The sequence below is a fragment of the Nostoc sp. genome (assembly GCF_036917235.1).
Taxonomy (GTDB): Bacteria; Cyanobacteriota; Cyanobacteriia; order Cyanobacteriales; family Nostocaceae; genus Nostoc.
This window is the reverse complement of record NZ_JBALDU010000041.1, coordinates 1-115343: the sequence shown is the minus strand read 5'-3', so window position 1 is coordinate 115343 and position 115343 is coordinate 1. Positions and strand designations below refer to the sequence as shown.

The 115343-nt window shown below is 41.4% G+C and carries 94 protein-coding genes, 1 tRNA gene, 3 pseudogenes and 1 CRISPR repeat array (1 of these 99 running past the window's edge); of the genes and pseudogenes, 45 read left to right on the top strand and 53 right to left on the bottom strand.

Features of this window, described 5'->3' with window-relative positions:
* The 14 genes and pseudogenes from rfbD to V7K44_RS15030 form a co-directional block, all read right to left on the bottom strand.
* On the bottom strand, positions 1 to 176 hold the 5' end (the start) of the coding sequence (gene rfbD, locus V7K44_RS15095) for a dTDP-4-dehydrorhamnose reductase (protein WP_334932700.1). 727 nt of this gene lie to the left of the window's left edge; only the first 176 of its 903 coding nucleotides appear in the window; the start codon lies at positions 174 to 176; the stop codon falls past the left edge of the window.
* A complete protein-coding gene (gene rfbC, locus V7K44_RS15090; protein WP_334932698.1) occupies positions 176 to 721 on the bottom strand; it encodes a dTDP-4-dehydrorhamnose 3,5-epimerase in 546 nt (181 codons plus the stop codon). The genes rfbD and rfbC overlap by 1 nt, the downstream gene beginning before the upstream one ends.
* Before the next feature lie 119 nt (positions 722 to 840).
* The gene (locus tag V7K44_RS15085) at positions 841 to 1917 is read right to left on the bottom strand and encodes a glucose-1-phosphate thymidylyltransferase (RefSeq protein WP_334932696.1); all 1077 of its coding nucleotides are present in this window, start codon (positions 1915 to 1917) and stop codon (positions 841 to 843) included.
* Positions 1918 to 2008: 91 nt separating this feature from the next.
* Positions 2009 to 3103 carry a glycosyltransferase family 4 protein gene (locus V7K44_RS15080; protein ID WP_334932694.1) on the bottom strand — a complete coding sequence of 365 codons (1095 nt, stop codon included), beginning with the start codon at positions 3101 to 3103 and terminating at the stop codon, positions 2009 to 2011.
* Positions 3103 to 4263, bottom strand: a complete 1161-nt coding sequence (locus tag V7K44_RS15075; RefSeq protein ID WP_334932692.1) for a glycosyltransferase family 4 protein — start codon at positions 4261 to 4263, stop codon at positions 3103 to 3105. Before V7K44_RS15075 ends, V7K44_RS15080 begins: the two co-directional genes overlap by 1 nt.
* A gap of 8 nt (positions 4264 to 4271) precedes the next feature.
* Positions 4272 to 5243 (bottom strand): GDP-mannose 4,6-dehydratase, encoded by a 972-nt coding sequence (locus V7K44_RS15070; RefSeq protein WP_334932690.1) that lies wholly within the window; start codon positions 5241 to 5243, stop codon positions 4272 to 4274.
* 261 nt (positions 5244 to 5504) lie between these two features.
* The gene (locus V7K44_RS15065; protein ID WP_334932688.1) at positions 5505 to 6680 is read right to left on the bottom strand and encodes a glycosyltransferase family 4 protein; all 1176 of its coding nucleotides are present in this window, start codon (positions 6678 to 6680) and stop codon (positions 5505 to 5507) included.
* Positions 6677 to 7600 (bottom strand): glycosyltransferase family 2 protein, encoded by a 924-nt coding sequence (locus tag V7K44_RS15060; RefSeq protein ID WP_334932686.1) that lies wholly within the window; start codon positions 7598 to 7600, stop codon positions 6677 to 6679. The genes V7K44_RS15065 and V7K44_RS15060 overlap by 4 nt, the downstream gene beginning before the upstream one ends.
* Positions 7597 to 9213: a glycosyltransferase family 4 protein gene (locus V7K44_RS15055; RefSeq protein ID WP_334932684.1), complete on the bottom strand. Its 1617-nt coding sequence runs from the start codon at positions 9211 to 9213 to the stop codon at positions 7597 to 7599. The genes V7K44_RS15060 and V7K44_RS15055 overlap by 4 nt, the downstream gene beginning before the upstream one ends.
* Before the next feature lie 29 nt (positions 9214 to 9242).
* A complete protein-coding gene (locus tag V7K44_RS15050) occupies positions 9243 to 10916 on the bottom strand; it encodes a methyltransferase domain-containing protein (protein WP_334932682.1) in 1674 nt (557 codons plus the stop codon).
* Between the two features lie 71 nt (positions 10917 to 10987).
* Entirely contained in the window at positions 10988 to 12823 is a 1836-nt protein-coding gene (locus V7K44_RS15045) for a class I SAM-dependent methyltransferase (RefSeq protein ID WP_334932680.1), read from the bottom strand.
* Positions 12816 to 14129 carry an ABC transporter ATP-binding protein gene (locus V7K44_RS15040; RefSeq protein ID WP_334932678.1) on the bottom strand — a complete coding sequence of 438 codons (1314 nt, stop codon included), beginning with the start codon at positions 14127 to 14129 and terminating at the stop codon, positions 12816 to 12818. Before V7K44_RS15040 ends, V7K44_RS15045 begins: the two co-directional genes overlap by 8 nt.
* A gap of 170 nt (positions 14130 to 14299) precedes the next feature.
* Entirely contained in the window at positions 14300 to 15148 is an 849-nt protein-coding gene (locus tag V7K44_RS15035; protein WP_334932717.1) for an ABC transporter permease, read from the bottom strand.
* A 378-nt stretch (positions 15149 to 15526) separates the two neighbouring features.
* Positions 15527 to 16261, bottom strand: a pseudogene (locus V7K44_RS15030) (Uma2 family endonuclease).
* A gap of 262 nt (positions 16262 to 16523) precedes the next feature.
* Here V7K44_RS15030 and petP point away from each other — a divergent pair.
* The 4 genes from petP to V7K44_RS15010 all read left to right on the top strand — a co-directional run bounded on the left by petP (position 16524) and on the right by V7K44_RS15010 (position 19482).
* The gene (gene petP, locus V7K44_RS15025; RefSeq protein ID WP_099103983.1) at positions 16524 to 16715 is read left to right on the top strand and encodes a cytochrome b6f subunit PetP; all 192 of its coding nucleotides are present in this window, start codon (positions 16524 to 16526) and stop codon (positions 16713 to 16715) included.
* Between the two features lie 119 nt (positions 16716 to 16834).
* Positions 16835 to 17935: a Get3/ArsA fold putative tail anchor-mediating ATPase NosAFP gene (locus tag V7K44_RS15020; RefSeq protein WP_334932676.1), complete on the top strand. Its 1101-nt coding sequence runs from the start codon at positions 16835 to 16837 to the stop codon at positions 17933 to 17935.
* Positions 17936 to 18067: 132 nt separating this feature from the next.
* Positions 18068 to 19114 carry a chlorophyll synthase ChlG gene (gene chlG, locus V7K44_RS15015; protein WP_334932674.1) on the top strand — a complete coding sequence of 349 codons (1047 nt, stop codon included), beginning with the start codon at positions 18068 to 18070 and terminating at the stop codon, positions 19112 to 19114.
* A gap of 80 nt (positions 19115 to 19194) precedes the next feature.
* A complete protein-coding gene (locus V7K44_RS15010) occupies positions 19195 to 19482 on the top strand; it encodes a hypothetical protein (RefSeq protein WP_334932672.1) in 288 nt (95 codons plus the stop codon).
* A 31-nt stretch (positions 19483 to 19513) separates the two neighbouring features.
* Here V7K44_RS15010 and V7K44_RS15005 read toward each other — a convergent pair whose 3' ends face one another.
* The 4 genes from V7K44_RS15005 to V7K44_RS14990 form a co-directional block, all read right to left on the bottom strand.
* Positions 19514 to 20470 carry an MDR/zinc-dependent alcohol dehydrogenase-like family protein gene (locus V7K44_RS15005; RefSeq protein ID WP_334932670.1) on the bottom strand — a complete coding sequence of 319 codons (957 nt, stop codon included), beginning with the start codon at positions 20468 to 20470 and terminating at the stop codon, positions 19514 to 19516.
* Between the two features lie 84 nt (positions 20471 to 20554).
* A complete protein-coding gene (locus V7K44_RS15000) occupies positions 20555 to 21127 on the bottom strand; it encodes a hypothetical protein (RefSeq protein ID WP_334932668.1) in 573 nt (190 codons plus the stop codon).
* A gap of 217 nt (positions 21128 to 21344) precedes the next feature.
* Positions 21345 to 22151, bottom strand: a complete 807-nt coding sequence (locus V7K44_RS14995; protein ID WP_334932666.1) for an inositol monophosphatase family protein — start codon at positions 22149 to 22151, stop codon at positions 21345 to 21347.
* 130 nt (positions 22152 to 22281) lie between these two features.
* Positions 22282 to 23715, bottom strand: a complete 1434-nt coding sequence (locus tag V7K44_RS14990) for a BCD family MFS transporter (RefSeq protein WP_334932664.1) — start codon at positions 23713 to 23715, stop codon at positions 22282 to 22284.
* 228 nt (positions 23716 to 23943) lie between these two features.
* Between V7K44_RS14990 and V7K44_RS14985 the strand changes: the two genes are divergently transcribed.
* From V7K44_RS14985 to V7K44_RS14955, 8 genes are all read left to right on the top strand, one after another.
* On the top strand, positions 23944 to 24789 hold the full coding sequence (locus tag V7K44_RS14985) for an Rpn family recombination-promoting nuclease/putative transposase (protein WP_334932662.1): 846 nt from the start codon (positions 23944 to 23946) through the stop codon (positions 24787 to 24789).
* A gap of 18 nt (positions 24790 to 24807) precedes the next feature.
* Entirely contained in the window at positions 24808 to 25014 is a 207-nt protein-coding gene (locus V7K44_RS14980) for a hypothetical protein (protein ID WP_334932660.1), read from the top strand.
* Positions 25015 to 25604: 590 nt separating this feature from the next.
* On the top strand, positions 25605 to 25727 hold the full coding sequence (locus V7K44_RS33205; protein WP_442940693.1) for a DEAD/DEAH box helicase family protein: 123 nt from the start codon (positions 25605 to 25607) through the stop codon (positions 25725 to 25727).
* A 234-nt stretch (positions 25728 to 25961) separates the two neighbouring features.
* Positions 25962 to 26960 carry a hypothetical protein gene (locus V7K44_RS14975; RefSeq protein WP_334932658.1) on the top strand — a complete coding sequence of 333 codons (999 nt, stop codon included), beginning with the start codon at positions 25962 to 25964 and terminating at the stop codon, positions 26958 to 26960.
* Positions 26961 to 27098: 138 nt separating this feature from the next.
* A complete protein-coding gene (locus tag V7K44_RS14970; protein WP_292715583.1) occupies positions 27099 to 27323 on the top strand; it encodes a hypothetical protein in 225 nt (74 codons plus the stop codon).
* 245 nt (positions 27324 to 27568) lie between these two features.
* On the top strand, positions 27569 to 27784 hold the full coding sequence (locus V7K44_RS14965) for a DUF2811 domain-containing protein (protein ID WP_194003523.1): 216 nt from the start codon (positions 27569 to 27571) through the stop codon (positions 27782 to 27784).
* Positions 27781 to 28188, top strand: a complete 408-nt coding sequence (locus tag V7K44_RS14960; protein WP_334932655.1) for a type II toxin-antitoxin system VapC family toxin — start codon at positions 27781 to 27783, stop codon at positions 28186 to 28188. Before V7K44_RS14965 ends, V7K44_RS14960 begins: the two co-directional genes overlap by 4 nt.
* Positions 28189 to 28313: 125 nt before the next feature.
* Positions 28314 to 29261 carry an aldo/keto reductase gene (locus tag V7K44_RS14955; RefSeq protein WP_334932653.1) on the top strand — a complete coding sequence of 316 codons (948 nt, stop codon included), beginning with the start codon at positions 28314 to 28316 and terminating at the stop codon, positions 29259 to 29261.
* Between the two features lie 10 nt (positions 29262 to 29271).
* Here the strand turns inward: V7K44_RS14955 and V7K44_RS14950 are convergent.
* The 3 genes and pseudogenes from V7K44_RS14950 to rimO all read right to left on the bottom strand — a co-directional run.
* Positions 29272 to 29367: pseudogene (locus V7K44_RS14950) on the bottom strand (Uma2 family endonuclease); the annotation flags it as partial.
* 176 nt (positions 29368 to 29543) lie between these two features.
* Positions 29544 to 31070: a DEAD/DEAH box helicase gene (locus V7K44_RS14945; protein ID WP_334932651.1), complete on the bottom strand. Its 1527-nt coding sequence runs from the start codon at positions 31068 to 31070 to the stop codon at positions 29544 to 29546.
* Between the two features lie 258 nt (positions 31071 to 31328).
* Positions 31329 to 32648 carry a 30S ribosomal protein S12 methylthiotransferase RimO gene (gene rimO, locus V7K44_RS14940; protein ID WP_094352114.1) on the bottom strand — a complete coding sequence of 440 codons (1320 nt, stop codon included), beginning with the start codon at positions 32646 to 32648 and terminating at the stop codon, positions 31329 to 31331.
* 756 nt (positions 32649 to 33404) lie between these two features.
* Here rimO and btpA point away from each other — a divergent pair.
* From btpA to V7K44_RS14920, 4 genes are all read left to right on the top strand, one after another.
* A complete protein-coding gene (btpA, locus tag V7K44_RS14935) occupies positions 33405 to 34253 on the top strand; it encodes a photosystem I biogenesis protein BtpA (protein ID WP_334932715.1) in 849 nt (282 codons plus the stop codon).
* 177 nt (positions 34254 to 34430) lie between these two features.
* Positions 34431 to 35414, top strand: coding sequence for a vitamin K epoxide reductase family protein (locus V7K44_RS14930; RefSeq protein WP_334932649.1), 984 nt, complete (start codon positions 34431 to 34433; stop codon positions 35412 to 35414).
* A 621-nt stretch (positions 35415 to 36035) separates the two neighbouring features.
* Positions 36036 to 38240, top strand: coding sequence for a CHASE2 domain-containing protein (locus V7K44_RS14925; protein WP_334932647.1), 2205 nt, complete (start codon positions 36036 to 36038; stop codon positions 38238 to 38240).
* Positions 38241 to 39013: 773 nt separating this feature from the next.
* Complete coding sequence (locus V7K44_RS14920) at positions 39014 to 39220, top strand: hypothetical protein (protein WP_334932645.1); 207 nt, start codon at positions 39014 to 39016, stop codon at positions 39218 to 39220.
* 136 nt (positions 39221 to 39356) lie between these two features.
* Here the strand turns inward: V7K44_RS14920 and nadB are convergent, their stop codons facing one another.
* From nadB to V7K44_RS14905, 3 genes are all read right to left on the bottom strand, one after another.
* Positions 39357 to 41033, bottom strand: coding sequence for an L-aspartate oxidase (nadB, locus tag V7K44_RS14915; RefSeq protein ID WP_334932643.1), 1677 nt, complete (start codon positions 41031 to 41033; stop codon positions 39357 to 39359).
* 149 nt (positions 41034 to 41182) lie between these two features.
* Positions 41183 to 41611 (bottom strand): photosystem II complex extrinsic protein PsbU, encoded by a 429-nt coding sequence (gene psbU, locus V7K44_RS14910; protein ID WP_194040639.1) that lies wholly within the window; start codon positions 41609 to 41611, stop codon positions 41183 to 41185.
* 568 nt (positions 41612 to 42179) lie between these two features.
* Positions 42180 to 42959, bottom strand: coding sequence for a DUF3120 domain-containing protein (locus V7K44_RS14905; protein WP_334932641.1), 780 nt, complete (start codon positions 42957 to 42959; stop codon positions 42180 to 42182).
* Positions 42960 to 43396: 437 nt separating this feature from the next.
* On the opposite strand from V7K44_RS14905, the gene V7K44_RS14900 reads away from it, so the two are divergent.
* The 7 genes from V7K44_RS14900 to V7K44_RS14870 all read left to right on the top strand — a co-directional run bounded on the left by V7K44_RS14900 (position 43397) and on the right by V7K44_RS14870 (position 54920).
* A complete protein-coding gene (locus V7K44_RS14900) occupies positions 43397 to 44221 on the top strand; it encodes an undecaprenyl-diphosphate phosphatase (RefSeq protein WP_334932639.1) in 825 nt (274 codons plus the stop codon).
* Positions 44222 to 44487: 266 nt separating this feature from the next.
* Entirely contained in the window at positions 44488 to 45813 is a 1326-nt protein-coding gene (locus V7K44_RS14895; protein ID WP_334932637.1) for a TIGR03279 family radical SAM protein, read from the top strand.
* A gap of 1154 nt (positions 45814 to 46967) precedes the next feature.
* Positions 46968 to 49808 carry a glycoside hydrolase family 10 protein gene (locus tag V7K44_RS14890; RefSeq protein ID WP_334932712.1) on the top strand — a complete coding sequence of 947 codons (2841 nt, stop codon included), beginning with the start codon at positions 46968 to 46970 and terminating at the stop codon, positions 49806 to 49808.
* A gap of 466 nt (positions 49809 to 50274) precedes the next feature.
* A complete protein-coding gene (locus V7K44_RS14885) occupies positions 50275 to 51177 on the top strand; it encodes a hypothetical protein (RefSeq protein WP_334932635.1) in 903 nt (300 codons plus the stop codon).
* A 93-nt stretch (positions 51178 to 51270) separates the two neighbouring features.
* The gene (locus tag V7K44_RS14880) at positions 51271 to 52482 is read left to right on the top strand and encodes an EAL domain-containing response regulator (RefSeq protein ID WP_334932633.1); all 1212 of its coding nucleotides are present in this window, start codon (positions 51271 to 51273) and stop codon (positions 52480 to 52482) included.
* A gap of 512 nt (positions 52483 to 52994) precedes the next feature.
* Complete coding sequence (locus V7K44_RS14875; RefSeq protein WP_334932631.1) at positions 52995 to 54338, top strand: PQQ-dependent sugar dehydrogenase; 1344 nt, start codon at positions 52995 to 52997, stop codon at positions 54336 to 54338.
* 174 nt (positions 54339 to 54512) lie between these two features.
* Positions 54513 to 54920: a phosphomannose isomerase type II C-terminal cupin domain gene (locus V7K44_RS14870; protein ID WP_094353024.1), complete on the top strand. Its 408-nt coding sequence runs from the start codon at positions 54513 to 54515 to the stop codon at positions 54918 to 54920.
* Between the two features lie 79 nt (positions 54921 to 54999).
* Here the strand turns inward: V7K44_RS14870 and V7K44_RS14865 are convergent, their stop codons facing one another.
* The 12 genes from V7K44_RS14865 to dndC all read right to left on the bottom strand — a co-directional run bounded on the left by V7K44_RS14865 (position 55000) and on the right by dndC (position 65820).
* Entirely contained in the window at positions 55000 to 55758 is a 759-nt protein-coding gene (locus V7K44_RS14865; protein ID WP_334932629.1) for a HEAT repeat domain-containing protein, read from the bottom strand.
* Positions 55759 to 55932: 174 nt separating this feature from the next.
* The gene (locus V7K44_RS14860; RefSeq protein ID WP_334932627.1) at positions 55933 to 56499 is read right to left on the bottom strand and encodes a GNAT family N-acetyltransferase; all 567 of its coding nucleotides are present in this window, start codon (positions 56497 to 56499) and stop codon (positions 55933 to 55935) included.
* A gap of 20 nt (positions 56500 to 56519) precedes the next feature.
* Positions 56520 to 56708 carry a hypothetical protein gene (locus V7K44_RS14855; RefSeq protein WP_334932625.1) on the bottom strand — a complete coding sequence of 63 codons (189 nt, stop codon included), beginning with the start codon at positions 56706 to 56708 and terminating at the stop codon, positions 56520 to 56522.
* A 161-nt stretch (positions 56709 to 56869) separates the two neighbouring features.
* Positions 56870 to 57292 (bottom strand): hypothetical protein, encoded by a 423-nt coding sequence (locus V7K44_RS14850; protein ID WP_069068991.1) that lies wholly within the window; start codon positions 57290 to 57292, stop codon positions 56870 to 56872.
* A complete protein-coding gene (locus tag V7K44_RS14845; RefSeq protein WP_334932623.1) occupies positions 57277 to 58578 on the bottom strand; it encodes an AmpG family muropeptide MFS transporter in 1302 nt (433 codons plus the stop codon). Before V7K44_RS14845 ends, V7K44_RS14850 begins: the two co-directional genes overlap by 16 nt.
* Before the next feature lie 144 nt (positions 58579 to 58722).
* Positions 58723 to 60180 (bottom strand): DNA phosphorothioation-associated putative methyltransferase, encoded by a 1458-nt coding sequence (locus tag V7K44_RS14840; protein WP_334932621.1) that lies wholly within the window; start codon positions 60178 to 60180, stop codon positions 58723 to 58725.
* Positions 60181 to 60231: 51 nt separating this feature from the next.
* On the bottom strand, positions 60232 to 60618 hold the full coding sequence (dndE, locus tag V7K44_RS14835; RefSeq protein ID WP_334932619.1) for a DNA sulfur modification protein DndE: 387 nt from the start codon (positions 60616 to 60618) through the stop codon (positions 60232 to 60234).
* A gap of 30 nt (positions 60619 to 60648) precedes the next feature.
* Positions 60649 to 60996 carry a type II toxin-antitoxin system PemK/MazF family toxin gene (locus tag V7K44_RS14830; RefSeq protein WP_334932617.1) on the bottom strand — a complete coding sequence of 116 codons (348 nt, stop codon included), beginning with the start codon at positions 60994 to 60996 and terminating at the stop codon, positions 60649 to 60651.
* Positions 60993 to 61244 carry a hypothetical protein gene (locus V7K44_RS14825; protein WP_334932615.1) on the bottom strand — a complete coding sequence of 84 codons (252 nt, stop codon included), beginning with the start codon at positions 61242 to 61244 and terminating at the stop codon, positions 60993 to 60995. Before V7K44_RS14825 ends, V7K44_RS14830 begins: the two co-directional genes overlap by 4 nt.
* A 65-nt stretch (positions 61245 to 61309) precedes the next feature.
* On the bottom strand, positions 61310 to 63298 hold the full coding sequence (gene dndD, locus V7K44_RS14820; RefSeq protein ID WP_334932613.1) for a DNA sulfur modification protein DndD: 1989 nt from the start codon (positions 63296 to 63298) through the stop codon (positions 61310 to 61312).
* A gap of 196 nt (positions 63299 to 63494) precedes the next feature.
* The gene (locus V7K44_RS14815; protein WP_334932611.1) at positions 63495 to 64115 is read right to left on the bottom strand and encodes a Uma2 family endonuclease; all 621 of its coding nucleotides are present in this window, start codon (positions 64113 to 64115) and stop codon (positions 63495 to 63497) included.
* A 79-nt stretch (positions 64116 to 64194) separates the two neighbouring features.
* On the bottom strand, positions 64195 to 65820 hold the full coding sequence (gene dndC, locus V7K44_RS14810; RefSeq protein ID WP_334932609.1) for a DNA phosphorothioation system sulfurtransferase DndC: 1626 nt from the start codon (positions 65818 to 65820) through the stop codon (positions 64195 to 64197).
* Between the two features lie 181 nt (positions 65821 to 66001).
* On the opposite strand from dndC, the gene V7K44_RS14805 reads away from it, so the two are divergent.
* Both V7K44_RS14805 and V7K44_RS14800 read left to right on the top strand, forming a co-directional pair.
* Complete coding sequence (locus tag V7K44_RS14805) at positions 66002 to 67603, top strand: DGQHR domain-containing protein (RefSeq protein ID WP_334932607.1); 1602 nt, start codon at positions 66002 to 66004, stop codon at positions 67601 to 67603.
* 107 nt (positions 67604 to 67710) lie between these two features.
* Complete coding sequence (locus V7K44_RS14800) at positions 67711 to 68901, top strand: DNA sulfur modification protein DndB (RefSeq protein WP_334932605.1); 1191 nt, start codon at positions 67711 to 67713, stop codon at positions 68899 to 68901.
* Positions 68902 to 68929: 28 nt separating this feature from the next.
* Here V7K44_RS14800 and V7K44_RS14795 read toward each other — a convergent pair whose 3' ends face one another.
* The 7 genes from V7K44_RS14795 to argF form a co-directional block, all read right to left on the bottom strand.
* Entirely contained in the window at positions 68930 to 69403 is a 474-nt protein-coding gene (locus V7K44_RS14795; protein ID WP_334932603.1) for a DNA phosphorothioation-associated protein 4, read from the bottom strand.
* A 191-nt stretch (positions 69404 to 69594) separates the two neighbouring features.
* Positions 69595 to 70164, bottom strand: a complete 570-nt coding sequence (locus V7K44_RS14790) for a Uma2 family endonuclease (RefSeq protein ID WP_334932601.1) — start codon at positions 70162 to 70164, stop codon at positions 69595 to 69597.
* A 203-nt stretch (positions 70165 to 70367) separates the two neighbouring features.
* A complete protein-coding gene (locus V7K44_RS14785) occupies positions 70368 to 72440 on the bottom strand; it encodes an AAA family ATPase (RefSeq protein WP_334932599.1) in 2073 nt (690 codons plus the stop codon).
* Positions 72437 to 72610 carry a hypothetical protein gene (locus tag V7K44_RS14780; protein WP_334932597.1) on the bottom strand — a complete coding sequence of 58 codons (174 nt, stop codon included), beginning with the start codon at positions 72608 to 72610 and terminating at the stop codon, positions 72437 to 72439. Before V7K44_RS14780 ends, V7K44_RS14785 begins: the two co-directional genes overlap by 4 nt.
* Positions 72611 to 72919: 309 nt before the next feature.
* The gene (locus tag V7K44_RS14775; RefSeq protein ID WP_334932595.1) at positions 72920 to 74398 is read right to left on the bottom strand and encodes a DNA phosphorothioation system restriction enzyme; all 1479 of its coding nucleotides are present in this window, start codon (positions 74396 to 74398) and stop codon (positions 72920 to 72922) included.
* A gap of 86 nt (positions 74399 to 74484) precedes the next feature.
* Entirely contained in the window at positions 74485 to 75090 is a 606-nt protein-coding gene (lexA, locus tag V7K44_RS14770) for a transcriptional repressor LexA (protein ID WP_334932593.1), read from the bottom strand.
* Between the two features lie 210 nt (positions 75091 to 75300).
* Positions 75301 to 76221 (bottom strand): ornithine carbamoyltransferase, encoded by a 921-nt coding sequence (argF, locus tag V7K44_RS14765; protein ID WP_334932591.1) that lies wholly within the window; start codon positions 76219 to 76221, stop codon positions 75301 to 75303.
* 377 nt (positions 76222 to 76598) lie between these two features.
* On the opposite strand from argF, the gene V7K44_RS14760 reads away from it, so the two are divergent.
* A tRNA-Thr gene (locus V7K44_RS14760) sits at positions 76599 to 76670 on the top strand.
* A gap of 288 nt (positions 76671 to 76958) precedes the next feature.
* A CRISPR array of direct repeats spans positions 76959 to 77420; the repeat unit is 33 nt; unit sequence CTTTCAACCCTCCCATCCCTGGAAGAAGGGTTG.
* A 201-nt stretch (positions 77421 to 77621) separates the two neighbouring features.
* Here the strand turns inward: V7K44_RS14760 and V7K44_RS14755 are convergent.
* The 6 genes from V7K44_RS14755 to priA all read right to left on the bottom strand — a co-directional run bounded on the left by V7K44_RS14755 (position 77622) and on the right by priA (position 85368).
* The gene (locus V7K44_RS14755) at positions 77622 to 78080 is read right to left on the bottom strand and encodes a hypothetical protein (protein WP_334932589.1); all 459 of its coding nucleotides are present in this window, start codon (positions 78078 to 78080) and stop codon (positions 77622 to 77624) included.
* 9 nt (positions 78081 to 78089) lie between these two features.
* Positions 78090 to 78704, bottom strand: a complete 615-nt coding sequence (locus tag V7K44_RS14750) for a hypothetical protein (protein ID WP_334932586.1) — start codon at positions 78702 to 78704, stop codon at positions 78090 to 78092.
* Positions 78694 to 79452 carry a TIGR04255 family protein gene (locus tag V7K44_RS14745; protein WP_334932585.1) on the bottom strand — a complete coding sequence of 253 codons (759 nt, stop codon included), beginning with the start codon at positions 79450 to 79452 and terminating at the stop codon, positions 78694 to 78696. Before V7K44_RS14745 ends, V7K44_RS14750 begins: the two co-directional genes overlap by 11 nt.
* Before the next feature lie 119 nt (positions 79453 to 79571).
* A complete protein-coding gene (locus V7K44_RS14740) occupies positions 79572 to 79994 on the bottom strand; it encodes a hypothetical protein (RefSeq protein WP_334932584.1) in 423 nt (140 codons plus the stop codon).
* A gap of 8 nt (positions 79995 to 80002) precedes the next feature.
* A complete protein-coding gene (locus V7K44_RS14735) occupies positions 80003 to 82201 on the bottom strand; it encodes an Ig-like domain-containing protein (RefSeq protein WP_334932582.1) in 2199 nt (732 codons plus the stop codon).
* Between the two features lie 551 nt (positions 82202 to 82752).
* On the bottom strand, positions 82753 to 85368 hold the full coding sequence (gene priA / locus V7K44_RS14730) for a primosomal protein N' (RefSeq protein WP_334932580.1): 2616 nt from the start codon (positions 85366 to 85368) through the stop codon (positions 82753 to 82755).
* An 804-nt stretch (positions 85369 to 86172) separates the two neighbouring features.
* Between priA and V7K44_RS14725 the strand changes: the two genes are divergently transcribed.
* From V7K44_RS14725 to V7K44_RS14710, 4 genes are all read left to right on the top strand, one after another.
* Positions 86173 to 87345 (top strand): RpoD/SigA family RNA polymerase sigma factor, encoded by a 1173-nt coding sequence (locus tag V7K44_RS14725; RefSeq protein WP_334932578.1) that lies wholly within the window; start codon positions 86173 to 86175, stop codon positions 87343 to 87345.
* 163 nt (positions 87346 to 87508) lie between these two features.
* Positions 87509 to 88003 (top strand): GNAT family N-acetyltransferase, encoded by a 495-nt coding sequence (locus V7K44_RS14720; protein ID WP_334932576.1) that lies wholly within the window; start codon positions 87509 to 87511, stop codon positions 88001 to 88003.
* Between the two features lie 363 nt (positions 88004 to 88366).
* Positions 88367 to 88702: a cytochrome c6 PetJ gene (gene petJ, locus V7K44_RS14715; RefSeq protein ID WP_334932710.1), complete on the top strand. Its 336-nt coding sequence runs from the start codon at positions 88367 to 88369 to the stop codon at positions 88700 to 88702.
* Between the two features lie 176 nt (positions 88703 to 88878).
* Positions 88879 to 89802: a tetratricopeptide repeat protein gene (locus tag V7K44_RS14710; RefSeq protein ID WP_334932574.1), complete on the top strand. Its 924-nt coding sequence runs from the start codon at positions 88879 to 88881 to the stop codon at positions 89800 to 89802.
* Positions 89803 to 89813: 11 nt separating this feature from the next.
* Here V7K44_RS14710 and V7K44_RS14705 read toward each other — a convergent pair whose 3' ends face one another.
* Positions 89814 to 90440: a Uma2 family endonuclease gene (locus V7K44_RS14705; protein ID WP_334932573.1), complete on the bottom strand. Its 627-nt coding sequence runs from the start codon at positions 90438 to 90440 to the stop codon at positions 89814 to 89816.
* Between the two features lie 391 nt (positions 90441 to 90831).
* Between V7K44_RS14705 and V7K44_RS14700 the strand changes: the two genes are divergently transcribed.
* A complete protein-coding gene (locus V7K44_RS14700) occupies positions 90832 to 91905 on the top strand; it encodes a hypothetical protein (protein WP_334932572.1) in 1074 nt (357 codons plus the stop codon).
* A 12-nt stretch (positions 91906 to 91917) separates the two neighbouring features.
* On the top strand, positions 91918 to 92472 hold the full coding sequence (locus V7K44_RS14695) for a hypothetical protein (RefSeq protein ID WP_334932571.1): 555 nt from the start codon (positions 91918 to 91920) through the stop codon (positions 92470 to 92472).
* Between the two features lie 76 nt (positions 92473 to 92548).
* Here V7K44_RS14695 and glgX read toward each other — a convergent pair whose 3' ends face one another.
* On the bottom strand, positions 92549 to 94675 hold the full coding sequence (gene glgX / locus V7K44_RS14690; RefSeq protein WP_334932570.1) for a glycogen debranching protein GlgX: 2127 nt from the start codon (positions 94673 to 94675) through the stop codon (positions 92549 to 92551).
* A 532-nt stretch (positions 94676 to 95207) separates the two neighbouring features.
* Here glgX and V7K44_RS14685 point away from each other — a divergent pair.
* Together V7K44_RS14685 and V7K44_RS14680 are read left to right on the top strand one after the other, a co-directional pair.
* On the top strand, positions 95208 to 97301 hold the full coding sequence (locus V7K44_RS14685) for a TonB-dependent receptor plug domain-containing protein (protein WP_334932569.1): 2094 nt from the start codon (positions 95208 to 95210) through the stop codon (positions 97299 to 97301).
* A 230-nt stretch (positions 97302 to 97531) separates the two neighbouring features.
* Entirely contained in the window at positions 97532 to 97828 is a 297-nt protein-coding gene (locus V7K44_RS14680; RefSeq protein WP_322662302.1) for a hypothetical protein, read from the top strand.
* A gap of 979 nt (positions 97829 to 98807) precedes the next feature.
* On the opposite strand, the gene V7K44_RS14675 is transcribed toward V7K44_RS14680, so the two are convergent.
* Positions 98808 to 99773, bottom strand: coding sequence for an AraC family transcriptional regulator (locus tag V7K44_RS14675; RefSeq protein ID WP_334932567.1), 966 nt, complete (start codon positions 99771 to 99773; stop codon positions 98808 to 98810).
* 303 nt (positions 99774 to 100076) lie between these two features.
* On the opposite strand from V7K44_RS14675, the gene V7K44_RS14670 reads away from it, so the two are divergent.
* From V7K44_RS14670 to V7K44_RS14630, 9 genes and pseudogenes are all read left to right on the top strand, one after another.
* The gene (locus V7K44_RS14670; RefSeq protein WP_334932565.1) at positions 100077 to 100478 is read left to right on the top strand and encodes a (R)-mandelonitrile lyase; all 402 of its coding nucleotides are present in this window, start codon (positions 100077 to 100079) and stop codon (positions 100476 to 100478) included.
* Positions 100453 to 100599 carry a hypothetical protein gene (locus V7K44_RS14665; RefSeq protein WP_334932563.1) on the top strand — a complete coding sequence of 49 codons (147 nt, stop codon included), beginning with the start codon at positions 100453 to 100455 and terminating at the stop codon, positions 100597 to 100599. Before V7K44_RS14670 ends, V7K44_RS14665 begins: the two co-directional genes overlap by 26 nt.
* A gap of 52 nt (positions 100600 to 100651) precedes the next feature.
* Positions 100652 to 101008 carry a cyclophilin-like fold protein gene (locus V7K44_RS14660; protein ID WP_334932561.1) on the top strand — a complete coding sequence of 119 codons (357 nt, stop codon included), beginning with the start codon at positions 100652 to 100654 and terminating at the stop codon, positions 101006 to 101008.
* A gap of 14 nt (positions 101009 to 101022) precedes the next feature.
* Positions 101023 to 101784: an SDR family oxidoreductase gene (locus V7K44_RS14655; protein ID WP_334932559.1), complete on the top strand. Its 762-nt coding sequence runs from the start codon at positions 101023 to 101025 to the stop codon at positions 101782 to 101784.
* A 356-nt stretch (positions 101785 to 102140) separates the two neighbouring features.
* Positions 102141 to 102884, top strand: a complete 744-nt coding sequence (locus V7K44_RS14650; RefSeq protein ID WP_334932557.1) for an SDR family oxidoreductase — start codon at positions 102141 to 102143, stop codon at positions 102882 to 102884.
* A gap of 5 nt (positions 102885 to 102889) precedes the next feature.
* Positions 102890 to 103213 carry an aldo/keto reductase gene (locus V7K44_RS14645; RefSeq protein ID WP_334932555.1) on the top strand — a complete coding sequence of 108 codons (324 nt, stop codon included), beginning with the start codon at positions 102890 to 102892 and terminating at the stop codon, positions 103211 to 103213.
* A gap of 46 nt (positions 103214 to 103259) precedes the next feature.
* Positions 103260 to 104048 carry a carboxymuconolactone decarboxylase family protein gene (locus V7K44_RS14640; protein WP_334932553.1) on the top strand — a complete coding sequence of 263 codons (789 nt, stop codon included), beginning with the start codon at positions 103260 to 103262 and terminating at the stop codon, positions 104046 to 104048.
* Positions 104049 to 104079: 31 nt separating this feature from the next.
* Positions 104080 to 105691, top strand: a pseudogene (locus V7K44_RS14635) (Na+/H+ antiporter).
* A gap of 53 nt (positions 105692 to 105744) precedes the next feature.
* Complete coding sequence (locus V7K44_RS14630) at positions 105745 to 106752, top strand: aldo/keto reductase (protein WP_334932551.1); 1008 nt, start codon at positions 105745 to 105747, stop codon at positions 106750 to 106752.
* Positions 106753 to 107038: 286 nt separating this feature from the next.
* Here V7K44_RS14630 and rsgA read toward each other — a convergent pair whose 3' ends face one another.
* Positions 107039 to 108100, bottom strand: coding sequence for a ribosome small subunit-dependent GTPase A (rsgA, locus tag V7K44_RS14625; protein ID WP_334932549.1), 1062 nt, complete (start codon positions 108098 to 108100; stop codon positions 107039 to 107041).
* 478 nt (positions 108101 to 108578) lie between these two features.
* Between rsgA and V7K44_RS14620 the strand changes: the two genes are divergently transcribed.
* On the top strand, positions 108579 to 110954 hold the full coding sequence (locus tag V7K44_RS14620; protein WP_334932547.1) for a glycoside hydrolase family 31 protein: 2376 nt from the start codon (positions 108579 to 108581) through the stop codon (positions 110952 to 110954).
* 178 nt (positions 110955 to 111132) lie between these two features.
* The gene (locus V7K44_RS14615; RefSeq protein ID WP_334932545.1) at positions 111133 to 115107 is read left to right on the top strand and encodes a PAS domain S-box protein; all 3975 of its coding nucleotides are present in this window, start codon (positions 111133 to 111135) and stop codon (positions 115105 to 115107) included.
* The last annotated feature ends 236 nt before the right edge of the window (positions 115108 to 115343 follow it).

Below are 115343 nucleotides of genomic sequence, written 5' to 3'. Positions count from 1 at the left end.
GCGTTAATGATAATTTGCGGCTGCTTGGATCTGATAACGTTGCGGAGGGTATCGGGTTGGGCAAGGTCTACTGTTGGGCGTGCTACTGAGATAATATCGCCATAAGATGAGAGTATTTGTTGTAGTTCCTTTCCCACTTGACCGTTGCTACCAATCAGCAAAATTGATTTTGTCATTAATCAAATACTTCAGCAGTTCTGAAAGATTTACCAGCTTGGTCTTTAGCTGATAAAATTGGTGGCGCATTTAAGGGCCAATCTATCGCTAAATCTGGATCGTTCCATAAAATTGTGCGATCGCTTTGGGGCGCGTAGTAATCTGTAGTTTTATAGAGAACTTCAGCTATTTCTGAAAGCACGAGGAAGCCGTGAGCAAAGCCTAATGGTATCCACAGTATGCGTTTGTTCTCAGCACTGAGTTCAGAACCCACCCATTTACCAAAGGTAGGAGAGCTTTTTCTAATATCTACAGCTACGTCAAAAATAGTACCGACAACAGCACGGATGAGTTTTCCTTGGGGTTGTTGGATTTGATAGTGCAATCCACGTAGGACGTTTTGTTTAGAGCAAGAATGGTTATCTTGGACGAAGTTCGTAACAATCCCTATCTCTTGAGCAAATCTTTGCTGGTTGTAAGCTTCAAAAAAGAAACCGCGATCGTCTCCAAATATTTGGGGTTCAATTTGCAGAACTTCAGAAATCTTGGTATGTACAATGCTCATTAATATTATTGATAGTATGTGCCGCAGTGTTCTGAATTGTTAGATGAATTTTGCATTCACATTTTACAGGCACTGTGTTCCAACTTGGACGATGGCTTGTCCTATTTTTAACAAGTAAATCAGGTTAGTTCAATTTGACAGTCATCACCAATCATAAATCGCAAGGCTTTAGGGCGACGGGGTGCAAGACTCAATTGTGCCCTTTGTCCAATGACGCTATCAATAATACGCTGATGGATGCCGGCAATTTTAGCGCCTTCTAAAATCACACTGTGTTCTAAATCGGTATCAATAAGTGTGACATTGTTAGCGATACTACTATAAGGGCCAATAAAGCAGTTTTCTAAATGACAATTGCTACCAATGACTACTGGCCCCCGAATTGTACAGTTAATTACTTTAGATTTTGCACCGATTTGCACTCGTCCAATAATCTGACTTTGAGAATCGATTTCGCCCATAACTGATGCTGTCAGATAGGTATCGAGAATCAATCGGTTAGCTTCTAATAAGTCATCTTTTTTACCAGTATCTAGCCACCAACCTTGAAGATTGTGGGCTACAACCTGCTTTTCCTGATTAATGAGGTATTGAATAGCATCAGTAATTTCCAACTCGCCTCTGGTGGAAGGTTGGATATTTGCGATCGCATCAAAGATGACGTGAGAAAAGAAATAAACTCCTACCAATGCCAGATTTGAAGGAGGAACTTTAGGTTTTTCAATTAACTGTAATACTCGTCCTGTTTCATCCACCTGAGCCACACCAAAGGCACTAGGGTTAGCAACTGAACGTAAGAGAATCAGAGCATCTGGCTGTTGTTGGCTAAATTGTTGCAGAAAATAACGTAACTCACCTAGTTGAATCAAGTTATCGCCCAAGTACATGACAAAGGAAGAATCTCCTAAAAAAGGACGGGCGACTTGGACGGCGTGAGCAAGTCCAAGTGGCTGGTCTTGTATGATGTAGGTGATGTTCGCTCCAAAGTTTTCTCCATTTCCGGTTTTCCCTTGGACTTCTGCCCCGGTTTCTGGACTGATAATGATGCCAATATCAGTAATACCAGCCGCGACCATTTCTTCAATGCCATACCATAAAACCGGTTTGTTAGCAACTGGAACAAGTTGTTTTGCCCCGCTGTAGGTGAGGGGACGTAAGCGTGTACCTTTACCGCCAGAAAGAATGAGTGCTTTCATCAGGATTTAGGATTAATTACAAGTCATTAGTCAAGATAATCTGAAAAATTGACAAAATCCCAAATCATTGCATTTAAATTCTGGCGTTAGTTTATAGGTAACGGGATAACACTTCGGCGGTTGCTTTTCCTGTTTTTTCCCAACTGAATTGTTGAGAGTGAGTGATACCTTGTCTAGAAAGGCGCGATCGCAATTCCGAATTAGTTGCAACAGCCTGCATTGCCTCTGTAATTTCTCCAGTGTTGTAGGGATCGATCAGAATCGCCGCATCGCCAGCTACTTCAGGTAATGAGGAGAGATTGGAGGTAATGACGGGAGTACCACAAGCCATTGCTTCGAGGACAGGTAAACCAAAACCCTCCCAGAGACTGGGGAAAACAAGAGCGATCGCTTGATTGATGATTTTTGGTAATTCACTGTAAGGAACATAGTTCAGAAACTTGACTCGATTACTTATTCCTAGTTTTTCTACTTGCCCCTGTAAAATTGAAGTGTAACGAAGATCGGTCGGACCTGCCAGCCACAGTTCATAATCACTACTGTTTGGTAATGCAGCAAAGGCGGTAAGAAGTGTGTTCAGGTTTTTGTAAATGTCTTGACGACCGATGTAGAGAAAGTAATTACAGGTAGGTAGATTGAGAGGAGAAAAATGAGTGCGATCGGGAGCAAGGGGAATAGAGGTAATTTTGCTAGCTGGAATTTGGTAAAAGTCTATAATGTCCTTAGCTGTGGCATTGGAGTTACAGATGATATGTTGTGCTTGATTGAGTACTTGAGGAACATAGTAACGATGGTACGATGTCAACCGTGAAAAACGTTTAGGAAAGCGCAACGGTATCAGATCGTGAGACATTACCACAAAACGACAGTTAGTATAAATTGGTGCTTCTGGCAAAGGTGAAAATAACAGATGGGAGCGCAAATTTTTATAGATTTGCGGCAGTTGAAATTGCGTCCAAATCAGGCGGCGAAAATGTCCTTTCGTTCCTTGGGCAGGAGTAAGATTATCAGGGACTAAATAGCAGTTAAAGTCTGGGTAATTTTTGGCTGTTAATAGAGTGGGTTGAAGAAATTTTAAATAATGAACAAGATGATCGGCATAGTTGCTTATTCCTGTTGGTTTGGATAATAAAATGGATAAGTTAATTATTAATTTATTTGCAGAGATGTTATTTACTATATTCATTAAATAATAGCTCTATAAGCTTTTAAGGTTTCTTTTGCCGTTCTTTCCCAAGAAAATAATTTTGCTCTTTCTCTACCCTTAATAATTAATTCTTGACGTAGTTGAGAATCACCGATGACTTTCAGAATAGCTTCAGCCAGTTGAACAAAATCACTAGGATCAATCAAGATAGCAGCATCTCCTGCAACTTCTGGTATTGATGAAGTATTGGAACTGATCGTAGGAGCACCTAGAGTCATTGCTTCCAATACGGGTAAACCAAACCCTTCGTAGTAAGATGGATAAACGAATACATCAGCTTTTGAGTAAAATAATGCAACTAATTCATTAGATAGGTAATTAAGATGATGAATTTGGTTTGCCCAAGGGGAATTTTCAATAGCCGCGAATATCGGTTCGTAATTCCATCCTTTCTTACCAATCAATATTAATTGATGTTCGATTTTATACTTTTCTTTTAAAAAATTAAAAGCAGTGATTATAGTATTAATATTTTTTCTTGGCTCTATTGTGCTAACAAAAAGTAGATATGGCTTGGAAAAATCATAATTAGCTTGTTTTTCTAGCCCTTGAGCAATTTCCTCAGACAAGTAATTACTATAGTAGCGACTAGCCAAAGGTGTGACATAGACTTTTTTGGGGTCTACTTCCAAATATTCAATAATATCTTTTTTAGAGCTTTCTGAAATAGTTAAAACTAAATCTGTCCACTGTAAACATCGCTTTACCCTTTTTGTATATGTTTTTACGACTGAATCTGTATAGTTAGGATATTTAATAAAAGTCAGATCGTATATATTCATTACGTTTAAACTATTTTGACAGGGATAAACTGAATAATTTGTACCATGTAATATATCCGGAGAACCAAAATATTTTTCAAAGTAAGATAAACTAGGTTTAAAAGCTAAAGCTAATAATAAATCTGAGATTCTTAGAGGTAAAGGCAAGAGATACTGTTGAGAAGAATTTTTAAAGCATTCAGGAAAAATGAAGTCACCCCGAAGCCAATTTTTTAACCCTGGTTGATAGACTACTCCTAACTGAAAATTTTCCTCTTTTTGTAATACATCAAGAGCGCATATTAAATTAGCAATATAAAAGCCAACCCCGCTGGGTTTTGAATCCACTGGGGTGGCATCAACTACAATTTTTAGCATTAGAATATTTAAGCTCCGCTAATGCTCAATTTTTTTAGATCGTAATCAACCATTAACTCAACCAATTGCTCAAAAGAATGCTGAGGCTGCCAACCTAACTCCGTCTTAATTTTATTAATAGAACCAACTAACTGCACAGGTTCATCAGAGCGATAAAAAGCAGGGTCAACTGAGACATAATCTTGCCAGTTTAGACCAACGCTGTTAAAAGCACACTCAACGAGTTCTCTGACAGAGTGAGTTTCACCACTAGCGATGATATAGTCATCAGGTTGTTCTTGCTGCAACATCAACCACATAGCGTAAACAGCATCTTTGGCGTAGCACCAATCACGACGGGCATCTAGGTTGCCTAATTTTAGTTCATTTGCTAAACCTAATTTAATTTGAGCAGCTGCGTGCGTGATTTTGCGAAATACAAATTCTGTCCCACGTCGAGGCGATTCGTGAGTATAAGTAATACCACAGCAATTGTAAAGGTTGTATTTCTGCCGATAGTTGACAGTCATCCAGTGAGCGTATGCTTTGGCAACACCATAAGGGTTGCGCGGACGAAAGGCGGTACGTTCAGCTTGAGGCGATTCATCAGGTTGACCAAAAACTTCACTACTAGATGCTTGATAGAATCTGGCATCTGGTTTGCAGCGACGAATAGATTCTAAGAGACGGGAGACACCTAGGGCTGTGTATTCAGCAGTGAGAGCAGGTTGTGTCCAAGAGAGAGGAACGTAGCTTTGAGAGGCGAGATTATAAATTTCGTCAGGTTGAGCTTCCGTAATCACATCCATTAAAGAGGATTGATCTAAAAGATCGCCAGAAAGGATTTGGATATCGCCAGAAAGGTGATTGATGCGCTCAAGATTACTAGAACTTGAGCGGCGAACTAAGCCGAAGACTTGATAGCCTTTGCTTAGTAGTAGTTCAGCAAGATAAGAGCCATCTTGTCCAGTTAAACCGGTAATGAGAGCTTTTCTAGCCACAGTTATAAGCCTACTGTTAAAAAAAATTAAACGGTTATTCAGTATATGTTATGGCAAACTATTTAGTTAAAATCCAAAACTTTGTTTTACAATTAAGCCGGAAATGCTCTGTTTCTAATATTTTTGTAATTTCAAGCAAGACCACAACAGTTGTCAAGGTTATATTGCTGCCGATAGTTAAAAATCATCTAATAAGAATGAGCTTTTCTAAAAAAATAAATTTAGTTGAAGCGTTTTTATGCTCCAGTTAAATTATTATATTTAGCTCATAAAAAATTGCTTTTGAATCTCCTTTTCAGAAGTTTTTTTAGGAAGTTCTAAAACATCTATATATGCTTGAGTTACTTGCTTTGCTGCTTTCGACCAGGAAAAATTCTTGGCTTGTCTTGGACTATTAAACCTCAACACCTGACGCAATTTGTCATCTTGAAGTTTTGCAAATCCTGCCACGATATCAGCTTCATTTGTAGGATCTACATATAAAACTGCATCTTTGCCCACTTCAGGTAAACTCGTAGTATTAGAAGTTATAACAGCTGCGCCAAGATTCATTGCCTCTAAAACGGGCAATCCAAATCCTTCATAAATTGATGGATAAACAAATGCCCAACAATTTTTATACAGCCAGTTTAGTGTATCATCATCCACATACCCTAGTCTACGAATATGCTTAGTCAAGCCTATATTGACAATGAAACTTTCAAGATCGTCTTCTAACCATCCTTGTCCTCCTGCTAAAACCAAAGGTTTCTGATCGTTATAAATATCGATATATTTTTTGTACGCCAACAAAGTTCGGCGTAAATTTTTTCTTGGTTCTAAAGTACCTACAGAAAGCCAAAAATTATCAGGTTCGAGGTCAGCAACCGATTTTTCGTCATGATCATCCTGAAAACGACTTCCTAAGTAGACTACACGAGTTCTTTCTATCGGAAAGTGGGGAAATATTTCCAGAAATCGTTGTCTAGAATATTCAGAAATAGCAATAATTAAGTCGGCTTGCATTGCTGCATTGAAAACACCATTAAAACAATTCCATCGGTTTTCCTCAGAAGTATATTCTGGATGATCGAGGAAACTCAGATCATATAAAGTATAAACAAACCGAGCAGAAGTAAAACGAGGACATGAAAAGTTGTTCCCGTGAACAATATCTGGATTTCCTAACTTTTCTTCATCAATTGCTGCTGAAGTACTCCAAAAAGCTAGAGATTCATGATGTGATAAATGGTCTAGTAGATGAGTACAATTACTTTTATTAAGGCGGCACGTACTAGTTCCATGCTCTTTATCCCAAAAAGTGTTTCCAAATGCGGAGTAAAGCAAATACTCATTATTTTTGTCGCAGCTTACTAGGTGTTTTATAAGACTATCAGCAAAGTATCCACATCCTGCCTTGGCTTTTCCAGTTTGACTAATATCAAAACCGATCCTCATAATCTTTTCAATAGTAAAACTAAATTTTTAATCAGAAATATATTGGCAGAAATTAACCACCAAATCATCCTGACTGATGCATTAACTGAAATAGATTTTTTCCAATGATAAAATGAGCACAGACTATTAAAAATTACTGCATTCACAAAAATCATGTTTTGAAGAGGTTTTGTTCTGTCTAGCTTCCAAGTCTCTTCTATCTTTACGTGTGCGTAAGCAAAAATCCATTTATCTGGTACATTTCCAAATTTGGAATGCATCATATTATTTATTTCATAATGCACAGCTATCCGTTGACCCAGTGTTTTATTAGTCTTATATAGGCGGGAACCAGAAAGCTTGCGTGGTATATAATGAAATGGTGTATTCTTCGCATAACGAAGCCACAACTCATAGTCCATACAGTACTTGAGAGAATCATTCAAGTTGCCATATTTTTTAACTAGACTACGGCGGAAAAATACGGATGGTTGGCAGAGAAAACAAGTTTCGATTAAACGTTGATAATTCCAATCCTCAGTCGGATAAGCTTCAATAACTCGGTCTTGTTCATCAATGTGATCGGCATCACCATATATAGCTTGTATATTGGGATAAGATTCAAAAATCTCTTTAATTGCCTGAAAAGTTCCTGGATAGTAAATATCATCAGAATTAATCCAAGCAATTATGTCACCTGTGGTCATAGCAATACCTTTATTAACGGCATCTGCTTGTCCTTTATCAGGTTCTGAAACCCACTTTATATACTTATCATAATTTTTTAAGATTTCTACAGTCCCATCTGTACTAGCACCATCACAGATTACATACTCCATTTCTGTATCTGCCAATTCTTGAGATAGCACACTCTGTATAGTTCTTTCTATAAAACAACCCTGACAAAAAGAAGGTGTAATAACGCTAAATTTTAAGTTCACACCACACTCTCTAATGCTAAAATTGAACTAGATGACCCATCAACTAAGTTTACTCGACAATGGCGCACCATTAACCCAAGCCGACGTTGATCCGAGTTCAGATTTAGTTGACTAGGTTGAAAGCTAGGCGATATTTGCACTGTTACCACTTCACCTGTAGGCAAAAGTGGCCAAATAACTTTCTGTGATTCGCCCCGAAGGCAATTGTAAGAAGCTTTTCTCTGTTTAGTGCGTAATTTTATCGTGGCTTTAGAGGTTGGATAAAATTCAGGAGTTTCAAACAAAATCTCTAGAGTTCGCCCTGACAAACCTGGCTCTATGGAAATATGAAACTCAGGTGCTGACCAACCATCATCATAAATGCCAGAAATCATGGTTTGAACTAATGTCTTTTGATTTAAAGCCTCTTTTTCAAATATACTTAAATATTGGTAAGTCATTTCCTTACCATCAAATAGCTCTAATCTTTGAAACCCTTTTTTGACCAGTTGTTCAACTAATAATTGATTACCGCTAATCTTTGCCAAACATGATGCTATCTCATCTGGTTTTCGAGGATCGAAATAGATAACGGCATCTCCTCCAACTTCTGGTAAGCTAGCAGCATTACTAGATAATACTGGCTTACCAAATTTCATTGCCTCTAAAGTTGGAATCCCAAATCCTTCATATAATGAAGGGAAAATTAAACATTGACAACCTTGCCAAACAGATGTTAATGCCTCTTGATTTAAAAATCCTAAAAATAGGATATTTTCGCTCAAACCCATAAGGTCTACTGCTTCTTTTAAGTGATTTTCTTCATATTCTAATGCACCTGTAAAAACTAAATCTAAAAATGAATTTGGAAACTGTTTTTTATATATTCCATAGGCTGTTAACAGGATACGATGGTTTTTATGTGGCCAATAGTTAGCAGGATAAAATGCATATTTTCGTCCTGCTAAACCTATACTGCTGAGATGCTCTATAACAGTGCTTTCATTTAATTCAACTAGGCGTTCATGAATAGAAATCGGTACAACAGCAAGTTTATCGGGGGGCGTTTTAAAATGCTTGATAAATGATTGGCGTGTAAAATCTGAAATGCAAATGATTTTTTGGGACTTATTAAGAAGCTCAACTATAAATTTTGTTCGATGTTGCTGTTCTTGAGCAGTAAAGAAAAATTGATAGTCTAAATGCTGTAAATCATAAGCAATAGCTACTAACGGAACATCTTTGTCAGCATATGTTGGTGCAGAGAAAGGACAAAATAGTAAATTAATCTTATTTTCTTTCAGTAAGGAGCTAGAGCCTATAAAGTTATTGAAATTAAAGTTAATTTTATTAACTATTTTTTTTACAAGTCTAGAGAAAATCCCAAAATTATTGTTTTTTGGTGTATCAATTGAATTAGGAACTAATAGTCGCTCCATCCTGTTAGTCTCGTATTGGGCTAATTCTAAATGATTCCAAGGAGCTGTAAGGAGTAAGAAATAATGATGAGGTGCTAATTCTTGAAATTGGTTTAGTAGGGTCAATACTAAAACTTTAGCGCCTCCATTTTCACCACCAGGTCGTAAAGGAGTTAAATCTATAGCAATTCTTAGAGATGGTTTTAATTCGCTCATATGGTAATTAATACATTCAATTTTTGAGTCTATAATTTGTATCCGACAACTGCATAATCTTGCGCTCCGTAAAAGTAATCATTAAATCGTTCAGCTACCTCAGAACCACTAAGCTTATAAGTTTCTGGGTAAGGGTGAAGATTGATAATTTTTACTTGGTGTAGACCTTGCGTTTCAAGAATAAATTTAATCATTGAGCTTGGCAAAGGATTGTGATGCGTGGGATCGAAATAAAAATTGCAACTACCAACTAATACATTTTGAGGATTAGGTGTTTCAAAAATGGCTAATCCACCAGGCTTAAGTACCCTGACTACTTCACTGAAAAACTTCATTAACTTTGTAAAAGTTAGATGCTCAATAATATGAAAACCAGTTATCATTCCTAAGCTACTATCTGGTAAAGATTGTACATAAACCATTACATCCGCTTCTATCACCTCAAATCCCCTGGAGCGGGATTGTTCTACCATTACTTTGTTGATATCCAGACCTCTGGCTGTATATCCAGATTCCTGTAGCAACTCCAGCCATTCACCACGGCCGCAACCTACATCTAAAATTGGTGATTCATATGTGCCTATCTTTGCTTCCTCAATCAATGGCAAATAAACTTTTAATCTGTCTAATATTTCTTCCCTACTACCTCGAAACTGCTCTTCAAATGCAGCATAAAAGGCATCTAAAAAGTGCATATCTTCATTTACAAAGGTTTCTAACTCTTTTTGAGTAAAAGGTTCTGGTAAACGTTTTCTTGCTTCTTCCAAAAACACTGTTATTAAACGCTTTTGCTGCATTAAGTCATTTTTGAGGTAACTATCGTTTCTGATGTAATGCTCATTGATTTCTTGAATACGAGCATTTGCTGTATTTATACGATTATCTGTTGTAATTAATTGATCGCCCATTCTTTCAATACGAGCATCTACAATATTTTTATGCTCATCTATTTCTTGTACTAAACGATTCAGAGTATCCAAACGTTCTTGAATGCCAGTTAGCCAGTTGGTAATTAAAGTATGAATAGCATTTAAGCTGTCATCTATTCCTTGGATGCTGTTATCCAGAGTAACTAAGCGCTCATCCAACCCTTGAAAGCGATTTTTTACAGTAATCAAGCGCCTATCTAATTGTTGGATGCTGTTATCCAGAGTAACTAAGCGCTCATCCAACTCTGGAAGGCGATTATCTATAGCAATCAGGCGCTCATCCAATTCTGGAAAGCGATTATCCATAGCAATCAGGCGCTCATCTAGCCCTTGGATGCTGTTATTCATAGCAACCAGGCGCTCATCTAGCCCTTGGATGTTGTTATCCACTTGCGTTTTTAAAGTCGCAATGTGTTCCACTAGCTGGTGATTAAGTGCTACAGACTCTTTTAGAGAATTAATTATACTAAAATTGATTTTTCGTTGATCTTTAAAGATAAAGTTCATAATTTTGAGAATAAGTTTTTGCAACTTACCACTTAAATTGAAAGGAAAAAGATTAAGTTTATCTGGCCACTTTGTACGGACGCTTGAACGAGATTCTGCATTTTCAATAAAAGTTTCAATATAATTAATACTTAACTTCAAGTTTGATGTGTCTAGATTAGATTGTGAATCTACTAACTGAGAATGAGCTTGATTTTTGCTAATATGCTCAACATCTTTATGTATTAATTCATCAATATTAGTTTCAGGATAATTGGATTCAATCATTTATTTATTACTTAACCTCAATTATTTCTTGATATGATTTTAATTTCTAGATTAGATATGGTATTTAATGCTTATATAACCTTGATTCCAATGTCCTCCATTAAATAAGTTGGCCCTACATCAAACCAGCGTACACCTTCCTGTACCAATGTAACTCTCAGGATATAGTTACCTTTTTGTACTAACGATCTAAGTTTAATTTTATATGTTTCTTTGGGTACTTTATTGAATAAATGTTTCAACACTATATCCTCAGAGCTATTTAAGTGGGGAAATATCTTTGTCCGTTGTCCCTCAAAAACAATGTAATCGGTAGCTTGTTCATTCATCCAATGATACGAAATGTGAACTGGATAAGAACCATAACTATTAAGAGTAAATGTGCTAGAGTTTTCAATTTCTAATTGAATTTCAAATTCACTATCTGCATTTACTAGTTTTGGATAATCTTTCACAAATATCTTGATTTTTCCAGCAGAGATGGGTGGGATAGAGAACATTTGTAAGCTACTCTTGAGATGTTCCCGATTTATGGGTCGATGAGAAGCAACTACAAATAAACTAGTCGCTGCACCTATTTCTCTTGTAGAAAACTTTTTTACTAAACTTCCACCTGGATTCTGGGTATCACCAAACCATAAACATACATGGTTAAAGTGTTTGCTTAATTGCTTTTTCAAAATCCTTGGCGATTGTTCATTAATATGCATTATTAGCTCATATCTTGAGCGGGGCTGTGGTGGTAGGTAGGCACCAACAGAAGCAGCAATTTTCCTTTTACGTGGATATTCATATTTGTAATACCAAAGATTTGGAAAAGTATGCACAACAAATAATCCGTCTTGTTTAAGACTATGCGCTACTTGCTGATAAAGCGCATCTAGTTCTTCAAAAGCTAAGTGTTCAATCACGTCAGAAGCTAGTGCTAGATCATACTTATCTGGCAGTTGTACATTGCAGATATGATCGCAGATAAATTCTACGTTGGCCGCTAACTCAGCTTCTCCATTAAAACAATTTTTTGCTAGTTCAATGGCATTTGGTGAATAGTCAATAGATGTAACCGCAAAACCTTGACGAGCAAAATAATAACTAAGTTCACCTCGCCCAGAACCAATGTCAAGTACTCGTCCTGATGCTTTCAAACTAGCGATCGCTGCTACAGATTGCAATCTTGGATCTTCTAACTTCTTCCCTTGATTTTGTTTATAAGTATCAAATCCGCTACAGTCTTGAGTATAGTAGTGACTGGTATAACTTTGACGAATGTCTAGACTAGAATTAGTATTGTGGTGGTGTTTTTGAAGCTCACTTAAATAATTATTAGAAACTTTTATTAATAACTCTCCAGCATAACCTGGTATTACACCATACCAATCGAGCAAATCAGCATATCTAAATAAGAAATCACTAACTGCCATAAAGTTCTGCTGCGTCCACATGTATCCATCTACCAACACGTAGTGGGATTGCTTAATAGCAAGTTCCAAATCATGAAAGGAACCGTCTCCATTTTGTTGCCCATCAACATGAATGAGATCGTAGACATTACCAGGCAAGCGTTTCATTAACTGTGTATCAGCAATAATAAATTCAGTATTAAACTGCTTAGTAATTTCTTTTGCCCAATTAATTGCACCTTTGACACCACCAAAATCATTGGTATCTAAGTCAATACCAGTATATTTAGTATTAGGGTATCCGTGTAGGAAAGCTGCGGCAGAATAACCGAAACGTACTCCTATTTCTAGGATATTAGTAGGTTTTAATTCCTGAGCGATCGCAGATTTGACTTTGTAATAATCAATCCACTCATCAAAAAGATGTAACAAGGGATCTTCTGGATTAGTAGTTTTTCTAAAGTCATATTCTGTCTGTTTTGCCTGTTTAATGATAGAGTCAAACATAAGTATATTTATGAATAGAAATAGAAGGAGAAAGATTTACTATACCTGACCACAGTATTGAGTTTTTGTTTCTTAGAACTTTTAATGCGGCGACATTATGAGCATAAACTAATGTTCTCTGGAATAAACTTTCCCCAATTGCACTATCAGCTACACCAAATGTAATTGTATATTCACCCTCCATCAAAGGCACTTTAAACTTAAAGCAAATCTCCAGTAAAGTACCACTTTCTACTCGACCTATTTTTTCTCCCATACATAGAGTATTGGTTTCAAAAATTACCTCACCTGTTCTTTCCCGTATTTTAAAACCAATATGGGGATCTTCAAAATACTGGGAAAATAAAACTCCTACGGAAATCTGTAATAACTGCTCACTAATTACAACTTTTATTTCTTGATCTGTTTCATCTAAAAACCTAACAAATTCTATGCTTACTTCTGGCGCATTAATAACCACTTCCTGTACTGATTCTGAGGTTATATCTAAAAATTCTTTATTTTCCTCGGAAGTAAGATAATTAGAATCTGGAAACATTTGAATTTCTACTGCTTCCGATCGTATATCTTTTTTTTGTAACAGTTTGGCTTCATATAAATCAATTACTTGCCTTGGTTTAGCATCCAACACTAAATTTCCTGCTTCCATAAATAAAGCTCTGTTACAGATTTTATGTATAACAGACGAGTCATGGGAAACAAATAAAAGTGTTGTTCCCATACGCGTTAGATTTCTAATCCGCTCAAAACATTTCTGCTGAAAGTAAATATCTCCAACTGCTAGTGCTTCATCTACAATTAGAATGTCAGGATCAACACTTACTGCAACTGCAAATGCTAATCTCACGAACATACCACTGGAATAAGTTTTAACAGGCTGATCGATAAAATCTCCGATATCAGCAAATTCCACTATCTCATTGTATTTGGCTTGGATTTCTTCACGACTTAACCCTAAAATTTGTCCATTGAAAAATACATTTTGTCTTCCAGTAAATTCAGGATTAAATCCGCTGCCTAGTTCTAGTAAAGCTGAAACTCTGCCGTGAAGCCATACATCTCCTGTAGTTGCTGTCAAGGTTCTAGCAATGATTTGTAGTAATGTACTTTTCCCAGAACCATTTTGACCAATAATTCCTAATTTCTCTCCTTTAGTAATTTCTAAGTTAATATCCCGCAATGCCCAAAATTCTGGAGCGTGGCTCTTACCAGGTAGTAAAGTTTCTTTGAGCCTATCTACCGGACGAGCATAACGCTTGTAGCACTTTGAGACATTCTTCAGTGAAATTACAATCTCCTCACCCATAACACTGCATACTTAAACTAATAATGAATTTCACACGGTACAAATTTATCAATTAAAAATTACTTACTTCATTATAATTTTTGCTTGTTGTTGAATTATATCGCTATATACATATACAGTTTACGTTAGCATTTGCTTGTTTTAAAAGCGGCTAAATAATGAAGCCTTGACTACAACACGTCGGCAAAAGCTGGACGCAAATGCTTGTATACTGTAAAACCACAACAAAATATAATTGTTGCTATAACACAAGCAACTCCCCATTCACCCCAGTGCTTGACTTCTCCAACTAAAACTATGTCACGATAAACCTCTGCGATCGCCGCCATTGGATTTAACCAGAATACCAAACTCCGCCATTCCTCTGGAACTGATGATACTGGATAGACAAGCGGTGTTGCATAAAACCAAATATTTAAAATTACTCCTAAAGTCTGCGGGATATCTCGCAAAAATACAGTTAGTCCGGCTGTTAAATAGCCCAACCCTGCTGTTAGTAATAACTGTGTTAACCAGATCAAGGGTAATAGCGCCAAGCTAGTATGTAAAGTATGAGCATTGACCGCCACGAAAAAAATCAATGCCATTAAACCAAAGGAACTCTCAATGAATGTTGACAAAATTGGCACTAGGGGTAATAAAGTTAAAGGAAATACTACCTTCTTGACTAAATTTGGTTGTCCTAGTACCGAATTAGCGGACTGCGTGAGACCACCCGTAAAAGCAATCCAAGGAAGTAAGCCTGCAAATAGCCACAAACCAAAGGTGAAATCATTTGCTGGTAAACCTTTGAGAGTAGTCAGCTTCACCTTTAGTACGGTAGAAAACACATAAGTATAAATCAGTAACTGTGATAACTGATTTAGCAAAGGCCACAAGTTACCCAAAACAGAACCCTTGTAACGTGCCTCTAAATCCCGGCGTACTAGAGTTCTTAGTAAGTCGAACTTTACCCATAACTGTTCATCTATGGGCAAGATGCGCCTCCATCTCCCTACCTTACGTACGACTCCCCGCATTGTCGGCAACAATTTCTGCTTCCTCGCTTACTACTCACTATCCGCTCACGTAATTGCTCTCACTGAAGCCTATTATATTTATGAAAGTCCCTTTTTCAGGGACTTTCAAATAGAAAAAATTCCAACTACTTCTTGTGAGGTGCGTATTTTACCCGCATTTGGTGTAAACGTGGGTAGGCAGGATGCCCACCTCATAAGATTGGATAATTTATTTGTTGGAAATCTCTTCAGTGCTTTTAGAATCTATCATCACTAGAAAATTGTATCCAAATTATCTTGGCGATCATACAATAAATAGGATCTTCTCAAGTGTATTTTTACTACAAATATAACGTCTGTTTGTCAGGCTCCTTCTTTGTTAAGGATGTGAGTTTTTGGTTAACTCAAGTTATCTGGATCAATTCCTTGCGATCGCAAATACTCTGCCAGTCTATCAGTCTGTTGGCGTTCCTGTTCTGCTTGTTCTCTTTGAGTCGGTACCCAACCTGCAGAATTATACCAACGCAACCACAAACCTATTCTCTGCTGGTAAGTACCTTGCCAAAGACCCAATCCTAGCTCTAACTCTGCCAAAAAGAAGCGGTTCTCTGATAAAGATATTGCCTCGTAGCGAGTACCGCTGAGTTTAAAGGCACGCAAATGGTTTTCATCGCGATCGTAGATAACGTAGTAGGGAACCCGTAAAATCTGTTCATATACTTCCCACTTCGTTGGGGGTCGGTTTACTTCCCGCAGTGTTTTTCCTAAGTCTTCTTGTTCTGTACCTGGTGAAAGTAATTCAACTATTAAAAATGGATCAATTCCTTCTTGCCAAATAACGTAACTTAAGCGTAGGTCTTGCTGCTGGCTAGCACTAGGTAATCCTAAAACCATGTACTAATCAGGACGCTTGTAGCACAAAGGATGGCGGGGATCGTAGTAAAGATTTAAGTCACTAGCAAGCAAAATTTCCTCAGATGGATAAGCAAGAGGCTGACAAGTCTCACTAAGCAAATCTGCCTGAAGTCGGTGAAATTCATCTGGCAAACCTGATTCCCCCACTAATTCACTGGGTAAATCATACATCGTAGGCATTGTTTCTTGTGGCGAACGGGGTGGATCTGTTTGATACATGATTACTACCTTTGTTGCTGAACTCAAGCTATCTGAAACAACTCTCTCCGATGTTTGACGACAAGCAGCTTTGTGTCTAGACAAATTTTCCGCCTGCGATCGCTGTCGTTCTTGTTATAACCATCATTGAACCTCAGAAGTCATTAGTCATTAACTATTCTCCTTCATCTTCCCCAGTTCCCTTATCTTCCACTGAATTTATGAGAGCAGAGTCACGGATTCCGCTACACTGAAACTTGGTTTATCTGAATTGTAATCAGGCATGGAAATCGGACAAAAGGTTAAAGTCTATCGTTTGCGCGATCGCGTTTCTCCCCCAGTTGTAAAAAAACTCGGACAAGTGGGTATTATCCAAGGCTACAAAGTCACCGATGGTGGTGGTATCGGTGTAGTGGTGTTGTTTGACGATAATTATTCCACTTGGTTTTTTGAAGATGAAATCAAAGCTGTGTAGTAGTAAAAAACTCAGATCCAAGTTTTTCTTGGTATCTGAAATTTCAAGATAGGTTGAGAGCCTTTGTTGAGTGCTAAGTTGGAGTTGAAAAGATCGGCGGTGAAAATAGGAATCAACTAATGGCTCTAATATTGACATTTTTGGGCAAAGGCGGCACCGCTCGTACCAAAATTGCGATCGCCGCAGCCAAATTATTGGCAAGTCAAGGCAAGCGCGTACTCTTAGCAGGACAAGCAGAACCAACATTGTCAATCCTGTTGGGTACTACCATTGCTGCCGATCCTCAAGAAATCGCTCCCAAGTTACACGCGGTACAGTTTCAAGCATCTGTACTACTAGAACGCAACTGGGACGAAGTGAAGAAACTTGAGGCGCAATATCTCCGCACACCCATCTTCAAAGAGGTTTTTGGTCAAGAACTGGTAGTATTGCCGGGGATGGACAACGCCCTGGCACTGAATTCTATCCGCGAATATGATGCCAGTGGGAAATATGATGCGATCGTCTACGATGGCACGGGCGACTCTTTAACGCTGCGAATGTTGGGTTTGCCAGAATCTCTGAGTTGGTATGTCCGGCGATTTCGGCAATTATTTGTCAACTCCGATTTGGGGAAGACAATTACTGAATCACCCTTGATTCAACCTCTGATTAGCAGTTTTTTCAATATCAACTGGACAGCAGATAACTTTGCCGCTCCCACTAACCAAGTCAATAATTTCTTAGAAAAGGGGAGAGCCGCTCTAGCCGATCCCAAGCGTCTCGCTGCTTTCTTAGTGACTACAGGAGATCCGATTGAGGTCGCAAATGCTCGTTATTTATGGGGTAGCGCTCAACAAATCGGTTTAACTGTTGGTGGTGTTCTGCTTGTGTCTAACGAGACAAATGTCAACCTGTCAGAGGAATTTATACCCCTAACTGTGAGCGTCGTTCCCAACTCGCCCACGGGTGATTGGCAACCACTGATAGACGCTCTACCAAACTTTGAAGCACAAGCTTTACAGGCTCCCAAACCGATTGAAATAGACATTCACAATCGTCAAGTACGCTTATTCTTGCCAGGATTTGACAAAAAGCAGGTCAAACTTACTCAATATGGGCCAGAAGTCACGGTAGAAGCAGGAGATCAGCGGCGCAATATTCCCTTACCCCCGGCTCTGAGTGGCAGACTTGTTGCTGGAGCAAAGTTTCAGAATAATTATTTGATAATTTCGTTTTAAGTTATGGGAATAGGGCATGGGGAATAGGGAATAGGGAATAGGGAATAGGGAATAGGGAAGAAACTTAATTACCAATGCCCAATGCCCAATGCTCAATACCCAATGCCAATGCCCAATTAATCAGTAAAAATTATGTCAGAATCAACTCCCATTACCCCAGACCCTAACCCAGCTGAGGCATTGGACTCAGTAGTAAATAATCCCAATGAGCAATCGAACGCATCTGCCGATCGCAATGCGAAAACTAGGCAGCTGTTGGGGATGAAAGGTGCATCTGCTGGGGAAACTTCAATCTGGAAAATTCGTTTACAGCTAATGAAGCCGATTACCTGGATTCCCCTAATTTGGGGCGTAGTCTGTGGTGCGGCTTCTTCTGGTAACTATACTTGGACGCTGGAAAATGTCTTGAAGGTAGCAGCCTGTATGTTACTGGCTGGGCCGTTGATGACAGGTTACACCCAAATCCTCAATGATTACTACGATCGCGAAATCGATGCCATCAATGAACCTTATCGCCCGATTCCCTCTGGCGCAATTCCCCTACCCCAGGTAATTATTCAGATTTGGGTATTACTGATTTCTGGCTATGGTTTGGCATTTGCGCTGGATGTGTGGTCTGGTCATGAATTCCCGACAATTACAGCGATCGCGATTATCGGTTCTTTCATCGCTTATATTTATTCTGCGCCTCCCCTGAAACTCAAGCAAAATGGTTGGCTAGGTAGCTACGCTTTGGGTGCAAGCTACATTACCCTACCTTGGTCTACAGGACACGCTTTATTTGGCGAACTGAATTCCACAATTGTGATTTTGACAATGTTCTACAGCTTGGCTGGATTGGGTATTGCCATTGTCAATGACTTCAAGAGTGTAGAAGGCGATCGCCAACTAGGATTAAATTCACTACCTGTAATGTTTGGCATCACCACTGCGGCATGGATTTGTGTGGTGACAATTGATGTTTTTCAGGGATTGATAGCAGCTTATCTTGTCAGCATCCATGAAAATTTGTATGCAACAATACTAATACTCTTAATCATTCCGCAAATCACCTTGCAAGATATGTATTTCTTGCGCGATCCTGTGAAGAATGATGTTAAGTACCAAGCCAGCGCCCAACCTTTTCTTGTATTAGGAATGCTGGTAACAGGTTTAGCACTTGGTCATGCTGGCATTTAAATACTTCTATAGTCGGAAGTTAGGAATTAGGGGTTAGGAGTTAATATACTTTTAACTCCTAATTTGTATCAGCAAATACCGTGTTAGAACTGATATCTTTCCTTATTCATGGGATTCAACCTTTATTAGTCCCAATTTGCTTTATCGTTGCTTGGACTGTAACTATTCTCGCCGTTTTGAGTCTATGGTCAGCGGCGCGAGATAGTGTAACTACAGCCAAGCAAATGCATCAAATCCCCTGTACTGGCTGCCAATTTTTTACTGACAATTACCGTCTTAAATGTACTGTACGCCCATCTATTGCCAATACAGAAGAAGCGATCGATTGTCTTGACTATCAACCGAAGACTAATCCTTATCTGTATTAGGGATTGGGGATTGAGGGAGAATGACCAATGACTAATGACCAATTTCCAGCAATATTTTTAAAACACCCCGACTCTGGGCGTGTTCAAAAGCTGCAAGCCCTTCAATGAGGGGGTAAGTGGCATAAATCAGGGGTTTTACGTCAATTTGTCCTGTAGCTAGTAACTGGAGAGCTGGAGTAAAGGGGCCACAACGGGAGCCGATGAGGGTGATTTCATCCACTACTAAAGAAGAAGCATCTAGGCTGAGGTTTCCAGCGTAAGTACTTTTCAGTACAAGAGTACCACGGGGACGTAGGGCGCGGCGGGCGATCGCAAATCCTTCTGGATTGCCAGTGCATTCTACTGAAATATCGAAATATCCATCTGTAACAGCGTCGGCTAGACTCGTTTTTATTCCCCGTGCTTCTAAGTTAGCCAGTTTATCTCGATGACGCCCCACAGCTACGAGTTCACAGCCAGTTAGAGCTAGTGTCTGAGCTACTAACTGCCCTAGTTTGCCATCTCCAACCACTAGCACCCGATGGTTTGGATGCAATGGCACTTGCTGCTGAATTTCCAAAGCTGCTGCTATCGGTTCAGTAAATGTTGCTACTTCTGTCGGCACATTATCGGGTACTAAATGCAGGTTCTCCACCGGCAAACAAAGATATTCACCAAAGGCTCCGTTGCGGTTGACAATACCCAGAACTGTACGATTTTCGCAGTGAGTTGGTTGTCCACTACGACAAAACCGACAATGCCCACACACAGCGTTGATTTCTCCAACTACGCGTTGGTTAACTAAGTGTTCTGGTCCTTGTTCGACAATGCCGACAAATTCATGCCCCAAAATGCCAGTGTAAGGATAGTAGCCTCTGAGTAGTTCCAGGTCAGTGTTACAGATACCTGCACGCAAGACGCGTACTAAGGCTTCTCCTGGTGGCGGTTCAGGAACGGGAATATCTGTGCGTAATTGCAACTGGTTATTTTCGAGCCAAAGTCCTTTCATTTCTCTTCACATCCTTTACCTAATTATGTTGTCATAATCACTTTGAAAAATGTTTACAACTATTCTGTACCGCCATACTCACCCCTATGTCTCTGTAGAAGGTATTTCTTTAATTTTGCTTACATCAACTTTGCTTAACCAAGTAACTAAGTCGTCTGAGCCAAGTGCAATCTCACTCCCCAAGGTTTTGATATAGAGAAGTCCGTCACTGATAATTAAATCTCTAATTGGGTACCATGAATCTCGTGTTCTAATCAGAAGTTCCAACGGAATCCCTGGTCTTGAACTATGCTTGCAATATTTCCACCAGGCTCGCCATAGAATGACACATTTAGTACAGTTCATCTGATAGCCTTTGGGAACTTCGCAGTATTTATATTGATAGAAACCCCGACTATCTACTTCTCCTTTGAGGATATAACTATATTCTGCTAATGCCTGATTTATCAATTCCCACTGGGTTGATTTTGGAGAAATCGAGAATTCAGATAAGGTGTTAGATAGTTGAACAGTGGCAATTACGCCTTCAGATTTTGCTGTCAGTTGGTTAATTTTATACACTGTTTGCGCTGTCAAAACAGGATTTGACAACAAAATATCTTTTTTCTGAATAGAGTTTTGCACAAACTCTCGAATTAAATCTAGATTAGACAACATAAAATTTTTTATACTAAATTAACCAGTGTGATGAAAGTCACAACACTACTTAAATTAATAACTACACTGGTTTTGCACTTAAATCAGGATTATTACCAGCTTTATTTATACTCAATTCTTTGTTGAACTAGGGTTTTGTTAAGTTTAATATCGGTTATGCTATTGTCCACTAGGCTAGTTGACAAAATCACTGTTTCCAGGTTTAACGAGCTGCAAATTAAATTTTTACGCCTTCGAGAAAAGGTTGAAATACCGGAATTAATTCGGGACGACTAACCACAAGGGTGGGAAAAGAGCGATCGCTATAATCTTCTCCGGGTGACAACGGAAACGGTTCTGATTTAAGCGATGACCATACCCCACCAGCAGCCTGGACAATTACCCAAGCCCCGGCTAAGTCCCAAACTTTTGGTGTCGCCTCAATCCCCCCCAGAGTAGCCCCAGTGGCAACTGTCAAAAAATTATAGCTAGCTACACCCAACATCCGAATTTTGCAAGGAAAGCCGTTTTTGATAGCTGCGGTGCTACGGGAACAGAGGTTAAAAAAGTGATTATTGCTGGGACTATCAACACTAGTATGGATGGGATGGTGGTTGAGAAATGCTCCTGTTGGTGTTGCTAAACCAGATGAACCTGCCCAAAAACCATGAAAAGCTTGATTCAAGGTTGGTGCGTAAACATAACCAAAAATGGGTGTACCTCGATACAGTAAACCCAGAGATATTGTCCAGATGGGAATGCCACGTGTGAAGTTGGTTGTACCATCTAGAGGGTCAATTACCCAGCACCACTCAGTACCGGGAAAAGACTGATCGCTCTCTTCGCTCAAAATACCGTAACCAGAGAAAGTAGAAGCGATTGCATCCCGAATTTCCCGATCTGCCCATTTATCTGCTTGCGTCACCAAACTACCATCAGCTTTTTGGTCAGCCTGTACTTTCCCAAAATCTTGCATTAGCTGCTTGCCCACCCTATTAGTGGTAGTTTGGGCAAAATCAAGAATTGTTGTCCAAAAATCATTCATTAGTCATTTTGTCATTGGTTACTTGTACTGAGCGTTCGCGTAGCGTCTCGTAGAGAAGCCGTTGGCGCAGCCTCTCGTAGAGAAGTATTGGTCATTGGTCATTTGTCCCATGCCCAATGCCCCATACAGTTTAGTCTAAATCGCTTTCTAAAACTGAGGCGATCGCAAGCTTTGTACTTGTTTGAAATTCTGTGATATTCACCCGATTCAGAAACCAAATCGATACCACCATTCCCACCGCTTCTAGAACGAATACCAGCCCATAAGCTAGTTCTAGGCTTGGTAGCAGCTTGCGTCCAATATCCAAAACTGTACCTCCAATTACCACCGCGATTCCTCTAGAAAGGGACTGCGCTAATCCCCATGCCCCAATAAACGTACCTGCGGCTTCTGCTGCGGTGAGATCCAACATCAAGCTAATTGCTGCTGTAGTTAAGAAACCTGTGGCTAAACCGAACAAGACCAAACTTAGTTTGAGAACCGCTGCATTAGCTGTGAATCCTGATATACCTAGCAAGATTGCACAGAATGCTACCAACATACAGCCTAGACGTGCAGTTCTGCGCTTACCCAAACGCGGGACAATATAAAAGCCAGTAACGCCGTACGCAATCAGCAAACCCGTTCCATAAAAAATATTTAATTTGGTACTTTCCGCTAAGGGCATTTTAAACACTTGACCCGCATAAGGTTCCAAAATTGGGTCTTGCATAAACAAACTGATAGTCATCACCAATAAAAAGGTGAAGAATATACCTGTTTGTGGGCTAGCTGTCAATATTTTCCAAGCATTCCCTAGAGTAATGCTATCTTCCCGGTTCACCAGTGTGGAACGGGTTGAGTATTGGGAGTATTTTTTTTCTACGCCAAATGTCGCTGCGATCGCTAAACCAAATACAATTGCTGGGACAATCAAAAACAATCTGTTGATTGCTGGCTGCAAACTTTCTATGGAAACGCCTAGTGTTAATGGCTGTAGTAATATGCTACTAATAATCGCCCCAACAATAATCCCCACCATCAGCATCGACCAAACCACACCGACTACTTTGGAACGGTTATCTTCTTCAGATATATCCACCAATAAAGCAGCAAAGGCAGTACCGCTAGCACAAATTCCTAGACCGTAGACAGCGAAAACAATAGACAGAAGCGCTGTCCAGCCGATTGTTTGGGTTGTCCATACCCAAGTACCCGTACTATTTCCAGCAATATTAAGCTGCCATATCACTTGTATAGCTAAGAAGGCTGCGATCGCAAATATTGCCGCGCCCACCCAAACATAAGCTGTGCGGTGGTATCCCCATAACGGCTTGGCATCGGAAATCTGGCCGAACCAGACACGGGAAGGAGCAACAAATAAAGGCAATGCTAAAACTACTGATACCAGCGTCGCCGGAATTGCTATTTCTTGAATCATGACTCTGTTGAGTACGCCCAGAGTCAAAATGGACATCATGCTCAACCCCATCTGAAATAAACCCAGCCGAAACATGGTCAGCAGGTTTACCCTTGGCATAGATAGGGATTTTGTTTTGGTATCAAATACTTCACCGCTTGCCATAGCTACTTTTTCGTATGCTTTATAGGATTTAATCTCTCTTTAAATAAAGATAAACCCTACTCGCTTAAAATCAGCGAACGAAAAGTTGAAGTTGCGATTTGGCAAGCAATTATACACCTCAATTAGGGTATGCTGCCAAGTTAGGATTAATCTTTGTGGCTTGTCGTAATCTGCGAAGTCTACGACGGGCTACGCCTACGCATAACAAGAGAATTTTAGGATGAAGTAGTGAAACGAGACTCCATTTACTATCAGATTTTTAAGCGCTTTCCTGGGTTACTCTTTGAACTGGTTGATAATCCTCCTCTGCAAGGGCAAAACTATCGATTTGAATCAGTTGAAGTCAAAGAAACCGCTTTTCGCATGGATGGTGTGTTTTTACCTCCAGAGGATGCAACATCTAGGGTAATCTTTTTTGCTGAAGTTCAATTCCAAAAGGATGAAGCCCTCTACCATCGGTTCTTTACTGAATCGCTGATGTACCTGAACCGGAATCGTTCTCATTACGATGACTGGTTCTGTGTGGTAATTTTTTCATCACGCTCTTTGGAACCAAGGGATCAAAAAACTCATCGAATATTTCTCAACAGCGACCAAGTGCAGCGAATCTATTTAGATGAGTTAGGCGCGACTAATCAGCAGCCAATAGGTATCAACTTGATGCAGTTGACTCTAGCATCCGATGAAGTGATGGCAGAGCAAGCAAAGGAATTGATTGAGCGGGTAAAATTAGAGGAAACGGACACACTGCCGCAAAACGAAATACTAGACATCATCACCACAATTGCCGTTTATAAGTTTTCTTCGTTGAGTAGAGAGGAAGTTGAAGCTATGCTAGGACTGACTTTAGAGCAAACAAGGGTTTATCAAGAAGCGAAAGCCGAAGGTCGAGAAGAAGGTAGAGAAGAAGGTCGGGAGGAAGGTCGAGAAGAAGGTCGAGAAGAACAGAAAGCTGAAATGTTGAAACTTACCGTGCCTTTGTTACTAAAAACAGGGATGAGTGTGGAGCAGATTGCTCAACACCTCAATGTTGATATAAAAGCTGTCCAGAACGCTGCACAGTCAAGCACATAGAATGAGGAAGTTGAAGCTATGCTGGGACTGACTTTGGAACAAACGAGGGTTTATCAAGAAGCGAAAGCCGAGGGTCGAGAAGAAGGTCGAGAAGAACGGAAAGCTGAAATGTTGAAACTTACCGTGCCTCTGTTATTAAAAACAGGGATGAGTGTGGAGCAGATTGCTCAACACCTCAATGTTGATATAGAAGATGTTCAGCTTGCCGCACAGCAAAACACGTAGAATGGTCATTTCATGTCTGTTGTCATATTTTTGCAAAATGAGGAGAGCTTGATTAAAATCTTCAATTGCATTTTTATGGTTTTCAGAGCGATCGCACCAAAATGTGACAAATTAAGATGCTCATAATTTCATCAAAGAGTAAATAAATCCTCTGTTTAAGCTGCTAGATTCTTCACTTCATTGAAAAGCAGAAGCTACAGAGGTTAGAGAGCTTTGTTTTGGTATCAAATACTTCACCGCTTACCATAGCTAATTTTTTGTATGGCGGTGATGCGATCGCGCCAAAATGTTACAGATGGATGTAAGATACTCATTACTTCATGAGAACTGGGACTTGCTAGCAGAAGACCCAGTATCTAACCTTTACATAGCCCCTCTATTTCACCCAAAAGCACCAATGATACCTCTTGGGTACTTTAGAGCTTGTCCTGTAAGCATTGGGTTAAATCTTGCTGGGCATTAATAGGAGCTAACTGAGATAGTTACCTACTCTACTTTTACTGCTAATGCTGGTGTCATAGTTTGCGATCGCTATCTAGATTTAACATTCACGTCCAACTTTTTTCAACTTTAATGAGGTTATCAGAGATATGGAAGAAATATTAAACCAATACTGTAAACAAGATAACCTTGGGCTGCTTCTCCTGAGTATGGCAACTGGTTCGGGTAAAACATACATTGTTCTAAAGTTTATACATTATAATTACAATTAATTTGCCAAGCAAAAGAGAAAGATTCTGTTTATTACTAACCTTAAGAAAAACCTACCTATTGACGAACTCAAAAAACGTTTTATCGCCGATGTAAATGAGGAAGATTTTGAAAAGTATGTTCTTTTTATTGATTCTAATGTCGATCCTGTTATCAAAAACTTACTAAAACTTGACCAAGAAATTCCTGATAAATTTAAAAACAAAATATATTTACAACTAAAAAAATATATAGAAATGCTCCAAAATGAGCAATTACCTAGCGATTTTAAAGAAAACATTAAAACAGATATTCGTAAAAATATTGAGCCAGCATTCCGAGACATTATTAAAAGAATATTATCAGAAAATTTTAAAACGAAAAAGGCTCGTCTGTCAGCTATAAAGAATAACCAAGATTACCAATGGATTGGAAAACTTTATCCCGCAGTATTTACAGATGATAAAACTATTTTATTTCTTAGTATAGATAAGTTTGTTGCTCAAAACACAACACTTATTGAACCATCATATTACTTCTCTGAACGGTTTATTAATAAATCACTTATTTTTATTGATGAGTTTGATACTACCAAAGAAACTGTACTCAAAAATATCATTCAATCTGGGTTAAGAAATCGAGTGGATCTTATTGATTTATTCTTAAATATTCATAATCATCTGATGCAAACCGAATGTCCTGAAGTACTTTTACAAGAATCAAAATGGCGAAAGCAGCAATCTTCAGGTAAAAACTGGCTATCTCTACGAGAACAGATTGAATCATTACGAGAGAAAGCTAATTATATATTCAAAAAATATCAATTACAGCATATCTGTAAATCTCACGAGAATTTTTCAACTAAGGAAAGAAACTTTCTTTTTTATGATTATAAATTCCATAATGTGCTGGATCGTAATCAACGTGTAGAGATTATTGGAGATATAAATAGCCGTACAAATTGGATTAATGCTTTTAATATTAAATATAAAAAGATGGGTATTGACATACAGGAATTGCTGAGTACAATTACTGGTTATTTATCATACTTTCAGACAGCAATTAAGTATTTAGCCAATAACTATCGCCGTTTGAAAGAGGAAGATAAAGGCGGACAGGAAACTTTTCCCCTAAAATTAGCTATGACGCATTCTACTTATGTTTTATTAGACCCCAATACACGGAGAAACAGCATTCAAATAAACCCAATAGTAATACTGGCTAGAGTTATGGTATTGTTCTGTAACTTTATTTGACGCAATCAAGCTACATAAAAATATCAATGTTAAATTGTGGTTTTAACTACACTATTGCATTAAATTAGTAAGATAAACTTGCTTTATGTATGTCATCAAACTATTTACCTTCATCCAGTAACCAAAAAGGCATAAGCAATGACTAAAGAACCAGTCAAAGTAATATTATGGGAAGAAAATCAAAAGGATTTTCTCAAAAAATTCTACGATCTCCAATTTACTCCCAGAGTAGGAGAGGAAGTTTACTTAAAAAAGGAAAGATGGAAAGTAACCAGAGTTGAGCATGATGTAGAAATTAGTGAGATTAATGTCTACATGGAATTAATCAAAAAAGCCAAGCAGGATAAATCATCTAATTCATAAATAAAATTAAATACACTTAAGTATCATAAAAGGGAGGTTATTAGCCTCCCTCAATTCTTAAGTTGCTATGCAGCTTGCTATTAAATGGGAGCGCAAAATTAAAAATAAAGGTAATGCTGTTCGTTAAATTTAGCAGCGTAACAGCTTACTGTCGTTACTGAAATATAATTTTGAGAGGTTGGCGATCGCACCCCAGCAAGTACAATGAGGGTACAACTAGTGTTGTACCTTCAAAGGCTGATAAAATGAAACGGACACTTTATATTCCTGATGAGTTGTGGACACAACTTGACCAATACTTAAAAGATCACCCAGAGCAAAACCCATCTAGTGTTGTACAGGCAGCACTGGCGGAAAAGTTACGCCCCAAAAATGGTTCAAGGCTACTATCGCTGGCAGGAATTGTAGAAAATGCTCCTACAGATGCTTCAGTTAATGAAGACTATTTAATACAAGGATGAAGCGTCTCGTTTTGGATGCAGGCCCCCTGATTGCCTTGGTTTCTGTTCGAGATGACTACCATCAGGAATGCAAAGCGGGTTTTAGGAAGTTACCAGAATTGTTTGGTGAGGTTCTAACCCCTCTACCAGTGCTGTTTGAAGTTTACAAGTTTGTGCTGCGAGAACAATCGAGCCGTGCTGCAATGACTGCACTAAGCGTCATTAGTGAGAACACAGTGACTGTACCAGTGAGCATGGAAATGTTTCAGGAGATTTACAGTATGGTTCGCCAGATACCAGACTGGCAAGGAAGTTTAGAGGATGCCTCTGTTGTAGCGGTAGCTCAACTTTATGACGCTAGTGTTTGGACGTTGGATTACAGAGATTTGAGTTGGTTCAAGAGTCTGGAATTGTGGACATCATAATCGTTACACAGGTCAGTTGAAACATTTTCAGCTTGAGCTATGGTGTCCAATGCCCCACACCCAATCTTGGCTATAACGATACACTATAAAAGTAAAGAAATGTAAATAAACTAAATTTTGCAACCGTGGAAAACATCACATTGGGGCAAAATGGCCCATCTGTTACACCCTTGTGCATCGGCACTTGGGCTTGGGGTGATAAACTATTTTGGAATTATGGCGATCGCTACGGTCCAGAACAGTTACAAGAAGCCTTTACCGCAGCCTTAGAAGCTGGTATTACCTTCTTTGATACTGCCGAAGTCTACGGAATGGGACTATCAGAGAAATTTTTGGGACAATTTCTGCAACAGACACAACAACCTGTACAAATCGCCACAAAATTTGGCCCCCTACCGTGGCGATTTACAGCCCAATCCGTCTCTGATGCTTTAACAGCCAGCCTCAAACGCTTGCAATTAGAGCGAATCGCCCTGTATCAAGTGCATTGGCCTTTTGCCTTTCTTCTAAGTCAAGAAACTTTGATGAATGCCCTAGCGGATGAAGTGAAGCGAGGGAGAATTGCCGCAGTCGGTGTGAGTAATTACTCAGCAGAGCAAATGCGAGACGCGCATCAAATATTGGCAGCCCGTGGAGTACCTTTGGCTGTAAACCAAGTGCGCTATTCTTTACTCAGTCGCCAAGTTGAAAGCAAAGGTATTATCACAACTGCGGGTGAGTTGGGTGTGACTATCTTGGCTTATAGTCCTTTAGCTCAGGGATTACTCACAGGCAAGTACAGTATTGATAGTGCTGAAACCCCCACTGGTGCGAGGAAAATAGACTCGCGATTTAAGAAAGAAGGACTGCAAAAAATTGCCCCAGTTATATCTTTGCTACGCAATTTCGGGGAAAAATACGATCGCACTCCTGCCCAAGTTGCTCTCAACTGGTTAATTGCTCAGGGGAATGTTATTCCCATTGCTGGGGTGAAGACAGCCGAACAGGTGCGGCAAAATGCTGGCGCTTTGGGCTGGAAATTGAGCGACGATGAAATTGGAGAGTTAGAACTAGTTAGTCGTCCTTGGCTGTAGTAGTTTTGAACTACTCAAACACAGGAGGCCAAATTTCTGACACTACTAGCTCCCAACCTGGTAATAAGTCTGGTAGTGTCAGTTTGTCGTTGTCCTGCAAAACTATTTAAATTTATCTTCCTACAAACTAGTAGAAAAAATTACCCAAAAAGCCAAAAAGTCAAGAGCCAAAGTCAAAATCTTGACTCCTAACTCTCAACTCTCCAATTTCAGGTTTGGATTTTGGATTGAAGAAAAAACCTCAAATCTAAAATCCAAAATTGATTAACTTCTAACTGTTGACTAAGAAGCTGATTCTCTAGCTGTCGGTGAACCTATCTTTTTACTAGGGGATGCAGAAGACTCCTGTCCGCTTGTCCGCAGTTTTGGCTTGGGAGAAGAATGTCTTTCTTCGTTGCTATCTGATTTCCATGCAGCACGGGGGCGATCGCTAGAAGAAGATTCACGACGCTTACCGAGTCTTGGTTTGGGAGCGGAAGATTCTTCTTGAGGAATTTCCACGTCTGAACTCAACCAAGCGGGACGAGTTTGATCGTAAGCGATTTGCAATGCGGCGGCGGCGATCGCTTGAGCATCGTATTCTTCAATCAATTCGCTGACAATGGGCAAGAATGAAGCCAAACGCTCACCTGTCAAAGCTTCCCGCACCAGTTCTTGCAATTTCAGAATGTGTTTTGCTTCAATCTGGGCGCGTGTGGGAATTGTCAGCACTTGCCAACTTTGGCGATTATGACGTTCAAATGTTTGCTGTTTGCGCCGCTCAAATGGTTGAACTAAAGAGATTGCTGTTCCTTCTTTACCAGCACGACCAGTACGACCAATACGGTGGACGTAGGTTTCTACGCTATCGGGTAAGTCGAAGTTGATTACATGGGAGAGTTGATCGACATCTAACCCTCGTGCGGCAATATCAGTTGCTACCACCCAGCGGACTTGACGGTTACGGAATCTGATTAATAAGCGTTCCCGTGCTTGTTGAGACAAGTCACCGTGGTATTCATCAACACTGTGACCAGCACCTTGTAATTGACTGGTGAGTTCGGCGGCGGTGCGTCTGGTGCGGACGAAGATTAAAGCTGTTTCTGGATCTTCCATTTCCAGAATTGGCTGTAAAGCTTTGGCTTTTGTCCAGTGGCGGGGAATCAGATAAGCTACCTGATTAATCTTGTTAGGAGCGGCTTTTGGCTGCTCAACGGTGACAGTTGCAGGCGATCGCAAGAACTTGTTCACCAACATCCGAATCGATGGTGGCATTGTTGCCGAGAATAAAGCTGTTTGGCGATCTACGGGCGCTTGCGAGAGGATTTTGATTACATCGTCGATAAAGCCCATGCTCAACATTTCATCGGCTTCATCCAACACAAACCACTTCACTTGATCCAGCTTTAAACAGCCGCGATCGAGCAAATCTATTACCCGTCCGGGAGTGCCCACAACCATGTGAACGCCACGTCTGAGTTGTAACATTTGACGGTCAATTGATTGACCTCCATAGATTGCTAACACCCGCAATCCTTCATTACCAATAAATTGGGCGATCGCATCGTGAACTTGCATCGCTAATTCACGAGTTGGTGTTAAAACTATGGCTTGTACGGCTCTTTGATTGATATCTAGCCGTTCTAAAATTGGCAGTGAAAATGCTGCCGTTTTGCCTGTTCCAGTTTGAGATTGACCGACTACATCACGACCGGCTAGCAATTGGGGAATTGCTTGCACTTGAATGTTAGTTGGTTCGGTAAAACCGATTTTTTCTAGTTCTTCGACACGCTCTTGGGAAATTCCTAATTCTTGAAATGAAAGAGTCATTAATTCGTCCTAAATTTTATGTAAGGATTTTGGATTAGTCATTTAGTCATTAGTTATTTAGTCATTAGTCATTAGTCATTAGTTATTGGCTACTAGTGAGCCAAGGGCGATAGCGCAGCCTCAAGCTATGCCAACGAATCCGCGAACTTCAGGTAAACCCTCACGAAAACTGCCATTAATGCAGCGTTGACCTCAGAATAAGGGTGAATCTGGAAGGGTCATTTAACAAAAGACAAAGGACAAAAGACAAATAACAATTTAGTTATTGACTACCTGACCATAGAGGTCGTATGTATCAGCGTGGTGAATCGCTATTGGCACGATGGTTCCTAATTTTGCCTGGCCTTTGACATATACCAGACCATCAACCTCTGGGGAAAATCTACCTGAACGACCTATTAATTCACCACTTTCAGGATTTTCTTGCTCAATCAGGACATCAACGATTTTGCCTACTTCCTGTTGATTTTTCTTTTGGGAAATCGGTTGCTGGATTTCCATAAGTTGGTATCGGCGCTCGTCCATCACCAATTGGGGCAACTGATTTGGCAACTTGTAAGCTGGGGTTCCTTCCTCAGAGGAAAAGGTGAAGACACCAACATGATCGAATTCATGCCTTTGAACAAACTCTAATAAATGCTCAAAATGCTCGTTTGTTTCTCCTGGGAAACCAACAATAAATGTTGTCCGCAATACGGCTGTTGGTAGCGCCGTTTTGATGCGATCTATAATCCCATCATTTACGCGTCCTTGCCAAGGACGATTCATGGAGCGGAGAACATCTGGATGAGAATGCTGCAAGGGCAAATCCAGATAAGGCAAGACGTTGGGTGTTTCTTGAATCGCCGCGATTACATCTGGGGTCAGTCCCGTGGGATAAGCGTAGTGCATTCTGATCCACGGTATATCTACTTTCCCCAAAGCGCGAAGTAATTCGGCTAATTTTGGCTGACCGTAAATATCTAGACCGTAGTTAGTGGTGATTTGGGAAATTAAAATAATTTCCTTTACCCCTTGACTAACTAACTGCTCCGCTTCGGCGACGATAGATTCTATAGTACGCGATCGCTGGTTTCCTCGAAGATGAGGAATTATACAAAATGCACAACGATAATCACAACCTTCGGCAACTCGAAGGTAAGCAACGCCCTCTGTTGTAGTCCGATAGCGCGGTGTAGTCTCATCGGCAATGTAGGTTGGCTCAATACTAACCTGTTTAACCCGCTCGCCAAGTTCAACACGCTCAATTACATTAACAATTTTGTGATAATCGCCTGTACCCACCACCGCTACTGCTTCTGGTAACTCTTCCAAAAGTTGCTCTTGGAAGTGTTGCGCCATACAGCCAGTAATTACGATCTTTTTATTTGCCTCTGCCAGTTCTACTAAAGTTCTGACAGATTCTTGCCGGGCCGCTTCAATAAAACTACAAGTATTAACAATAACGTAATCTGCTAACTCTTCATTTGTATCTACACCGTAGCCTGCTTCTACGAGCAGTCCTAGCATGTGTTCTGTATCAATTCGATTTTTCTCGCAGCCCAGATGAGAAATGGCAATCGTTGGCTTGTCACCCATATTTTGAAAATATCTTCATTTTTTTTCTTGTAGTCAACATTCCGGCGCTAATTTCAATTCTTTCCGACGGCATACCCTTCTAATAACAGTACGATGGCAGATTTTGACTGTCAGCAACTGTCCGTAGAATTATGACCCTATCAATAATAAAAATAGAGGTCATGTTATGATATTTTTATCAATCTGTTCCCCAGGGTAAATTGAAGTGTCTTTGGGTACATTTGACACTTGTAATGTTTTTTAACAATTCGCCTATTGATATTTTACATTACCACAGCGTGTGCGTTGTTAACCTACCCATCGGGAAGCCGCCCAAAGGGCTTGTTGTGAGAAGTCGCTACCCTCAGGGAAATCGACGAAAGGACTACGCCTATAAAGCAGTAATACTACCCTGGCGATTGGCAAGTCCGACGACAATGCGCGGACAAGACGCCTAAACCACGGAAAGCTGCCTTGCGTCTAGTGAGTGGCAAACTCCTCTTGTAGCCAAGTTTTATCTTAACATATCTTATGGGAGGTTTCACGCCAATTTCCATCTGAGGAAAGAGGCAATAAGCCGACTATCATAAAACACATTTGACTAATTAATGGAAAGTCAAGAGTCAAGGGTCAAAAGGAGCCAGTCACGTGCGGGGTTTTCCCCGTTGAAGAGCCACTCCTGTAAAAAGGTTCCCGACCTTAAGAGGAGTGGTGTTGAACTGGCGTTCAATAGTCAAAAAATTCTGGACTCTGGACTCCGCGAGGCGGATTAAAGACGTGGACTTATATCAGATATTTAAAACTCGCTCACCAATTATTGGCGTGGTTCACCTGCTACCACTGCCTACCTCACCCCGTTGGGGAGGTAGCCTAAAAGCGGTGATCGATCGTGCCGAACAAGAAGCCGCAGCCTTGGCAAGTGGAGGGGTTGACGGTCTGATTGTCGAGAATTTTTTCGACGCGCCGTTTACCAAAAGCCAAGTCGATCCAGTGGTTGTGAGTGCCATGACCATTGTGGTGCAGCGCATACAGAATTTGGTGACTTTGCCGATAGGTTTAAATGTATTGCGAAACGATGCCAAAAGTGCAATAGCGATCGCTAGCTGTGTACAAGCGCAATTTATCCGCGTCAACGTCCTCACAGGTGTGATGGCAACCGACCAAGGATTAATTGAGGGAGAAGCCCATCAACTACTCCGCTATCGACGGGAGTTGGGCTGTGATGTTAAAATCCTGGCCGATGTGTTGGTGAAACACGCCCGTCCTTTGAGTTCTCCAAATCTCACAGTCGCCGTGAAAGACACCATTGAAAGGGGTTTAGCAGACGCAGTGATTTTATCTGGTTGGGCTACTGGTAGTCCTCCAAACTTAGAAGATTTGGAACTAGCTTGTGGTGCAGCAAATGGCACACCAGTGTTCATTGGTAGTGGAGCTAATTGGGAAAATATTGATACATTGATGCAAGCAGCAGATGGTGTAATAGTTTCCAGTTCCCTAAAACGTCATGGACGCATTGAACAACCCATTGACCCAATTCGCGTCAGTCAATTTGTGGAAGCCGCCCGTCGCAATTGGAACTCCAAAGGTGAAAGCAAATCAGCAGAACAAGTGAAGTTACATTCTTAAGGGGGCAATGGGAAGTAGGGAATGGGGAGTAGGGGAGCAAGCGAATAATTTCTTATTACCCATTCCCCATTCCCCATTACCCCTTATCCCCAGAGGGGGCCCCACCTTCCCCAATCCCCATTGCCCCTAATCCCCAGAGGGGGCCCCGAGTTCCCCAATCCCCATTCCCCAATATTTATGATTCGCCGCCGTTCTACTCCTTGGATTCATAAATGGTCACGTCCATTGATTGCCGCGATCGCTGGATGTGGTGCCCTGATAACAGGTTATCTCACCATAGAAAAATTAACCGGAGGCAGTGCCGCTTGTGTGGCACAGGCTGGTGCTAAGGGCTGTAATGATGTGCTTTCCAGCCCTTGGGCAACGGTTTTTGGTCAGCCATTAGCTTTGTTTGGGTTTTTGGCATACATCAGTATGGTGATATTTGCTTTGGCTCCCTTGGTATTCAACTCAGGAGAAAATAATAGCCGCAAACAATTGGAAAATTGGACGTGGTGGCTGCTGCTGGCAGGTGCGATCGCTATGTCTGTCTTTAGCGGCTACTTAATGTATGTGCTAACATCTCAAATCAAAGCTGTCTGTCCTTACTGTATCGGTTCAGCTTTGTTCTCTGTGAGTCTTTTGATACTAACGATTATCGGTCGTACTTGGGAGGATATTGGACAAATCTTGTTTACCGCCCTAATTGTCGGGATGGTAACGCTGATTGGTACTTTAGGCGTTTATGCTGGCGTGAATCAATCAAATATTACACCTGAAACTCCTGGACAACCTACAAAAATTACCTTTACTCCCAAGGAAAACCCCAACCCAGCGTTCGGTTGGGAAGTGACCACTACTTCTGGTGAAGCAGAAATAGCCTTAGCACGCCATCTGGCGAAAGTGGGTGCGAAGGAATATAGTGCTTATTGGTGTCCTCACTGCCATGAACAAAAGCTGCTTTTTGGTAAAGAAGCTGAGGAAATAATCAATAATGGTATTAAGGTAGAGTGTGCCCCCGATGGACTCAAAGCTCAACCAGAACTCTGTAAAGCTGCAAAAATTGAAGGTTTCCCCACTTGGATCGTTAATGGTAAAAGCTATAGCGGAGTCCAAAACTTAGAGGAACTAGCAAAAGTTTCTGGTTACACAGGGCCTCAGAACTTCAAGTATTTCAAGTAAACTGACCTTCAGTAGTTCACACCCCATAGTCAACTGGATAAATACAGTAAAATCTGTTTCCAGTTGGCTTTTTTGTTTTTGCTAACAGATGATAGGCCTTATCGAATGCCCAATATCAATTTTCCTGCGGCTTTATCTGCAAACACTTAAGCTAAAGGAAATTAGCTAGGTACATTTGCTTTAAAACAATATATATTTTAATTTCTTTTTATAACACTTGAGAGCCACCTTGGGATGTAATCATGTCAGGTTCAAACCCAGAGGTGTGTGTGTCTGTTGGAAGTTAACGAAATTCTCAGTAAAATACCTAATCGATCGCAAATGTGTGAGTTTCGTTGAGTAAGCTCTACCAGACAAGGCTTTGAGAGTTAAAGTTACTGAACTTACTTTCAAGAATATTTATTAATGTGTGCTGAGAGCTACAAAACTTACAGTTGCCTTTTAGTCAGATAATTGGCCTCAATATATGGTAATACATCACAAATACCACGATGTCTTAAAGAACCTTGCTGAGTTTAAAAAATTTTTAGAAACTTTATTTAGCTCCTACTTGAGCTATGTTAGTCCGATAGTTAATAGCTATGGGAAATAGAGAATATTTCTGCCTACTAGGTAATGGGAATGAATCAGCAGCTAGGCAAGCTTTTTGTGAAGTTAACCTATGGACTGAAACAATCGCTTAGTCGAGGACACAGAGAATTGATTACTGCGGCCAGCGTTGCAGTCTGCGTCCTGCTTTTGCACTCCTTTGGATTATTGCAATCTTTGGAGTTGGCGGCTTTGGATCAATTTTTTCGCTTACGTCCAAATGAACCGCCAGAAGACCGGATTACGATTGTAGTGATGGATGAGGCTTATTTAAACGAAGTACGTTCGTGGCCAATTCCAGATGCGAAGATTGCCCAGTTGTTGCAAAAATTAAATGTCCACAAACCCCGTGCGATTGGCTTAGATATCTACAGAAATTTACCAGTAGAGCCTGGTAATCAAGAACTACGTAATGCTTATCAGTCAATGCCCAACTTGATTGGTATTGAACTACTAGCAAATGATAACAACAAAAACTTTAGTGTTTCGCCTCCACTGGGACTGAATCCGGATCGAGTGGGCTTTAATAACGTGCTGTACGATCTTGATGGTAAAGTACGTCGCAGTTTGTTATATTGGCACATTAAAAGTGAAGTACATGAAAGTTTTGCCCTGAAGTTGGCTTTATTGTATTTAAAGTCAAAGGGAATTACTCCCACTAAAGCAAAAAGTAACCCTGAGTATTTGCAATTAGGTAAGGCAGAATTTACTCGTTTTGAGGCTAATGATGGTGCTTATGTGGGAGCTGATGATAGAGGCTACCAAATTTTGAGCAATTTTCCCAAACCTAAATGTCAAAGTTCGTCTGGAGAGTTTTGTAGTTTTCGCCAGGTATCGATGAGAGATGTACTGGCAGATAAAGTCAAAGCAAACTTAATCAAAGATCGGATTATACTTATTGGTTCGACTGCGCCCAGTCTCCCAGATTTTGTATTTATTCCCTACTCCAGCAGTTTAATGGGTACGGCAAAGCCTGTACCTGGTATTCAATTGCAGGCTTATTTTATTAGTGAGTTAATCTCTGCTGCTGTTGATGGAAGACCATTACTTAAAGTTTGGCCTGACTTGGTGGAATACCTGTGGGTTTTTGTCTGGTCTTATCTGGGGGCAGTGACGATATGGCGGATACGACACGCAACTAGGAGTCTCTTTTCTATCCTAGTTTCTTGCTTTGTATTGACCGTGAGTGCATACCTAGCTTTTTTGTACGGTTGGTGGATACCCCTCATTCCCTCACTGGTTTGCTTTGGCACTTCAGCTATTTGGATGACTAGTCATATTGCTCACATGCAGGAAGAGTGGAAACGTTCCAAAGAATTTTTGCATCACGTTATCAACACGATCCCCGATCCAATTTTTGTGAAAAATGAACAACATCAGTGGATTGTTTTAAATGAGGCGTATTGTCGATTTATCGGTTATCCAAATAAGTTTTTAATTGAAAAGTCAGACTATGACTTTTTCCCAAAACATGAGGCTGATGTGTTTCGACAACAGGACGATTTTGTTTTTCGGACTCAGCAACCCCAAGAACATGAAGAAGAATTTACAAATGCCGATGGTCAGACTCATCAAATTGCCACTAAGCGATCGCTCCACAAAGACTCAGCTGGCAATTTCTTTTTAGTTGGTGTCATCCGAGATATTACTGAGCGTAAGCTGATGGAAGAACAGCTGAAGCGTACTGCTGCTGAACTATTCCGCTCTAACAATGAATTAAAACTCAAAGAAGACCACTTACGTTATTTAGCGTATCACGACCCCCTCACTGGTTTATCCAATCGCAAATTTTTTGCCGAACAACTTTACGAGTCCTTACATTGGGCGCAACACAATAACTTGTTGTTGGGACTGCTGTTTATCGATCTAGATGGCTTTAAGCAAGTCAATGATACTTTAGGACACGAGATGGGCGATCGCTTGTTAATGACTATTGCTGAAAGACTCAGCAACTCTTTACGCGCTAGTGATACAGTTTCTCGTTTGGGTGGCGATGAATTTACTGTGATTTTACGGGCAATTCCTAATGTCCAAATAGCTGCTAAAGTCGCCGAAAAAATTTTAAACAGTATTACCAAGCCAATTGTTTTGGATAGCTATACAATCCGAGTCTCTGCCAGTATTGGCATTAGTGTTTACCCATACAACACTCAAGACAGTGAAACTTTGATGAAACAAGCTGATACAGCAATGTACCGTGCCAAGCGCCTGGGTAAAAATCGCTACGAGTTTGCTTAATTAGTTTAAGAGTCAAGTCTCCAGTTTTTTTGACTATAGTTACAATTTTTACCTTCAAATTAGGAATTTAGAGTGGAGACACGTCTAAGGCACTATTTTGAAAAATATAGCTTATATCCTGCGAGGTAAATTTTTAGCCAAGATATATACCCAGCAAGGCTTTTTGGCTTGAAGACTAAACCTCATAACTGATGTCACAAAGCAATTAGCGATCGCAAATAATTAGGAAAATAATTTTTAGCGTGATTTAAATGACATTAAAAATTATACCTGTATTTATTTGCTTATTACGCTGTTTGATAGTTTTAAAAATCCTTATAACACGATAAATATGTTGTTGTATCTTTACAGATATTTACTCGATTAAGTCTAAACTATACAATCAAATAAGTATTATTTCATATTTGTCTGAACTCTTGATTCAGCAAACATAGTGTTTACACTTAAAAATGTTAAAATATTATTAATAAATAGTGAATTAAGCAAAATGCTCATAGTAAATTATTTACATATCTAACCTAAGACTGATGTAAAAACTGGTTATTAAGAATACCACTTAAGTATAAAGACTCTTTTATATCGGCAGATTAAGGTTAATCGACAAGCGGATACCACAATAATTTGTACGCTAGCAGCAATAATTTCATAAAGTTAAAATATTTTTTCCAAAAAGTACAGTAAATATACAGTAGTAAATAAAAAATACGTTATGACATGAAAAATTAGTAAATTTACTGAAAAACATGAAGACTAACTTCCGAATCACAAAGTTTATGATATTCTGCATAGGTGCTTATATACTGATCCCAAAAATTGCCGCTTGCACAGGTATATTAAGTACTGCAAGTGCTAATTCTTTTGGCCCTACTAACAGTGATACCTTAATCGTCGGCAAGGTCAATTCTCAAAATTTACAAGACATATACATTCCACCAAATTATGGTGGTCCCGACAGTCATAATGGTAGCGGTACCCGTTGATGGCGATTTTAGATTGTGGTAGAGGAGCGCGATGAGTTAGCTACCGTCTTAGACACCACATCTTTTACTTTGCGGCTCATTGCAAGATGTTGTGCTTAGGGTTGCGAAAACCATCAGGCTTTTTAAGATAGTTGATTCAAGACAATAGTGGAGATTTCCACCAATGATTTGTTTGTATAAGTGTGTGGACTTGCCAATTTGAGTCTGGTTGAGGATAATCTAAACGGAAGTGTCCGCCTCGGCTTTCGGTTCTAAAAGCAGCACTTTTGAAAATTAAATCAGCTACATCTAATAAATTGCGGGTTTCTGCCCAAAGTCCCAATTGCCGTTCAACATCTGGTAGGTCAAAACTAGCGGGTTCTACTGGACGTAAAGCAAGCAAGAATTGACTTAAAGGCAAGGCAGCGAAATCTTGCTGCCAAGATTCAATAGTAGCGATCGCACTTTCCAGCCTTGATTGCTCCCGACAAATACCAGCACTTTCCCACACTAGACGCGGTAACTTCTCCCTGAGTGCTTCTAACTGTGCTTGTTGGATGTGCCACTCACTAGGATCGGGATTAAATTTCCGTAACGGCAGCACTGGTATTTCTGAGGACAGCCCAATATTTTCTAACTTAATATTAGCCATCTGGGCCCCAAACACAATACATTCCAACAGGGAATTACTGGCAAGGCGATTGGCCCCATGCACACCCGTACTAGCGGTTTCACCCACCGCGTATAAACCGGGGATATTTGTGCGATTCATCAGATCCGCGACAATTCCACCCATCCAGTAATGGGCGGCTGGTGCTACAGGAATTGGTTCATGCAAGACATCAACGCCCCAATGTTGACAAACTTTGATGATATTGGGAAAGCGGTGACGAATCTTGTCGGCGGGGATGGGGCGCATATCCAACCACACATGAGCAGTAGCCAAATCAACGGCGGTACGTTGTAAATGGCTGAAAATTGCTCTACTGACAACATCTCTAGGTGCAAGTTCACCCGCAGGGTGGTAGTCAAAGGCAAAACGCCGCCCTTCATTATCAACAAGATGTGCCCCCTCGCCGCGTACAGCTTCGCTAATCAGGAAGCGATCGGCACCAGGTTTAGTGAGGGCAGTCGGGTGAAATTGGACAAATTCTAAATCACGGAGGATAGCCCCAGCCCGAGCTGCGATCGCTACCCCATCACCCGTACTCACAGCCGGGTTAGTGGTTTGGGCAAATACCTGACCGCCACCGCCAGTTGCCAGTACCACAGCACCAGCTCTTATCCAGGTGATTTTACCTTGATAAAACAGGCTAATTCCCTGACAGCAACCAGTTTCGGGTTCAATCCACAAACTCAAAGCCAAAGCTTGCTGAATGACTTGAATATTTTGGCGACGTAATACTTGGGCGGTGAGGGTGGTAGTAACTTCCCTCCCTGTGGTGTCTGCTGCATGGAGAACACGACGGCGAGAATGGGCGGCTTCCAAAGTTAAAGCCAAGGCTTGACCATGACGGTCAAAAGCGACCCCCAAGTTAACTAGGGATTGAATACAGCTAGGGGCGTGTTGGGCGAGAAATTCCACAGCGGTGCGATCGCATAAACCGGCACCCGCCTGGATCGTATCTTCAATATGCAGCGTGGGAGAATCTTCTGGGGCGATCGCTGCGGCAATGCCACCTTGTGCCCAATCGCTGGCGGACAAAGCAACGGTTTCTTTGGTAATCAAACCGACTCGCAAGGATTCTGGCAGACACAGGGCTGTGTATAGTCCAGCGGCACCAGCGCCGACTACTAAGACATCAAATTGGCTGGGAATATCTATCTGAGACAAGGTAATGGGTAGGGGGAAGTGAGGAGTTAGAAGTTAGGAGTTAGGAGTTTTGAATTTTTAACTCATAACTCCTAACTCCTAACTCATATCATCTCCCACTCCCCAGAATCAGGAGTGGGCTGTTATTTGCTACATTAACTGCAATTCAGTTATCTGTAGATACCGTTGTTAAAGCGATCGTCTCCTTCATTGAAGGCAGGCTCTAAGTCTGTCACGGTGAATTTATCGAGGTTGGCTTGCAGGGTTTGTTTTTGGCGATCGCTCAATCCTGGAAGATCCAATACATCCTCTACCTTTTGGTAGGGAGCATTGGTGATGATTTTCTTAGCCAGGGTGGGATAAAGCCCTGGAAACTGTTGAAAAGCTCGGACGTTGGTATTATTCAAATCAATTTTTTTACCAAATTCCGTTCCTAGTTTAGCGTCTGCCCGATTCTGCCGCTCAATTGCCAGAACTGGGACTTGGGGAAAAGCAAAACTGTTGAAACTAGCAGCTTGGGCTATCTGAGTTGTTCCCAACCATCCCCAGCAACTAAGTAACAAGCTAAACACTGTTAATAAACGCGCCAATCCTTTCACGATTTTTCTACCTCTTTCCATCAAACAGAAATAAAAGTTTTAAGCTAACAACAGTTATTTAGTCATTAGTCATTAGTCATTAGTCATACCCTGCCAGAAGCCATTAATGCCTCTACGTGAGAGCGCCAAGGACGAAGGACAAAGGACATAAGACAAAAGCTGATAGCTTAGTCAACACAGCAGTCATCAGAAACTAATATACAGCGTATTAATATGCACAATATTTACCGTTACTGGGTTTGACTATACTTTTGGCAAAAATTTTTATCGTGGAAAGAGTACCTGCATAGCTGCGATAGCGTTGGATCGGCGATCTCGGCAGCATTCTCAGCTAGACGAAATCTTTTCGGGGTGGCTGATTCTACCTCTCAAGCAGAAACCAAACTTACGATTCCTAAGATCGAAAACCTTACCAAAAAAGACTTGATGCTGATGGATTTTTATGTAATATTTCTTAACTAATTAATCATCTACAGCATCATTTTTGATGTTTCGTAGATTGGCTGGGAAAAATTTTGGAAAGACAAGCCTACACGCTTATTGCAACATATAGTGTCTTCTGCCTTCTTCACGCTGCGATCGCAGCTAACAAAAATAGGCTGTCTACCAAAATTGTGCTTAAAACGGCTCCACCAAAGGCATACCAGTGTCTTTGATTTCGACCTAAAGCTGAAATTCCTACTGTTAGTAGCACTGCGGCGAAAAGTATCGCCCAAGTTTGCCCCCAAGGTGCTTGTACTTGTATGAGAGCATTTTGTAAGATTTGCGGCACTAAATCTGCATCTACTCTCATGATTTGCCGCCAATAGGGCATCAAATCTACTATATAAAAATATACATCTGTTAAAACTGTACCTAGTAAAGAACCTAAATAAAACCAGTTACCTACCTTGCCCCAATTCTTCGCCAGACACCAGCAAGCAAACGGTAAACCGATAAATTCCACCGGTAGATGCCATAAAGGTTCCCAACGTAACCAACCCCAATAAATCGCTCCTGCTAACCAACTCCAGCTAAACCCCAACAGCAAATCGCCCCAGACGTAAGTTGCAGGACGCGACATTAAGGCAAAACTCAGCCACACCCAAAATCCTGTCAGGGCTAGACTCAGGCTTGGTAGCGATCGCACGATAGGCGCTTCTATAAATACTGGCACTGTTACTAAAAACACCGCTGCTGCAAACACTAACCAAGTTTGTCGGGCAGAAGTGGATAAGGGTAAAGAGGGAGAAAGGGAAAGTGTAGATTCCAATTGTCTGATACCATTCTGCCCAGTATCAGTTAAATCCAACTCAGTATCAATAGAAGGGGTAGAAGCGCTGTAGGAAGACAGTGTATTATTAATCAAAGTTTTTAATATTTGTTACTAAACTTTATCTTATTTAAGATATCACATTTTCAAATCCCCCCCTGGGGCATTGTAATTATACTGAAATTTCCACTAGCGCTGGTGCAAACCAAACAAAACATTCTGCGCCTGACGAATCCATTCAAGTTGCACTATGTACACAACTGTTTTGTAGTTCCTTGTAAATGGGGGACTACAGAGAGGTGAAAAGTCAGCTGCTATGAGTCTGCTAAATATTAAAATTTGATGAATTTTTCAAATTGCGTTGACTTATTGAGGTGGGTGTAAGAACATAGTCAGCGTCTTCGATGATGTTTTCGATCGGTAAAATTGAGTTTTCTACAAGATTGGGTGCAATAGAGAGTATATAAAGCAACATCATCAGCTAAACAATGTTCATCACGATCTCTATAACACGAAAAAGGTATTAATTGTATATGGAGTTTATTCAAGCTTTTATTTTAGGTATTGTTCAAGGGATTACAGAGTTTTTGCCAATCAGTAGTACTGCACATCTTCTGATTTTTACCAAGCTATTTGGTTGGAAAGAACTAGGTTCAAAAGATTTCGTTGATGCAATTCAATTTGGCAGCGTTATCGCAATTGTGGGGTATTTTTGGTCGCTGATTTACAGTATTGTCAAAGGTGGAATCGAAGCACTAAAAGCCAAAGACTGGGAACGCGAAGAATGGAAGATTCTTGTTGGTATTGCAGTCGGAACGCTGCCGGCTTTAATTTTCGGCTTCCTTTTGAAAGATATTTTACCTGAGAGTGCGTTAATTATTGGCATTATGTCAATTATTATGGCACTTATACTAGCTCTAGCAGAAAAAATTGGCACTCGTAAGCGCGGTTTTGAATCATTGCAAATTCGAGATGGTATTTTGGTTGGATTGGGACAAACACTTGCTTTGATTCCGGGTGTTTCTCGTTCCGGCTCGACGCTAACGACGGCCTTATTTTTAGGATTAGAACGCGATACAGCAGCGAAATTCTCATTTTTGTTAGGGTTTCCAACTCTTACCATTGCGACATTGTATAAAAGCTTGAAAATCTTCAAGTTGTTTCAAGCCCACCAGTTGCCAGATAACATTGTTGGACTGTTAATTGTAGGAATTATTTCAACCTTTATTTTTTCCTACCTATCAATTGCATTTTTGATCAAATACTTAGCAACCAAAAACACTTTGATTTTCGTATGGTATAGATTAGCATTCGGTAGTGCGATCTTACTAGCGATCGCAGCAGGTTGGAAAGGATAATAATCATTAGTCATTAGTCATTTGTCCTTTATCCAAAGCAAATGACTATAGCAATGTCTACAACGGGCTACGCCTACGCTCATTTGTATGCAATACAATCTAACCTCACTCTAAACCTCTCTCCTACAAGGAGAGAGGCTTTGAATTTTACTCCCCAACGCTAATAGGGAAGGGCTGGGGGTTAGGTCTGTATTACACTCAACTGAGAAACGCTATAGTGCCCAATGCCCAATGCCCAATGCCCAATGCCCAATGCCCAATGCACCATGACTACCATTCATCCTGCCCGAATTACCAAGGTTCTTCCAGACTCAATAGCCGCAGAGATTGGTTTTGAAGCTGGGGATGCGATCGTTGCAATCAATGGTACACGTCCCCGCGACTTAATTGATTATCAGTTTTTGTGTGCTGATGAAGTCTTGGAATTAGAAGTTTTAGACGCTACTGGTAAAACTCATAGCCTGGAAATCGAAAAAGATTACGACCAAGACTTGGGGCTAGAATTTGAAACTGCCCTATTTGATGGCTTAATTCAGTGTAATAACCGCTGTCCATTTTGCTTTATCGACCAACAGCCACCAGGAAAGCGCACCAGCTTGTACTTTAAAGACGACGATTACCGCTTAAGCTTTTTGTACGGCTCTTATCTTACCCTGACTAATTTGCCAGAAAAAGAATGGCAGCGGATTGAACAAATGCGCTTGTCTCCGTTGTATGTTTCTGTTCATGCCACGGAGCCGGAAGTTAGAATTAGACTCTTGAAAAATCTCCGTGCAGGACAAATCTTACAACAACTCAAGTGGTTTCAAAAAAGACGGCTACAAATTCATGCTCAAGTAGTTGTTTGTCCGGGTATAAATGATGGTGAACACCTGGAGCAAACCCTAAAAGATTTAGCGTCCTTTCATACTGGTGAAGTTCCTACGGTGGCATCGGTGGCAGTTGTGCCAGTTGGGTTGACAAGGTTTCGGCCTCCAGAAGACGAACTCATACCCGTAACCAGAGAAAAAGCGAAAGAAGTGATTTCTCAAGTGCGAATACTCTCGCAGCAATTTCGCCAAAAGTTTGACTCTAACGTCGCTTGGTTAGCTGATGAGTGGTTTTTGATTGCAGGTGAGGAATTACCGAGCGAATCTGAATATGAAGAGTATCCCCAAATTGATAATGGTGTTGGTTCAATTCAGTTGTTTATCAAGCAATTTGCAGCCGCGGCAACAGAATTACTACCGCCAAAAGTTTATCCTCAGAGAAAATTAACTTGGGTAGTAGGCAACGCAGTAGAAAACGCCTTTGAACCTATATTGAAACGGTTAAACTCTGTTGAAGGATTAAAAGTAAATATGCGTGCTTTATGTAGTGATTATTGGGGACAGAGCATCACTGTCACGGGATTACTAACGGGTCATGATTTACTGTTGAACCTACAAGGGCAAGATTTGGGAGACGGAATTTTACTGCCAAATGTAATGCTCAAACATGGTGAATTAGTATTTTTAGATGATATGAGTATTGAAGAACTAGCCTGCAAACTGGAGACAAAAATCTTACCAGTAGGAGGAGTTGAAGATTTAATCAACACTTGTATTATTTAAGCTGTTTTTGTTCGCTCTTTAGTCTTTAGTAGTTCCCAGGTGGATGAAATACATATCAAAACCTCACCCCCGACCGCTATTCTTGTCAAACTTTTTTTGTATCTAAAAATTTGGATTTAACATCCAAAATTGATAAATTTTAATTAAATATAAAAATATTACTTACTTTTACATCAATGCGATTCACATAAGGTTATTGGTGTAGATAATTGGTCTTTCTAGATGCGATAATTCGCGTCTCTACATCAATGTGGGCTTATATAAACTTGATTGAATTTTGCAGTTAATAAATTTTGGTGATTGTAATTACGACTGTTGAAATTATTGTCTTATTCTCTCTAAACTTTTCTAGAAAAGCTCATGATAAATTATTGTTAGTTTAACTCTGGCGATCATCAAGAGTAATAATTAGACTTATTGCACAAATACTAAATCTGCCTTGATCCGCCAACCCGTTCTCACAATTTTGGGAGAAAGGAAGCCGAGCTAATTTCAAAGTCCCTCTCCCATGCTTGGGAGAAGGATTTAGGGTGAGGGTTTTAAGATGCATTAGTATTACTTTTTTAACTCACAAAACCCAATACGCTTGGGTTAAGCATTTTTTCTCTTCTCTCTGTTTCCTCTGCGGTATCCTGCGGGAAGCCGTTCGCGTAGCGTCTCGTAGAGAAGCGTCTACGTTAAAAAAGTTGACTTTGACAAAGAGTTTTAGGCTTAACTGAACCGTATTGTCACAAAACCCTGAAAAACAGAGAATTAGAATAAGAGTGGCATTTTTTCTTTTAGGTTTAAGCAAAAACTCTCTGCAATTGCCCAAAAGCCTATGGGAATTGGTAAACACAAAATTTTCTAAAAAGCTAGTCCTCAATGGAATGAAATTCACAATGTATTTCTATAGAATCGCCTGGGCGATTTGAGTATCCATCTTGGCATTTTTTACTGGTTTTGATAGGCTAGATTGATGAAGGTCATTCACTAAGTACTTCTACGAAAAGCTTATAGGAATTCTATTTGATTTTTGAAAAACCAGATATTAGCTTTACTTAATCCGGGTGAGAATCTCAGTAAACTTACTAGGAATCAAGCTAGAGTCCTATATTCTGTACTAATGAATTCTGACTAATAACTAAATTAATTAATAATGAAGTGAGGAGTCACTGGTGAATTATCAGGAAAACCAAAAAGATATAAGTTTAAAAATTAAAGAAGCTAAAAGATTATTTATTTTAAGTTGTGAAATTGTAGTTTTAAGTTTTTTGAGTATTTTGCCAGCAACCGCTGCGACTGAAGAACCCGTATTGAGCGTAGTGTATGGCCAAGAAAATACAAATCAATGGAGAGGGATAAGCGATCGCTTACAGACAATAGGGGTGAAATATTGTGTAATATCCCTAAATGATGTCAAGAGTGGGGCAGATTGGGGCGATCGCCGCGTATTATTTTTGCCAAATGTTGAGACATTAACACCAACTCAAGCGATCGCTCTAGAAGAATGGATGAGTAAGGGAGGGCGTTTGATTGCTAGTGGGCCTGTCGGTAGTCTGTCATCCCCAGGAGTGCGGCAATTATTGCGATCGCTCTTGGGAGGTTATTGGGGATTCAGCTTTAGTGACACAGAACAGATTCAAGCTGCAAAAACCAAGATCCCAGAATGGACAAATCAAACTGGACTCTTTGGTAAAGTGCGCGGCGGCGTTGTGATTCCTAATGATATGGGCAGTGAATCTCCTGCTGTTTGGAATTCCAAAGACAATCCGGCCGCAGTAGTAACAACTGAGCGTTCCACCTTTTTAGGCTGGCGCTGGGGAACAGATACAGCCTCAGCAGCCGAGTTAGATAATGCCTGGTTAAAAACTACTCTCAATCACTATTTGACAGCACTAGCGCCATCAAATCGGACAAAAAAAATACCAGGAGGTTCCCAAAGCTGCTCTACAACTGTGGCGGCTGCGCCTTCAGCGCAGGGGGGCAGGGGGGCAGAGGAGCAGGGGAGCAGGGGAGCAGGGGAGCAGAGGAGCAGGGGGGCAGAGGGGCAGGGGGGCGGATCTCTCTCATCTCCTCCTAAAACTGCCACTGCTCCCATACCTAGACCGCTGCCTACGGTCAAACCCCCAAGTTCTCAGGAGGCTATTGACCAATTAGAACAAGCGGTGCGTTTGGATGTTGCACCCAACTCCAATGAGCCGATTGATAACAGGCAAGCGATCGCTCTCCAACAAGAGTTAGAAAATCTGATTGGTCGAGTGGAAAGCGCTCATTTAGCGGTGTTAGCTGATGCGGCTAATGTTGGCGAAAGAATATCTGAGGAAAAGCAGTCTTCTAGGCATTTGAACACCTACACCCCTCAATCTCTCAAAGACGAACCAACGCAATTGGCCTCAACCAAACTCGGAGGGCTAGCCATAAGTAAAGACCAAGTATTAGCACAAGCAAGGCTAATTGCCAAAAACTTACCCCAATTGATTGCTCAAAAAAACTACGCTTTGGCTCGTCAGCAATGGCTGACCGCTAAAACAACCTTGTGGCAGCAGTTTCCTGTCGATCGGAAACTAGCTCAACCAGAAATTCGCGCAGTTTGGTTAGATCGGGGAACGATTGTTCGTGCTGGCAGTAAGGCAGGACTGGCACAGATTTTTGATCGCCTCGCCCAAGCCGGGATTAATACCGTCTTTTTTGAAACTGTTAACGCTGGCTATACAATTTATCCGAGCCAAGTCGCAAAAGAGCAAAACCCATTAATTCGTGGGTGGAACCCACTGGAAGAAGCGGTGAAATTAGCCCATGAGCGAGACATGGAATTACACGCTTGGGTATGGACTTTTGCTGCTGGGAACCAACGTCATAATGAAATTCTCAATCTTAATCCTAATTATCCAGGGCCAGTACTGGCGGCTCATCCCGATTGGGCAAACTACGATAACCTGGGCAACATGATTCCCGTTGGTCAGACTAAGCCATTCTTTGATCCAGCTAACCCCGAAGTGCGGCAATACTTGCTCAAGCTGTATGAGGAAATTGTCACTAAATATAAGGTGGATGGTCTACAGCTAGACTACATTCGCTACCCTTTCCAAGACCCATCAGCAGGTCGAACTTACGGCTATGGGAAAGCTGCAAGAGCGCAATTTCAGCAACTTACTGGTGTAGATCCAGTGAATATTTCTCCTAGCCAAGCAGACTTGTGGCAAAAATGGACAAAATTTCGCACCGAGCAAGTTGATAGCTTTGTCGCCCAAGTATCACAGCAGTTGCGACAAAAGCAACCGAATTTGATTTTGTCGGTTGCAGTATTTCCTTTGCCGGAACAAGAGCGGATTCAGAAAATTCAACAAAATTGGGAAACTTGGGCAAGACGGGGAGATGTAGATTTAATTGTTCCCATGACTTATGCTCTCGATACTTCTCGGTTTCAACGACTGGCCCAACCCTGGATTGCCTCTAAACAATTGGGAGCTACCTTGTTGGTGCCGGGAATTCGCTTGCTTTCTTTGCCAACAATCGGAGCATTCGATCAACTCCAGTTGGTAAGGGACTTGCCAGTTAGTGGTTATGCACTATTTGCCGCAGAAAATTTTAGCAACGATCTCCAAAAAATCTTTAGTAGCACCCAAGGTAGGATTCAATCCACAACAAGTGAACCGATTCCTCACCGCCAGCCTTTTCAAACTGCCGCCATTCGTTACACCGCGCTACAACGGGAATGGAAATTTGTTTTCCAAAATGACCAACGACAAAGATCATCTCAGAAACTTTCAGATTTTAACAACCAGGCAGAAGTTTTACGCAGTGCTTTAAATCAGCTTGCCGCTTCCCCTTCTGCTAGTAAGTTAGTCATTGCAAGAGCCTCTCTAACTCGGTTCCAGTCTCAATTCCGGGTATTGATGAGCCAAGAAATTAAGTCGAATTCCTATCAAGTCAAAGTTTGGGAAAATCGACTCGTAACTATAGAAAGGCTATTACGTTATGGCGAACGGCGGGTGCAGTTGCGTCCTTTGTGAAGAGGCAGGGGAGACAAGGGGACAAGGGGACAAAAGAAAACTCCTAACTCAGCACGGGCTAAACCTTAGCTATCCGCTAACGCAACCCGGAACTATTTTGCCCAATACCCAACTAGCTGGATATAAGCTAGTTTGTAATTCTTAACACATTTTTTGTAGTGTTTGTACCCCAAGTATTACTACTTGTTTAGCGTCAAAATATTGGACAATACTTAGATAAGCAGCTTTAGATAACTATTATTTGATGATAGCTATCGTGAAAATCTATGCAAGCTTTACCTCAGATCATCAGGCTACAAAGCTTAGAGTTAAGAATTGACTGTTTGCTCCTGATGATTGTGTTAAAAACATCACTATTAGAATGCTATTTCTAGAAAGGGCTACGCTTACGCACTGATGTAGCACGGGGTAAAAGTATCTTGTTTTTTCATCTTCGCAGATAGTAGGGTACTTCACCAAGCATGATATGGTACTGTTTGTAGCTTCTGGAACTAGCTTGAAAACAGCCAATACTTTTGAAGTTATGCATACCTTAGTCATGACATTGAATATGTCAGAATTTTCTGAAATAGTCTCAATGCTATCACGGTTGTGCCAGCAGCAGTTGGAACTGCTTCTAGTTGTAGACAAGCAAAGTAATATTACCGACAATATTACTCCTGAAAATATCTGTATCTGTCAAGCACTGGCACAAAAAACAGAGAAAACTAGAGGTAATGCTAGTATTGGTTCCTTTGAGGTAGAACATCAGATTTTCATTGAGAGACAATTACTCAAGTCCCAATCGTTACTAGCACGCGCTATAGTACGTAAAGCTACGACAGGCAAATACACTCACTTCATTGAAGTTTATGAGGAAGATTTGGACTTGTACCGTAAGTCTAATAGGATAATGCAGACCAATACGCCCAAATATCACATAATCATGACTGAAATGTTGAATGATGTGTTGATTATCGGTCAGTTAGAAGTAGGAAAATTAGAGTGTAGAGCAACATCCTTCAATTTAGTTGAACATCGCAAACAATCGCCAGAACAAATACAGATGAATCTGGGCTATCGGCGCTTGATTTTTTTCACCCGTCAATATAAATTTGTAACCTGCTGTATCGATGAAAAACTCTTGGCACACATTTTAACTAACTTGTTTTCAAATGCGATTAAATATTTATCCTCTGATGGCATTTTTAAGTTTAATCTTCTTATTCAAGATAGACAAACTGCATTTGAACTTAAAGATTTGCAGATTAGGATTTCCCAAGGATATATAGTGTCTCTTCTTGAATCATTTTATCATACTATAAACGGTGTTGATATACTAGCTATCGTATTAAGAATGGCATTTTTAAAAAAGTGTGTAGATATCTAACAAGGTAAAACTTTATTATAAATATAATGACACTTTTAATAAATATTTCTGGATGCTGCCATTAAATAACAAAATATAAATATGAGGTAATTTATGTCCAAAATCTTAATAATAGAAGATGAAGAAGCAGTACGTGAAAACATTTTAGATTTATTAGAAGCTGAGGACTTTGAAACTATTGCTGCGGCTAATGGCAGAATCGGGGTATATTTGGCTATCTCCGAAGCTCCTGATTTAATTCTTTGTGATATGATGATGCCAGAAATTGACGGTTATGGCGTGTTAGCAGCATTACGTCAAGAACCATCAACTGCAACAATTCCCTTCATCTTTCTCACTGCCAAATCTGCCAAATCTGACTTCCGTCAAGGTATGGATATGGGCGCAGATGATTATATAACTAAGCCATTTACTCGGGCTGAGTTATTAAGTGCCATCATGAAGAGGCTGGAAAAATACGCTACTTTAAAAAGGTATTTATCTCGTCAAGCTGTAACTAATAACTTGTCTCCAAAAATGCAGTTGTTAGAAATTAGCTTACACCGAGCTATAAAACAACATAACTTTCAAGAATTTGAAATTTATTATCAACCAATAGTCGATATTGCATCTGGAAAAATAGTAGGTGCTGAAAGTTTATTGCGCTGGCAAAGTCCAGAATTGGGAATGATTTACCCAACAGAATTTATTCCGTTAGCAGAGTCTACAGGTTTAATTGTTCCGATTGGAAAATGGGTATTAAAAAGGGTATGTCAACAAATTAAAAGCTGGCGTGATGCTGGAATTAATTCATTGATTGTTGCTGTCAATCTGTCAGTAATTGAATTTAATCAGCCAGATTTCATTCATAATTTAGTCAATTTTATATCTGTGAATAATCTAGAACCACATGATCTAGAAATAGAACTCACTGAAAGTATGATTATGCAAGATGTAAATAGTGCGATCGCTACTATGAGCAAATTGCAATCTTTGGGTGTAAAAATTGCGATCGATGATTTTGGTACGGGTTACTCTTCTTTGATTTATCTGAAAAACTTACCAATCAATACATTAAAAATAGACCGTTATTTTATCCATAATGTTGCTAACGATTTGCAAAAGTCAGCCATCGCTAAGGCATTAATTCAGATGGCTCATAATCTTAATCTAGATGTAGTGGCTGAAGGTGTAGAGACAGAAGCAGAACTAGGTTTTTTACGCCAACACAACTGTAACTCTATGCAAGGTTTTCTATTTAGTCGTCCCTTACCAGCAGCAGAATTTGAAAATTTTTTGTTCACTAACAAATGCTTGTATGTTTGACATACTCCTCGGCGTAAACGCACGAGGATTCTAATTCATGGCTCACAGAAATCCGCTTGCTATATCAGGTTTCCCATCAATAGTATTGGCGGTCTTCTCCCCATGCTTTCCCTTAGAGGTTGTTTGAAAAGTATTTTGCTGTGATTTTAGGCACTTGTTGATCCCCCCTAACCCCCCTTTTTAAGGGGGGAACTGGAATCAAAGTCCCCCTTTTTAAGGGGGATTTAGGGGGATCTAAAACGTTTTGATACTAAGAAAAGGACTTTTCAAACAACCTCTTAATAGAGGCAGATCCCTTCCATAATACTTTTGACTTTTGACCCTTCGACTGCGCTCAGGGTAAAGGCTGAACGAAGCCGAAGCCTTGATTTTTGACTTCCGCCTTGCGCTACAAGTGCTTTCTTTTTGAATTGTTAATAGGTTGACTAACTAATAAAAATCAAACTTTTGACTGGCGACAATTATTAAGCATCAAGTCTAGAGTAAGAAGATTGTGTATAGTGTCTACCACCATGAAAGTTCCTGCGCGTTTTTTGCTGCCAGTTTTTTTAATGATTTTGGCAGCAGCCTGTAACCAGACTCGCGCTAACTCAGATAATCCTACACCTCAAAAATCTGTACCTTCTACCCAACGGACACAGAATCCTACACAGCCAAAAAATATTGTCCGTACTGAAGCACTTTCACCTAAACCCATCCGAATCAATCTGAAGAATTTACCAGCACCCTTCGCAACAGACAGCGCCTCGAAGCGGCCTGAGGTTGTACCCATTCCCCAAAATCCGGTGCTGCGCGTACCACAAGGCTTCACAGTAAGTGTTTTTGCCGAAGGTTTAGATGCCCCACGCTGGCTAGCTTTAACTCCCAGGGGTGATGTCTTAGTAACTGAAACCGGGCAAAATCGGATTCGTTTGTTGCGTGACAGCAATGGCGATGGTATAGCCGACGTTCGAGAAACATTTGCTAGTAGTGACAACGGACTCAATAAACCCTTTGGGATGGCTTTTGCAGGTAATTCCTTTTTTCTGGGAAACACAGATGCTGTAGTGCGTTTTCCCTATACTCAAGGTCAAAACCAGATTACAGGTAAGGGAGAAAAAATTGCCGATTTGCCCGCTCAAGGTTATAACAATCATTGGACGCGTAATGTCGTTGTCTCGCCCGATCGCAATAAATTATATGTTTCAGTTGGATCGGGAACCAATGTAGACGAGGAACCCCTACCACGGGCTTCGATACAGGTGATGAATTTAGATGGTTCCCAGCAGCAAACTTTCGCTTCCGGCTTGCGTAACCCTGTTGGTTTAGACTTTCATCCTATAACTAAGGAACTTTATACCACTGTCAACGAACGGGATGGAATTGGTGATGATTTGGTGCCAGACTATTTGACACGCGTTAAACAGGGAGCATTTTACGGCTGGCCCTATGCTTATCTAACACCAAACAACCTCGATCCGCGGCAAAAGACGGATGACAAAAGTAAACGTCCTGATTTAGTAGCCCGGACTCAAACGCCAGATGTACTGTTCCAGGCGCACTCCGCAGCATTGGGTTTGCAGTTTTATGATGGTAAAACGTTTCCGAAAAAATACCAGAATGGTGCTTTTGCGGCTTTTCGTGGTTCTTGGAACCGCGATCGCGGCACTGGTTATAAAATTGTATTTGTTCCCTTCGATGCTAAAGGGCGAGCGCTTGGCTACTACGAAGACTTTCTCACAGGATTTTTACTAAATCCTTCTGTACCCAGCACGTGGGGACGGCCTGTAGGTTTACTCGTGTTGCCAGATGGCAGTTTACTACTAACAGAAGAAGCCAATAATCGGATTTATCGGATTCAGTATACGAGGAAGTGAACAATTCACGCCTTCAAACATTTAGAAATTTACGGAAAGGATCTGTTGCCTAAAGTAAAGTTAGAGCAGTTGTCATCAATAGAGACGTTGTGACTGCATCTCCCTACCCAGGTTTATCTCGTTTACGGTAAATTACTGATAAATACTAATACTTATCTGGTTGAGAAATAAATTATGACTGCCAATGAAAATAATACTCAGTTAAATATCAACGAATTGTCTCCACATTCAGGTACACGATATTGGGGTGAGGTAGAGGTAATCGAGGAGGGAGAAACCTACAGAATTAGTCGTGTTGAAATCAAGCCCAGGCATGGAATTAAACCACAAATTCATTATCACCGGAATGAACATTGGGTTGTAGTTTCCGGTGTGGCAAAAGTGACTTGTGGCGATGCAGAAATATTACTGAATCGAAACGAATCAACTTATGTCCCGGCTGCAACACTACATAAAGTAGATAATCCTGGGCATATTCCGCTAGTTATTCTGGAAATTCAAAATGGTGAATATTTAGGTGAGGATGATACTGAGCGCCCTTATGACTTAAATTTGGTCAAACCTGTAGCTGAAGGACAGTAAGGGATGGGGGAGCGGGGGAGCAGGGGAGCAGGGGACAAAAGAAAACTCAGCACTCAGCACTCTTTTGCCCAATGCTCAATCAAAACCACCCTTCTTGTTCTAGGGTTTCAATCAGCTGCAAGCCACGCGGATCGCCCACTCCTAACAGTGAGGCTTTAGCGTCTTCTCGGACTCCCAAATCTTGGTCTTCGGCAAAGGCTTGAATTAGGGCATCGATCGCAGTGGCATAAACTACATTAGAAGGTAGTTCGCGGCACAGTTGACCAATTGCCCAAGCACTGTTACTTCGCACTGCTGCCACCGGGTCTTGGACTAAGGCTTCAATTAAAGGTGGTGTTGCTCCTATAACTGCTTCATAACTCACTTCTGCCATCTGTGCTAAGGCGCTAGCAGCCCACAAACGCACTGCGGAAATGTCGGTTCTGAGGGCGTTTGCTAAAGGTGCTAAAGAACGGCGATCGCGACAGTTTCCTAAAGCCCAAACAACACCTTTACGCACATAGCCATTCCAATCGCTGTTTAGTTGAGCAATTAATGGAGTCACTGCTTCGGAACTGGGATTGCGTCCGAGGGCATAAGATGCGCTCACCCTGACTAAGGGACAGATATCAGTTAACAAGCGAATCAAATGAGGAGTAGCACGCGCATCTTCTATATCACAAAAAGCACGTGCCGCTAACATTCTTTGCTGGGGCTGGGGATTTTCCAGCAAGGCTAGCATCACTTCTGGATCGGGCTTTGCCACAACTGATTCGGCAGTTAGCGGCTCTATTTTATCTAAGGGGCTTTCTAGCTCCTCCTCAATATCGAGTAGGCTTAGATCGTCTTCGTCATACATAATTTGATTTCAATCCCGAAAAGGGATTAACACATAATCCCCCGCGCCAATAAGTTAAAGCTTTATATATATTAGTTGGGTTCTTATACATTTTCCTTTCTTCCTGGTTGAGTTTTATCTCAACGAGAACCTCCATAACTCAGACGCTACAGTATGTTATCGCTATTCTTGAGTTTATTTTTCTGCACTCAGGAATTTTACCATCCATAGGGATTGGGTTTGATAACCTAACTGATTGTAAAGATTCAATGCGGGTTTGTTTGATTGAAATACTTGCAGTCCTATCTGGCGATCGCCTCTTTGAATAGCCCAATTTTCCACATATCGCATCAAGGCTGTACCAATACCCCGTCGCCGATGTTCTGGTACAACGTAGAGGATAAAGATGTGAGCATGACGGTTCCCATGTACTTGATCTATGGCGTTGCCCACCCAGAGGCAGGCTACTGGGGAATGGGGGGCAGAGGGGTAGAGAGGCAGAGGGGCAGAGGAGAGAGATTTTTTATTGCTCCCCTGCTCCCCTGCTCCCCCGCTCCCCTGCTCTCCCTGCCCCCCCTCCTCTTCTACCCACCACAAGGGCGTATCGCTGGAGAAGTATTGCTTAACTGTTTGCTCTAGGTGAGAAAAATCCTCATTGGGAAAGAGATCCTGGTAAGTTTGCTGCATGAATTTAAGCAGCAGCGATCGCTCCAAAAGGGAGCCACGGCGAATAATATATCCAGGTAATAGTTGCTCAGACACGCTGATGTTTATTGACTTAGCTAGCTCGCGTTATGTGCTACTGGAGGTAAATCAATTGGAGTAGCTTGAGAAGTTACCTCTACCTGTTCAATTGGTGCGGGTGCTGCCATATCAGACGGTAAAAATATCCGGGCGCTGACTGCAACTAGGGCGAAAACAAATACCAGTACTACAAGCAGTGGAGCGATGTATTGACGAAAAATAGCCATATTTTAATTGCAAGAAGCTAGGAATTTTTATGAGAACCTAGCTGAAGATTTGTGAACTATTCCTGATTTATTTTAGCAATTTTCTGTGCATGGGAATTGGGAATTGGGAATTGGGCATTGGGGATTAATTATTCTTCTTTGCTCCCCTGCTCCCCACTCCCCTACTCCCTCTGGCGATCGCTCTCCAAGTCATCAAGAACTCTTTCGCAATACCAATTCTCCGGCATCCCAGGATAAGTTTCCTTTGCCTGTTCAATTAACCGTTCGGCTGCGGCAGTGTCACCAGATAATTTAGCGATTAGCCTGTTTTTGAGATAGCTATCAGATCCACCATCGTCTACCTGGGTTGGTATCCCTTGATTTATGGTTGATGGAGTTGATGGTCGGGATTGTTCTCTCCGCAATTGCCAAAATAAAACGTAATAAAGTGTACCAAAAATTAAAATTAGGCTAAGTGTTCCAAAAAAAGTTAGGAGGTTAAATGCTAGAAATCCCAGAACTAACTGCGAGAGAACATAGCCAAGTAATAAACCAGTCAGTAAGAGAATAAATGTGCCGACAGCAATAACTACTTGATTCCCCATATATCCTCTTCTTCGTCGTCAAGTCCTGGTCTGGATAATACTACCACTGGCTTGGGATTCCAAGGGGCAAAAAATGGCAATAATAGTAATCCTGGCAAAGCTGCTATTGCTGTCAGTAGAAAGAATGTAGACCAACCGGTGGCTTGTGCCCATGTACCTGCTGGAGCCGTGACAATATCTCTACTAAAAGCTTGTAAACTGGAAAGTAAGGCGTACTGTGTAGCTGAAAAGCTTTGGTTACAAAGACTCATCAAGAATGCTACAAAAGCAGCAGTTTCTAGACCAGCACAGAATTGTTCGATATTAACGGCAGCTAACATCAGATAGAAATTTTTACCGACTACTGCTAGCGCAAAAAAAGCCAAATTCCCGACAGCTTGGAGTATAGCAAATATCCAGAGCGAGCGATTAACACCAATTTTAGTCATTATTGCTCCTGCTGCTAAGGTGCCAACAATAGTGGCGAAAATTCCTAATGCACCAGGAAATGCGATGTCGGTTTGAGTGAAATGTAAGCCTTTATCTAACAAAAATGGGGTGGATACATTTTTTAATAAAGAATCTCCCAATTTGTAGATCACAATGAAGACCAAAATTAAAAGTCCTTGTAGCCAGCCATGACGCTGGAAAAATTCAATGAAGGGTAATTTGACGGCGGCGGATAAAGTCTGAGGCGGGCGATCGCGCAGTACTGGTTCTGGTGCAAAAATAGAAGTTACCACGCCTACTAGCATCAACAGCGACATCAACAAGTAAACAGCTTGCCAAGGCATTCTGTCTGCCAAAAATAGGGTGACGTAACCGGTTACTAGAATGGCAATGCGATAACCCAATAAGTAAATAGATGCCCCAGCACCTCTTTCTTCTACTTCCACTACATCAGTGCGGTAAGCATCAACTAAAATATCTTGGCTGGCGCTAAAAAAAGCAACGGCCACAGCAGCAATTATTAAGGGTTGTAGCCCTTGGGATGGATTTTGTAAAGCCATCGCAGCTATACTTAACAGTAATGCTACTTGTATAATTACCAGCCAACCTCTACGTCGCCCCAAAAAAGGCGGTACAAATCTATCTAGTAAAGGCGACCAGAGAAATTTTAAAGAATAGGGCAGCTTGACTAAACTAAAAGCGGCGATCGCTGCCAAGCTAATCCCTTCTTTGGTCAACCAGGCTTGTAATGTCTGACTGGTTAAATATAACGGCAACCCTGATGAAAAGCCAAGAAATAACAAAGCTCCCATCTTCTGGCTGCCAAATATTCGTAGCAGCGATTTATTTACTTGCACAATATTGAAGATTCCTTATTATCTAAGTTGAATTGCAGTTATCTTGCCATACCTGCTGTCTAATTTCGTATAAGCACACAAATCTGCTAGGATTTTCTTTATTTAAGATACATATCAACAATGCTCTAACAGTGTGATTATTCCTTAATTTTCCTTAATTGAATAAACTTGATGCCCCCTGATTTCTACCCCGTGGGTAGCAAGGCATTTTGCCCAACCTTCACGCGTACCTATGTCGCTTTTGTCCTTGAGCAACCCTAATTCCTCTTCTTGTTGAGTGAGTTTAGCAAATTCTTCGTAGTGTGGGTAGTCGCTGGTAACAAATGTTTCCTTTCGGTGTAAAATCGGCGGATTTGCCCTAGTTTCGTAGTCTCGGTGAGTGATGAAGAGGGTTTTCAAATCAATACAGATGCTGGCTTTTAAGGCTGGGTGGGGATCGGTGTCGAAATCGGGGTAAAATAGATAAGATATTTGCGGCTTATCAGTGTGATATTTGATCAATGTGGCTCCATCTACACGCCCAATGGTACGGCTAGCGCAACCTTCACAAATTCGTAGTAAGGGATCGAGTGCTGCTAATGCTGAAACATGGACATAAATAGCACCGCGTGTATGTTTACCAATTTTGCTTTTTTCACACGCAGTTTTAATCACCCCAGCTTTACCTAAGCTGAAAAGTTTTTGGTCTGCTACAAGACACGCTTCCTCGTAGCTACTAAAAAAAGCTTTGATATCGTGACGCATTTCTGGGGCTAACTTTTGCCATGCGGGACGTTTATCAAAGTGAGTCAGGGCAAGATAAACTTGGATATCTAGAGAACGACGATAAGCGATCGCATCCCATTCAGCCTCATCAGTAGCTTGTAAAATTACACCAAAGGCGCGGCGGAAGTTACCAAATTCGCTCAGTAATTCCTGTTCATTTTCCAATTCGCCTTTCACGGGTAGTCTACCGCGCTTGGTAAAAAAAGCCATGAGTGGTTGCAGTTGTTCTTGATAATCTTCAAACCGCTTAGTGGGGATGCGGACTCGCGGTGTAGAAGTGGTAGAAAAGAAGCGGATAGCTTTGTAACTTTCTTTTTCCGCCTCATCTCGAAAAACAAAATAGACTCCTAGTGCGATCGGTACTGCATCGACATTTAGGACTTCATCAATATAAGTTTTGAGTTCTTGTTGTTCGTAATATTTCTGAAAAGTATTGCGGCGCGTCACAATGCCATCATTGTAAGCAAGCTGGGTTTTGCTGGGTGCGTTAATTAGTATTTGAGCCGCGACAATTAAAACTTTCCCGGTGAGTTCCCAAGCTTGGCGAAGGCTTTGACGGCGTTCCTCTGAATCTTCAATGACGTTGAGGATATAGCCCAAGTTGACTACATCGGCGGCGGTGCGTGGTACATCAGGATAGTAGTAAGGGTCCCAGCCTGAACTGGTGTAACCTAAGTTTGCTACTCGCTGAACATCACCACCGTAGCCGCAGCCGTAGTCAAAAAAAGTGGTGTCTGGATTCAGGATTGCCCATTCTATTGCCAATCGTACAGGGCGAGATAAATCAGTGCGAGCGATCGCAGCTCTATGACGCTCAATTTCTAGCGCTTCAGGCATAATATTATTTGTCAGTTAACAGTGAACAGTTAACAGTCAACTAATATCCTTTCAATTTTTAACCGCTAGTTCAATTAAATCTTCAATTTTCTTGATATTTGGATCGCCTGCTAAGTAGCCAATACCGCGATGCAAATGTAAGCGGAATTGATTAGCGAGGGTTTCTTTATCGGTGGGATAACCGTCATTATGACAACGTTGCTTGAGGGCGAGGAGGAGTATATCAGACATTTCGCCACCAAAGACGCGCCAACTCATTTCGACGTTGCTATCCTGGGGAATTGGGACGGGGGAGGGTGTGGTTGCTTCTACGAGGGAACGGCAAAACGCCCAACGGCATAAAATATTCCATTGGTCGATTTTGGTGCTGCGCTTAAGTTTGGTAAGTTGGTCTTTGGCTGTTTGGGAGAGTTTTATTCTTTCGATTGGGGATTCCATAATCTTTCTAAAAATTGAAGTAGTTTTTGCTCATAAACCCAAACAGTAGCGAACCGCAGTTTCAACTTCAAGCATCTTGGAGTCAGAAATTTTGCCAGATAGATCAGCAGGAAAGCGATTTGGATCTAAAGAACGAATTTGAAAACATAAAAACACTGTTTCTATCAGCAATCCACTGTCACCTAGCGAGACTCGTATATTAGTTGGATAATCACGCTTAATATTTGTTCCTTTCGTACCGACAATTACAGTCACAACCAAAGGTGATTGATTTATAGCATCTATAGATAAAACTAAAACTGGTCTTGTTCCTGCCTGTTCTCGACCCAGCACTGGATTAAGATTGACAAAATAAATTTGTCCTCTCTCGATGCTCACAATTTTTCCAAACCATCCATTTCTGTAACCTTAAATTCATTATTGATAGAGGTGAGTTCTGTTTGTATATCTAAATCAATAGCCATTGCAACTAGTTGTTCATTCATATATTTAACATCAGTGAATTTATTTACTATTTGCTTTTTTTCTTGCACTTGTTTTGCTATTCGTTCTAATAACCATTCTAATTCTTCTAATGACAGAACACGTAGGTCATTCTCGATTTTTAATACATAGGGCGAGTTCATAATTGCTTATCTACTTTCCAAAGGTCGTGATATATATTGTAAATATCTTTTTTAGACGATATCTCCTACCAAAAATATTGATTTTCTACCACTGTTGTTTGGCGGGTGGACGAGTCGTATTTGAGCAGGTATTCGCGGGCGATCGCTTCGTTTTCTCGCAGTGTTTCTACTTCTTTTTTGCCAATCTCAGTATCCGTAGATAACAAAATTACTTGATGGCTGGCTGATGGAAAGTAACGTTCAACTAAATTGCTGCGGTGTGAGGAGTCGAGTCTACCTAGCGGCGTATCGATTGCTACTGGTAGGCGGTGTCCAGAGACTTTGGCTAAACCCCAGAGGAATGCGATCGCAAGTAGTTGTTTTTCGCCTGCTGATAAACGATGTTTAGGAACAGCTTTACCATTTAAATCGTAAAGCAAAAGGCTAAAAGTCTTAGTATCAATAGTAATGCGATGCACTAAGTCTGATTTGTGCAGGAGATAAAGGAAGCAATTTTTAACTTCTTCCTCTAACTTATTGAGTTTTCGCAGAGTTAATTTTTCCCGAAAAGTCTTGAGTGTGCTTTGAACTTTCGCTGCTGAGGTAATAATATGTTCGCTATTTTTATGCTTAATATTTTCTACAGTATAATCACTTAATTCTTTTTTTGACTTAGCAATAATAGTTTCTAATTCAGCTAAACGACGGCGGATTGTTTCGTAATTTGCTTTAGCTTCAACAACTTGATTTTGTGACGTTTCTAGCGCTTGACGCAGCTTTGTATAATCTTCAGGTGCTGCTGCTGTCTGCACTTGTCTTTCTAGAGTATGAATTTCTTCTTCTTTATTTTTGAGAATAGCTAATTTCTCTTTTCCAAAAACTTTAGAATTTTGTAAGTGATATATGAAATTATCTAGCTGACTTAAACTTTCATCATCAGCTAATAACCAAAGTGCTTCTATCTGGATAGTCTTTGCATATAACTTATCGACATCTTGAATTAAAAATGATTGGATTTTTTCAACTTCTATAGGAGAAATTTCTACTTGATTTAGCCAAGCGAGTAAGCGCTGATCTCGCTCAATTAACAAATCTTTAGAAATTTGTACCTGTTGATGGCGAAATTCCTTTTCTCCCTGTGCTTGAACCTGATTAAGCAAATTGGGAATTAATGCTAGAGGTAAAACATCAGCCGCCAATTCACACATCGATTGACGTACTTGTTCAATTTCCGCAGTTTTTGTATCCTGTTGTAGTTCTAGTTGATTGCGTTCTGCTGCAATCTTCCCACCTTCAGAAATAAATTTATCAAAGGCTTCTTGCTGCTTTTGTTCTAAATCTTCTACCTGATTTTTGAGAGTTTCTAACTTTTCTTCTGTTGTTTGATAATCTTCTTGCTGTTGGGTTAACCTAGTTTCAATTTCCTCTAGGTTTGCTAAATCTTTACTATTACCAACTTCTTTAAGTTTCCGATTAACTAAGATATCTAAATCAACTGCTAAACGATCTGCTAACTCTAGCCCTAAAAGTCCGCGAATTGCATCTACTACAACTGGTGGTGGTGTTTCCTGTTCTGCGAGTTCTTTAACTTGTTCACCATCAAAGAGAAATAAGTTAGAAATACCTAATGGCAGGAGATTTTCAATATATTCATCCCAGATATTAACTAAAGCATCAGGCCATGTATCACTATCACCTAAAATACCTAATGTATCTTTACCATCTTTAGGATTTTTTGTCCAACTACGCACAACACGGTATTTTATTGGTTTATCGTTTTCAATATGTTCAAAAAGTAATTCAATCCGGGTGTCTGCAACTGGATCTATTTTGTTGTTAACACATTGATTGAGAAAATCGCTATAACTTAAATTACCACGGGTAGAACATTGGGCACGAGCGCCATAAAGGGCGAGACGAATGGCATCCATAAGGGTAGTTTTTCCGCCGCCATTCATTCCACCTAAGAGAATAATTGGGTGTGAGGTTTCCTCATCAATTTTTGGGTTAAGGTTGATTACTTGTTTTCCACTATACGGGCCAAAGTTTTGTAATACGAGTTCAAGAAATATCATTAGTTTTAAAATTAACATGAATTCGACGGCGATCGCAGAAGCAAAAACTTTGTGATGAAAGGAATCAGATAAAATTAATTAGATGATTTTGTCTGACGCATTGAGAAAAAATATTGCCTATGAAATATAGATAATACCATCACTAACTGTTAAGAAGTGCGATTGCATCTGTCTCGGTGTTGGTAAGCGTGGCTAGCTAGATTTGCACACCTCCAGCTTGAAAAATCTGTTCGGCGGTTAAATTCAATTCTGGGAAAGTATGCGAGACAATATGGGTATCGCCTCTAAATTGAGTAACTTGATACTCACCATCAATTAATTCATAAATGGATATAGTCGGCAGTTTAGGATTGCCAATAAATTTCCTAGCGCCTATAGCCGCGTAATCTATAATCCAATATTCGGGAATACCTATAGCTTCATAATCAGCTAACTTTTTGTAGTAATCATCTCGCCAATTAGTACTAACAACTTCAATAACTAATGGAATAGATGCAGCTTGAGATACAGTTGATTCTTTTTTCCAGAAAGGCTCATTCACTAAATTTGGCCGATTGATTATTAAAATATCTGGGGAATAAGCTGATTCACCTTCAAACGGCTTGACTAATACAGTTTTTGGAATGAAGTAAGGAAGTTTTTGTCGTCCAATTTCGATAGATATATTTAGCGCTAAAAAACCAACAACATCCTCATGATCTCCCACTGGTTGTGCCATTTCAACAATCACGCCATCATGTAATTCATATCTTCCACCTTCAGGCCGCCAAGCTGCAAAATCTTCAAAAGTTACTAATTTGTGTATGGCTTGAATCATAGAACCTCGCTTGTTTTAAGATAATCAAACTTTGTCAAGCGTTCTTTAAGTAGTTTGTTGACTCCCATCTTCTATTATTCTATTCTTCTGAGTTTTCCTTTTTAAATTTCATACTTGCCCAAGTTAGCTGTTCATCGCTTTCACTTTTACCCTCATCTACTTCATTGATTGCTGCAACATCGCCCAAAGTCATCTGCTTGACTTTTGCAACATCACCTTGACTAACTGCTTCGCTTAATTCACGTTTCAAACGAGCATTTTTAATCGCATCTTCTGGAGAACGGGAACTCGTATTAAAACATTTTTCTAAGGTTTCGTATATTCCCACGCGACGAGTCTTTTTGCGATACTGGCGTTCTGTGTCTAACAATTTCGCCATGAGTTCCAAGTGCATCGCGTCACCTTCACAGATTTCTTCTAATACTATCCACTCATCACGACCTAATAAGCTAAGGTCAGCGCCAGGACGGGGGTCTTGAAATTCTTCACCAGTCACTTCTTGATAAATCCGGGGTAAGCTATCATCAAATTCGTGTCTTTCTTCTAGCCAAATGCGGCGAATTTCGCTCATCTCTTCTAGAGTAATTAGGGTGATGTCGCGCATATTTTCTGGCGCTGTTTGACGAATTTGTCTTTCAACTGTAAGCAGTTGTCTTAGCCAATCCTCCCGCGCTTCTTTAATAAATGGGCCAGGAATAGGTTCAATAGATGTCCCATCTTCTAAGTTACGTTCATAAAGTTGAACACCACCATTTCTACGTCGAAAATCTCTTTTATCACGGGTTTCTTCAGAATCCAATTCTTTACGGAAATCAAGTAAAGGTTGCATCCACTCTTTCTCTTCGTCATTTTGAATCATCGCCGCCAGTGATTTATCTTGACTAACGAGTGTGCAAACCCAGCAACCAAAACGAGAGCTACCACAACTAGGGGTAGATGTATCGACTACTAAAGGACATTCATTATCAGCAGAAGCGCCTCGATACATGGTAAATAAATCTTTATTGCTGTACCCCCAAGGGTTTTCCCACTGCATGAGATAAATCCAGACTTCATCATTTTGCCAGTCTTCAATAGGGCTATAAACCAAAGAATTTGGCAAGTTCATATTAGGACTGAGGCGATCGCGTACCCGTTGGGCTTCCAATTTTCTCATTCGGCTAGCACGTTTTGTACTTTCAGCTTTGCGAGTCCCCAACACAACGATCGCTTCTCCACTCGCTCGAATCACATCACGAATAAAGCGGTTAGAGGGATTAATTTTGAGGCGTTCTGTACACCAACGAAATTTTCCTTTGGGTGCTGGATAGCCTTTACCAATCAAACCTACCCAAAATGTCTCTTTAAACTCTGGCTGTAGCAAATGGGGTACAAATGGTAATCCTTGGGTTTGGGCTTCAGATTTCATCTGTTTTAGAGAATTGCGTACCCAAGCAGCAACAATAGGATTTTCTACCAGTGTGTCTGTGGTGATTACGTAGATTGTTTTAGTTCGCTTTTCGTCGGGGAGTGCGGCGATCGCATTCCACACAAGCTGCAAAATCGCGGTGCTGTCTTTTCCCCCTGAGTAACCCACAACCCAAGGTATTTCATCTAAGCAATACAATTCTTGAATTTCAGTAGTGAGAGCTTGGATATCTGCCACTAAATCTGCTACAGTATTCCCTTGCTGAACTTGATTTTCTGGTTGTTGTGCTGTAGTCATTTCTCCTGATCTCTGGAAACACTGGCATAATATCTGGGAAAATAGGGCGAATAGAATTCGCGGCTACACATCCAAAACCCACTGATCTGGGTTAAAGAAAAGTTTTTAAAAACTTTACTACTAATATCCAATTTTTTGGATAATTAAACCAAATAATACTATTCTGTTTTTAAAATTTAACATGAAAGATAGTGCATCTGACCCAACTGCTGACATCGCTAGAGAATACCTGGAACGAGAAAATAAAGAAAAGCAGGTACTAGCTTTACTCCTAGAGAAGTTTTTAGGGAGAAAAGATCAGATTCTTGTTCAAAAAACCGAGATGGGTGGTACTGAGGCTTATGTTAGCTCTGTTACATTGGAATGGTTTGCAGGTCGGGTTCACTTTGCCTCTGGCTTACCTTTGTTTCAGAAAAAGTACAATCCTGAAACTGATAATGTCGAGATTGACGCAGATAGTATTGATGAAATTCAGCAACGTCCCCTTGATTGGTCACGTCAAGCACCGCTAGTCCAGTATTTAGCGGCTAGAGATAATCATAAGTTTCCGCCAGTGCTGGTAGTAATTAATCAACCGTGGGTGGATAATCCCAAAGCTGCTGAGTGGGATAGCGAAGGACGCGCCACAAAGTCTACGACTGATTTTATACCCTTAGATAAAGACGGTAAGGTAGGTCTGCTAAATATTTCTGAGGATGATGTAACTATTTATGCACTAGATGGACAACATCGACTGATGGGTGTTCAAGGGTTGATGGAGTTAATCAAAACTCGTAAACTCCAGCGCTATAAAAAAGATAAAGGTGCTGATGATAGTTTTATTACAGTCAATGATTTGATAGAAAAGTACCAAGTAGACCTTGCTTATTTGCAAAATTTACCCAAGGAAAAAATTGGTATTGAGTTCATCTGTGCGGTAGCGGCTGGGGAAACTCGCACCCAGGCGAGGCGGAGGGTAAGATCGATTTTTGTTCATGTCAACCTGATGGCTGCACCGTTGACTAAAGGGCAACTAACCCAGTTGAATGAGGATGATGGTTTTGCGATCGTTGCTAGAAAAATTGCAGTTACACATCCACTATTAGAACAACGACAAGAACGCAATCCCCGCGTCAATTGGAATAGTGCAACAGTGGCTTCCAATTCTACAGTTTTAACGACATTGCAAGCTCTGCAAGATATGTCTGAACGATATTTGGGTCAAAAGTTCCCCCATTGGAAACCCTTGGAGAAAGGTCTAATTCCCATGCGTCCAGAGGATGAAGAACTTGAGCAGGGGATTCAGGAATTTAGCAAGCTATTTGATAATTTGGCTAGTCTTTCCAGTTATAAAATTTTAGAACACGAGGATACACCAGGTTTACGGCGCTTCAGCTTTGAGAAAGATGGAGGTGAAGGAAATATGCTTTTCCGTCCGGTTGCTCAAGTTGCATTAGCGCAAGCTTTGGGAATTTTGGTATTTAAAAAAGGTTTTTCCCTAGCAGATATTTTTAAGAAGCTGCGGAAGTTCGACCAGCAAGGCGGCTTTAGTGGTATGGAATATCCCCAATCTCTCTGGTATGGGGTTTTGTATGACCCAAATAAAAAGCGGGTGCAGGTTGCTGGACGAGATTTAGCGGCGAAGTTATTGGTTTACATCCTGGGTGGAGTTCAGGAACAGATGGAACGTGCTGAACTTCGTAAGGCTTTAGCGGATGCTAGGACTGTGGAAGATAAAACTATAAGTTTTGATGGCGAGTTTGTTGAACCGAAAGCGGTAGGACTTCCACATATCCTGAACTAGCCAAGTTAGTATGAATTTTTCAGTGTGGTTTTTACCGATGCTACAGCCTATAAGGGTTGCATATCATGTTTGCTAACATCTACTACTAATTTATATTAGGTATTGATATGGTTCAACCAGTTGAGGATGCTAATAATAACATTTCTCCTCAGATGAAAGCTCAGTTTAGCTCCTTTATTGAGCCATTTTTCTCACGATATCATCGCGATCGCTGCTATCCAGGACTTATTTTTAGGCAGGGAAAGCGCACTATGCTGCAAATTAATGTACCAGCGAGTGACTTTTCTGGTCTTCTCCAAGCCAAACCATCCACCGGAAATGATCCTGATTCTGGCAAAAACCGCCCAGAGGTTAAAGGTCATGCTGATGAAATTAAAAAATATATTGTTGACCGTTCCCGAAAAGAAAAACCCTGGATTGTAGGAACTTTGACTGCTAATGTCGCTCCAAAGGACATAACAATTCTTGAACTTAGTAGGGGTATTTGTCTAGTTGTTATTCGTCGTGGAGTAAAGTTAGATATAACTGATGGGCAACATCGTAAACGTGCCATTCACGAATTGATAGAAAGTCCTGAAAGCCATTTAATTAGTGATGATGATTTTGCAATTACTCTAGTTTTAGAAGGTGACTTTCAACAGTGTCAGGCAGATTTCAGAGATATGGCTCAAACAAAACAACTAGATAAATCATTATTATTATCATTTGGTGAATTCTCTGGTAGAGTTGGCATTACTAAAGAATTAATAAAACGAGTACCAATGTTTTTGGATAAGACAGAGAAGATTAAATCAAGTCCTGCAACTAAACAAAGGCTGATCTACACAACTAATTTTATCGCTAGGTTTGTAAGTTGCGTTTTTACTAACGATCCAAGTAATCAGCTTCGAGATTATGATGTTTATCAAGCATCTGATGCTTTGGTTATTTGTCTTAATAGATTTTTCTCAGAATGTAGTAACACTGAGTATATTGCTGATACAACTGTTGAAGAACTAACAGTAGATGAAGTAGCAGCATTTAAAGAAGACTGTATTCTAGGTGTAAGCGTAGGACTGGAAGTTTTAGGGCGTTTATTGCATTACATATACGATCCAGAAAACAATTATTTTAATGAAGAAAAAGTTTTACAACTAGCACAAATAGATTGGTCGAGAGAAAACCAACTTTGGAAGGATAATGTAGTTAGAATAGATTCCAAACCTAAAAACCCGGATAAACCTTATAAGTTATCTACTGCTGCAAATGCTGTAACAGATGCAGTCAAGATAGTAAAAATACGGCTGGAATGGATATAAATAATTATTTATAAGGATTGCCTAAAAATCAAGAGAGGAATTTGGTAAGATCAAATTCCTCGTCTTGTTGCTCTATATTCGTTCGCTCATAATTGAGAAATAATAAAATTCGCTCTGCATAATCTACTGAGCCACGCAACTCATTTTGCAAAATTTCCAATCCACCATTAGCGTATTCTTCAAATATATAATTGCGTTGTCTTTCATATTCCTCTTCATTAAGAGATAGTGTTTTTATATCTTTAGTTTCATTAATTGCTAATAATTTTATTACAATATCATTTCCCATTGAGGCAAAATATTCTATCCTGATTGGCGATGGTTCCCTTTTAGAAATCTCTCCTAAAGCCACCCGTTTTTTATGCTTTGCACCCAAAGCTGCTGCAAATACAATCACATCAGCAAAAGTATTAAAAGGCCCTGTTCCACCATCTGAAGATGTTAAACCTTTTACCAACTCAGCTTTATCTTTAGCAACCCTGATTCTGCCAGTTTCAGCCATGATATTAATATTTACATTGTTGCCATCTTAACCGACAGCCAAAAGCGATCGCTACGTTTACGCAATTGAAAATGTATGATTTTATGCTAGTATGTGGGCGATCCCTAAACAAACAAATTATCCGCTCACATATTCACCCTCTTCTCTTCTCTCCGCGTCCTCTGCGCCTCTGCGGTTCGTTTCTCCAAAACTTATATTGCAAACTGAACATCCTCATAAACTAAAGAAATAGGAAAGTGGAAATCAACGCTAGTTAAATGAACCTCATCCCCTGCTTCATAAGGATGTAACTCCCACAGTCCTCTCTCATTTAACCGAAAACAATCTAAACCAATTTTTTCAGCATCGATGAGGATGTATTCTTGCAAAGTCTGAATACGACGATACCGGGTAAATTTTTTACCTCGGTCGTAAGCTTCCGTGCTTGGGGACAGAACTTCAACAATTAAACAAGGATATTGGAGAAATTGAATAGCTTGTTTATCCCGTTCATCGCAACTCACCATAACATCGGGATAATGAAAAGGCCCCTTCTCCGATACTCCTACTTTCGCATCCGCCATGAAAGGAAGACACCCACTCCCCCTGAGATGACTTTTTAACGCTGAAGCTAAGTTTAAAGCAATAGTTGTATGGGGAAGAGTACCCCCAGTCATGGCGAAAACTTCACCATCAATATATTCATATTTAATTTCTTGGCGTTCTTCCCATTCCAGATATTCCTGGGGGGACATATAGTTTCTGTCTGGACTCGCAACCATAACCTTATTCCTTCTCAAAAGCCACTTTTCTCAACTGTAACTAAAATCAGACTTACGCACAGGTAACGGAAAATCAAACCACAGAGGCACAGAAACACGGATGAATAAGATTTTGAGAGGTATTTTGCATCAGTCCTGTAAAAAATCTTTGCGCCTATGTTTTTTACGACAGATGTGGTTCAAAGACATCAAAACTGCTGTAATTACCTATCCCGTTCAATTTCCATAATTTCTGTATACTCAAACTCATTCGGACTTTGTTTCACCAAAGGATATCTTTCCCCACCCAACTTAATATAATCTTGTTCGCAATCCGGCTTAGAAGAATAATATGTAAGCACATATTCTCTACCAATTCTTTGTGTCATCTCTGCTTCAACTTCACCCCGCCATTGAGTCTTAGTCACTAAAACTATTAATTGATTCGCTAATTGGGGAATTGTCTTCGCAATGTGCCGCCGCGAATTCTCATCCAAACTACCAAAGGGCGAATCCATGACAATTGGGAAAGTACTACTATCGGGAATCATCATCATTTTACGCTTTTCACTCCATTCCCTTACTTTGTCAATGATGCTGGCAATAAAGGATAAACTAAGAATCTGATTTTCCCCGGTAGAAGCTGCAACTGGCGCTTCCACACCTGTAGTATTTTCTACTAATGTCAGTTCATATTTATCGCTAATTTTAGGGATATATGGAGTAACTGAAATCTCAGTGAATATCTCTTGTACTCGCTTTTCTAATTGCAGACGAAATTGTTGTTCTTGACGATTTCTAACTTCCGTTAACCGTTCGATTGCATCTTGAGTGGCGTTAATCCGTCGTTGTGCTAAGGTTTGCTTATCTTCATTCAGCTTTTGCTTGGCGATTTGTTTGTTTAAACCTTCAATCTCAGTTGTAAGTTGAGCAATTTGCTGCTGATTTGCACCCTGTTCTCGATTTAATTCATCAATTTTACTTTCAATTTCATCTAATCTTTTTTGTAAACTGCTAATTTCTTCATTAGCATCTTTTCGCAAGCGTTCTTGAATATTGTCTAAATCGCCTTCAATTTGAGATATACTTTGCCTTAATTGATTAATCCTAGTTTGTTCTCTATCAATTTCTTCCCAAAAGCCTATTGCTTGCTTATCAATTTCATCTACTTGTGCGCTCATCCGAATTGCAGTTTCTTCTACCGCCGAAGAACCAGCTTTATTTAACCAAGTACTCACATGAGTATGAGAATGATTACCTTCGTGCAACTCTGCACCACAAATACAGCGTTGAGAATTGAGTAAATCATTGACAAATTCCCGCGAAATTCCTGATGTTAACTCGCCGCGCTGCTTTAAATCGTTGATAATTTCTCGGAACTGTGCTGTAGTATCTGATAGTAAAACGGTATAACCCCGCCCAGAGATAACTTTTTTCAGCGCTTCCTTGGTTTTTTTATATTCTTCTTGATTTGTCGCTTTCTGCGATTCTAAATCCTGCCATCTTTCTTGCAATTCCTTAGCAGCACTCAATTCTCGCAAACGGTTACTCGTCTCTTTTTTAAAAGTTTGTTGATATTCTAACTCTTCTTTAATTTCCGTTTGCCGTTTGGTAATGCGTTCACGTTCTCGTTCTATCTTTTCTTGCTGTCGTAATAGCTGTTTAGTTTCAGAATCACCAATAGCTTTTAACTCATTTTCTAGAGTTTTTTTAGCATCTCCTAAATGTCTGATGGAACGGTTGATTACTTCCACACCCAAAAAGATTTTTGTAGCTTCAGCAATTTCAGCTTTTTTATCAGAACGAACGATTTCTTCAATTCGTTCGCCGTCAAAGAAAAAATATTGATGTAAAGTAGCGGGTAAAATTTGATTAATTATATCGTCAGGTTGCTGAATTGGTATATTCCATTTGCCATCATCCGCACCAACCCACATCGTTAATTGAGTTTTACCTGCGTCAAAATCACCTTCGTTTTTATAACCCCGACAGGCACGTTTCACTCGATAGCGCTTACCTTCATGTTCCCAGCCAATCTCTACCCAACATTCTACAGCTTGACCTTTTTGAGTTTCTGCGATCGCACGCTTATTAACTAACTGCTCTATCGATGCGAACGCTGCACTAAATTTATCATACAATACCCACGTAAAGGCATTTAGTAAACTGGTTTTACCAGAGCCATTATTGCCATGAATAATCGTTGTATTCTGAGCCTCTCCCCCAGCGATAATCATCTCTGGTGTCATACCATAAAAGGAGCGAAAGTTGCATAGCTTGATTGAAGTCAGCTTCATCGCACTTCTTCCTTAATAATGTCCAAAATATTATCATTTATATGGCTGTTAATCTTCTTATCTATCCTGCCTTTTTCCAGCTTCCATACCCGCTCAATAATTTGCCGCACTTCCGGCGGTGCGCTGGTTATTGGCTCCTGTACATCGTCGATATTCGCCTCTTGTGACATCTTCAGTGTAGAAATATAGTTTTTCTATATTTTAACTTTCTCTAGTACTGCATTTACCTCCGTAAAGCCACTGTTAGCGTTATCTTTAATTTTGCCAAAACTATTTTTTCAAATTTATAATTTTCTTTGAAAAAAGACTTTATTATTGAATTGTCTTCTGCTATTATTAATATTAACAATTTAGACCCTAATTGGATGTAAGCAAAATTTTTAAAGCAAATTATATCCCATTATAATCTAACTCATAATTTTATTATTTCATACTTAATGCTTCTTTTTTCAAAACTCGAAAAATTTTACAATTGCTCATCAAATATCTAATAAACCATAGCGCTTTTGTAAATCAAGTAACTTCATTCTTGCTTCCCCTGCGTTATCAGCTAAATCAGCGAACTCTACAAAGCGACGCAATTCCTTTTTTAACAGATTGCGCTCAACTTCTATAGTTTCTCTATCTAAATCTGGTGGTAAAACAATCATGTCAAATATAGTGGCGCGTTCCTTAGCTGGATGAGGACGTAAAACTCGCCCCCGTCGCTGGATAAATTGGCGAGGATTACCAGAACTTGATAAAATCACCGCAGTTTGAATTGCTGGAATATCAACACCTTCATCTAAACAACGAATTGCAACTAAACCTTGCAACTCTCCACTTTCAAATTGATGACGTAATATTTCCCTTTCTTGTAAAGTTGTTTGGGCTGTATAGGTGCTTACCTTATACCCTAAATCCACACCTAGAATTTTAGCAACAGCTTTAAGTTGGCGTAGAGATGAACGTTGTCCCGCATCTTGGGAACCATCACTACAATAAAAAAGAGTGTGAGTAGTTTCGCGGCGAGTAATCATTAAATCCCGCAAAGCATTTAATTTATTTTCCGCCGCCCCAATTAACCTTGCCCTTTGCATCAACAACGGCTTTAAATCTTCATTATCTTCAAAGTTTCCTGATTCTCCATTTCCTCGTTCTCTATATAGTAGCGATCGCCCAATTCTTTTAGTTAACTTTAAATAGGCAATACTTTCTGCTTCAGTTAACTCCACCAACACCGGATAATAGAGATAATGTACCAAAGCACCTTGAGCGATCGCATCCCTCAAAGTAAACTCTGGCTGGAGAACTGGGCCAAAATAATCAAATAGTGATTGTGTCCCAAAATCATCAAAATACCTCTCCGGTGTGGCAGATAAAGCCAGTCTCAACCCAACACTACGCGGTAAACTTTCTTCTAACTTGGGTGCGCCTAAATTATGCGCCTCATCCCCAATAATTAAAGTTTTGGCGGGAAAATATTTGAGTTGAGACTGAAACCCATCTCCAATTAAAGTGGAGTTTGTAGTAATCACAGTAACAAACCGTTGAGAACCAGAACGCAGATTATAAATTTGGGTAGAAAGTTGACTTTGCCAAGTGCGTAAATTCTCAAAAGCTAAAATTGGTTGCAAATTGAATTTTTCGCATTCTCGCGCCCATTGGGTAACGAGATGGCGGTAGGGACACACCACCACCAGAACTTGTAAATTAATCTGCTGATATAATTCACAAGCGATCGCTAATGCAGTAATTGTTTTACCACTACCAGTAGCCATTTTCAGCGTCCCTCTACCATTGTTGGTAAACCAGCTAGCGATCGCTTGGCGCTGATATTGCCGCAATTGCAGAGACACAGGCATTCTTGGGCATCCTGGTAATGGTTGCGTGTAATAACTGCCCTTACTTTCCCTTGCAATTGGTAATTTCAATCGGAAAGTGGGCAGTTGCTGCACTGAATTTTTCGTCAGGTACATAAGTTAAGCACAAAGGTGGTCATGAACCCTAATAATTGGGCATTGGGCATTAGTATTTATTTTTCCCAGTTCCCAGTCCCGATTACTCAGTTGTAACCACGCCAAACACCAATGAGAGAACCTTGCACCTGTACTTGCATAGCATTGACTTCAATGGGATTGTACTTAGGATTTGCTGGTTTGAGGGTAACGCGATCGCCTTGGCGATAAAAACGTTTTAATGTTGTACCAAATCCATCAACTCTGGCGGCGACGATGGTGCCATTTTTTAAATGATTTGGTTCTGCTACTGGACGCAGAAATACCACATCGCCATCAGTAATTAAATCTTCAATCATGCTATCGCCAGCTACCCGCAAAGCATAGGTTTGGGGAGGTAAATCGAAATTAGAAAAGTCTAAATGATCTACAGCATCAGTAAACGGTTCTATTAAACCACCAGCCGCGATCGTGCCCAAAATTGGTACACCTTGTTTAACAGGACGCAAAATCCGAATTGTTCGCGCTTGTCCTTCAGTCCATTCTATATATCCCTTGGTGCGTAAATGTTCTAAACGACTTTGAATTGGTGCTGGTGACTTCAGGTTCATCGCTTGCATCATTTGCCGAATAGAAGGCGAATGCTGGTGCGTTCTGATGTATTCCGCTAACCATTCGTAAAGTTCTTGTTGGGCTTCTGTTAGACGTTCCATAAATTTGCGGGAAGTAATTATAAATGTCTCTAGAACATTAGTACTACAAAAAACTCCCTATAACAAGAGAAAAGTAAAAATATAAAAGGCAAAAGCAAAATTATTTTCTTCTCTTTTGCCTTTTGACAAATAAGAATATAACAGGGTACAGGTTACAGGTTAGAGGTTACAAGGAAGAAAACTATACCCTATCCCCTGTGCCCTATTCCCTTACTCTGCCCCTAAAAGACTTGCAAGTAAAGCTTTTTGAGCGTGGAGACGATTTTCTGCCTGTTCCCAAACTCGTGATTGAGAACCTTCAATAACTGCCTCGGTAATTTCTTCACCGCGATGGGCTGGTAAGCAGTGTAAAACAATTGCTTCTGGTTCAGCAAGGCTCAATAGCTGCTCGGAAATTTGGTAAGGCTGGAAAATTGGCATCCGATTATCAGCTTCTGCCTCTTGCCCCATACTCGCCCAAACATCAGTGTAAAGTACAGCAGCTCCCTTAGCAGCTAATTCTGGATCGTGAGTCAGGAGGACTTCCGTTTTGTGATTAGCGATCGCTCTTGCTTGTTCTACAATCTGAGAATCTGGCTCATATCCCGTAGGAGTAGCAATTCTGACATTCATCCCTACCAAAGCACAGCCCAACATCAGAGAATTAGCCACATTATTCCCATCACCCACGTAGGTTAAAGTCAACCCAGTTAGAGTACCAAAGCTTTCTTGAATCGTCAATAAATCAGCTAATACCTGACAAGGATGTTCTGCATCGGTAAGTGCGTTAATCACTGGAATGTTGGCGTAGTGAGCAAAAGTTTCCAAATCTTGCTGGGCAAAAGTGCGAATTGCCAAAATATCTAGATATCGATCTAACACCCGCGCCGTATCCTGCAAAGGTTCGCCACGACTAACTTGAGTGACATTAGGGTTGAGATCGATTACCTGTCCACCAAGTTGGTACATCGCTACTGTAAAACTTACCCGTGTACGAGTTGAAGCTTTGGAGAACAACAACCCCAAAACTTTATTACACTGCAACTTCAACTGCTGTGATTTAAGTTGAGTTGCCAATTGCAGGAGTTGTTGAAGTTCCGTAGAACTGATGTCCGCTAGACTTAATAAATCTCGTCCGAGCAATGCTGCCATGCTTGTAATCTGTAAAAAATAATTATATATTTCTGTTCCTTTATTCAGCTGTGCCAAGAAAATATAGTTTTATAACTGACTAGATATTTTTGGGTTCAGCCCAGGATTTGAGTTAGCTTTTGCTATAAATTGCTATAAATATTGATTTATCAACCTTATCAGTGATTCAGAATCCCTGATTGTTTCTGGTTCATCACAATGGCAACGCCAGAAAAACCATCTAGGCGTACAAAAGCAGCGATATTGCTAAAATTTCTGGTCTTTTAGCCTAATTTGATGATGAAGCAGATATTTTTTAGAATTTACAGCTAGACAAATAAATGGATTATGGTACAATAATAAATCGTGGTTGCTAATTAAAAGCAATCGTCAGACTTGCCAGCATAGCACAGTGGTAGTGCATCCGACTTGTAATCGGAAGGTCGCGAGTTCAAATCCCGCTGCTGGCTTTAACGCAAAACCCCAGGTTTGAGGGGTTTTTGCTTTTTTGGTAATGCTGTACAGTGACTAATTATCTGTCGGCGGCGACAAATTGTTGTCGCCGAGGACAAATTAATGTCACTTAAACTAGTTAAGCCTTTTTAGAGAATTAGTGACTAATTAAATGTCATCTAATATATAATTCATCACTCCCGTAGGCTTTAATGTATATGATATCAAGCCAGCAGCGGGATTTGCTTTCAACCCTCTTAACTCTTGGGAATAAATTATAACATCAGACAGAATAAGGCAATTTCATTTCAACGCTCCCATCCCTGGAAGAAGGGTTGCGACTTTTTCTCTTTTCTCTTGCCAATTAGGGGTATAACTTTCAACCCTCCCATCCCTGGAAGAAGGGTTGCGACATTTCGATCGTGGCGCTGGTATTGTGGGTAGTCCAGTCTTTCAACCCTCCCATCCCTGGAAGAAGGGTTGCGACAAGTTGCGTTATGTACCATAATCGAGCTTGATTCACTTTCAACCCTCCCATCCCTGGAAGAAGGGTTGCGACTTGTACTCAATAAGAGTATCAGTGCTATATGTTTCCTTTCAACCCTCCCATCCCTGGAAGAAGGGTTGAGACTTCGTTTGTTGATGGCGATCGCAATCCGTTGGCTTTCAACCCTCCCATCCCTGGAAGAAGGGTTGCGACTACTATCGCGTCTTATACCCCCAATTGGCAAGAACTTTCAACCCTCCCATCCCTGGAAGAAGGGTTGCGGCAGTGCCTAAAAATATCAGTTTCATTGGATATAGGAATTTTGGCTCTCTGCTTATAGCTCCCAAGATCAGCGCCAAAATCACATTGGGTGAAAAATTTTTCATAACCGAGGGTGAACGCTCTTTCTCAAACAAAAACACCACTGTGTCGAGTGGTGTTTTAAGTGAATATGGACAGATGATGAGCATATCAGGATCGACTAGGTTGGTAAATCCTGTGGTTTAATCTCCCAATCTTCTTTCTTGATTCTCTCGGTTGCAAGCCGTGCCAGCTTTTCTGCAACTTTTCTAAAAGTTCCTTTGTTCCTGTAACTAGGAGATGGCTCAATTTGCGCGTGAGATGGATTGTCGTCTGTTGGTCTTGGACAGACATCAATTTTGTAATCAAAAACTGGGTTGCCTTTTGGATCGTTTTGAGAAACATTTATCATCCGAACTTCGCCAGCAATTAAACTCACGACACCATCATCTGGGTTTTTCTGCGTACATTGCGGGTCATTACCACAAAGCTTTGCTCTATCAACTGAAGGAGCTTGACTTCTATCCGTAAATGCTTGTGAGGTAAGTTCTAATCCAGATTCCCCAATGCGGTAATATTTGTCTAATCCACAAAAAATGCACCGATACAATAGCTCATCATCTGTAACCACATCGCTCACTGCAAACCTCTATGAAACTAGCCATTTCCAGAGATCCGTAAGTTCAGCAGGTGATGAAGACGTGCCGTCTTCCATTTCATTGTCAATGTCAGTCCCCCAAACTTTGATGTATTCTGCGGTATTTCCCAGAATATAAATAGTTAACTTTTTGGTTCCGTGCCACCACTCAAAAACTATTTCTGAGTCAAAGCTCAGATTTACCAGTGGTTCACCCCACCACATTTGGTTAGCAGCAACAACGGTACGTAGTATGTCTAACCATTCTATGGTGTATTTATAAGTTTCATTGTCCGCTCCTAACTCAGCAATTCTTCTGTAAGTTTTGTGAATTGATGAATAGCTCCAGCTTGAAAGTTGCAGGAAATTATCATACTCAAAGCTAGCTTTGGCACTTTGACGTGAGGAGACAGCTATCTTAGGTTCATATTGCTGCAAACTTGCCACAGTTGATATTCTGACTCTCTCAAGATCAACAAGATTAATGTTTTGCCCAACCGATCCACTTTGTAAGCCTTCTACTGTTTGCGAAAACCGAAGTTGGCTTGATTTGCTGGGTATGCGAGATAGCGCTGTTGTCTCTAAATGACAATGCTCGTCATTTGCATAATAAACTTTACTTGACATAGAACAACTCCCTTGTGCGCTCAGTAATTAAATTTTCAAAGGCTTGTCCTTCTCTTTGCCTTAATTCATACAAGGTGGAAAGTGCCTCTTGTAGAGGTAGAGGTTTCTCTACCCATTCTTGAGAAATTTCTAAATCAAGGACAATTGCAGCTTGTCCAGGAGGTGATACAGCATCGGATAAATTTAATACTAGCCTTATTGGTATATCTTTATAGATTAACTCGGTTCGAGTTAAGAATGCTGACATCGTAGTTGGAACGCCATCCTTTGGAAGTTGAGGATATATCGTGAAATAATCGCTAAGTTCAATTTCCTGGTTAGATGGAATAGCTATTCTATTTATATAGCGAAGAGCAATACGCATTACGCCAACAGGTTTAGCCACATCTAGGTAGACATCAAATGCCTGGTCAATTCTTTGCCTAAATTCATCCCACCCCTCATAAGGACGTAAGACGTGGACACTCACCACGTCAGGGCCCACACCCACTAATTTTTTAGCATTCGCAGAAGGGAACAGAAGCTTAGTCCAGCCCTGTCTTACCGTAAGCTCAGGGTTTGTAGGCTGGGAGCTGACTTGGAATTCAGTCGCTATTAAAGTCTGTTGTTGTGGTTCGCCTGTATAAAAATCTTTTATTTTTTCATAGAATAAGCCAGGTATTGTAAGATTCCACGCTGGGCCTGGGGCAAAGCGAAACTCACAGACCGCTTCTTCTATTGGTGGGTTAGGATACTGGCGGCGTGTCATAGATTACCTAAATTTGGCATAACCTCACATTTATAATTAACTACAACTTTAGGACGAACAAATAATGAATCCTGTTCAATAATTTTATGGTATCTAAGCCTAGCTTCGTAAAAAGTTATTTATAAACTCACAATCCTGCCCCCACACAAAACTACCTGTTTGGATGGTGAACGCGAACAGCATCCTAAAGAGAAGGTGATTTCGGTAAAGTCTCTTGAGCAAATAAATTCAGGACTTACGCAACTGGCACCATTGCTTGTGCCAGTTGCGTAAGTCCTGTTGGATTCATCAAGTTGACTCTGTTGTTTTCTGAAGCGGTTATCCTCAGCCTGCATAATCCTTTGGATATTATGCTCAATCGTTTCCCTGTACTTATCTTCACCCGTGATTTTTAGGTCAACCAATTCCCAATTGGCAGAGGCTAACTCTACATTGAGAGAATATTCCTCAAGCATGAACTCTCTAGCATCTTGTAAGCCCTCTTTATACATCTGTTTGCTTTGGGCGATGCGGTTTTTAATCAGTCCAATGCGATCGCCCACTACTGATATTAATTAAGTGGACGCAGAAGTGTAATTTTGCCCATGCCCGTCTCTTGACTGAGTTGCGCCACGTAGAGATTTCCATTCGTGGGATTCTCAACCAAATCCAATGGACTTGGGTTAAAACCAGTGAAGCCACTAATAGCCGTTTGGGAATTTACAATATCCAAGTTTGCGCCACCTGGTGTTAGCACAATGATGTCTTTCCCTAAACTGAAGCGTGTCACCAGCAGTTTGCCTTGCAGCTGACCACCTAAAGCATTACTACGATATTCAATGATGCCATTAGGTGAAAAATGCTCTCCGAAATCGAAAGCAATACCCTTCCAATTCCGGTCAGATAGAGTACCAACGGAATATTCACTTATCTCAACTGGGTCTGTACCAGCTGTGGGATTTCCTCCACCCAACACCCACTCACAACGCTTCGGATTGGGATGGCCATAATAACCATTTTTAACAACGCGAAACAGGAAGTCTCGCTGTGTGCCTAGACTGCTAAGAGCAGGCACCGGTGGAGTAGTATAAGCCCCATTAGTACTCTTATCAATCCGGTTTTGGCAGGCAAGAGGTAAAGGGATAGGTGTATTTGGCGTATTGCCACCAGCCGCCGAACCATTCGTTGGCACATACAACTGACCATTGGTATGCCAAACCAGATCGTAGCCATTACGTATACCACTAGCAAAGATAGTTACAGCTGCTTCCAGATTAAAGGGGTTATAAGTACCCCCATCCTCCGTCTTAACGCTTAAAGGAGGTGAGGTGATTTTGGACAGGTCAACTCGTAATACAGCAGCAGTTAACAACTGTTCAGGACGATTACTCCAGGCAGTGTTTGGCGCGCCGGTACTACTATTACTACCCTGCAACACATACAGCACGTTTGGCTCGTTGGGCTTAAACTCAATGCTATTGGTTAGATGATCCCGACTCGATCGCGGTAAATCAACCACATAGTCTTTTACTGTCTCTAGATTGGTGCCGCTTAAACGAGTAATCTTACCACTCCACTCTGGTGCATCAACAGTTCCATTCCAGTAGTAGTTATTTGTTACCCAGAGAATTAGGTTGCTGGCATTTGTTGATGAGGGATCAAAGTGCATACCAACGATCGTTCGATTACCACCATTTGCAGTCTGCAATGAAGAAATCGTTTGTGGCGTACCCAGAGTACCATCAGCATTGATCGGGAAACGCAAAATCTCACCTAGTAGGGTAGCAGCATAGAGTTTATTGTCAGGCCCAATTAAGACTGTGGTGTAAGGTTTGGTAGGTACATTCGCTAGTGAGATTTGCTCGAAAGTAATATTGCTGACTGGCTTCACAAAGGTGCCTGTTGTGAAACTGATGCTATAGGGTAAGAATGCAGCACCATTGCTATCTTTAACCCCGTCGGTGATTTGTAACAAATATTTGGTATTGTTCTTGAGACGATTTATCGGAGACACTACAATCACATCTCCACCACCGGAAGTGTTGTAAGTAGTATTGACTTGCGTGTTAGTGCTGCAATCAATTAGCTTGATAGTTGAGGCAGAAATAGTATTAACCGCAATCCCACTGTTCGGGAGATTTAGGTCTGCTGTAATCGAGATATCCGGCGAGAGATTTGTCTGACCATCATTGGGATTGGTCGTTCTGATCGAGGGACGATTACCTGGTGCGATCGCAATATAATTGAGCTTGGTATTCTTACCACCTTTAGCATCAATTGTGAGCTTGCCATCGGCAACATTAACAATCCGGGTAATTGCGGCAAACTTTTTGGTTGCCGTTGGTACAAAGCCAGAAATAGCAGCCGTCCCTTCTATATTAATCTGGTGCTTACTATTTACAGTATTACTAGCATCACCGACACTAACAGTCACATTGTAGGAACCTTTAGATAGGGCATATTCCCAAGCAGCAGGTATCCTGACTGCTGTTCCCGCACTGCTAGGAGGATATTGCAGATGAATCAGTCTATTTAGTCGTAGATCGATGCCACTTTGGTTGCGATCGCGTGTATTGAGTTGGATATCAAGGGGAGTGGGTGTAGTATTGCCTAAGCTATCTTCACGCACCCAACCAAAGCCTCTAGTATCATTGTAGGCTTGACCGATATCTTTAATATACCCAGATGGTACAGGAGCATCATTTGGTTGAAAAGCAATCCCTTGAACAATTGCTAATACCAGTATTTTGGGTTTGATCTTGTAAATCATAGTATGCCTTGCCGTTGTGTTCGTAGTTGATACGTGAGTAGTCCATTAACATTGGCCAAGTATCTGCAATGATTATTCCTGGCAATCTTTCACTGACTAGAAACGAACGTAATGACCGCAAGTCTCAGGGAACCATTTCTCCAGACTGTATAAAAAATATTTAGTAAATACTTGAAATTACATAAAGACTGAACTTCTTTTTAAGAGAATTATAAAGGAACTTTCTAATTCCTCAACTTGCCACAGTATGATTACGGAAAAAGCAATAAATCTTCAAAATTATTACCGTAAACCAATCTTTAATTGATACTGGCAGAGTTCATTTTTAAATATGCTGTTAATATCAAGTCAATATCATGTTTTCATAATTAGCTATGATTTCCACGGTCATTCTACTAGTCTGTCAATAAATAATTGATGGATAAATTAAGAGTAGAGACGGCGATAAATCGCCGTCTCTCTAACCATCAAAATGAATTTGACACACTACCTCAACGAGCCAAAGCCTAGCTTTGGCTCGTTGGGGGTAGTAATTTACGATCGCATAACGATCACATAATATTTAATGGGTCTACATCAATAGTTAAACTTACAGACGAAGGACAAAGCGATCGCACTTCTTCCCAATCTGGTAATCGCGGTAAGGCATCGGGGGCAAATTTAATCAATATCTGCCAGCGATAACGATTAGCTACCCGTAAAATACTCGCTGGTGCTGGGCCTAATATTTCAAATTCTTCTTCTGTACTCAAGGCTGTAGCAATAACTTGCGCCGTATTTTGCACTTGAATCGGGTCGAGACTACTTAAGCGCAACAAAATTAACCGCCCATAAGGAGGATAATTAAGTGCTTGGCGTTGTTCTAACTCAGCTTCAGAGAAAGACTGATAATCGTGCGATCGCACAGCTGCAATTACCTGATGCTCTGTAGTATAAGTCTGCACAATTACTCTACCCGGATCTTCACCTCTACCAGCACGTCCAGCGACTTGAGTCAAGGTTTGAAACGCTCGTTCGCTGGCGCGATAATCTGATAAATTTAGTAATCCATCGGCGGCGACAACGCCCACAAGTGTCACCTGTGGTAAATCCAAACCTTTGGTGAGCATTTGCGTACCGACTAATAAATGCGCTTCGCCGTTGGCAAACTGAGTGAGTAAGGTACGATGTGAGCCTTTATTGCGGGTGGTATCGCTATCAAAACGAATAAATTTTAAGTCACGAAACTGTCGCGCTAGTTCCTGCGTTACCCGTTGAGTACCGCTACCGAAAAATTTCAGGTAAGGGGAACTACAATCAGGGCAAAATTTGGGGTGCGATCGCGCATAATTACAATAATGACACCGCAATAATTCCGGCGCTTTTTCTTCGGTATGGTGATATGCCAGCGATACATCACAATGCGGACATTCCAACACATATCCACAACTGCGGCAAGAAACAAAAGTACTGTGTCCCCGGCGATGGATAAATAAAATTCCCTGTTGTTTTCTTTCTTGCAACTCTTGCAAAGCTGCTTGCAGCGATCTACTAAATATAGAACGATTTCCCTGTTGCAACTCTTGCCGCATATCAACAATTTCCACCGGCGGTAAAGGGCGAGAGTTGATGCGCTCAGGCAAACTTAAATAATAACTCTTCCCTCCTAACTTTTGATTTAAAAGCGATGAATCAAGATTTCTTTCTTGTCCCCCCTCTCTGCTTGCGGAGAGGGGGCTAGGGGGTGAGGTTCCGACGCTTACCCAAGTTTCCAACGAAGGCGTAGCAGAACCCAACACCAAAGGGCAATTTTCTAATTCGGCTCGCCACAGGGCAACGGTACGGGCGTGGTAGGTGGGTATGGGGGAATCTTGTTTAAAGCTGCTATCGTGTTCTTCATCTAAAATAATTAAACCCAAGTTGGGCAAAGGGGCGAAAACGGCACTGCGCGTACCAATGACAACTTGAGGTTCTCCGGTGAGCATTTGCCGCCAAGTGTCGTAACGTTCACCGTCGGAAAGGGCGCTGTGATAGACGCTGACTTTATTACCAAAACGAGCGCGAAAACGATCGGTTAGCTGCGGTGTGAGTCCAATTTCTGGGACTAAAACCAGAGCAGATTTACCTTGATTGAGGAGAGGTGCGATCGCTTGCAAATATACTTCGGTTTTTCCTGAACCTGTCACCCCATGCAATAAAACTTGAGCAAATTCATCTAATGTCTGGATTGTCGCTAAGGCGCTAGCTTGATCTGTAGTTAAAGATTTAGCCCCATCCCCTACTAAAGTTGGGCCTTGTTCAGTTCGCAATACTTCCCGTTCTTCAACAACGATGTAACCCTTTTGTGCCAGCGTCTTGAGAATAGAGGAACTAGCATTGCAAATTTGCAGTAATTCATTTTGCCACAACTCCCCACCCTGTCGCCGCAGCACTTCTAAAATCTCTCGTTGGCGAGTAGTTAACTCTTGGTCAATTGTACCTGTGAGGATAACTGCTTTTTGCAACTTTGGTCGAGTTAGTCGCGGCGGTTCTAAATAACTTTCTACTAAACCAAATCGCAACAACTCCCGAATTCCTCGATAAGCAGATTTGACTTTTTGTTGAAGGTAAACAAAACTGTAGTCCCCCCCTGGTTGCCCTTGCAAAAGTTCCCAAACTTGCCGCGCAGTCGGAGTCAAAAAAGCCAAAGGATCGGCAGATCCCAGCAAATAACGACTCCCCTCCGCTCCTCTGCCCCCCTGCCCCCCTGCCCCCCCGCCTCCAACCAGGCGGATACGACGCTGCGATCGCCCCAGCAACCCTGGCGGCAGAGCAACCCGGATTACTTGAATCAGCGGCGTATAGTAATATGCAGCAACTCGGTTGAGTAATTCCCAATAAGCACTTGGAAAAAATCCAACGCTGACTATATCTTCTACTTCCCGGATTTTTTCTGGTGGTAAATCGATATTTGGTTGTGCCAGTAATCGAATCGCGATCGCTCCTAATTGTTGCGCCCCAAATGGCACACTCAAAATATCTCCTGGTTTTATTTCTAACTGGGCTGGCAATCGATAAGTAAATAGTCCTGTACTTCCTGGACAGTCTACCAATACTTCAACCCACCGATTAACAGTTTCACCTGACTTGTATGATTCACTCGGTTCACTCACCACTAAAGAAGATAAATTTATGTCATTAATATACATACTTGCCGATTTTATAATTAAATATTTTCCTCACATAGCTGGTCAAAATCAACCTAGCTAACTAAACTTTAGTTTTTCGCTTTCTTAAATTTAAATGGTATTTCTCAATACTGTTATTCTTCATAATACTTGATAATTTTCCTCTTATGTAATCTACTAGACAAATTCGTATCAACTATATATGCAATAAATATTTGGTGCCCACTATACAAATAAAAGCATGACGACTATTGCTGCAACAGTTACTCTATCTACTAAATATGGAGTAGCCTTTTTCCGCCTATCGGTAGATATTCAACCCTTTCTGTATATGAGATGCTTTTATACAGAGTAATATCGTCCCAAAATTAAGCTGCTACTCTTGTAATTTGTATTATATAGATAACTGGAAATCAAATTGGGAATGCGTAACCCATTAGTAGGTCTTCCTTTTATACAGTGGTATCCAGCGTCTAAAACATTATAAATATTTAGAAAAATATATGAAAGTTTAAAAAATTTGGATGGTTAGCTGGAATTTTTATATTTGTTAAGGTTGAGAAAGTTTGAGGGGGTTTGACATATTTGATAATTCAGAAAAAAATGAAGAATATATCTGCTGGGAATCTAAGAAAAAAGTTTTGCTGGGTGCTAAGGTAAGTTTCGTTATAGGTTGTATATAACTGTAACCTATAGATACTAGGTAGATGCCGATTTTTATTTCTATAGACAAATTAGCATCAGCCTATATTTCGCTATTTTTTACGGGTGCATCGTCCATTAGGGAAAACTACCAAGCCTCAAACGAGTAGGTGTAAATAAATTATGTACCAAACAAAGCAACAATCCCTAAAGGAAAATATGAATATTGTTGAATTGGGAAAGATGGAAATACTGGAGAATGCTGCTGATATCGAAGAACCATCACTCGATAGTTTAAATGCAGTGGCAGAAGAAGAACCTCCAATTGTAGTAGAAAATCTGGAATCAGACGAACGCGATGGCGATGACATGGCGGCGGCTCGTCCTTCGGGATACAACAAAACCGAACATGATGATGCTGTCGGCGCATTTTTTAAAGAAATGGCGCGTTATCCGCTCTTAAAAGCTGATGAAGAAGTAGAATTAGCGCGGCGAGTCAGGTTTCTAGAGGAATTTAGAGAAATACAAGCGGCTTTAGGGTTAAGACTGGAACATGAAGCCAGCAAATTAGAAGTGGCTTCTGAGTTAGGAATGACGGAAAAGCAACTAGAAAGTCGCTTGTATCAAGGGAGAGTAGCGAAACGCAAAATGATTCGCTCGAACTTGAGATTGGTAGTTTCTATTGCTAAACGATACTTGAATCGGGGAGTGCCTTTTCTGGATTTAATTCAGGAAGGAGCAATGGGCTTAAATCGCGCTACAGAAAAGTTTGATCCCGATAAAGGATATAAGTTTTCTACTTACGCTTATTGGTGGATTAGACAAGCGATTACCAGAGCGATAGCTAACGATGCGCGAACAATTCGGCTACCGATTCATATTGTTGAAAAGCTTAACAAGCTAAAAAAAGCTCAACGGGAACTCAAACAAAAACTCTGTCGTAATCCTACCGAAGGAGAAATGGCACAATATTTGGAGATTAGCGTGCAACAACTACGCCAGCTACAACAGCTACGGCGACAAGCACTTTCTCTCAACCACCGCGTCGGTAAAGAAGAAGACACGGAATTGATGGATTTGCTAGAAGATGAAGATAACTTGTCTCCAGAAGCAAAAATGAATGAAAACATGATGCGTCAGGAGATTTGGGAAGTCTTGGGTGACGTGTTAACTCCACGAGAAAAAGATGTGATTTCTCTGCGTTATGGTTTGACAACCAGCGAACCATGTACCTTAGAAGAGGTTGGCAATATGTTCAATCTTTCTCGTGAGCGAGTGCGTCAAATTCAAAGCAAAGCCATGCGGAAATTGCGCCGTCCTCACATAGCCAAACGCTTAAAAGGTTGGTTGATTTAACTACATTGCTCAAGATAGAGATGCAATCTGGAACTTAATTAGCTTTGCAATTCGCAAAAATCGGGCGTTTTGTAGCTTTTTTCGGCTCTTATTTAGTCAATACTCAAAATAAATTGCCCAGTTGCCTATAGACTATAGACTATAAACTATGGACTATAGACTAATGACTTCGGGTAGCAATTTGATTGTGCGTTTTGCCCAACCAGCCGATTGCAGCGTACTGTTTAAATTAATTGAGGGACTTGCAGAATATGAAAAATTATCTCACGCGATCGCTGGTAATGCTCTAGCACTTCAGGAGCATTTATTTGGTTCGCGGAGGTATATAGAGGCAATATTAGCGGAATCTGCGGGACAAGCTGTTGGTTTTGCGCTATTTTTTCATAATTATTCAACATTTCTGACTAAGCCAGGAATTTATCTGGAAGATTTATTTGTTTTACCAGAATATCGCAGGCAAGGTATTGGTAAAGCTCTCCTAACTAAAGTAGCTCAGATAGCTGTAGAACGTGATTGTGGGCGATTAGAGTGGAGTGTCTTAGATTGGAATGAGTCAGCCCAAGCATTCTACCGTAGCATGGGAGCATCTATATTAGATGATTGGCGAATTTGTCGCGTTACAGAAGATAGGCTTACTAAATTAGGTTCTGTTAAATAAAAAACAAAGGATGAAGTATAAAGGATGAATCAGAACAATTTTCATCTTTAATATCTCATCCTTAAATTTTAATGATTTTCTTTATAACATATTCAAGATTACATAAATTGTCATTTTAATCATCAGCATAAATGCACATTTTTGTAAACAAGTAAGCTAGGGTATTTTGGAGAGAAGCATATTCTCATTACATATTGCTTTGTGCTAATAAACCTGAATCTAAAATCACCAAGATTCAAAATCCAAAAACTTTATTTAATAAAGCAAAGTTTGACAGCTTGTCATTTGACTATGGCAACGGGTCAACTCACAATTATGGAGGATATTGCACCGAATAAGCCGTTATTGCAGAGAGAACACGAAATGAAAAAAATGATTACAGTCATGCTGTTAGGCATAGCAATCTTCACCTTTGCCTTCAGTCGTCCAGCTTTGGCAGCAGATGCTGCTAGTGGAGCTAAAGTATTTAGTGCCAATTGCGCCTCTTGTCACGCAGGAGGAAAGAATCTGGTTAAAGCTGAAAAAAGCCTGAAGAAGGACGCTTTAGAAAAGTATGATATGTACTCAGCAGAGGCGATTATTGCCCAGGTTACAAAGGGTAAAGGTGCTATGCCTGCCTTCGGCGCTCGTTTAAAAGCTGACAAAATTGAAGATGTAGCTGCTTATGTGCTTTCACAAGCAGATAAGGAATGGAAGTAGACTAAAATCTAACTTCAAAAATTAACAATTTGCGGGGCTTTTTGTCCCGCTAATTTGAAAGTTGCCGCAATTATCAAATAGGATGCATATACCAATTTGGGATTTTGGATTAAGAGTCTTTACAAAAAGACTGTTCCAAGAATATCAAACAATACTACCTATCCTAATTTGGTCTTATGAGTAATTTCTGGCGATTATTTTTCAGTATAATTATTGTTTTACCCCTCAGTTTTTTGACTTTACCTGCACATTCCTCACCCATTTTAATTACCCAAATTACAGCGAGTGATTTCTTAGAGTTGGGTGTAGATAAGATGCGACGCGGTGATTATCAGGAAGCAATAAAAAATTTTAACCAGGCGATTGAACTTGAGAAAGATTTGGCTGTAGCTTATAGCGATCGCTGTCTTGCTTATCTGCAATTACAAGATTACCATCAAGCGATCGCAGATTGCACCCAAGCGATAAATTTTGCCCCTGACAACTTTGAAGCTTATCTGAACCGGGGAGTAGCACACTACAGACAAGGGGATTATCCCGCTGCCATTGTCGATCATAATCGAGCCGTTACACTTAAACCCTATGATTTTCGAGCTTACTACAACCGAGGGCTAGCCCGTGTTGGTGATGAAAAAGATTCAGAGGCAATTTTTGACTTTAATTTAGCCCTAACTCAAATTCCTCGAATAACTAACTTACTGCTTGCAGATATCTATAATGACCGAGGTTTAGCACATTTTGTCTTGCAAGATATCCAAGCTGCGATGCTCGACTTTAATTTAGCAATTCGTCTCAATGCTAACGATTATAGAGCGTACTTTAACCGGGCTTGTGCTTGCGGCCGAAATGGAGATGACTTGGGTGCAGTGCGTGATTTTTCGCAAGTAATCAGACTTAATCCCAGTAATGGCCAAGCTTATGTTAATCGTGGAGTAGCTCAGTATCGCTTAGGATATCATTTAGGAGCTATATCTGATTTACAAAAAGCATCCGAGTACTTTGAAAACCAAGGAAAGAGAGTTGCTTACGAAAAAACTTTAGATTTACTGAAGAATCTGCGACAACAAATCTCCTTTGCAACGGAAATCGCTCTTTTGTAATACTGTCAGCGCTATACAGGGTATCCACCAGCTTGAAAAATCTGTTCGGCGGTTAAATTTAATTCTGGGAAAGTAGGTGAGATAATGCGATCGCTACCTTGAAATTGGCTAACTTGATATTCTCCCTCAATTAAAGTGTAAAGCGAGACAGTTGGTTGTTTGGGGTTGCCAATAAATCGCCTACCGCCTAAAGCAGCATAGTCTACAATCCAATATTCGGGTATACCTACAGCCTCATAGTCAGCAGCTTTCTTTAAATAATCATCACGCCAATTACTACTCACTACCTCAACTACTAAGGGTATTGATTCCGCTTGGCTGACAGTAGATTCTTTTTTCCACAAAGGTTCATTTACCAAATTGGGGCGATTTAATATCAGTACATCTGGTGAGTAAGCAGATTCATTTTCAGGCGGTTTGACTAATGCTGTTTTGGGTATGAAGTAGGGGAGATTTAAACGAATACATTCTCTAGTAATTTCAAAGGCTAAAAAACCAACTACCTCTTCATGATCGCCTGTTGGTTGGGACATTTCGACTATTACTCCATCATGCAATTCATAACGTTTTCCTGTGTTGTCAGGGTATTTAGCAACGAATTCATTAAAGGTAACTACTTTGCGTAAGGCTTGAATCATAAATTATTGCCATTCGTCTAATGCTAATGATTATAGAGCGTACTTTAACCGAGGGTTGTGCTTACGGACGAAATGGAGATGACTTTGATACAGTGCGTGATTTTTCTGAAGTCATCACACCTGACTTTTATTTTAAAAAGAAAGAGGCTTTGAGGCTTATTACTTTTTGTCTTTTGGAGCCTAGCTTTCTTATAAAGCACAATATTCCTAGCCCTTGAAGATCGCACGTCTGGGAATTTGAGCGTCTTGGCGAACTAAAAGATATCTCAACCCAAAATCAGATCATATTACCAGTAGAACCGAGATCACACTTCAATTAGTTCATCTCGGCTAAACTCAATATTTATACTTAAATGTAAAAGATGCTCACATAGTAACTTAAATTATCACAATGAAAAGAGCAGATCGCAAAGATTCTAATTATACCAACGCTGTTAATAATCCTCGCTCACAACAGAAAGAACCAGTTTCTTATTATGAGCTTAAACTTTCATTGATGACTGTTCGCGCCAATCTTGAGGAGGCGCGAAAACTTGCGAAAGAAAATGAGGAGGCTGCATCTCAACGCGATGAAGCAGAACAACGTGCAAAAGAAGCTGCATCACAACTGGTTCATGTTCAGCAAGAAATTCAAACTTATCAGATCGAGGCTAATGAGCGAAAACTCGAAGCTAATGAGCTAAAAGAGCGAGTCACTCAAAATTATCGCTTCTATATTGATGAGCAAGAAAATCATCAAAAAACGCTCTGCCTTTACAACGAAGAAAAAGCAAAAATATCCCAGCTAGTTCATGTTCACCAACGAGAGATCCAAACTTGCCAACTCGAAGCTAATGAGCTAAAAGAGCGATTCACTCAAAATTATCTCTTCTATCTTGATGAGCAAGAAAATCATCAAAAAACGCTCTGCCTTTACAACGAAGAAAAAGCAAAAATATCCCAGCTAGTTCATGTTCACCAGCGAGAGGTCCAAACTTGCCAACTTGAAGCTAATGAGCTAAAAGAGCGAGTTAGTCAAAATTACCAGTTCTATGTTGATGAACAACAAAGTCATCAACAAACCCTCTGCCTCCACAACGAAGAAAAAGCGAGAGCGACTGAATTTCTTACCAAATATGAGGCAGTAAACTCTGAAAGAGAAATGTATTTGAGTTTATACAATGAGGCTAAAGCAGAACTCAAGCATGAGCGACGTTCCAAAGCTGGTATTAAGGGATGGGAAACTCGTCGGAAAGCCGAGAATGAAAAACTAAAACGAGAAATTGCCCAGATGGTTGTGCTGCTGCGTGACTCTTTAGCAAGTAAGGATGAAGCAGTAAATAGTCTTTACGTTGTCGCAGAGCGTATGGATAGAATTCAATCTCTAGTTGATTCGGTGGAAGAAGAAACAACTAACAATCCTATGGGTTTAGTACAAAAGTTTAAACGCATCTGGCTGGCAATTAAAGACATACTTTCTGAATAAACAAGCATACTTATGAGCAATAAATCACTACCAACCACGCAAAAACAAGGTAAAGCGAGGCTGGGAGATCAAATTCGCAATATTGCCGATCGCCTTAAACAAGAGACAGATGTACAGATAACAGCAACTTCTCGAATTTTAGGGGCTGCTGCTCAAATTGCCGAAAATCATGACCGACTTATTAATGAAGTAGTCGATATGGTTGAGTCAGACCTAAATGTAGAGAAACAGGTATATCAAAAGCATATTTACACTATTGATTTTCTGAAGCAACAGTTTAAAACATTACGGGATGCAAAGGCTTACTTCAATCTGAAAGTTACTAGTTGGGAATCACTAGCTGATAAATTAAATGCTGCATCTTCCCAAACAATCACAATTCAGAATAAACCTCAATCAAATCAGGGTTGGGTAGACACTAATACGATCAAAGGTGAATATAATTTTAATAATCTTGAAAAATTGACAGTTTTTTTAGAACCTGATGTTGCAGAAATGTTTCCTAATTCGGAAGCAGTAAATGAAGCTCTGCGTTTTCTAATTAGAGTTACGAGTAAAAATTATTGAGGCATTCTAGCAACTTTATAGAAAGAAAAATATATTTTTCTTTCTATAAAATTGAGTATTTTTTCTCCTCATACTGCTAACTAATAAGGCGTAACATCATCAGAGAGCGATCTGAAACTGGTACAGTTTGAGAGCCGGAAACTAATTTTCCCCGATCTAAAAAGCGAGGTTCATTAGTGTCAATTACTATCTCCCATACCTTTTCTTTAAAGTCATCGGGTAAAGCAAACTCAATTAACTCGTAGTGAGCGTTAAAAAATATCAGAAAACTTTCATCAATAATCCGCTCACCACGATCGCCTGGAGTAGCAATTCCCTGCCCATTCAAAAAAATCTCCATTACTTTGGCATAACTAACTAGCCACTGCTGCTCAGTCATTTCACTGCCATCAGAATTAAACCAAGCAATATCATTAATACCTAAACCGTGAATGGGGCGGCCTTGAAACCACTTACGTCGTCGGAATACTGGATGCTGATGGCGAAAATTAATTAGTTCGCGTGTAAAGTCTAATAAATCCGAGTTCGCTTTATGCAAATCCCAATGTCGCCAAGAAATCTCATTGTCTTGGCAGTAGACATTATTATTTCCCTTTTGACTACAGCCAATTTCATCCCCCTCTAATAGCATTGGGACACCTTGAGATAGCATTAAAGTTGCTAAAAAGTTTCGTCGTTGCCGTTCGCGCAAACGCATTACTTCTGGATCGTCGGTTTCGCCTTCTGCACCACAATTCCAGGATCTATTATGGCTTTCACCATCTCTACTGTCTTCCCCGTTTGCCTCGTTATGCTTTTCGTTGTAGCTGACCAAATCATTTAACGTGAAACCATCATGAGCAGTTATGAAATTAACACTTGCATTTGGGTTGCGCCCGTTTGTTTGATATAGGTCAGGGCTACCGGTAAAACAGTAGGCAAATTGTCCTAAACTATCATCTACACCACGCCAAAAATCTCTGACTGTATCCCTATATCTACCATTCCACTCAGACCAACGCAGTGGAAAGTTCCCGACTTGATAGCCGCCTTCTCCTAAGTCCCAAGGTTCAGCAATCAGCTTCACATCTGCCAAGATTGGGTCTTGATGAATAATATCAAAGAAAGCTGATAGATTATCTACTTCATATAGTTCCCGCGCCAGCGCCGAAGCCAAATCAAAGCGGAAGCCATCTACGTGCATTTCTGTTACCCAATAGCGCAAGCTATCCATAATTAACTTCAGAACTTGAGCATGACGCACATTCAGAGAGTTACCGCAGCCTGTAAAATCCATGTAGTAGCGAGGATCGTCCTTTACCAAACGGTAATATACAGAATTATCAATACCTCGCAAAGATAGCGTTGGCCCGAAATGATTTCCTTCGCCAGTGTGGTTGTAGACTACATCTAAGATCACTTCAATTCCGGCAAAATGTAGTGCCTTGACCATTTGCTTGAATTCAGCGACTTGTTCTCCCCCTGTCCCACTAGCACTGTAACTAGAATAGGGAGCAAAATAGTTGATGGAATCGTAGCCCCAGTAATTGCTTAATCCTTTTCCTTCTAAATGTCCCGGATGAGATAGAAAATGATGTACTGGCATCAACTCAACTGCTGTAATTCCTAATTGCAGTAAGTGTTGAATTGCAGCAGGATGCGCCAAACCGGCATAAGTGCCGCGCAACTCTTCTGGAATAACTGGGTGTAGCTTAGTAAAACCTTTGACGTGAGTTTCATAAATAACAGTTCTATACCAAGGCGTAGCAAGCAGTTTATCGCCTTCCCAATCAAAAGATTGATCGACCACAACACACTTGGGCATTATTTTGGCATCATCTAGTTCAGAAAAAACTAAGTCTTTTTCCTCAGCGTCTAGAGAGTAGCCAAAGACAGCTGGATCGTTATTAAACTCACCGTCAATTGCCTTAGCGTAGGGGTCAATTAATAGTTTGTTTGGATTGAATCGATGACCAACTTCCGGTGCCCACATCCCATGCACTCTAAATCCATACTTTTGACCTGGGCCAACTCCTGGTAAGTAACCATGCCAAACAAAATTGTTTTTTTCTGTCAAAGGCAAGCGGATTTCTTCGTCATCGTTATCAAATAAACAAAGCTCTACCCCTGTTGCATTTTCCGAAAATAAAGCAAAGTTTGTTCCTTTCCCATCCCAAGTTGCACCTAAAGGATATACATTCCCCGGCCATAAAGCTACATACATAAGTAAATCTTGAATATTAGTTTTTCGGCAAATATTATTGACTTCAAGTTTTTTGAATAATTAGTTAAAATTTAAAGTTATTAATTTAAAGTTACTAATAATTCGTTAAAATCAATAACATTAAAATTTAACTTAAATAATAATATTATTTACTCTATCATTAGTAATATAAATCTCTATACCTTAAGTTGGAAAAATTAATGCAGAGGGCAACAGGCTGAAGAAAAACTGCCCTGTCTGCAATAGGCTGTGCGATCGCTTCAGTAAAGCAACCAGAGCAAACAAGGGTTTAAAACCCTCACTATTGCGTCAGTTTTCCACAGGTACAGCTACTTATACGGCTCCAAATCATCCGGGGTCGAACCCTCTCCTGCCTTGTTAAAATGCAGCCGTTCTAGGGCTTAACACATAGCAAATTGACCAACAGTCGCATCTGAATTGTGGAAATATGACAACGTGTCTTTTGACACGATTTTACTATTACAGCAACAATGCTACGTAGTGACTGTTTTTACTTGGTGTGAAAGAGAACGTGAAAAAGGATTTTTTGTTGCTAACAGTTGCTTTACCGAGTTTACTGATAGCGTCTCCTAGTTATGCGGTTGAGAGTGAAATTGAGCAAAGAAAAACTAATCAATCAACCGAAGTTATTTCAGATATTCCGAGTTTGAGTGAATTTGAGCTACCTGCCACTAATGCCGAATTATTATCTCAACAATCTGTACCGATTGAAGTTAATCCAGAAACTCAGCCAGAAACAGAGCAGACTCCGAGCGATGATGCAGACATTTCTATAGAAGCGATCGCAGAACCAGACAATCTACCTCAATCTACTCCAACTTACGTAATTGATCGAGAAGAAATTAAAAAGCAGGGAGCTGCAAGTTTAGCCGATATCTTGAAAAGAATGCCTGGTTTTGCAATCAATGATGTCGGTCATGGTGCAGATACTCACACAGGTACATACTATCGTGGAGCCTCAATTAATCAGTCTGTATTTCTAATTAATGGCAGACCAATTAACAATAATGTCAACACTTATCATGGTGGAACTGATTTAAATAGTATTCCTGTAGAGGCAATTGAACGAGTAGAATTATATAGCGGTACAGCCTCCACTTTATTTGGTTCCTCAGCCTTTGGGGGAGTGGTGAACATCATCACCAAAGAAGGTTATGGCAAACCTAAATTGAGCGCTAGTGCAGAATTTGGCTCATTGAGTTTAAATAATCAACAAGTAACTTATGGTGGTTCATCTGATAAGGTCAAGTACAACTTTAGCTTTGAAAGATTCTTTACAGATAACCGTTACCGCGTCCCTGTAGGTGCAGCAAATCGTGATAGCCAAGGGTTTTTATCGAATGCAGACACAGCAACAAGTACTTACTTTGGTAGCATTGGAGTTGATTTAGATCCAAAAAATTCTTTGAATTTAGATGTTACTAAACTCAGCAGTCGTCGCGGCTTAATTTATTTCGGCTTCCCTCTCCAAAGAGATAGATTAGACCACGATGGTTTAAATGTTGGCTTGTCTTGGAAAACTCGACTAGGTAATGGGGAAAGCTCTAACCTGACAACTTCAATTGGTTATAACCAAGATTATTTCAGCACTTATGGCCCTACAGGAGCATTTTACCGTACAGGAGCTTTAGATACCCAACAACTCACAGCCAGGGTAGATCATGAGTGGAAAGTTACTTCCAATAATAAATTGCGCTGGGGATTAGATTTGAAAAACACCGATTTAATCGGTGATGTTTTGAGTACAAATCCTAGTAGTATTGCCAAAAACGAAACTGAAGATCGGAGTTTATTCAATGCAGCTTTATTCGCTGTCAATACTTGGAATATTAGCGATAATTTTTTGATAGATTTAGGCTTAAGGCAAAGCTTTGACAGCCAATTTGGAAATTATCTTAACCCTAGTGTTGGGTTACGTTATGCTGTCACACCAATCGTAGCAGTGCGTGGAAGTTGGGCAGGGGGACAACGCAATCCTGGATTAGATCAGTTGTATGTTTATGATACAGTTCATGGTTGGGAACCTAATCCTGATTTAAGCCCAGAAATTGGCTCAACTTGGACTGCGGGAGTCGATGTTAATTTTTCGGAAAATCTGATTGGACAGTTTACTTACTTTGGTAGTAGTATAGGCGATCGCTTGGGAGTCATCGCCGGAAAATGGGCAAACATTGGATTAGTAGATACCAATGGTTTAGAGGCTGCATTGCAATTAAAAATTGCGGCTGGCTGGTCAACTTTTCTCAACTACACTTATACAGATTCCCAAATAAAAACAGGGACAGAGAAAGGTTTACAATTAGGTTTGATTCCCTACTCTGTACTGCAAACTGGTGTGGGTTATCAAAATTCAGGTTGGCAAGCTAACTTGTATGTTACCTACAATAGTGGCGCTCGCAGATCCATCTTCACTAACCCTACTGACAAGCCTACAGATTTTGCACCGTCTTTCGTCAATTTAGATTTGAGTGGGCGTATACCTCTAACTAGCAATTTAGGACTAACAGTTTACTTAGAAAATCTACTCGGTGAGCAATATGAGCGAGTTAATCGCATATATAGCCCTGGATTTACTTTTCGTGTGGGTTTAAACGCCAATTTTTAGGTATTCAATGTAGAGATTTTATCATTGCAAAGTCTCTACATTCTTATGTCTTTTCACATGATTTGGAAAACCTCACTTTTCTACAAAGGTAGGAAAGTGAGGTTTTACAGCATTTTTTTGGTAAATATGACGCTCCGCCGTACAACATAGTGCGTTAAACTAAAGCGATAATGGGCCTAATTCAAATTTATTTTTAATCTAAAATCTAAAATCTAAAATTCAAAATTGCTATGAGAGCCAGAATTGAAAATAAAATACTTTTCATACACCGCGAAGATTTACCAGAGTTTAAGAAGGGTGGTTCGGTGGTGAGAAATTCTTATTTTTGGGCACTACGTTCAATTGCTGGTCAAGCTTCACGTTATCGTGATTGGGAATACGAACCGGAGGTTTGGCTAGCGCTTTCACGAATGCTTTTATCGTTTGCGGAATCTGGATATTTGGGTATTAGAGAAACTTTGCTAGAATTTCCCTTATCTCAAGGAGAAATTCCTAATTTGCTGAGAGATGTTTCCACTTGGGAGTAGGGATATATAGCTGTCATTGTTATTAACAAATCTTTTACCAACTTATGGTTAAAAATGATTAAGATTAGAGATATTAAGCAATTACTGTAAATATTTGTATCTTTTAATTTGTAACCGCCGATTTTAATCAGGACTTACGCACTGAAAACCTGAAACCTAGATCCCCCCTAACCCCCCTTTTTAAGGGGGGAACCCTAAAAGCCCCCTTTTTAAGGGGGTTGGGGGATCTCTTGTGCGTAAGTCCTATTAATCATCTCGAAACATGGCTTCTACATAGATGTGTAGCTGCTGATTGCAGAGTACGAGCGATCGCTATATATTTCTATTAAGGATTCAAACAAAGAAATACAAAAATTAGGAAAAAGGTGGGCAGCAGCCAATCTTAGTGACTTGTGATACGATGTCCGGGCAATTAAACATAATACCCGAAACCCCACCCCGCCAAAGCTGCGCTTTAGCTCCCCTCCCGAAGAGCGGCTATCCATTACCCGGATCTTTCTTAAGATTTGCGAGAGTATTGACTCAGGTTTTTATAACCCTGATTAGTTCGTTGTTCATTCTCAATAAAAACGCAGTTTTAGCGAGAATATTAAAAGCGAATTTGTCAAGTATGCCTAAATTTTCAGTGTCTAAGACGGTTATAGAACATGGGTTTCAAGATTGTAAAGAAAGATGTGGGTAACGCATAGCCGCCTGCGGGGAGAGGTTCTTTTATTGTGGGTAATTTGGCGGACATGATATGACAGTATGGTTTAATTGACAGATAGATTTTCTGTAGAGACGGCGATTTATCGCGTCTCTCTAACCTCACAAAATTTCACACAGTAATAAGTAGAAAAGCTTATACAGAAACCGAACTTTCTTTTAAAAAACGCTCAAACACTTGACCTAGAAACAGCCTAGCTGTTCCCTATCTAGCAACTATATTTTTTCAACTAACTATAATTTGAGGGAAATTACAAGACCTTGAAAGGGCCCATCATATTGAACTAGCAGTCTCCCTAGCAGCTTCTCGCAGCCGCTCCACATCGCGCATCGGTGGCGCACCAAAGAGCCGCTTGTACTCTCGGTTGAAGTGCGAGGCATCGTCGTACCCCACTCGATAGGCAGCACTGCTAGCGTCAAGGTTTTCCCCCAGCATCAGACGGCGAGCCTCCTGGAGCCGCAGTTGCTTCTGGAATTGCAAGGGACTCATGGCAGTGACAGACTTGAAGTGATGGTGAAAGCCCGAAACACTCATTCCCATTTCTCGGGCGATGTTTTCAATCTTGATCGGCTCGTTAAAGTCTTTACGAAGTCGCTCGACGGCTCTGGCGATGTGGTAGGTGTAGCCACCCAGAACTGCAATATGGCGGAGCCGATTACCTTGCTCTCCCATCAAGAGTCGGTAAATAATTTCCCGCTTAATCAGTGGTGCGAGAACATGAGCTTCCGCAGGGGAATCTAGAAGCCTGACAAGCCGCACCACAGCGTCCAACAGATTTGCATTCAACGGACTTACGTCGATCGCTTTCACATCAGCACGGCTGCGCGATGAGGGATACCCTGCCTCGACCATCACTGAGCCAACAAGGGTGGGATCGAGATCGAGGCGCAGGCTCAGGTACGGTTGCGCCTGGGACGCTTCCAGAATTTGACTGGCAATCGGTAGTTCAACCGTAGCAAGCAGATAATGCATCGGGTCGTACTGATAGCGATCGCTACCCAGAAGAACTTCTTTGCTGCCCTGAGCGATCGCACAAAAGGCAGGGATAGAGACACTATGAAGGCATTCCGAAGGCGAGGAGGCGCGGTTGAAGTGCAAACCTTTCAGTGGCTCAATCGTTCCATCATGAGTAATCGCCTGGGCAATAAGCTCTTTCAGTTCGTCTCTGTTGGCTTGCGCTCTGTCTGCCTCGCGCTTTGCCTGCGGGTTGTTCATTAAATTGATATTGGCAGCGTTCATTTATAAGTTTGCAGGATTGTACAACAATCTTAGACGATCGTCCTATTGCTTGCCCTTCAAAATACCTAAGATAAAGCTAAAGCAAGGAAAAATGATTTCGGCTTCTTGTAAGCATTCTGGATTTTTATTCAAGATAAAACTCAGTTTTGATTGGGCAAGAGACTTGCCTACTAGCCATCAAAATGGCATCAAGGCTAACCTTGCTACTTAAAAAATCCATCCCTATTGATAGAGAGACGATAAATCCTCAATCTCTACGATTGGAACAACCACCGAAATGGCATCAAGTGAAGGAATTAAGAAATGGACATCAAAAGAAGTGGCTCACAGCCTTCCACCAAAGGGCCGGCTGAGTATTTTACCGGCACTGTCCGCGTTGACCCCCTGTTCGAGGCACACGATCCAGCACGCACATCTGGCGCTAGTGTCACATTTGAGCCTGGTGCTAGGACAGCATGGCACACCCACCCATTGGGACAAACCCTAATCGTGACGGCTGGCTGCGGATTTATACAGCTATGGGGCGGTGCGATCGAGCAAATTCGACCGGGAGACGCGATTTGGATTTCGCCGAGTGAGAAGCATTGGCACGGTGCTACAGCAACCACGTCTATGACGCACATCGCCATTCACGAATGGCTCGACGGCAAGCCCGTGGACTGGATGGAGCATGTCAGCGATGAGCAGTATAGAGGAATACCTTAATGCTTTTGAGATGGTTTTCTATCAAGGGGAAAAACTGCCAGAAGAGAGTGCTGATTTTGGTCTTCGCCTTGGTAATGTCCCTGAGTTACTCAGCCTGCCGTGCCGACAACAGTATGAGTAGCAGTACCTCGTTGAAGATACCGACTGAAATATCAACCAAGCAGGCAGACAGTATGAAAATAAACATCAAGGCCAAAGATAAAGTAGTTACAGCCACTTTGATCGACAGCAAAACCACTCAGGATTTTATTTCCCTGCTGCCATTGACGCTGACGTTAGAAGATTACGCCAGAACCGAAAAAGTCAGCGATCTGCCAAAAAAATTATCTACAGAAGATGCACCCCCAGGCAGCGATCCTGCTGTTGGAGATATTGCTTATTACGCTCCCTGGGGAAATTTGGCGATCTATTATCGAGATTTTGAATACTCAAACGGACTCGCGATCCTCGGAAAAATAGAGGGTGGCATCGAGGTATTGAATGTGCCTGGCTCTGTAGAAGTGACAATCGAGCTTGTTCAATCGCAATAAAGAGGGTGAAAATAATGACGAGAAACTACACAGGAAAAGTTGCGTTTGTGACTGGAGCAGCAAACGGCATCGGTCGAGCTACGGCGCTGGCATTTGCCCGTGAGGGCGCTAATGTAGTGGTCGCCGACGTTTCAGAACAGGGCAATCAAGAAACGGCACACATGATCGAAGAACTCGGCGGACGAGTGCTTGCCGTCAAGTGCGATGTGACGCGAAGCGAGGACGTGAAGGCGGCTCTTTCTAAGACCATCGAGACCTTTGGGCGGCTGGACTTTGCCTTCAACAACGCCGGTGTGGAGCAGAAGAATGCAGCAACAGCCCAAATCGAAGAGGAAGAATGGGATCGAATCGTAGACATAGACCTGCGCGGCGTTTTTCTGTGCATGAAGTATGAAATTCCGCTGCTACTCAAGCAAGGGGGCGGCGCGATCGTGAACACATCATCGGGTGCTGGGATCATAGGCATCAAGGGTGGAGCCGCATATACCGCCGCAAAACACGGCGTGATTGGACTCACCAAGTCTGCGGCTCTCGACTACGCCTCGCAGAATATCCGCGTCAACGCCGTTGCCCCCGGTTACATTGATACACCGATGATGGTTCGCTTCACTGGCGGCACTGCTGAAGGACGTGAGCAGGTAATCTCAGAAGAGCCGATCGGACGGATGGGACAGCCCGAAGAAATTGCCAATGCCGTCGTCTGGCTGTGTTCGGACGCATCCTCCTTCATCGTCGGACACACCTTAGTCGTCGATGGCGGTCAAACGGTGCAGTGAGGTTCGTCGCCAACCGTAACGCCGTTCCAGGGAAAGCTACGAGCGTCTGTTGAACAAGGATGTGCGCTACATCGACATGCACATAGCCACGCTGAAGGCAGACGCGCCGAACCGAAGCTAACCCCCTAATATAAACCCACAGATTTCAGCGAAGATGCCTACAAGCACGCAGCCGAGCCAAAGGATCTCTACATCGTTCCGAACGCGGGACATGTCGATTTGTATGACAGGGTGAACCTTATCCCCTGGGACAAGCTTCAGTCCTTTTTCAATCAGCATCTCAGTCGGTAAGCGAGCAACTGGGCAAGTCCGAAGAAAGCGGAACTCAGTAGTTACTCAACAAAAAGAGGAATAAGATGATTAAAGACAAAGTTGTGATTATTACCGGCGCATCATCAGGGATTGGTGAAGCAAGTGCAAAATTGCTTGCAAGCAAAGGCGCTAAAGTCGTATTGGGCGCACGACGCGAGCAACAATTGAGACAACTGGTTGATGAAATTCAAAAAGCTGGCGGACAAGCAGTCTATCAAGTGATGGATGTGGTTAACCCATCTGATAACGCCCAGATCGTCAAGCTTGCCAAGGAAACATTTGGAGGCGTCGATGTTATTTTCTTGAACGCTGGCATCATGCCCACTTCTCCACTTTCTGCACTGAAAACTGATGAATGGAATCAAACGGTTGATATCAATATCAAGGGTGTACTCAATGGTATCGCGGCTGTGTTGCCAACATTTGTTAGCCAAAAGTCTGGGCATGCGATCGCAACTTCATCGGTTGCTGGATTAAAAGCTTATCCAGGTGGTGCGATCTATGGTGGGACGAAATGGTTTGTACGCGATTTCATGGAAGTTCTACGCATGGAGTCTGCCCAAGAAAGGACTAACATTCGTACTGCGACAATTTACCCTGCCGCAATTAACACTGAGTTGTTAGATCAGATTACTGACCAAGATGCGGCTGAAAAAATGACAGCGTTGTATAAGCAATATGGTATCTCACCGGATCGAGTAGCCAATGTTGTGGCGTTTGCGATTGACCAGCCAGAAGACACAAACGTGAACGAATTTACGATTGGTCCAACCACGCAGCCTTGGTAAGGATAGTGCTGGCGGTTAGACTGAGTGCGATCGCAGCCATGCAAGAGATGACCCAGGGTGATGCAGAGTCAGTACTGGAGTTGAAAGAGGTGGCAAACCAAAGGAAAGCCACAGCAGCGCAAATCGCCCTGTCCTGGATACTGGCGCAAAAACCTTGGACTGTGCCCATTCCCGGCACGACCAAACTGAGCCGCCTGGAAGAAAACATTGCGGCAGCAGATATCGAACTGACTCAGGACAAGTTGAAGAGCATCGACGAGGCATTGGCGCAAATTCCAGTCGAAGGCGATCGCTATCCAGAAGAGTTGGAAAAGCGCACGGGATTATAGACGAAATCGCTGGACACAGAACTTTAACCCAAATAAGGAGATGCGGATGAAAAATACACAGCAGCAGGACTCTGTAACGATAAGTGAAGCGGCACATAAAAACCATGAAGAACTGTTTCCAAACCACAAATCGACCCTGAAAGTAACTGACCCTGAACTGATCGAAGTTTTTGACAACTTCGCCTTCGACGAAGTAATTGCTGAGAGCAAGCTGGATACAAAAACAAGAGTCGTGCTGATTCTGGCGTCTATCATCGGCAGCCAGGCAGTCAGCGAATACAGGGTTATGGTGGGCGCTGCGCTCAATGTCGGAGTAACGCCGATTGAAATCAAAGAGATGCTGTATCAGTCAGTACCTTACGTGGGTATGGCGAAAGCATTTGACTTCCTTCATGCCACTAATGAAGTGCTGTCCAGCAGGGGCATTCAATTACCTTTAGAAGGGCAATCGACCACCAGCCCGGAAACCCGCTACGACAAAGGGCTGGCAGCACAAAAAGCCATATTCGGCGAAGCGATCGATCAAATGTATGAGCGATCGCCCAAAGACCAGCTACACATTCAAAGGTTTCTGTCTGCCAATTGCTTTGGCGATTATTACACTCGCAATGGCGTAGACATCAAAGTTAGGGAGCTGATTACACTGTCTATTCTCATTGCCCTGGGCGGGGTTGAATCCCAAATCAAGGGGCACATTCAAGCCAACCTGAATGTCGGAAACGGCAAAGACATCCTACTGGATCTAATTACACAATTGTTGCCTTGGGTGGGATATCCTCGAACACTGAATGCTTTGCAATGCTTAAATGAAGTCGTGAATAAACCCAACTCTTAATGACGTTACTCCTCTCTTCAACACCGGCTTCATGCAAGACATCTTCATTCAATATATTTGCCTGATCTTGATCATTCTCGGATTGGTCATGATTGCGAATAAGCTGCGACTGGCTTATCCGATCGTGCTTGTACTGGGCGGACTCGCGCTGAGTTTCATTGCTCCGTTTTCAAATATCACCATTAACCCAGAGCTAGTTTTCCTGATCTTTCTTCCACCCTTGCTGTATGAAGCGGCGTGGCAAGTCTCGTGGAAAGAATTCTGGAAATGGCGAGGGCTAATCATCGGGTTTGCTTTTCCGATCGTCATCTTAACGTCATGCGTAATTGCAGTGGTCTCCAGTGCGCTCATTCCCGGTTTTACTGGGCTTTCTGTTGGGTGGCATTATCTCACCGCCTGATGCCGTTTCTGCGACGACGATCATGCGGCGGGTCAACGTGCCGAAATCCCTGGTCAGTTTAATTGAAGGCGAAAGCTTGCTTAACGATGCCTCGTCGCTGATTGTGTTTCGTTTCGCGTTGGCGGCAGTTCTCACCGGACAGTTTCAATTTCAAGCAGCAGCCGTCAACTTCGTTTTCGTGATTTTAACGGGAATTGCGATCGGTCTTGTTGTAGGATTGATTTTCTATGGCATTCATCGTTTATTACCTACAACGTCCAGCATCGAAATTGTCCTAACCCTGGTTACGCCTTACTGTATGTATTATGCTGCTGAACACTTTCACTGTTCCGGCGTGCTAGCGGTCGTTAGTGGTGGATTGCTCTTATCTAGCAAGCGCGATCGTTTTCTGAGTTACCAAAGCCGGATTGAAAGCGTAAATGTATGGGCAAATCTGGTCTTTGTCTTGAACGGGCTGATTTTTTTGCTCATCGGACTCGAATTGCCGTTTGTCGTCCGGCAGCTTGAAAACATTAGTTTAGGCAGTGCCGTTGGGTATGGATTAATCATCGCGATCGTGCTGATCGGAACAAGGCTGCTTTGCACACTAGGAACTTCTGTTTTGATGAGAGTCATGAGCCGCTTTATCACGGTGTCAGACCCGAATCCAGGATGGAAAGGCCCGCTGATTTTCGGTTGGGTGGGAATGCGCGGTGTGGTATCGCTGGCATCCGCACTTTCCGTCCCGCTCCTCACTCAAGCCGGACAGCCATTTCCCTACCGTGAGCTAATTCTCTTCATCACGTTTATCGTCATTCTCATCACCCTAGTTTTTCAAGGGTTAACGCTTCCTTGGCTGATCCGCACAGTAAACCTCAGAGATAGGTTCACCCTCATCCCTGAACAAAAGCAGGAAATCATCATTCAAAAGAAATTAGCACAAGCTTCGCTTCAATTCCTAGAAGAAAAATACAGTGGCGAGCGTGCGCGAAACGAACATCTGGATAATCTGTTCTCCAAGCTCGAAATTAATCTGAAGTTTTTCGATCGCCAACTCGAAGAATCAAACTTTGCTTTGCAAAACTCATTAAAAGGCTATCAATCGATTTACCTGGAAGTGTTGGAGCGACGACGAGATTTACTGAACAAAATGAATCGCCGTGCCGAGTTTGATGAAGCGTTGCTCAGGAAGTATCTTTTATTGACCGACGTGGAAGAATTCAGAGCCCGGGAGATAGGTACACAAGAATCCGGCACCGAGTGAGAGGAAACGATCAACGGTAAACAATATCAGTTCTACATCAAAGGAAAAAAACAATGCAAACGCGCAAACTGGGGAACAGCAACTTAGAAGTCTCAGCGATCGGACTGGGCTGTATGGGCATGAGCTTTTCCTATGGCCCGCCCAAAGACATCCAGGAAATGACCGCTCTGCTCCGAGCCGCTATCGATCGCGGCGTGACATTCTTTGACACCGCCGAGGTCTACGGCCCGTTCACCAACGAAGAGCTTGTGGGCGAAGCCCTCGCTCCCTTTCGTGGGCAAGTGGTCATTGCCACCAAATTCGGGTTTGATATTAATCCTAATTCCGATCCGCGCGGAATGACGGGTGCGCCCGGATTGAATAGCCGACCGGAGCAGATCAAACAGGTTGTGGAAAGTTCGCTCAAGCGACTCAAGGTTGAGACAATCGACCTGCTCTATCAGCACCGGGTTGACCCGAATGTACCGATTGAAGACGTGGCTGGAACGGTGAAGGAACTGATTCAGGCAGGGAAGGTGAAGCACTTTGGACTCTCGGAAGCAGGAGTGCAAACGATCCGTCGCGCCCATGCGGTGCAGCCGGTCACTGCTCTCCAGAGCGAATACTCGCTGTGGACAAGGACTCCTGAAAAGGAAGTGATACCGACCCTTGAGGAACTCGGAATCGGCTTTGTCCCATACAGCCCGTTGGGTAAGGGCTTTCTCACTGGCAAGATGGACGAAAGCACGACCTTCGACAGTTCCGACTTCCGCAGCACCCTACCTCGCTTCACGCCGGAGGCTCTGAAGGTGAATCAGGCCCTGATTAATCTGCTCGGTAGCATCGCCGAACAGAAGCAGGCGACACCTGCTCAGATTGCGATCGCCTGGCTGCTGGCTCAGAAGCCTTGGATTGTTCCAATCCCAGGCACCACGAAGCTGCATCGCTTGGACGAAAACATCGGGGCAGTCTCAGTCGAACTCACGCTTGACGATCTGCGTGCCATCGATGATGCCGCCTCTAAGATCGCGGTGCAAGGAGCTAGATACCCCGAAAAACTGGAGCAAATGACCGGTCGTTGAGCGGTAAAAAATGTGTTCTACAGTTCAGAATGAGCAACAAAAGACTTGTAGAGACGGCGATTTATCGCGTCTCGAAAACCCAAAATTGTTGCCAGTAGCCTTTACCTGAACCGTATTGTTCTATAGTTGCATTCCGTAGCTCACTAATTGGAGTTTAGGCTCTGCCTCTTGTCAAGAAAGAGGAGGCGGAGCCTCCGAGAATGGTTTCCCAGTTTGGAAGCTGGGAACCAGTTGGGGCAAGGGCTGTATCTTTTCTTATTGCCATTCGGTACTGACACCTGTGCAACTAGCGCTTGTGATGATTTCGCATAGATTTATGAATCTTCTTCCATCTTTCTTTCTCAGCTAATTGCGCCCTCTGGTCTTGTTTGCGGGTAAGGTAGTCGAGTTCTTTTTGTAACTTTTGATAGCTAAGAAACCTGGAATAATCAAGTTCTCCCTCAGCCAAAGCCTGCTGCACGACACAACCCGGTTCGTTATTGTGCTGACAATTGCGGAAATGGCATTCTTGCGCTAAGGTTTCGATGTCTGCAAAAGTTCCTTGTAAACCTTCATCACCTGCCCAAATTTGGATTTCCCGCATTCCTGGAGTATCAATAATTAATCCGCCAGTAGAGAGCAAAATCAATTCACGATGAGTTGTCGTGTGTCTACCTCGGTCATCACCTTGCCGCACTGGTTGCACAACTTGCACAGATGCACTTTGCAGTTGGTTAGTAATAGTGGATTTACCAACACCAGAAGACCCCAACAAAGCAACTGTCTGTCCTGGTTGCAAGTAAGGTTTTAAGGCATCCAATCCTTGATGATTGGTAGCACTTAAAACTGCAATTGGTACACCCAAAGCAACTGCTTCTACTTGGGTTAAATACTTTTCTAGAGAATTGCACAAATCTGCTTTGTTTAACACAATTACCGGATTTGCACCACTTTCCCAAGCCAGAATCAGATAACGCTCAACTCTTCTTGGGTTAAAATCGCCATCCAATCCTGAGACTAAGAAGACTGTATCAATATTCGCTGCAACAATTTGTTCTTCTGTTTTACTACCCACCGTCTTGCGAGAAAATTTGCTTTTCCTGGGTAAAATCTCGTTGATAGTGGCTCGTCCTTCTGATTCTCTGACACTAATCACAACCCAATCTCCAACGGCGGGAAAATCTTGTGGTTGAGAAGCACGATGCCGCAATTTACCTGAAATTTCTGCTGAAAGTTCCCCTTGTTCACTATAGAGGGTGTAAGTATTTCTGTATTCAATGGCAACCCTACCAACGCTAAATCCTTGTAAGCGATAGGGTTCAAAGCTGCGAGCAAAAAAGTCACTCCAGCCTAAATAATCCAAATTCATTGATGTTTCCTCGATGTGCGCTACTTGTTTTGCACAAGGTTCCACAGAGGAAGACACTTCTATGCAGGGGAACTCCCCGCACCAGAATGTCTGTGAATTCTAGTTTTCATTCCTGTAGAAAAGAGGACTGAACAGAATCTCTGCGCCTTGCGTTCTTTGAGTTGGGATGGTCAAAGTAACCCGGACTGCTAGCAACTCAGTCATAGTTCGTCCTCTTTATGTACTACAGTAAATAATCTCCATTACTACATTAGCCTATTCCAGAAAATTCGTTTAAATTATCCAATTTGAACCCTGATGTAGAGACACGATTTATCGCGTCTTGCAATACCAATGCACAAGTTTGCACATTATAAAAATAATCTTGCTAAAAAATATCTGCTCATCTTTCACCAACTTCTAGCGAAAGAAAGAGTTTGAGGCTGAGTATCTCTGTAATCATGAATGCGGATAAGTGTTTACCTGCTAAATAACTGATATGCCGCAATATTTCGGAAAATTACCCACCACAAACCAAGCTTGGACAACTGTTAGCAATGTAAAAGCTGTAAGCTGGGAAAATAATATTGTTAATTTTGACTGTGGCGACTCACGCCTGACAATCAGCGTACTTACTCCGAATTTAATCCGCGTGCGTTTCGCACCAACTGGGGAATTTATGCCTCGCCGCTCTTGGGCAGTGACGTTGGATGATACAGAATGGGCAATAACACCTTTTGCAGTGCGAGAAACTGAAGCAACGGTCGAAATTGAAACAGAACAGATTCGTGTGTGCGTTCAGCGGGAAAAATGTCGCATCGCCTGTTTTGACAAAGCTAATCGTCCCTTTGCTCAAGATGCAGAGATGGGTATGGGTTGGCGGATGGGTGCTGTTGCAGGGTGGAAGGAAATTGCAGCCGATGAACATTTCTATGGCTTTGGCGAACGCACAGGCTTTCTGGATAAACTCAGCGAAGTGAAAACCAACTGGACAACGGATGCTCTAGATTATGATTCACTCACTGATGAAATGTACCAGGCAATTCCATTTTTTATGGCTTTGCGTCCACAGGTAAGCTATGGCATCTTTTTCAATACCACTTTTTGGAGTCAGTTCGATATTGGTGCTGAACAACCAGGTATTTGGAAGATGGAGACTCGTGGCGGTGAATTGGATTATTACATTATCTACGGCCCCGAACCAGCCCAAATCCTGGAGACTTACACTCAGCTAACTGGGAGAATGCCATTACCGCCGAAATGGGCGCTAGGTTATCATCAATGTCGCTGGAGTTACGAATCAGAAAGCGTTGTGCGGGAACTAGCAAAGGAATTTCGTCAACGCCGCATTCCCTGCGATGTTATTCACTTGGATATTGACTATATGCGGGGCTATCGAGTGTTTACTTGGAGTCCTCAACGCTTTGCCAACGCGGCAAAACTCATTAGTGATTTAGCAGAGGATGGTTTCAAAACAGTAACAATTATTGATCCTGGTGTGAAGTATGAACCAGAAGGTAATTATCATGTTTTTGACCAAGGCATAGAAAACGACTATTTTGTGCGTAAAGCTGATGGTACATTGTTCCACGGCTATGTTTGGCCAGAGAAAGCTGTTTTTCCTGATTTTTTACGTCCTGATGTGTCTAACTGGTGGGCTGATTTACACAAAAGCCTAACTGATATTGGTGTGGCAGGAATTTGGAATGATATGAATGAACCTGCCATAAACGATCGCCCTTTCGGGGATGATGGTGAAAAGATTTGGTTTCCTCTAGATGCACCGCAGGGGGGAAGGGGAGCAGAGGGGCAGGGGAGCAGAGGGGCAGAGGAGAATTTATCTACATCCACTCATATAGAAGTGCATAACTTGTATGGGTTGATGATGGCTAAAGCTTGTTATGAAGGGTTACAGCGGCATCGAAGTTCAGAGCGATCATTTGTGTTAACGCGATCGGGTTATGCTGGTGTGCAACGCTGGTCTTCTGTGTGGATGGGGGATAACCAATCGTTGTGGGAGCATTTAGAAATGTCTCTGCCGATGCTTTGTAACATGGGACTTTCGGGTGTGGGGTTTGTGGGTTGCGATATTGGCGGGTTTGCTGGTAACGCCACTGCTGAATTATTCGCTCGGTGGATGCAGGTAGGAATGCTTTACCCATTGATGCGCGCTCACTCGGCAATGTCTACTGCTCGTCATGAACCTTGGGTATTTGGCGATCGCGTTGAAAATATCTGTCGAGAATACATTAATCTACGTTACCAATTACTTCCCTATATTTATTGTCTTTTCTGGGAAGCGGCAACAACGGGCGCACCGATTTTAAGACCATTATTGTACCACTTCCCTAACGATCCGAAAACCTATAGCCTTTACGATCAAGTATTGCTCGGTGCATCGCTGATGGCTGCACCAATTTACCGCCCTGGAGTTGAGCATCGAGCTGTCTACTTACCTGCTGGCACTTGGTATGATTGGTGGAGTGGCGATCGCTATGAAGGCCCGATTCATATTCTTGCTCATGCACCATTAGAAAGAATGCCATTGTATGTCCGTAGCGGTGCGATCGTTCCTATGCAACCTGTCAGGCAATACGTTGATGAAGCCCCACTCGACCAGATTCGGTTACGAATTTGGCCTGGTAACAACGAATATCAGTTATTTGAAGATGATGGACAGACAAGCAAGTATCAAGATAATAACTTCTCACTAACAAACATCCGTGTATTTACTCAGGCAAAGCAAACAGTAGTGGAAATTGCAGCAAGAGTTGGAAAGTGGACACCTCCAACGCGAGAAGTAATTGTAGAACTTGTTGGTGTTGGAGAGCAACGTTTTCAAGATGATGGTAAGCTACATAGCCTGCAATTCTGAAATACTCGCAAAGGTGGTTTTTTGAGCCACCATTATTTCATTATGCAAGGAAAAATATGCATAGAGGTAGATGAAAAACAAGCCAAGGTGTAGCCTAAAATACAAATAACATCAATGATTAGATCGTAAGAAATACGTAAGTTTACTACGCTAGATAGATGCGGTTAGAGAAGACTCAATGTTAAAGGTTAACCGCTTGCAGCTGCAAGATAGATTTAAAATTTCTACAAATGCACTTGTGGCAAGAGTTGCAAGTGCGATCGCTGTTTTTGTTGGTAGTTTGGTATTAGTTGGCTGGTGTCTTGGCACTGAAGTTCTGAAGCGCGGCTTCCCTGGTAGTCCTGCCACGATGAAAGTCAACACGGCGTTATGTTTTGTGTTGTGTGGTGTGTCGCTGTGGCTATTTTTAAAAGGAGAGCAGGAGAGCAGAGGGGAAAGAACAATTCAAAATTACCCCCAGAGTTCTACAGCCTCCTTGCCCATACTTGCTCTTCTAATCTCTCAGTTCTGTGCAATAGCGGTCACCACAATTGCGGCGCTTACTCTCTGTCAATATCTGTTTGGCTGGAATCTTGGCATTGACGAACTGGTGTTTCGTGATTCACGAACTAATATAGCGACATCGCATCCGGGGCGAATGGGAGCGAACACAGCACTGAACTTTATCCTGGTCAGTGTCGCCCTACAGATTCTGATTCATCTAAAAATCCACCGCAGTTATTGGTATGCCCAAATTATTGCTCTGATTGCTACTTTAATTTCCTTTCAGGCGCTGATGGGCTATGCCTACCAAGTGAAAGTTCTCTACGGACTGGCCCCTTATACAACATCAATGGCCTTACATACAGCGGTGTTGTTCCTCTTACTCAGTATAGGTATTCTGTGGGCGCGAGCAGAATATGGCTTAATGAGGGTAGTTACAAGTGATAGTGACGGCGGCTTACTTGCACGTCGTTTACTAGTTGCCGCGATCGCAGTACCTTTTATATTAGGGTGGGTAATTGTTGAAGGGCAACGAGCAGGACAATACGATCCGGCATTTGCAGTATCGGTGTTTGCGATCGTTCTAATTGTAATTTTTACTATTTTGATTTGGCAAAGTGCCAGGGTTATTGAACGCCTCAGCTATCAACGCGACCTTGCCCAAGAAGCACTGAGAACCTACGAAGCTAAACTAGGGAGTTTTGTAGATTCTAACGTCATCGGCATTTTGTTTGGCGATGTTTATGGCGGTATCCAGCAGGCAAACGACGAATTTCTGAGGATGATTGGTTACACGCAGGAGGATTTGTCAGCAGGTAAGTTAAGTTGGAGCAATATCACACCACCAGATTATCTATACTTGGATGAGCGAGGTGTTGCTGAAGCCCAAGGAAATACCAACGCTACTTGTACGCCCTACGAGAAAGAATATATTCGTAAGGATGGTAGCCGCATCCCGGTTTTAATTGGTTACGTGCTGCTAGGAGAAAATCGGGAAGAGTCAGTGGCGTTTATCCTCGACTTAAGCGAACGCAAGCAAGCAGAGGCAGAGCAACAAAAATTAGTGTCGGTAGTAGAAAATAGCTCTGATTTTATCGGCATCGCCACCCTTGAAGGTCAATTACTCTACATAAATGATGCAGGTCAAAAGCTGGTAGGTCTTGCCAGCCTTGATGAAGTCAGGCAAAAAGCAGTATTAGATCACTTCATGCCCAAAGACAAAGCCTATTTCCAAAAATATATACTGCCGACTGTTCTATCAGAAGGGCGCTGGCAGGGAGAATTCTGCTTCCGGCATCTCCAAACAGGTCAACCGATACCAGTTGATTACAACATCTTCACCGTTACAGATAAAAACACAGGTCAACCAATTGCCTTAGCAACGGTGACTCGCGACATCAGCCAGCAAAAGCAGACCCAGGAACAAATATTACAACTAAACAGGGATCTACAGCGCCGCATTAGTGAGTTACAAACTTTGTTGGAGGTAATTCCCATCGGAATTGGTATTGCCGAAGATCCAAAATGCCAAAATATCAAGGTCAACCCTGCTTTTGCCAAGCAGTTGGGGATATCGTCAGATACAAATGCTTCCCTTACCGCTCCCTTGGACGAAAGACCAACAAGCTTTAAGATACACCGCGAGGGAAGGGAACTGTCAACAGAAGAACTCCCAATGCAGTACTCTGCTGCTCATGGTGTCGAAGTTCTGAATTCTGAACTCGATGTCGTCCATGAAAATGGCAAAATCATCAAGCTGTTGCACTATGTTGCACCCCTGTTTGACGAAGAGGGTAAAACTAGAGGAAGCGTTGGTGCATTTTTAGATATTACGGAGCGCAAACAGGCAGAGGAAGTACTTTTAAATCAGCAAAAATGGCTAGAGGATGTGTTAAATCTGATGCCAAGACCGTTGCTGTTTATCGAACCAGGAACGGCGCGGGTAACTTTTGCCAATCGCTCTGCTGACGAATTAGCCGGGGGCGAATTTCCTAAAGGTGTAGCTGCTGAAGATTATCACACAGTTTACTACTATACAGATGCCGCTGGCGATCGCATCCCCAATGAACTTATGCCAGGTGTGCGGGTTGCCCGTGGCGAACGCCTGAATGCATTGGAGGTGGACTGGCATACTCCTAGTGGTGTGCGCTCTTTACTAGTATTTGCCGATACTTTACCAGCAATGCACGGTCATCCGGCTACCTGTATTTTGGTGTTCCAAGAAATCAGCAACCTCAAGAAGGCACAAAAAGCACTCTCGTTAAGTTACAAAAGGCTCAAGCTACTATTTGACACTGCCAACGATTTATTATCGAGTCAGCAACCAGCAGTATTAATCGATAGTGTCTACCAAAAACTAAGAGACCAAATTGGAATAGAAGTTTATTTTAACTATTTGGTTGTGGATAACTCTCAGCTAATGCGGCTAGAGTCTTACAGTGGCATTTCCCCAGAACTGGCAAACCAAATCGAGTCTTTGGGATTTGGTGAAGCAGTTTGTGGGACTGTAGCCCAGGAACGTTGTGCAACCGTTATAGAGAATGTGCAGCAATCAATTGACCCGAAAACAGAATTGATTCGTTCTTTAGATATTACTGCTTATTATGCATATCCATTGATCGCCCAAGGAAGGCTATTGGGTACTCTTTCTTTTGGCAGCCGCACTCTGTTAAGCTTCACCGACAATCAAAAAGGGATGATGCAAGCAGTATGTGACCAAATAGCGATCGCAATGGAACGGGCTAGTTTAATTGCTTCTTTGCAACAACAAACTGAGCAGTTGCAAGAAGCCAACCGGATGAAGGATGAGTTTCTAGGGATATTATCTCACGAATTGCGATCGCCCCTCAATGCCATCCTTGGCTGGGCGCAATTACTGCAACGAAGCAAGCTCAGTGATACCCAAATGGCTAGAGCAACGGAGACAATTGAGCGCAATGCCAAAGCGCAAACCCAGCTAATTGAAGACTTACTGGATATATCGCGGATGGTTAGAGGCAAGTTAGACCTCGATGTCCGTACTTGTAATTTGGTTCCCATAATTGAGTCAGCCATCAAGACTGTTAGTTTAGCCGCCCAATCCAAGGAAATCGATTTGAGATTTTCCCTGATTCCCTCAAAAGAAATGCGAAATTCAGATTGGGAATTAGGAGTCGATCGCGAAAATCTCGAATTTTCAGCAGCACAATCCCAAACCAATCAACACTGCAAGGACAGCAAGCTGGGTGAAAATTCTCAATATTTAGTTTCCGGGGATTTCGAGCGCTTGCAACAAATCATCTGGAATCTGCTATCCAACGCCATCAAATTTACACCCGTTGGCGGAAGGGTAGAGTTGCAATTGTCAGTGGTTAGTGGACAAGAAAAACAACAGACAACGGATAAATATGCCCAAATTCAGGTGATTGATACAGGCATTGGTATCAGCCCTAATTTTCTTCCTTACGTTTTCGATCGCTTTCGTCAAGCTGATAGTTCTAATACTAGAATCTATGGTGGATTAGGACTAGGATTAGCGATCGTCCGTCATTTAGTAGAATTACATGGTGGTACTGTGTACGTAGATAGCCCAGGCAAAGAACAAGGAGCGACGTTTACCGTCAAACTACCACTACTGAAGAATGCCCACCTAGGCTCTTTTGCCCCTCTGCTCTCACCCCCCTCTGTTTAGTCAGCGACATCAGTATGCCCCACGAGGATGCGAGAATAAGAGGGAATTCCAGCCGCAACGTTGACAAGATCATGCCACTACGAAAGACCGATTATTGTAGAGACGGCGATTCATCGCGTCTATTGCCTTAACCGAACAGTATTAGGGCGTGTCATCAATTAAGCCAAATGACAGAAGCAGCCAGATAAATTGCACCCAAAAAGTTAGTAGCGCGTTTATCGTAGCGCGTCGCAATC

Excerpts from the sequence above, each read along its gene's own strand:
- V7K44_RS14930 (WP_334932649.1), top strand. The coding sequence starts at position 34,431 with ATGATTCGCCGCCGTTCTACTCCTTGGATTCATAAATGGTCACGTCCA.
- V7K44_RS14865 (WP_334932629.1), bottom strand. The coding sequence starts at position 55,758 with ATGTATGACGAAGACGATCTAAGCCTACTCGATATTGAGGAGGAGCTA.
- V7K44_RS14655 (WP_334932559.1), top strand. The coding sequence starts at position 101,023 with ATGACGAGAAACTACACAGGAAAAGTTGCGTTTGTGACTGGAGCAGCA.
- V7K44_RS14900 (WP_334932639.1), top strand. The coding sequence starts at position 43,397 with ATGGAGTTTATTCAAGCTTTTATTTTAGGTATTGTTCAAGGGATTACA.
- V7K44_RS14895 (WP_334932637.1), top strand. The coding sequence starts at position 44,488 with ATGACTACCATTCATCCTGCCCGAATTACCAAGGTTCTTCCAGACTCA.
- V7K44_RS15085 (WP_334932696.1), bottom strand. The coding sequence starts at position 1,917 with ATGAAAGCACTCATTCTTTCTGGCGGTAAAGGTACACGCTTACGTCCC.
- chlG (WP_334932674.1), top strand. The coding sequence starts at position 18,068 with ATGTCAGAATCAACTCCCATTACCCCAGACCCTAACCCAGCTGAGGCA.
- V7K44_RS14695 (WP_334932571.1), top strand. The coding sequence starts at position 91,918 with ATGAGCAATAAATCACTACCAACCACGCAAAAACAAGGTAAAGCGAGG.
- rimO (WP_094352114.1), bottom strand. The coding sequence starts at position 32,648 with ATGGGTGACAAGCCAACGATTGCCATTTCTCATCTGGGCTGCGAGAAA.
- V7K44_RS15065 (WP_334932688.1), bottom strand. The coding sequence starts at position 6,680 with ATGAGGATCGGTTTTGATATTAGTCAAACTGGAAAAGCCAAGGCAGGA.
- V7K44_RS14790 (WP_334932601.1), bottom strand. The coding sequence starts at position 70,164 with ATGGTTGCGAGTCCAGACAGAAACTATATGTCCCCCCAGGAATATCTG.
- V7K44_RS14735 (WP_334932582.1), bottom strand. The coding sequence starts at position 82,201 with ATGATTTACAAGATCAAACCCAAAATACTGGTATTAGCAATTGTTCAA.
- V7K44_RS15075 (WP_334932692.1), bottom strand. The coding sequence starts at position 4,263 with ATGCTAAAAATTGTAGTTGATGCCACCCCAGTGGATTCAAAACCCAGC.
- dndD (WP_334932613.1), bottom strand. The coding sequence starts at position 63,298 with ATGATATTTCTTGAACTCGTATTACAAAACTTTGGCCCGTATAGTGGA.
- V7K44_RS15045 (WP_334932680.1), bottom strand. The coding sequence starts at position 12,823 with ATGTTTGACTCTATCATTAAACAGGCAAAACAGACAGAATATGACTTT.
- petJ (WP_334932710.1), top strand. The coding sequence starts at position 88,367 with ATGAAAAAAATGATTACAGTCATGCTGTTAGGCATAGCAATCTTCACC.
- V7K44_RS14710 (WP_334932574.1), top strand. The coding sequence starts at position 88,879 with ATGAGTAATTTCTGGCGATTATTTTTCAGTATAATTATTGTTTTACCC.
- V7K44_RS14705 (WP_334932573.1), bottom strand. The coding sequence starts at position 90,440 with ATGATTCAAGCCTTACGCAAAGTAGTTACCTTTAATGAATTCGTTGCT.
- V7K44_RS15055 (WP_334932684.1), bottom strand. The coding sequence starts at position 9,213 with ATGAGCGAATTAAAACCATCTCTAAGAATTGCTATAGATTTAACTCCT.
- V7K44_RS14815 (WP_334932611.1), bottom strand. The coding sequence starts at position 64,115 with ATGATTCAAGCCATACACAAATTAGTAACTTTTGAAGATTTTGCAGCT.
- V7K44_RS15020 (WP_334932676.1), top strand. The coding sequence starts at position 16,835 with ATGGCTCTAATATTGACATTTTTGGGCAAAGGCGGCACCGCTCGTACC.
- V7K44_RS14870 (WP_094353024.1), top strand. The coding sequence starts at position 54,513 with ATGACTGCCAATGAAAATAATACTCAGTTAAATATCAACGAATTGTCT.
- V7K44_RS14675 (WP_334932567.1), bottom strand. The coding sequence starts at position 99,773 with ATGAACGCTGCCAATATCAATTTAATGAACAACCCGCAGGCAAAGCGC.
- V7K44_RS14975 (WP_334932658.1), top strand. The coding sequence starts at position 25,962 with ATGCTCCAAAATGAGCAATTACCTAGCGATTTTAAAGAAAACATTAAA.
- dndC (WP_334932609.1), bottom strand. The coding sequence starts at position 65,820 with ATGACTACAGCACAACAACCAGAAAATCAAGTTCAGCAAGGGAATACT.
- V7K44_RS14640 (WP_334932553.1), top strand. The coding sequence starts at position 103,260 with ATGAAAAATACACAGCAGCAGGACTCTGTAACGATAAGTGAAGCGGCA.
- V7K44_RS14630 (WP_334932551.1), top strand. The coding sequence starts at position 105,745 with ATGCAAACGCGCAAACTGGGGAACAGCAACTTAGAAGTCTCAGCGATC.
- V7K44_RS14670 (WP_334932565.1), top strand. The coding sequence starts at position 100,077 with ATGGACATCAAAAGAAGTGGCTCACAGCCTTCCACCAAAGGGCCGGCT.
- V7K44_RS14780 (WP_334932597.1), bottom strand. The coding sequence starts at position 72,610 with ATGTCACAAGAGGCGAATATCGACGATGTACAGGAGCCAATAACCAGC.
- V7K44_RS14775 (WP_334932595.1), bottom strand. The coding sequence starts at position 74,398 with ATGTACCTGACGAAAAATTCAGTGCAGCAACTGCCCACTTTCCGATTG.
- V7K44_RS14875 (WP_334932631.1), top strand. The coding sequence starts at position 52,995 with ATGAAAGTTCCTGCGCGTTTTTTGCTGCCAGTTTTTTTAATGATTTTG.
- V7K44_RS14980 (WP_334932660.1), top strand. The coding sequence starts at position 24,808 with ATGCTGGGACTGACTTTGGAACAAACGAGGGTTTATCAAGAAGCGAAA.
- V7K44_RS14745 (WP_334932585.1), bottom strand. The coding sequence starts at position 79,452 with ATGACACGCCGCCAGTATCCTAACCCACCAATAGAAGAAGCGGTCTGT.
- dndE (WP_334932619.1), bottom strand. The coding sequence starts at position 60,618 with ATGGAATCCCCAATCGAAAGAATAAAACTCTCCCAAACAGCCAAAGAC.
- V7K44_RS14965 (WP_194003523.1), top strand. The coding sequence starts at position 27,569 with ATGAAACGGACACTTTATATTCCTGATGAGTTGTGGACACAACTTGAC.
- V7K44_RS14785 (WP_334932599.1), bottom strand. The coding sequence starts at position 72,440 with ATGAAGCTGACTTCAATCAAGCTATGCAACTTTCGCTCCTTTTATGGT.
- V7K44_RS14725 (WP_334932578.1), top strand. The coding sequence starts at position 86,173 with ATGTACCAAACAAAGCAACAATCCCTAAAGGAAAATATGAATATTGTT.
- V7K44_RS14700 (WP_334932572.1), top strand. The coding sequence starts at position 90,832 with ATGAAAAGAGCAGATCGCAAAGATTCTAATTATACCAACGCTGTTAAT.
- V7K44_RS14885 (WP_334932635.1), top strand. The coding sequence starts at position 50,275 with ATGGTACTGTTTGTAGCTTCTGGAACTAGCTTGAAAACAGCCAATACT.
- V7K44_RS14620 (WP_334932547.1), top strand. The coding sequence starts at position 108,579 with ATGCCGCAATATTTCGGAAAATTACCCACCACAAACCAAGCTTGGACA.
- V7K44_RS14840 (WP_334932621.1), bottom strand. The coding sequence starts at position 60,180 with ATGCCTGAAGCGCTAGAAATTGAGCGTCATAGAGCTGCGATCGCTCGC.
- V7K44_RS14925 (WP_334932647.1), top strand. The coding sequence starts at position 36,036 with ATGAATCAGCAGCTAGGCAAGCTTTTTGTGAAGTTAACCTATGGACTG.
- V7K44_RS15035 (WP_334932717.1), bottom strand. The coding sequence starts at position 15,148 with ATGCGGGGAGTCGTACGTAAGGTAGGGAGATGGAGGCGCATCTTGCCC.
- V7K44_RS14795 (WP_334932603.1), bottom strand. The coding sequence starts at position 69,403 with ATGGCTGAAACTGGCAGAATCAGGGTTGCTAAAGATAAAGCTGAGTTG.
- V7K44_RS15000 (WP_334932668.1), bottom strand. The coding sequence starts at position 21,127 with ATGTTGTCTAATCTAGATTTAATTCGAGAGTTTGTGCAAAACTCTATT.
- V7K44_RS14680 (WP_322662302.1), top strand. The coding sequence starts at position 97,532 with ATGAGAGCCAGAATTGAAAATAAAATACTTTTCATACACCGCGAAGAT.
- V7K44_RS14960 (WP_334932655.1), top strand. The coding sequence starts at position 27,781 with ATGAAGCGTCTCGTTTTGGATGCAGGCCCCCTGATTGCCTTGGTTTCT.
- V7K44_RS14850 (WP_069068991.1), bottom strand. The coding sequence starts at position 57,292 with ATGGGGAATCAAGTAGTTATTGCTGTCGGCACATTTATTCTCTTACTG.
- V7K44_RS14800 (WP_334932605.1), top strand. The coding sequence starts at position 67,711 with ATGGTTCAACCAGTTGAGGATGCTAATAATAACATTTCTCCTCAGATG.
- V7K44_RS14920 (WP_334932645.1), top strand. The coding sequence starts at position 39,014 with ATGATATTCTGCATAGGTGCTTATATACTGATCCCAAAAATTGCCGCT.
- V7K44_RS15050 (WP_334932682.1), bottom strand. The coding sequence starts at position 10,916 with ATGATTGAATCCAATTATCCTGAAACTAATATTGATGAATTAATACAT.
- V7K44_RS14880 (WP_334932633.1), top strand. The coding sequence starts at position 51,271 with ATGTCCAAAATCTTAATAATAGAAGATGAAGAAGCAGTACGTGAAAAC.
- lexA (WP_334932593.1), bottom strand. The coding sequence starts at position 75,090 with ATGGAACGTCTAACAGAAGCCCAACAAGAACTTTACGAATGGTTAGCG.
- V7K44_RS14855 (WP_334932625.1), bottom strand. The coding sequence starts at position 56,708 with ATGGCTATTTTTCGTCAATACATCGCTCCACTGCTTGTAGTACTGGTA.
- V7K44_RS14720 (WP_334932576.1), top strand. The coding sequence starts at position 87,509 with ATGACTTCGGGTAGCAATTTGATTGTGCGTTTTGCCCAACCAGCCGAT.
- V7K44_RS14615 (WP_334932545.1), top strand. The coding sequence starts at position 111,133 with ATGTTAAAGGTTAACCGCTTGCAGCTGCAAGATAGATTTAAAATTTCT.
- V7K44_RS14660 (WP_334932561.1), top strand. The coding sequence starts at position 100,652 with ATGAAAATAAACATCAAGGCCAAAGATAAAGTAGTTACAGCCACTTTG.
- V7K44_RS14970 (WP_292715583.1), top strand. The coding sequence starts at position 27,099 with ATGACTAAAGAACCAGTCAAAGTAATATTATGGGAAGAAAATCAAAAG.
- glgX (WP_334932570.1), bottom strand. The coding sequence starts at position 94,675 with ATGTATGTAGCTTTATGGCCGGGGAATGTATATCCTTTAGGTGCAACT.
- petP (WP_099103983.1), top strand. The coding sequence starts at position 16,524 with ATGGAAATCGGACAAAAGGTTAAAGTCTATCGTTTGCGCGATCGCGTT.
- V7K44_RS15005 (WP_334932670.1), bottom strand. The coding sequence starts at position 20,470 with ATGAAAGGACTTTGGCTCGAAAATAACCAGTTGCAATTACGCACAGAT.
- rfbC (WP_334932698.1), bottom strand. The coding sequence starts at position 721 with ATGAGCATTGTACATACCAAGATTTCTGAAGTTCTGCAAATTGAACCC.
- V7K44_RS33205 (WP_442940693.1), top strand. The coding sequence starts at position 25,605 with ATGGAAGAAATATTAAACCAATACTGTAAACAAGATAACCTTGGGCTG.
- V7K44_RS14995 (WP_334932666.1), bottom strand. The coding sequence starts at position 22,151 with ATGAATGATTTTTGGACAACAATTCTTGATTTTGCCCAAACTACCACT.
- V7K44_RS14805 (WP_334932607.1), top strand. The coding sequence starts at position 66,002 with ATGAAAGATAGTGCATCTGACCCAACTGCTGACATCGCTAGAGAATAC.
- V7K44_RS14990 (WP_334932664.1), bottom strand. The coding sequence starts at position 23,715 with ATGGCAAGCGGTGAAGTATTTGATACCAAAACAAAATCCCTATCTATG.
- V7K44_RS14825 (WP_334932615.1), bottom strand. The coding sequence starts at position 61,244 with ATGAACTCGCCCTATGTATTAAAAATCGAGAATGACCTACGTGTTCTG.
- V7K44_RS14750 (WP_334932586.1), bottom strand. The coding sequence starts at position 78,704 with ATGTCAAGTAAAGTTTATTATGCAAATGACGAGCATTGTCATTTAGAG.
- V7K44_RS14945 (WP_334932651.1), bottom strand. The coding sequence starts at position 31,070 with ATGACTCTTTCATTTCAAGAATTAGGAATTTCCCAAGAGCGTGTCGAA.
- V7K44_RS15040 (WP_334932678.1), bottom strand. The coding sequence starts at position 14,129 with ATGGGTGAGGAGATTGTAATTTCACTGAAGAATGTCTCAAAGTGCTAC.
- V7K44_RS14665 (WP_334932563.1), top strand. The coding sequence starts at position 100,453 with ATGAGCAGTATAGAGGAATACCTTAATGCTTTTGAGATGGTTTTCTAT.
- rsgA (WP_334932549.1), bottom strand. The coding sequence starts at position 108,100 with ATGAATTTGGATTATTTAGGCTGGAGTGACTTTTTTGCTCGCAGCTTT.
- V7K44_RS14650 (WP_334932557.1), top strand. The coding sequence starts at position 102,141 with ATGATTAAAGACAAAGTTGTGATTATTACCGGCGCATCATCAGGGATT.
- priA (WP_334932580.1), bottom strand. The coding sequence starts at position 85,368 with ATGTATATTAATGACATAAATTTATCTTCTTTAGTGGTGAGTGAACCG.
- V7K44_RS15080 (WP_334932694.1), bottom strand. The coding sequence starts at position 3,103 with ATGAATATAGTAAATAACATCTCTGCAAATAAATTAATAATTAACTTA.
- argF (WP_334932591.1), bottom strand. The coding sequence starts at position 76,221 with ATGGCAGCATTGCTCGGACGAGATTTATTAAGTCTAGCGGACATCAGT.